Raw genomic sequence first — 100,056 nt, 5'->3', positions numbered from 1 at the left:
ACAAATTGTCTTATCTTCTCTGTTAAAGAACGTCTTGGCGAAGAACCTGCTCCGCTCAAGTGGGCGCACATTATATATCGCCCCAACCTCCTGTCAACATCTTTTGATAATCTTTTTTAACTTTCTGTTAAACAAACAATTATCAACCATTTCGCTCCTTCGAAATGCCTCCGAGTTTCCTCAGAGCCGGCGCGCATTATAGAGCGCCATAACTTCCTGTCAACACCTTTTCAAAAACTTTTTTCTACGCTTCTGAAACCTTCCTTCCTGGACTTCCCTTCCGCGACTTCTGCCTCGAAAGTGGTGCGCATTATAAGCACCATTTCCCACTTCGCAAGCTCTTTTTGAATGTTTTCAAAAGTTTTTTGCGAGCTGATCATTATAACGCCAAAAAGGATGAATTTTAAACAGGTTTTTATGATTTAGATAAATAGAACTAATGAATGGAGCTGGATTTTATAAGGTTTTACATTTGGGTAATAAAAGAGGCACATATTTACTGTGCCTCTCGCTGGTTAAGAATATCTATTTTTTGCCGTTTTCTTCAGATTCTTCATTGATTTCGGATTGGTCGGCTTCTTCTAACTTACGCAATCGCCTTTCTTCTTTAATATCCTTTATACGCCATAGAGTCATAACAGGACCCGATAATGCATAGATGGCGAAACCGCTAAATAGAACCAATGGTGGCTCAGAGGCGACCAATACGAATATCAGTACGATTAACAAGACACCAATAAAAGGGATCTTGCCTTTCCAGTCGACTTCTTTGAAGCTCGAATACCTGAAGTTACTAACCATTAGCAGACCAACCACCATGGTCATAATAGCTATATATATGCCCCAAGGCTTTGAATCCCACTCATAATCGGAGCCTAACCACACTAAACCGGCAATAATCGCAGCGGCTGATGGACTGGCCAACCCCTGAAAGTAACGTTTGTCTGCTGTTGCAACTTGGGTATTGAATCGGGCAAGTCTTAATGCAGCACCAACTACATAGACAAATGCAGCAAGCCAGCCTATTTTACCCGTGTCATATAAAGCCCAGTTGTAGATAACAAGTGCAGGAGCGATACCAAAAGAGATCATATCGGCCATTGAGTCATATTCAGCGCCAAAATCACTTTGAGTATTTGTCATTCGCGCAATACGGCCATCCAGCCCATCCATAATCATTGCGATGAAAATAGCGACTGCAGCACTGGCAAAAGCTCCTTGCATAGAAGCCACTACAGCATAAAAGCCAGCGAACAGACCAGCCGTGGTCAATAAATTAGGAAGAAGATAAATACCGCGTTTATGTGCTACTTGCTTGTTGGCTTTCATTAAAATTGTTACCTAGTGAATCTAAATCGTTGATGTCGTTACATTAACACACTCAAGAACAGCTGGAGAAGTGTTTTGTAGAGTGTTACTTTATAGCTTCAAACCCTTTGCATATAGATGGGTATATTGACAGCGGCGACGATTCTGTCAATATACGCGCAACTTATCAAGTAAAAGCCAGATATGAGCGAAACGCAAACCAGCAAGCGCTTTATTATTAAAGGAAGAACAGAAACTGGGGAAACGTTCAGACCTAGTGACTGGGCCGAGCGAATGTGCGGTAATCTGTGTACCTTTCGTAATCGCAGAATGGTTTACTCTCCCCTTTTAAGGCCAGCCGTTATTGATGGTGTAAAGTGTGTGATAATTTCAAACCAGTTATCATTAGAACACCCCAATCTATTCAAACAGTTGCTAGATTTTGCCAAAACGAATAAATTAGTGCTTATTGAAGAAGATGCCTGAGCCAATAATTTCCCGGCTCAGCCTTTGTAACCAACATCAAAAAGAGAATGGAAAGTTATGGCTAAAATCAAATACATTGTTTTGACCGCCATTTTAGGGTTAGGTTTATCTGCGATGGCAAGCGCTAATCAACCCATTTACAAATGGAAAGATGAAAAAGGGAATATCAAATATACCCAAACTAAGCCACCCTATGGCGTCAGCTATGAAACCATAAACCAAAGAGTGAGTGATTCAAAGCCTGTTTCGGAGCGCGGAAACGATCAAAGTGCGGAAGCTGCAAACTCTATGGCCAGCTCACAAGACGATGTTATTGCCAAGCAAGAAGCCCAAAAGAAAAGCATTGAAGCACAGAATAAAGAAATTGCCCGCAAGAACTGCACTATCGCGAAAAATAATCTTGAAGTATTAGAAAGCAGGACCCGCGTTCAAATAGAGGAAAACGGCGAGCGCAGAATGCTAACTGATACAGAGCGTGAAGAACGTTTAAAGCAAGCTCGTGAAAACGTTAAAAAATATTGTGATGAAAAATAATAAATAGTTCGTCAGATACAAAAAAGCCCTCAACTTTGAGGGCTTTTTATTTGCCTGCAATTAGAAAGGATATGAAGAATACCAGAGAACCCAGGTATATTGAGTTGCTTCTGAACTTGTTCTTCTGCCGTCATCCCAGTAGCCAGTTCTTTTATATTTAACTAACTCGTAGGAAACAGAAGTATTACCAGCTTGTGCATGGCGAATCTTATCGTCTTCAAGGCGTATTAAGTATGAACGAGAAGCTGCTCCATAAGCTGCCCCAACCGAAGAGTTCAACAATAGAACACCATATAAAGGTGTCTGGCGATCACCGATGTAAATTCTCACTTTTTTAGCACCACAGCTCAGTGCATCTTGCGCCTGAGTTAATAGCGTATTATTTGAGAATCGACGGCAATAGCCACTCCAAATGTTATTTTGGAATGGTGATGTAAAACGCTCGCCACCTTTGAGTTCAAATGAACCATCTTCTGCAACAATACGAATACCTTCAGCCACTGTTCCCTGCTGAATTGGTACAATTCTCATGTCGGTAGTATCAGTATGGTAGGGTTCAGAGCCCATAGCCAATAACAGAAACACCGATAGCACAATTGTGCTAATCAATGATTTTTGCCAAACTTTCATTACTCACTCCTCTGGATTAAAATTTTAAAATTAAAGCGTTATTAGCCCAGCTATAGCTACCAAACTGTGCCCCTTTATTGATAACTACCTGTTCCGAGCCGGTAAATCCCGATACAACTACTCCGTTAATTGAAGCAATTTTTGAACATTTAAATTGACTCACTTGTGAACCATGTAATCTTGAGTCAGCCTGATCACCAAGCAACCTTGAGTCAGCTTGATCACCGAGCATTCTTTGATCGGCTTGATCTCCATGCAATCTTGAGTCAGCTTGATCACCCAGCATCCGCTGGTCAGCCTGGTCGCCATGCAATCTTGAGTCGGCTTGATCGCCCAGCATCCGCTGGTCGGCCTGATCGCCATGCAGTCTAGAATCAGCCTGATCGCCCAGCATCCGCTGATCAGCCTGGTCACCATGTATCCTAGAGTCAGCCTGGTCGCCCAGCATCCGCTGATCAGCCTGGTCACCATGTAACCTAGAGTCAGCCTGGTCGCCCAACATCCGTTGATCGGCCTGATCACCCAGCAACCTTTGGTCGGCCTGGTCCCCATGTAATCTGGTTTGCTGGCAAACATCAGGAAGAAGGTAGTACGCTTGATTGACTACAAGATAAGTTTCTTCAATTGCAGGCTTATTATTGGAAAAAATAAGTGGAGTGGTTCCCTTCGGAGTACTGGAATAAGTACGCTGAGTTTCAGCCATGAAACATCCGTTCAACAGCAAGCAGCTAAGCGCTAAGCCAGCAAGACTGACATTTTTCATATTTAAAATTTCCTTATTACTTACTGTCTTCTTTGAACTGCAAAGAACCGCGCAACAATAAGTAGGTTAATAGTGTAGATCCTGCCCCAGCTAATAACGAATAAAACAAATCGAAATGATCATATGTTCCATTCGTCACCCCAAAGAACTGAAGCAGTTCGTAAAAAATAGCACAGCCCATTCCTAGTGGCAATAATTTTGAAAGTGAGAACTGGTTCACCCATAAACCCACTAAAAATGAGGCGCAGGCACTTGACCATAGAATATCTGGTAAGTGGTAAGCGACCCATCCCTGCTGGTATATAAGAGGAAGTCGCTGGGCTACATCTGTCAGCAAAGTCATCACCGCAGGCAGCTGTTTTGAAAGCATGGCAAAGGCTACCAGCTCATTACCCGACTGGAGGTAGATAATCACCCCTATCAATAATTGAAAGCCTATAAACAACAGCCAGAGAATATATCGAGCAACCATAAGTCTTAGATTTGATTTTTTTATCATTGTAACCATGACTTGAGTTCTTGAAAGAACAATTTTGACCAAATAAAGATGTATTTTTTATACCTCTTTAATTTATAATGAAGTTGTTAATACTTCTATGTCATTGAGATTCGTTAAATATGCAAATACTAGACTCGCAAAAAGAAAACGCAATCTGGCCATTATTTCGTTTGGGCTTCCGGGTTTTCTTCCTAGGAGGAGCCTTGGTTGCAACAGTAACCATGGTGTTATGGCTATTGTTCTTAACCGGGCATAATTATTTGCCTGGGATTCAGAACTCAGTATGGTGGCATGCGCATGAAATGCTATTTGGCTTTACTCTAGCCATTATTGCAGGCTTTGTACTTACGGCAATGCAAAACTGGACGGGAATTCCAGGTGTTCGCGGTTGGCCACTGGCGATTGCATCCTGTTTATGGTTTTTGCCAAGAATTTTGTTACCAGCACTGGGTGAAACAAACTGGTTGGTTATGACTTTGGACATCGCATGGCTGCCGCTCATAGCGATATTTCTAGCACGTCCAGTGATCCAGGTCAGACAGTGGCGCAATCTATTTTTTGTGCCACTCATGCTGTTATTTACCATTCTCAATGGACTAAGCTATTACGCTGCACATATTAATGACTGGCTGCTTTCCGAACGTATTTTTATAACTGCTGTCCTTGCCATAACCGCCTTAATCACAGTCATGGGCGGACGTGTAATCCCCTTCTTCACATCTCGTGCAACCAATACTGACAAGCCTATGCCAATTCTCGCACTTGAATGGGTTTGTCTAGGATCAATCTGGCTGAGTACTTTTGCCTGGTTATTGTTACCAAGAAGTGAAAGCATGAATATGATTGTTGCTTCCCTAATGATTCTGGCTGCAGTGACCAACATTGTGCGGATTCTACGCTGGAAAACCATTGCTGCGCTTAAAGTCCCGCTATTATGGATTTTGCACCTTGGATATTGGTTTATACCTATTGGATTGCTTATCTTTGCAAGCGCTTTGCTTGAGCAAACAACTACATACTCCAATGCATCGCACTTCCTGACTGCGGGAGCTCTGGGTTCTGTAGTGCTAGGCATGATTGCACGAGTGTCACTAGGACACTCTGGCCGTCCGCTACAACCGAGCAAGTGGATGACAGTAGCATTTGCCATTGTGCTTTTAGCAGGTTTAATTAGAGGTTTTACCGCTTTGGTTGCACCAAACTATTTAGCTGACAGCTATCAAGCCAGCGGTGTTTTGTGGGTTGTTGCTTACGGTCTATTTGTGATCTTTTACTGGCCAGTTTTAACCAAACCAAGAATTGATGGCCGTCCGGGCTAAAATAAACCTCATAAAAAAAGCTCCAGAGTATATTGCTCTGGAGCTTTTTTGCCTAAGTTGAGATCAACAAGTTATTGCTTTATAGACAGATGGTCACCTTCAACATCCAGCGTTAGTGTTTTACCAATATCTACAGTACCCGCTAATATGGCTTGAGCCAATGGGTCTTCGACCTTGTGCTGAATAGCGCGTTTTAACGGACGAGCACCAAACACCGGGTCAAAACCAGATTCAGAGAGCAGGTCAAGCAGCCCATCTGTCACTTCTACCACAAAGCCCTGATCGCGAAGTCTTTGCAATAAACGCTCCATTTGAATTGCGGCAATCGACTTGATTTGCTCTTTGGCCAAAGGATGGAACACCACAATTTCATCAATACGGTTGATAAATTCTGGGCGGAAATGCTTACCTATAACATCCATCAGCATGGTCTTCATTTCCTCATAATCCTTATCACCATCACCAGACTGTCCACTATGCGCCTGAATCAGATCCGATCCCATGTTCGATGTCATGACAATCACAGTATTTTTGAAATCTACTGTTCTCCCCTGACTATCGGTTAGGCGACCATCTTCAAGAACTTGTAGCAACACATTGAAAACATCCGGGTGTGCTTTCTCAACCTCATCAAACAGAATCACAGAGTAAGGTTTACGGCGTACCGCTTCGGTCAAATAACCGCCCTGCTCGTAACCCACATAACCAGGAGGCGCTCCAATTAAGCGTGCCACAGCATGTTTTTCCATGAACTCTGACATGTCGATACGGACCATATTATCTTCACTATCAAACAGGAACTTGGCTAATGTTTTACACAACTCGGTTTTACCAACACCGGTTGGCCCAAGGAACAGGAATGAACCATTGGGACGGTTTGGATCGGAAAGCCCCGCGCGTGATCGACGAATAGCATTCGATACTGCGGTTACAGCCTCATCCTGCCCAATCACATTGTTATGCAGCACTTCTTCCATACGTAATAATTTCTCACGCTCACCTTCCAGCATTTTGGATACCGGAATCCCTGTCCATTTCGAAACCACTTCAGCAATTTCGACATCAGTGACTTTATTACGCAACAGCTGCATTTCGACTGTATCCTGCTCAGAAACCTTAGCCAGCTTAGCTTCAAGCTCCGGAATAGTTCCGTATTGCAATTCAGACATACGCGTTAAATCGCCTGCGCGTTGGGCAGCTTCTAACTCAACACGAGCTTTATCCAGATCGGCTTTGATATTCTGGGCTCCGTGCACTGAGGCTTTTTCTGATGACCAGATTTCATCAAGCTCAGCAAATTCTTTTTCCAGCTCATCAATCTGCTGCTCTAAATCCAGCAGACGTTTTTTCGAACTCTCGTCTTCTTCTTTTTTCAAAGCTTCGCGCTGAATTTTTAATTGAATCAAACGTCGCTCCAGCTTGTCCATTGCCTCAGGTTTCGAGTCTATTTCCATGCGGATACGACTGGCCGCTTCATCAATCAGATCGATAGCTTTATCAGGTAGCTGACGGTCTGTAATGTAGCGCTGTGATAAAGTCGTTGCGGCGACAATCGCCGGGTCAGTTATTTCAACACCATGATGCACTTCATAGCGCTCTTTCAAGCCGCGAAGAATGGCTATGGTATCTTCAGTAGTTGGTTCATCAACCAACACTTTCTGGAAGCGACGCTCCAGTGCAGCATCCTTTTCGATGTACTGGCGATATTCATCCAAAGTTGTCGCACCCACGCAGTGAAGTTCACCGCGTGCAAGCGCAGGTTTAAGCATATTACCGGCATCCATTGCGCCTTCGGCTTTACCCGCGCCAACCATGGTGTGCAGCTCGTCGATAAAAAGAATAACGCGCCCTTCTTCCTTAGCCAGGTCATTTAATACCGCTTTAAGACGTTCCTCAAATTCGCCACGGAATTTGGCACCGGCAATCAAAGCGCCCATATCCAGCGACAACACTCTTTTATTTTTCAGGCCTTCTGGTACTTCACCATTGACAATTCGCTGTGCCAAGCCTTCGACAATAGCGGTTTTACCGACACCAGGCGCACCAATTAGCACTGGGTTGTTTTTGCTGCGACGCTGAAGAACCTGAATACAGCGACGGATCTCATCATCACGCCCAATAACAGGATCCAGCTTACCGCTTTCAGCACGGGCATTCAGATCAATGGTGTATTTTTCCAAGGCTTGGCGATTATCTTCTGCATTAGGGTCATTGACGTTTTGACCGCCGCGGATCTGGGCAATAGCATCCTCTACCATCTTAGTGGTCACACCCTGGGCTTTAAGCAACTTACCTAAAGAGCCTTTATCTTCCAGAGCAGCCAGCAAAAACAGTTCTGAAGAAATGTATTGATCCTGACGTTGCTGAGAGATCTTGTCACAAACATTCAATAGTTTTCCAAGATCCGGGGAGATGTGGACTTCGCCACCGGTGCCACTAACCTGAGGCAGCTTGGCCAGTTCAGCATCAATGGCATTGATTAATTGACCGGCAGGAGCACCGATTTGATTTAGAATAGCCGATACACTATTACCTTGTTGCTGTAGCATCGATAGCATTAAGTGCAACGGCTCGATATATTGGTGATCCTTACCTAGCGCCAGGGATTGAGCATCCGCCAACGCTGATTGAAATTTACTGGTAAATTTATCCATTCTCATGCAAAAACCTCTCTTGAGTCATTGTCACTATTTGTGCGCAAACTCGATATAAAACACTATGTCTTACAAAATGTGGGTTTATTAGTCCTTTTCAAGAGCTTACAGCTTATTTTGATTAAATTTCGTTCGAATGAGTTGATATTTGTCAGGGAAAAAGCAGAAATAGGCTATTTATATTAAAATTGGAAAGAATTTTGAAGTTGGACTAAAAAGCTCAGAAACTGATGCGCTACTGAGCTTCTTTTGTGTTTTTCGCATCTTTTGAGAATGGATTACGATGGCCCAATAAAACTTCACCCAGGCGGTGAAGACTTTCATCATGATGGAAATAATGATGAGTAATGGTTGGAAATTGCAAAATTTTAGACTCTGAGCGTAAAAACAGCGGAGTGAACACACTGCCCTGCCCACGCACACCAATAATTCTACAGACAAATATAGAATGCCTGGTAAGTTCAGCCAGCTTTTTTATTCCGGGTTTTACACGAAATGGTTCTTCATCGTCTAGATGGATACGACCATGGGGGAACAAAGCTACAATTTCGCCCTGGTCAAGGGCGCGTCTAGCCTGGCGGAAAGCAATATCTGCTCGGCCGCTTCGATTCACGGGAATACAGCCAGCGCCTTTAAATAACCAGTTTAGGCCAAATCGATTGTATTCTTCCGTTGCTATCATGAATCGAATCGGACGATTACTGGCAGCAATCAAGAGGAGCGGATCAAGGCCTGATATATGATTTGAAATTAGGATTGCACCGCCTTCTGTAGGCAGCGAAAAGCGCTCATAATCAAGTCTATGAAAGCGAATACAGTAATAACGGCTTAGGCCATCAATGAAATTGAGAAAAGGCGAACCCCAATCAATATGATTATACTTTTTAGCGCCCTTGAGAAGTTTGACTATGAGTGCAGTTAAAATCAAAACTACAGCCAACAGTACCCACCAAAAAATCGTCATGCTTTAACACATACCTTTATCTAAATACTATTATTCTGATATCCAAATCATACTGGCCATACGACCTGTTCCACCGTCCCTACGGTAAGAGTAAAACTGCTGCTCATTCTCGTAGGTACACAATTGACTGAGATATACAGCAACTCCCTCGGACTCTAACTGCTTTTTTGCAAGGCCAGCAAGGTCTGCCTGCCAACGGCCTCGGTTATTTTGCACAAAGTAATCTTGATTACTAGCATCAAGATCAAGGAAAGCCTCTTTGACCTCATCGCCAACTTCAAAGCACTTTTGACTGATCGCAGGACCAATCCATGCCATCAAGGGTTCTGGTCTATCATAACTTGCTACGGTTTTTAGTAATATGCCATCTGCCAGGCCTCGCCAGCCTGCATGAGCAGCTGCAACCCAGCTGCCAGAGCTATTCGTCATTAAAACCGGTAAACAGTCCGCTGTCATAACCGCACAAGTTGCTGAGGTTTGACTGGTAACTATGGCGTCAGCTTCAACTAACTGATCTGTCCCCGAATATTCCACGACATTGCTGCTATGGATCTGATTGAGCCATTGTACCGGAGGATGAGTTGTTAACTGCTGCAAGCGCTTTCGATTTGTCATAACGGAAACTTCGTCATCACCAACATGCAGTCCGAGATTTAAACTATCGAATGGCGCTTTACTAACACCGCCTACACGAGTCGTGCTAAACGCTTGTATATTTACCGGAGCAGGCCAACTTGGCTTAATTAACTCGATCATTCTTCTGCTTCGAAGGTATCTCTATTTTCACGCAACTGTTCAAGTAAACTAGACATATCCTGAGGCAAAGGAGCCCGCCACTCTATGTATTCACCGGATTCAGGGTGATTAAGGCCAAGCAAACTGGCATGAAGCGCCTGTCTTTTAAAGCTATCCAGCGTTTCTCGTAATATCGGTGTTATTCTAGTAGGTACACGATAGCGACCACTGTACAAAGGATCGCCTACCAGAGGGAACTTAAGATAAGCCATATGGACACGAATCTGGTGAGTGCGACCGGTTTCCAGACGAAGTTTTAAATGAGTATGGTCAAGAAACTTTTCAACAACGCGGTAATGGGTAATGGCTCTTTTACCGTCAGGAACAACCGCCATTGAGGTCCGCTTAGTTGGATGACGGCCTATTGGCTTATCAATTGTGCCACCTGATACCATCACACGATTAACAACGGCATCGTATTCACGTGTAAAAGCACGGTTTTGTAACTGTTCGACCAGATTGGTATGTGCGGCAATGGTTTTGGCGACAACCAACAGACCTGTTGTTTCTTTATCAATACGATGAATAATCCCTGCTCTAGGCAAATTGGCTAGCTCAGGGCAATGGTGCAATAGAGCATTAACCATGGTCCCATCCTGATTTCCTGCTCCAGGATGAACGACGAGGCCAGCAGGCTTGTTAATGACTAATAAAGCATCGTCTTCGTAGACTATATCTAGGTCAATTGCCTCGGGCTTCCATTCACCGGCAACCTCAATTTCAGCATTGATTTCAATATCTTCGAAACCGGCCATTTTATACTTGTTAGATGTTATGACTTCGCCATTAACTTTAACGAAGCCGTTTTGGATCCATTCTTGAATACGCGAACGGGAATAATCACTAAATTGCTGAGATAAAGCAGCATCAAGCCTTTTTCCGTAAACTTTTTCGTCGAATATGTGTCTGAGTGCAATAGATTGGGTGGTCATTGTAAAATCACGTAAAAAGATTGGCCTATAACTGATGGTCAGTTAGAATGAGCCACATTGTATCAGGCTGAACACAAACAGAAAGAATTAAATATGCAAAAAAACAGTATTATCGTCCTTGTTCTATTAGTACTTTCGCTAGCTGGATGTTCTAGCACCCCAAAGGAAGACTCCCTTAAAAACACTAAAATATCTTCAATGACAGCTCAGGAGCTGTTTGACGGTGCTAAAAACTCAATGCGTTCAAGCAACTTTACTCGTGCCATCGAGTTATTAGAGGAAATCGACACGCGCTATCCATTTGGTCGAATTTCTGAACAGGCAAAATTAGAGTTAATTTATGCTTATTTCAAAAAAGGTGACTATGAGTCAGGTCAGGCATTAGCCGATCGTTTTCTTCGCCAGCACCCGCAACACGAAAATGCAGATTACGTTTATTACATGAAAGGCGTTATGCATTATGAGCAAGAGGTCGGCACATTCAAAGAAGTCTTCACCGCCGACATTGAAAAACGTGATACCACTAATATCAAAGCGGCATTCGATAATTTTAAAGCATTAGTTGAAGTATATCCTGAAAGCAAATATGCACCTGATGCACGTCAACGCATGATTCAGATCCGAAATATGCTGGCGGACTACGAGCTACACGTTGCCCGTTACTACATGCAAAGAGACACTTATATTGCTGCCGCTAATCGCGCCAAATATATTGTAGAAAACTTTCCTAAAACCCCAGCTGTTCCAAGTGCATTAGAGATTTTAATAAACTCATACAATATTCTGGAACTACCAGAAATTGCCGAAGAATATCGCAAGGTTCTATTGTTAAATTATCCAGACTACAAGCTTGCTGAATTCTAATCCAGAAAGTTACACTTCAGGCATCAATATAAAAAAAGCGGGTTATGACAAACCCGCTTTTTTTGTTCTTAAAATTGATGAATCTGGCTAAATGGCATCCTCACCCTCTTCACCAGTACGAATACGAACCGCCCGCTCTATGTTAGTGACAAATATTTTACCGTCACCAATCTTACCCGTCCGCGCAACCTCAATAATAGTTTCAACACACTTATCAACCAGGTCGTCATCAATAACAACTTCAATTTTAGCTTTAGGCAGAAAATCCACCATATATTCTGCGCCGCGATACAGTTCGGTGTGACCTTTTTGTCGCCCGAAGCCTTTTACTTCAGTGACTGTCATACCATTGACACCCAGGTCAGTCAGAGCTTCACGTATATCATCAAGCTTGAACGGTTTGATGATGGCTTCTATTTTTTTCATTGGTGTTTCCTTCTCAAACAATCTGCTTTACTTAGATTTAAACTGTCGGCCAAAACCTGAGGTTATCGGATAACGGCGATCGCGACCAAAGGCTCTTTGTGTGATTCGAATGCCTGGAGGTGCCTGGCGTCGTTTATGCTCATTAATATCAACCAGCCAAATCACTCGACGGACATCTGCTTCGTCATAACCCATGGCAACAATATCATCAATGCCTTTATCCTGCTCGACATAAGCTTCCAATATGGCGTCAAGGATATCATACGGAGGTAAATTGTCTTCATCCTTTTGGTCTGGGGCAAGTTCGGCAGATGGTGGTCGTGTAATCACACGCTCAGGAATCACTGGTGAAATCGTGTTCCGATACCTTGCCAGACGATAGACCATGGTCTTAGAAACGTCTTTGAGCACATCGAGTCCGCCAGCCATATCACCGTATAGAGTACAGTAACCCACTGCCACTTCAGACTTATTGCCCGTGGTAAGAACCAGTCGTCCAAATTTATTGGAGAGCGCCATCAATAATGTTCCGCGACAACGAGCCTGAATATTCTGCTCAGTTAGATCAGTTTCAGTCCCTGCAAACTGACTCGATAATTGAGACATGAAAGCTTCATACATTGGCTCAATTGAAATAACGTCAAATTCGATACCTAACGCCTTAGCTTCCGCTTCAGCATCTTCGATACTCATGCTGGCTGTATAGCGAAACGGCATCATGACTGCATTGACGTTCTCTTTGCCCAGTGCATCAACCGCAACGGCTAAGGTAACGGCTGAATCAATACCTCCTGAAAGCCCTAATAAAGCGCCCTTAAAACCATTTTTATGAGCATAATCGCGAACGCCCAAAACCAAAGCCTGCCATATTTCTTCTTCGCCATGGAATTGGTTTAAGTAACCTTTGCTTGGCTTAATGGCACCCGAAGTCTTATCAAAGTCAATAAATGCAAAGTCTTCAGCCATTTCCGCCATTTGGAAAACCCGTTGCCCTTCTTCATTATAAACCGCTGAGCAACCATCAAAGATCAGCTCATCCTGACCGCCAATCTGGTTAACGTAAACAATCGGCAGTTCGTTCTCTCTGGCGCGGGCCCCCATTTCGGCACTGCGCAAAGCACCCTTGCCATAACAATATGGCGATGCATTAGGGCTTAAAAGGATATCTGCTCCAAGGGCTTTAACTCGCGCTGTTGGTTCTGGATACCACAAGTCTTCACATACCAACAGCCCCACATTAACGCCTTTAAATTCAAAGACACAATCTTCTGAGCCAGACTCAAAATAACGCTTTTCGTCAAACACTGAATAATTTGGTAGGAGCTGTTTTCGATATTGCACTAATATTTTGTTTTGGTGGATGACGGTGGCAACATTAAACAGGCCTTCTGGCTCTTTAATTGGATGTCCTATTACCATGGCGACATTTGAATTGAGACTGAGCAACTCGTCTATTGCATCATCAATAATCGTATATAGATCCGGGCGTAACAGAAGGTCTTCAGGAGGGTATCCACAAAGTGAAAGCTCAGAAAACACGACAATATCAGCATTATCTGATTCTGCCTGCTTTAACGAGGACTTTATTAGCTCAAGATTGTGGCGAATGTCGCCAACCGTGTAATTGTTTTGCGCAATCGCTATTCGCATCGCCGAACTCAACTGATAATTTGCCCTATATTTTCCAGCAATTACAAATTTTTTCAATGAGTTATACAGCCAATGCTTGAAATCATCACAAACTCAACATAACCTAAGTGACACATATCGATAGTTCAGGATGCTTAGTGTTTGATAACAATAAAAAAATAGACTTCGGATGGCAGTTTTTACGCTACTACTCGGTGGCGCGTCTGGTTATTGCCCTGCTGCTTTTTCTGCTTCCTTTTATCGCTAAATCTCAAGGCGGACTATATGACCAGGACGTCTACACCACAGCTGCTATAAGCTACGTTATTCTGGCAAGCTTACTCCTCTTTCTTTCCTTTGTTGAACACCAGTTCCATATCCAGGCCTACAGCCAACCTTTTACTGACATTCTGATGTTAAGTTTGCTCGCTTATGCCGGACAGTCAGACAGCGCAGGATATATTGTTCTCATGGCACTGGTTGCTATTTTTGCATTGCTACTGGTTCGTAACCGGCTGGGTATGTTATACGGCATACTGGTAAGCGTTGGCCTGGTACTGGTCTACCGTTTTCGTGAGGGTGAGTTTGATCAGACTTTCTTCTCAGAAGTCAGTTTACAAATTGCTGGTATTTTAGTGGTCACCCTATTGGGTAACATACTGGCCAGAAGGTTAACCTATTACGAAGAAGAAACTGCTGAGCAACAACGTTCAATTGCCCATATGCATCGGTTGAACAGCCAGATTATTGAGAAGATGAATCGAGGCATTATCGTAGTTGATGATCAAAATCGAATCCGTCATATCAATCAAACAGCATGGTATGGGCTTGGGTTGCCTGATACCCCTATTGGTAAACCATTAGCTGCAATTACAGATGACCTAGATTATCAACTAAAAAGAACCAATCGCACATCACACGAAGGACTGCCATTTCGTGCAACCAGCACTGGCCCCCAGTTACTACCCCGCTTTATTCCGCTGAATACCAATGAAATGACTTTAATCCTGCTGGATAACTACTCAGATGTCATCAAGAAAGCACAGCAGTTAAAACTGGCCTCATTAGGACAATTGACCGCTAGCATCGCCCATGAAATCAGGAATCCTTTGAGCGCCATTAACCAATCGATACAAATGCTTTTGGAAAGCGTCAGCGAAAACCCACAGGAACAGCAACTGATGGAAATTATTGAGCGACAGTCAAAACGCATCAATGAAATTATCGACAACATCCAGAAAGTATCGAAACGCAAACCTCCGGAGCGTCAGATATTAGTACTGGACAGATTTTTACCCAGCTTTATTAAGGAATACCAGCAAGGATTACAGGAGACGGCTACCATCACAACAGAAGGCGTTGAGCCAGGCCTGAAAGTGGCATTTGACCAGTCGCAGTTGAAGCAGGTTCTATCGAACCTTTTTGATAATGCGCTAAAGTACAGCCACCTAAATACTAATCAATACCAACTCCATCTAGCCGCAGGGCGTGACCCCCTCAGCGGCGATCTATTTCTAGACGTTATAGATGAAGGTGTAGGTGTTTCAATGGAAGAAAAAGATAAAATATTTGAGCCTTTTTATACAACCCATCATAGCGGTACCGGACTAGGACTTTATATATCAAAGGAACTTTGTGAGGCCAATCAGGCGAGACTGGATTGCATACCAGTAGCTTTTGGTGGAGCCTGTTTTAGAATAAGCTTTGATACCAGTAGCTTTATGATTGATGCAGAACTTGCAGAGCAACTTGCAGACATTGAATCTGAAGATGCTATTAATCTAGAAAGTACAACGCCGAAAGAAGACAGACGACGTTAATTTTCCAAAAAAGAATCAGACCATGAATCAAAATAAACCCAAAGTTCTAGTCATTGACGATGAAGCAGATATCAGACACCTGCTGACAATGACATTAATCCAAATGGGGCTTGATGTTTCAAGCAGTAAAGATTTGACTGATGCTAAAAAACAACTTTCTGAAGAACAATTCCACTTTTGTCTTACCGATCTAAAGTTACCGGATGGAAACGGTCTCGACTTTGTTAAATATGTTCGAAAGCAATATCCTCACATGCCAATTGCCGTAATTACTGCTTTTGGAAGTACCGATAACGCAATCGAAGCAATGAAACTCGGAGCCTTTGATTTCCTGGCAAAACCAATTGACTTATCTCACCTTCGCCAGTTATTAAAGCACGCATTTAAATACGTTGATGGAAAGCAGGTTGAGCCTCAGGCTCCTTTCACATTTCTTGCTGGCAGAAGCGAAGCCATAAACAAATTAAGAGAAAAGATGGTCAAGATTAGGGGCTCGCAAGCTCCGATTGTTATTGAAGGTGAAAAAGGAACAGAAAAAGAGCGACTGGCTCAGATCCTTCATGAGCAAAGCTCACGCTCCGATCTGGCAGAAGTCTTTTTGGACTGCTCCAGTGAAGATCAGGAAGAACTTGAGCACTTACTCTTTAATAAAGATGAACAGCATGATTGCCTGCTGTTTCAGGCTAACAACAGCACTTTAATTTTAAGCAACATCCAACACCTTTCAATTATAACTCAGAAAAAGTTACTGCATGCAATCGAGCAGAAGAAGTTTCCCATCGAATCTGAGCACTCTGATAAGCCAATGGATATTCGCATTATAATATGCACTGAAAAGCCATTAATTGATTACGTTCATACTAACCAATTGAGGGACGACCTCTTCTTTAGGTTAAATGTGATACAGCTAAAAATCCCGTCAATCACTCAAAGACTATCTGATTTAGATACATTGATTGATAGTTATCTGGAAGAGTTATCAGATGGCAAAAAAATCAGCGCTGTTGCCAGAGACGTCCTGAAAAACTATGAGTTTCCATTTAACTACAGAGAACTTGAAAATATACTGGAAAAAGCCTGTGCTCTCTCTGAATCAGATACCATAGAAGCGTCAGATCTTATTATGGCTCAAGGTGATGAAATAGAATCAACTAAGCCACGTCAGGAACAGGTGAAGTCAGGTTTTAGTCGCGGTGACCTTCCTCTTGATCAATTTATCGAAAAAATTGAAAAGGCTGAAATAGAAAAAGCCCTCAATGAAACCCGCTGGAATAGAACTGAAGCTGCCAAGCTATTAGGCATAACTTTTAGAACGATTCGTTATAAGATGAAAAAACTCGGTATTGAATAGCAACTCAAGTTATTCAATAGCAATCTTGTAAGACACCCTTTTAAGATAAATCGCACACCACTATCAGTAATATTGGCTACTCTATAAAAGCCAGCTCTATTAGCATTTCACGCTGAACTGTTAATGGAGCTAATGGATGACAAAAAGAGTTAAAGGATTAACACTAATTGAACTCGTTGTTACTTTGGGACTGGCTACAATTTTATCGCTAATCGCACTACCGCATTTGCAAGAGTTCATCGCAAAACAAAAAGTCAGTGCCGATTTACTAAAGCTAAAAAGCACGATTGAAACTGCAAGAAACCAGGCTATTTCGAAGAAACAAAGCATACTCATTTGTGGGACAAAAGCAGAAGTAAAGCAAAATCTAAATGAAAAATTAGATTGCATATCTGACTGGTCACAAGTCATGGTAATGAAAAATGAAGACGCCGTCGCAAAAGAAGTTTTACATTTCCAACAGTTAGAAGAAAGTTATCAGCTGGTCAAATGGAGTGCCTTTCAGAGAAAACCTTACCTGGAACTTACTCCTTATGGATTTACCAACCATCAAAATGGCACCCTGTATCTATGTCATAAAACTTATCCTAATCTTCACAGAGCTGTCACCATAAGTAAAACGGGACGAGTCACCATCAATCACGATAGTGCTAACTTAAATACTAAATGTGATTCCTGGGAAAGTTAAATTCTCATTTCTATCTAAGCAATAGTTATTGTATGCTGATAACTCATTAGAAATTTACAACTATACAACTTAAAGACCACCAAAATAGGTAGTGATGAATAATATGACCCAGGCTGTCCACTCGCAATATATCGATACAGAAATCACCGCTGAATCTGGTCTTGAACTGTTGACCAATGATGAAATTCAGCGCCTCAGTGCACATACCACTGGAAACGATTATGAGTTATTAAAAAAATGTACTCTTGCCGTATTAAATAGCACCAACATCACCGACGACATTAGTTTTATCCAACAACAATTTGACCATTTCAATATTGAAGTCATGCAGCTTAACAAGGGTGTAAAACTAAAAATCAAAAATGCCCCTTCAGGAGCATTCGTTGATGGCGTTATGATTCAGGGTTTAAAGGAACAGGTCTTTAGTGTGTTGCGCGATGTGGTTTTTTTAAAGCAGGAACTTGAAACAAACTCTCGAATCGACTTCAATTCCAGTTCCGGCTGTACTAATGCTATTTTTCATATTTTGCGCAATGCCAAAGCTCTAAAACCTGGAGTCGATCCCAATATGGTCGTCTGCTGGGGCGGTCATGCAATTCCACACCATGAGTATGAGTACACCAAAGAAGTTGGTTACAGGCTTGGACTTAGAGGTCATGACATTATTACTGGTTGTGGCATTGGTGCGATGAAGGGGCCAATGAAGGGAGCCTTGGTCGGCCACTCCAAGCAACGCATTACTAAGGGCCGTTACATTGGCATTACAGAGCCCGGAATCATCGCAGCAGAATCTCCTAATCCTATCGTTAATGAGCTGATTATCATGCCAGATATCGAGAAACGCCTGGAAACCTTTGTCCGCATGGGACATAGCTTTGTCGTTTTCCCCGGGGGTGTTGGTACTGCAGAAGAAATCCTCTATATCCTCGGGATTCTCCTTCATCCACAAAACCAAAATATTCCTTTTCCACTAATTTTTACCGGCCCAACAGAGTCAGCGGATTACTTTAAGCGCATTGATCAGTTTATCGGCAAAACCCTTGGCCCAGAGGCGCAATCCAAATACCAGATTATCATTGATGACCCAGTCAAAGTTGCAAAGCGTGTCCAATCAGGTGTTACCGAAGTTCGCGAATACCGTAAAAAGGTTCAGGACGCCTATCACTTTAACTGGCAGCTACATATAGACTGGGACTTTCAGGAAAGTTTTGATCCAACCCATCAGAATATGGCTAGCCTTAATCTTCATCCAGAACAACCCTTACATTTACTGGCTGCTAATTTACGCAAAGCCTTCTCAGGTATCGTTGCCGGTAATGTTAAAGAAAAAGGGATTGCTGAAGTTAACAAGCATGGACCCTACCAGTTAGACGGCAATCCAGACATCATGGATGAATTGGATGGACTGCTAAAAGCGTTTGTTGAACAGAAACGGATGAAGCTCGACTACAAAGGTTATGTACCCTGCTATCAACTTCGGTAACATCATCTCACTATGACAACACTCAGAGAAAAGAAAAAACAAAAAAGTTATCAGACAATCTATCAAACAGCTCTTTCACTGTTTGAGGAGCATGGTTTTGATAAGGTATCGGTGGCCCAAATCGTTAAAGAGTCTGGAATCGCCAAAGGAACCTTTTTTAACTACTTTCCTAACAAACCGGATATCATCGCGCAATGGTTTGAAGAAAATATGTCCAAAGCCATTGAGCAACCCATCCCGGATGACACTTCACTGCAAAACAAAATACTTTTTCTAGCCAAAAACATCCTTGAAGCGGCACAGAAACAACCCAATCTATGGCAGGCAAAAAATGCCTACGCCGGACAAAGCGTGTCGATTCAACAGGTCGAGCAGCGGGTTGATCAGACTATACAGTCCAAGATTGAATATTTCATAAAGCAGACCTCCATAAACCAAAGTGCTAAAGCGAAAATTCTCGCAGAATTAATCGTAACTCTCATGACAGGCACCATTATTGAAGCCAACCGCAGGGGGCAATCTGATGATGCTATGACACTTATAGAGCATAAGTTGTCCATACTATTGTCTCTCGCTGAAGGTTAATTCATTTGACAGTCTGTTTAAAAACCTTAAAATATGACCACGGTCACATTTTAAATTAAACCATGATAATTCATCTTATAAGGCTATTAGTATCCATAGCTGCACTATTCATCTTTTCTGCAAAAAGTTCTGCCGAAGCAATCCAGCTCAATGAGGGAACTTACCAAAAGGCAAATGGCATCTGGCTTAACTCGGACTATGGTTGGTTACTTAAGGTAGATTCATCAGGCCTGGAGAGATGGCAGATAACCTCAAACTACTGCTATCCCAGTAAGCAGGAAGGTCAAACAGCCATGAGTAGTGTTGAATATCGCTACTTTGAGCAGCTGGATGGTAAAACAGCCAAATTTGAGTATTTCCCAGGCGATGGGCATACACTTTTCTCAAAGCTAGACAGTATGCCAAAGCAATGTGAGGAGGCAATTGGCAGCAGCTTTAAAGATACCTTTGAGGTTTTCGTAGACATATTTGCACACCACTATGCTTTTTTTGAACAAAGAGAAGTCAATTGGGAAGAGTTAAGTGATAGTAAACGAAATGGATTGGCCAAAATTACTACGGAACAAGAATTGTTTACTCTGCTTTCAAGTATGATTGAACCTCTTTCTGACTCGCACACCAAACTGATTGCCAACATTGAGGGAGAAAAACACCGCTATCAGACGGGCTTCAAGCACACCCTTCCAGCAATACAAAATAGTATTGGTGAACAGAAGTGGCTGATTGGACTAATCAATCAGTTACAGGAAGATATTTTAGATGATGGATCAGTTCACACCGCCAATGAACGAATGGTGATTGGCTCAATAGATAATAGAATTGGCTATATACAGATATTTACCATGGGTGGTTTTACGGAAGAGTTTGAGTTTGGAAGTGTTGAGTGGGCTAAAGAAGAAATGCGACTACTCGACCATTATCTTAGCGAAGCCATAAAGTCTTTCAAAGGCTATGAGGCCGTCATCATTGACTTGTCTAATAATCGAGGTGGTTTTGATCAGGTAGCCCGAGGAATAGCGGCTCACTTTACAAATGAGCCATTTGAGGCTTATAGCGTCAGGACTGACTGGAACTCACCCCCTACAATTACTTACACCATAAAACCAGCTATTACCACTCGGTTTACCGGCCCGGTTTATCTGATGACCAGTGATGTCACCGTCTCTGGGGGTGAGATAGCAACCATGACTCTTAGAAACTTACCTAACGTGACTCATGTTGGCCAAACTACTCGAGGCTCCTTCTCCACCCCTTTAGCCAAACCTCTGCCGAATGGCTGGTATCTAGAGCTATCCAATGAAATCTTTGCTTCTCCAGAAGGAACTGTATATGAAGGTCATGGCATTGACCCCGAATTTCCCATTGAGGTATTTGACCTTGATAACCCCATCCAGTCTCATGCCTTAGCCATTCAAGAAGTCGTAAATCTTATAGACTCAGGCAACTCTAGGGTTAAGTGATAGCAGAAAATTTGTACAAGTGTTCTGGGGTGATATAGAATATGCACCCTTTTTCAGGCACTCCAGAGCACCTTGTAACTTATGGCAACAACTCCTTCTAACAAATCAATCATCACCAATAAAGTCGGCTTTATTAGCTTGGGCTGCCCTAAGGCATTGGTTGACTCAGAGCGAATCCTAACCCAGCTCAGAACCGAGGGTTATGACATTGTGCCAACCTATGAGGATGCGGATATTGTTGTAGTGAACACCTGTGGCTTTATTGATGCTGCCAAACAGGAATCACTAGAAGCAATTGGTGAAGCACTCAATGAAAATGGCAAAGTGATTGTAACTGGGTGTCTTGGTGCTCAAGAGAATGACATTCGTGAAATCCACCCAGGTGTACTGAGTGTTAGTGGCCCAGCGCAATATGAACAAGTTTTAACCGCAGTACACGAACACCTGCCACCAAAGGCTGAGCATGACCCTTTTATTGATCTAGTGCCACCACAAGGTATTAAATTAACGCCACGTCATTATGCCTATTTGAAGATTTCCGAAGGCTGCAACCATAAGTGCAGTTTCTGTATTATCCCTTCAATGCGTGGAAAACTGGATAGTCGACCAGTAGGCCAGGTTCTGGATGAAGCAGAACGCCTGGTCAAAGCTGGGGTAAAAGAATTACTAGTCGTTTCTCAGGATACCAGTGCTTACGGTGTTGATAAAAAATATGCCTTAGACTTCTGGCAGGGTCAGCCGGTTAAAACCCGCATGAAAGAAATGTGTGAAGCATTAGGTCAACTGGAAAATGTCTGGGTGCGTCTGCATTATGTTTATCCATATCCGCATGTTGATGACATTATCCCATTGATGGCAGAAGGCAAAATACTGCCCTATCTGGACATTCCTTTCCAGCACGCCAGTCCAAGAATTCTTAAACTAATGAAACGACCTGGCGACATTAATAATGTTTTAGAGAGAATTCAGAAATGGCGTGATATTTGTCCTGAGATTACCATTCGAAGCACATTTATCGTGGGTTTCCCCGGTGAAACTGAAGAGGAGTTTCAGGAGTTATTAGACTTCCTTGAAGTTGCACAGCTGGATCGCGTTGGCTGCTTTAAATACTCGCCGGTAGAAGGCGCAACAGCTAACGAATTGCCCGACCCAATTCCTGAAGAGGTCAAAGAAGAACGTCTGGCTCGCTTTATGGCTGTTCAGGAAGCTATCAGTTCTAAGAAGCTTCAGCAAAAGATTGGTAAAGTGATGACAGTTCTGGTCGATGAGCTTTACGAAGACTGTGCTTTAGCGCGCTCGAGTGCCGATGCTCCAGAGATCGATGGCAAAGTCATCATTGATGAAGGCTTTGAAGAGCTGACAGAAGGACAGTTTGTTGAGGTTACTATCGAAGCAGCTGATCAGCATGACTTGTTTGCATCTGTAAATTCATAAAGCTGGATAGAATAAAAAAGGAGGCCTTGGCCTCCTTTTTTATTATTTAGTTGCATTAACCGAACTACTTTGATTCTTAGGCTTTGCGATATATACAACCCAATAATCCACATGTGGGCTAAACCATTCTTTCGCATACCCTACACCAATTTCCGTTTGCTCTAAATAAAAAGGATGCTCACCAAAAATATGAATCCTATGCACATATGAGCTACTGAAATAATCTAGCACCTCCTCCGCATGCGGAGATCCACCCATTACAGATTCGACAAAATTGGTCCCCACAACTCCTGGCGGCAAATCCAGCTGATAACCGGCCTCTATGAGTCTAGCATTAGGACTTCCACCAGGACCTTCATGAGACACTCTTCCTGTTTCAGCCATTTCACGGGCCTTTAGGGCTGCCACTTTGGCTAAAATTGGGCTGCAACTCAAACTAACCCTCTTCTGATCTTTGTGGTTAATAATCATAAGGGCAAGCTCTTTAGCTTTTTCATTTAGACCGCAATCAAAATCTTCAGCAGCTTTCACACTGAATTGAAAGATAATCGTCAAAAAACAAAGTAGACTAGTCTTTCGCAACAGGAAACTCCTTCACATATAAATCATGCTTGGAATATGGAATCTCAATTCCCTTATCTCTAAAGGTTTTATGAATATCCATGATTAGTTTATGATTGATCAATCCTTTCTGTTCAGGATAGTTAATCCAGGCCATCAGCTGCAGGTCAATACTTGAGGCACCGAAGGCGCGATAACGAACTCTTGGAGTTGGATTGTTAGCAATATCATCACGTTCTTTAACTAGCTCCATCAGAACATCATGTACGAAATCGAGGTCTGAATCATAAGACACTCCAACGTCAACACGAATACGAGTTTTCTCCCAAGGACCACCGCTTTCATTGACGATTTTGGCATTGCCAATTACTGAGTTTGGGATAGTGATTTCAACATCATCACGAGTAAGCAATCGAGTACTGCGAATACCAACATGGGTTACTCTACCGCGTTCACCGGTATCAAGAATGATGTAATCACCCAATTTATAAGGTGAGTCAGCGACAATAAAAAAGCCTGAAAATAGATTCGCCAAAGTATCTTTTGCAGCAAAACCAACCGCGATACCGATAATACCTGCAGATGCCAACCAAGCCGTTGGGTCAATTCCCCAGGAAAGTATTAGAAAATAGAGAGCTGCGCCAACTATCAGGATTTTAGATGAAATATCTAGAATCGGTATGGTTCGCTCCTCAACAAACTTAAACCGGTTCTTACTGTTGGCAAGAGCATTCAGTACTAACTTTGTGGCTTTTAATAATTTAGACATCAAGGACAAAATGAGTATCGAAACCACAAAACGCTTTAGAAATCGATCGATTCCCTCAGAAAGATCTAATGCCTCGACAGAAACAATAACCGTTAAAAAGAAAATAAAGGTAAAGGCTGTCTTACTAAGTAATGGTGCCAACTTATCATCAAAGTCGCCAGGCGTTTTCTCGGCAATTTTTCCTATGAGTGACTTGATAAACCACTGCACGCCCTTGGCAATAAAAAAGCCAAGAACTAGAACAATAATTGAGAGTATCCAAGGGTTTGTTTGTAATTTGTCCCAAAGAGGAATAATGGATTCTGGCAGGTACGACTCTATGTTGCCAAGCGTTTGTTCTGCAAGAGAACTGCTAGTGTCTGGTTCTTTTGATTGATTCGGTTGTTCAGCCATCACTTCAACTTAATCCTTATAAATAAAAAAACGGCTTAGGTTTTCATTCTAAGCCGTTTCAATATAAAAGAAAGTGTCAAGAATAACAATTATAGCGCGTCGAACTCCTCGCCTTCTTTCTCTACTTCTGGTGGCATCAAGTCTTCTTTACTTACGCCCAGCGCAAGTGTGGTAGGACTTGCAATAAAGACCGATGAGTAAGTACCGATTAGAACACCTACGATCAAAGCCTCTGCAAACGAGTGAATCGTCTGTCCACCAAAGAAGAACAAGGCTAACAATACCAACATTGTGGTTAAAGAGGTCATCACAGTACGTGACAAGGTCAAGTTAATTGAGTTATTGATAACTTCTTCTGGAGTCGCCTTGCGCATCAATAAGAAGTTTTCTCGAATACGGTCGAAGACAACAATGGTATCGTTTAACGAGTAACCAATTACCGCCAACAATGCCGCCAATACCGTAAGATCGAACTCTACCGAAGTAATAGAGAAGAAACCAACTACGATAATAACATCGTGTGCCAGTGCTGCGACGGAACCAACAGAGAATTTCCACTCGAAACGAAGTGCAACGTAGATCATGATACAGATTAACGCCACAATCATGGCAAGTCCGCCCTGCTCCTTCAACTCTTCACCAACAACGGGACCAACAAAAGACTGGTCACGCTTAATAACTTTGGAGCCATCGCTTGCCAATGCTGCCAGAACTACATCACTAACTTTAGCATTCTCAATATGATCCTGTTGCGGCATTCTAATTTGCACAACTTTGGCAGAACCGAAGTTTTGAACGACCGCACCATTAATTTTGATGTCATCTAACTGCTGGCGAATGTTGGGTAAATCAGCATCTTGCTCATATCCTACCTCCACCAAAGTACCACCAGTGAAGTCTAGGCCGTAGTTCAGTCCTTTGGTAAAAAAGGACACTATTGAGGCAATAATCAAGATTGCCGATAGAGCGAAGGCAAATTTACGGATCTTGAGGAAATCGTAATTAGTATCTTCATTTAAAAAACTCATCGTAATACTCCTCTTAGATCCATACTTTGGATGGCTTTTTACCATGTCCACAAGTCAGGTTTACAATACCGCGGCTGACAAGAATCGCTGTGAACATTGAAGTCAAAATACCGATGAACAATGTAATAGCGAAGCCTTTGACAGCACCAGTACCAACCGCATAAAGAATAATCGCTGCTATAGCCGTCGTGATATTAGCATCAGCAATAGTTGATAATGCCTGCGAATAACCCTTGTCTATAGCCTGAGCAGGAATGGTTCCATGTCTTAACTCTTCACGAATACGCTCAAAGATAATGACATTGGCATCAACCGCCATACCGACGGTCAATACGATACCCGCAATACCAGGTAAGGTTAAAGTCGCGCCAAGGATAGACATAACCGCGACAATGGTTACCACATTTAGCATCAATGCAATATTAGCGACCAGACCAAAAGCCTTGTAATACAGCAACATGAACAATACAACAGCTGAAAAACCAATGATGACCGACATAATGCCTTTTTCGATATTCTCAGCACCCAGAGAAGCACCAATAGTTCGCTCTTCAACAATAAATGTTGGCGCAATTAAAGCACCTGAGCGTAACTGAGTAGCAAGGTCCTTTGTATTTGCAGGAGTGAAATCAGGACCTTCAATAAAGAAGTCGGTACTGAATGCGCCGTTAATCCTCGGAGCACTCACTAGTGTCTCAACAACATTGGATTTAACCAACTCACGCTTACCATCTTTAATTTCAAAGACTGGCACTGACTCTTTTAGAATCATAGCTAGTGAGTTGCCTCGATTAGCCGTAGTTGTGCGAAGCATGCGCGCACCACCTTCTCCATCTAATCTAACCGATACAATAGGTTGATTGTTTTGAGGGTGGAAGCTGGCAAATGCATCGGTCAGGTGATCACCTGACACCTGAACTTCATCATAAACAACTAATGGGCCACGATCCGATTCAAACAACTTACTACCAGCAGGAACACGTCCCTGCTGAGCGGCAACAACATCCGCCTCATGATTGACCAAACGGAATTCCAAAGTTGCAGTAGCACCCAGAATTCGTTTTGCTAATGCGGAGTCCTGAACACCCGGCAGCTGAACAACAATTCGGTCACTTCCCTGGCGTTGAATCAACGGCTCTGCAACACCTAAAGAGTTCACACGATTGCTTAAGATTAAGCGATTTTGATCAATTGCATTATCTTGAATAGCCTGCAATTTCGTTTGATTAAATGTAGCACGAACAACCGGACGATTATTTTGCTCGGCTAAATTGATATCAATTCGGTCAATATAATTTTGGTACAAAGCTGTGTAAGCACGCTCGGCATCTTCCTGACTTCTGAAGCTAATCAACAATCCATTGTCTATCGTTTCTACACGACCACGAATTGATGGCTTTTCTGCAGTTAGTGTTTCAATGAAGTCACGACGCAACTGTTCTTGTTGACGCGCCATTGCTTGCTCCATGTCAACCTGCATCAGGAAGTGAATACCACCACGCAAATCAAGGCCCAGCTTCATCGGTTTTCCGCCAAGAGAAGCAAGCCAGTCTGGTGTGGCCGGAGCCAGGTTCAGTGCAACAACATAATCTTGTTCATCCAAAGTCGGATTCAAAATTTTGTTTGCAATTTCTTGTGCCTGGAGCTGTGTCTCGTTGGACTGGAAGCGAGCTATCACCAGCTTATCGCCCTCACGCTCAACTGATTGAGGAGTTAACCCTTCCTCTTTCCAGGCAGCTTCAATTTCATTTACCTGTTGTTCAGAAATACTCGCATCGCGCAAAGCTGAAAGCTGTACCGCTGGATCTTCACCATAAATGTTCGGGGCAGCGTACAACAGAGAAATAGCGATTACGAAAAGGATCAACACATATTTCCACTTAGGGTAAGTGTTGATCGGCAATAATCTTTGATTGGATTGATCAGTAAACATAACTTATGTCCGGATTAAATACGAAACCGCCCGAGCTTGCTGGTAACAAGTCGGGCGGCTAATATCATTCGTCGATTGACTTAATGGTGCCTTTTGGCAAGGTTTGTGCGATTGATGCTTTCTGGAATTTAATCTCGATACCATCAGAAATTGTTACAACGATAAAGTCATCTTTGATTTTACTGACGCGTCCTAAGATACCACCAGTTGTCATGACTTCATCACCTTTCTCGAGGCTAGAAACCATTTCTTTATGCTGCTTCATCTTCTTCTGTTGAGGACGAATCATCATAAAGTACATGATGAGAATTAAAGGAACGAACATCACAAGGAAGCTCATCAAACCACCACCTTGTGGTGCAGCAGTTGCTAGAAACATCAGGAATTACCTCTATTGTTTAATATTATCAATTAGTTAATTATTCACTCATAGACGGAACAGGCTTGCCCTGTTTCGTATAAAAATCTTCAACAAAGTCGCACAATGTACCTGTTTCGATGGCCTTTCGCAATCCACTCATCAGATTTTGATAATAGCGCAAATTGTGAATGGTATTGAGCTTCGCGCCCAATATCTCATTACATTTATCCAGGTGATGCAGGTAGGCACGACTATAGTTCTTACAGGTATAACAGTCACAGGCCTCATCAAGCGGGCCGGTATCCGTTTTATTGTGGCTATTGCGCAGTTTTACAACCCCTGTACTGGTGAAAAGGTGGCCATTACGAGCATTTCGGGTCGGCATCACGCAATCAAACATATCAACACCACGACGAACTGCTTCGACAATGTCTTCTGGCTTGCCAACACCCATCAGATATCGCGGTTTATCCTGAGGCATATCACCGGTCAGGTTATCCAGCACTTTTAACATTTCATCCTTTGGCTCACCGACTGAAAGACCACCAATCGCATAGCCATCAAAGCCAATCTCGGTCAAGCCAGCTAAAGACTCTTTTCTAAGATGCGGGTACATCCCCCCTTGCACAATCCCAAACAGAGCTGCTGGATTATTGGCTTCATGAGCCACTTTGCTTCGTTTGGCCCAACGAAGCGAAAGCTCCATGGAGTCACGCGCTTCTGCTTCAGTCGCAGGATAAGGCGTACACTCATCGAAAATCATCACGATATCCGAACCAAGTTTACGTTGCACTTCCATCGCCTCTTCAGGACCTAAAAATACTTTAGAGCCATTAACTGGCGATCGGAATTCAACACCCTCTTCTGTAATTTTACGTAGTTTGCCGAGACTAAAAACCTGGAAACCACCGGAATCAGTCAAAATAGGCTTATCCCAGTGCATAAAGTCATGCAGATCGCCATGCATTTCAATAATGTCAGTGCCTGGGCGCAACATCAGATGGAAGGTATTGCCCAAGATAATTTCAGCGCCAATTTCCTTTAACTCCTCTGGAGTCATTGACTTGACGGTGCCATAAGTCCCCACTGGCATAAAGGCTGGTGTCTGAATGGTCCCACGTTCAAAGGTAATTTCACCTCGTCGCGCCATACCATCAGTAGTATTTAATTTAAATTGCATCGGTACTCTCTCTTGAACTGTCGCTACTGACAGCCCCTTTTGAATCATTCTGTTTTGATTCTTTAAGACTTGAATGGGGGTGGATCTGATGAATAAACATCGAATCGCCATAGCTAAAGAAGCGGTACTGCTCTTTAACGGCCTGAGCATAAGCCTCCATTATGTGATCTTTGCCAGCAAAAGCACTGACCAGCATCATTAGGGTCGATTCTGGTAAATGGAAATTCGTAATTAATGCGTCCACCGAACGAAACTGGTAGCCAGGGTAAATAAAGATGTCAGTTTCCCCTACATGAGGGGCAATAGAACCAGCAATTGAAGCAGATTCCAAACTTCTCACCGAGGTTGTACCAACCGCAATGACTCGCCCCCCTTTTTGGCGAGTCTCGATGACTTTATCACACACTTCCTGCGACACTTCGAACCACTCTGAATGCATTTTGTGTTCGGTGATATTGTCAACGCGAACTGGACTAAATGTTCCAGCTCCAACATGAAGAGTGACAAAAGCTGTAGTAACACCTTTATCGGCAATCTTCTGAAGCAGCTCATCGTCGAAATGAAGTCCTGCCGTTGGTGCTGCAACAGCCCCATCAACCTTGCTGTAAACGGTCTGATAGCGCTCTTTATCAGAAAGTTCATCTTCACGGTCGATGTAGGGTGGCAATGGCATGTGCCCAACCGAAGTCATGGCTGACTGCCAGTCTCCCTCCTGAAGCTGCAGGGTAAATAGCGCTTCTTTACGCCCAGTAATCAATACCTTGAAGCCATTTTCTAAAACAAACTCTGAACCAGGCTTAGGGGTACGGTTGGAACGAATGTGAGCAATGGCCTCTACATCCGAATCCAGACGCTCAATCAATATCTCAAGCTTACCGCCAGTCACCTTCTGCCCAAACAGACGAGCCGGAATAACTCGAGTGTTGTTAAATACCAATAAGTCATTGGGGCTCAATAAATCAACAAGTTGATAAAAGTGCCTATGGTCAACGGCTCCATTTTGCCCATCAAGACACAACAATCGGCTAGCAGAACGCTTTTCGGTGGGATAACGAGCAATCAGCTCGTCGGGTAAATCAAAATGAAAGTCTTCTAAACGCATGCGAACTCTGACCTTACGGGGTCATAAGTAAAAGTGCGCATAGTTTAACTTTTAAACATGAAAAAACAACCTAAACTAGAAGTATTAAGTAAGATACTATCTGCGAAACATTAAAAAGCCCGGTCTTGGCCGGGCTTGTTTTATATGTATGATGTATTGATAAGATTACTAAAAAGTATTTCTAAAAATGGAGTGATTAAATATAAGCTTTCATTCCATTAGTGGTAAACGCCTCTCGGCCCTCTCGCCAACCGCCTAACCATTCCTCTCGTGCATTAAGTTCTTCAAAGGGACAGTTCTCTTTAGACTGGCCTTGAAGTGCGGCATTAAAACCTTTGGTATGGGCTCTTTGAAGTTTATCTCTTTTTTGACGTTTCATATGATGTCGTCCCCTTTCATGTTTACTTGATGTATTGAACGCATAAAAAAAGCCGACGGCTCTTGCGAGCGATCGGCTTTATCCTGAAATTCTCTTGGTATCTGTCATTAAACGCTTAGTCACTGTCTAATTTTTTACTCTATGGGTTTAACTTACACCTAAGTTAGAGGGCTTGGCAATTGATAAGTTTCACAGTTTGATCATATTTTCTTCATATCAATCAGTTAGATTAAAAAGTTATCTTTCATCGAAGAAAACTGTTCAATTGATTGATTTTTGGTCAGTTTGATAGAAGATCAATAAGTTAGTAATAGTATCCATCAATTAACTGGTCTGATCTGGATAAAATTGAAATCTACCAAGTTTACGTTTGCGTAAAGGTAAGGTATGATTTTGGCTCATTTATCGGAATAAACTAGCTTATGTCAGGTCAGACAGCACAAAGCATCAGCGAGAAAGAATACACCATTAGCGACCTCGCTAAAGAGTTTGGTATTACTTCACGTTCAATTCGTCATTACGAAGATGAAAAGCTGATTTGCCCTGAACGTCGTGGCGTTCACAGAATATACAGCGCCAGAGACAGAGTTCGTTTACAGCTGATTCTTCGCGGTAAGCGTCTGGGGTTCTCACTTGCCCAAATCCGCGAAATTATCGATTTATATGATTTGCCTGAAGGTAAGCAAAAGCAGGCAAAGCTTCTCATAGAGCTTATTCAGAAGCGTCGAGATGCCCTGCTCCAACAGCGTAAAGATATTGAGCATATGCTGAAGGAGCTGGAAATGCTCGAGCAAAAGCTGGACTAAACTGATTACCATTGAATTGTTGAAATTAAGATAGAGGAACAAGCATGTATCCATCGTTGAACTTTGACCTAGGTGAAACCGCCGACATGATCCGCGAAATGGTTCGTGGGTTTGCTGAGAAAGAAATTGCTCCAATCGCTGAAAAGACCGATCACGATAATCTGTTCCCACATCATTTATGGCAGAAATTTGGTGAGTTGGGTCTATTAGGCATTACCGTCGAAGAAGAATACGGCGGTTCAGGCATGGGCTACCTTGAACACGTGGTAGCGATGGAAGAAATCAGCCGCGCCAGCGCATCAATCGGCTTAAGCTATGGAGCTCATTCAAATCTGTGTGTTAATCAGATCCGTCGTAATGGTTCTGAAGAGCAAAAGAAGAAGTATTTGCCAAAACTATGCTCTGGTGAGCACGTTGGAGCTTTGGCTATGTCTGAGCCAGGCGCCGGTTCTGATGTCGTAGGCATGAAACTACGCGCCGAGCTGAAAGGCGATAAATACATTCTTAACGGCAATAAAATGTGGATCACCAATGGTCCAGAAGCGGATGTATTGGTGGTTTATGCAAAAACTGAGCCAGATGCTGGTTCAAAAGGTATTACCGCCTTCATCATCGAAAAAGGCTTCAAAGGTTTCTCAACAGCGCAAAAACTGGATAAGTTAGGTATGCGCGGTTCAAACACCTGTGAATTAGTTTTTGAAGACTGTGAAGTGCCTGCCGAAAACGTCATGGGTCCTATTAACGAAGGTGTTAAAATCTTAATGAGCGGTTTGGACTATGAGCGCGCTGTTTTAGCTGCTGGCCCCTTAGGAATCATGCGCGCCTGTATGGATGTAGTTGTTCCTTATGTACACGAGCGCAAGCAGTTTGGTAAACCAATTGGCTCTTTCCAGTTAATCCAGGGTAAAGTCGCAGACATGTACACCACCATGAACGCCAGTCGCGCCTACGTTTATGCAGTTGCTAAAGCCTGTGACCGTGGCGAAACAACTCGTAAAGACGCAGCTGCAGCGATTCTATTCGCAGCGGAAAATGCTACTAAATTGGCATTGGACGCGATTCAAGTGTTAGGCGGTAATGGCTACATCAACGAATACCCAACGGGCCGTTTGTTACGTGATGCTAAGTTATACGAAATTGGCGCCGGCACATCTGAAATACGTCGTATGTTGATTGGTCGTGAGTTGTTTAACGAAACAGCCTAAACCTGCTTTATTAAAGCAAAAGATTAAATAAGAGAAGTTATCGAGTGCTGCTAGAACAAGGCACATAACTTCTTAAAGGTAATTAAATTCACTTTGCAGAAGAAGTGAGCGAGCTTCTCTCAACAAATAAGTAAGAGAAGTTATCGAGTGCTGCTAGAACGAGGCAAATGACTTTTTAGATTCGGAGGTGACCTAACTGGTCATTGGAGAAGATAAAAAGTCATTTAACAAAGTTATAGCAAGCTCGGAAACTTCGAACAGGAGAAATATTTATGTCAGATCCTATTGTTATTGTCAGTGCTGCAAGAACGCCTATGGGCGGCTTCGGTGGCGCATTATCAACCGTAAAATCAACCGAACTCGGCGCTACAGCTATCAAAGCTGCGGTAGAGCGTGCAGGTATCAAAGCTGATGATGTTCAAGAAGTCATCATGGGCTGTGTGCTTCCTGCAGGCGTTGGGCAGGCTCCGGCGCGTCAGGCTTCGCTTGGTGCTGGTATACCACAATCGACTGGTGCTACGACAGTAAACAAAGTGTGTGGCTCAGGTATGAAAACGATCATGCTTGCTCATGACCTATTAAAAGCTGGTACAAATGACGTGATGGTTGCTGGTGGTATGGAGAGCATGAGTCTTGCCCCTTACCTATTGCCTACAGGTCGATTTGGTCAGCGCTTTGGTCATGGTAAGACTTTGGACCATATGGCTTTTGACGGCTTGGAAGATGCTTATGAAGGTCAGGCGATGGGCGTTTATGCTGAGCAAACAGTTGAAAAATACGGGTTCACTCGTGAAGACCAGGATGCTTACGCGATTGAGTCATTGGCTCGTGCCAACAAAGCAATCGAGGAAGGTTCATTTAAAAACGAAATCGTTCCTGTCACGGTAAAATCTCGTAAAGGTGACGTCGAAGTTAATACAGATGAGCAACCACTAAAAGCACGTCCGGACAAGATCCCTTCATTGCGCCCTGCCTTCAAAAAGGATGGCACCGTTACAGCTGCGAACGCCAGTTCGATTTCTGATGGTGCTGCGGCTGTGGTGTTGATGCGTCAATCAGAAGCTGAAAAGCGTGGCCTGAAACCTCTGGCAAAGATTGTTGCACAATCAACCAATGCCCGTATCCCAGCTGAATTTACCATTGCCCCTGTTGGCGCTATCCAGAAAGTATTGGATAAAGCTGGCTGGTCAAAAGATGACGTTGATTTGTTTGAAATTAACGAAGCCTTTGCAGTAGTGACCATGGCGGCGATGAAAGATTTAGAACTTGATCACGCTAAGGTCAATGTTCATGGCGGTGCCTGTGCCTTAGGTCATCCTATCGGCTGCTCAGGTACACGTATTGTTGTGACCTTGATTGAAGCACTGCGCAAGTATGGCAAGTCGAAAGGTGTGGCATCGCTTTGTATTGGTGGTGGTGAAGCAACTGCATTGGCCATTGAACTCCTATAAAATTATCTTTTTACACGACTTTTGCAAAAGAGCCGCTTTGTTGGTTATGTTCTCGAAAAGCATCATGGACTATAGTCCATTCAGCCTTCTCCGAGCACAACCGCCGCGCTCTAAAGCAAAAATCTTAATTTTAATGTGATTGGTAAGATGAATTTTTAAAAATCGGAAGAAGAACCTTATGATTCTGACTGAAGAACAAACAATGATTCAGGATATGGCCAGGGGCTATGTGCAAGAGCGCATTGCCCCTTTTGCCGAAGAATGGGACAAGAATAAAACCTTTCCTGCAGAGGCCTTAAAAGGTCTGGCTGAGCTTGGTTTTTATGGCATGTTGGTACCCGAGCAATGGGGTGGTTGCGAGATTGGTTATGTCGCTGCTGCTTTAGTGTTAGAAGAAATTGCTGCGGGTGACGGCGCCTGTTCAACCATTATTTCGGTAACTAATTCTGTTGGCTGTATGCCGATTTTGAATTTCGGTACTGATGAGCAAAAAGAAAAGTTCCTTAAGCCACTCGCTTCAGGCGAGAAGTTGGGTGCATTCTGCTTAACCGAACCGCATGCTGGTAGTGATGCTGCAGACCTTAAAACTAAGGCTGTCAAAGACGGTGATTCATACGTTATCAACGGTTCCAAGCAATTCATTACATCCGGTAAAAACGGAGACATCGCGATTGTCTTTGCAGTCACTGACCCAAGTGCTGGCAAGAAGGGTATTAGCGCCTTTATCGTGCCGACAGACACACCTGGCTATATCGTCGCCAATATCGAAGACAAAATGGGTCAGAACGCATCTGACACCGCGCAAATTGTATTCGAGGACTGCCGCATTCCGGCTGAGAACCTGTTAGGTAAAGAAGGTGAAGGTTATAAGATCGCTCTTTCTGGTCTTGAAGGCGGCCGTATCGGTATCGCAGCTCAAGCTGTGGGCATGGCCCGTGCAGCATACGAATATGCACTTCAATACTCGAAAGAAAGAACCTCATTTGGTAAACCGATCAACCAACATCAGGCGGTGCAATTTAAGCTGGCCGACATGGCAACTCAGGTTGAAGCGGCTCGCCAGATGGTTTTACACGCAGCAGAATTACGCGACAATAACCTGCCCTGCCTAAAAGAGGCTTGTATGGCAAAGTTATATGCCTCGGAAGTTGCCGAAAAAGTCTGCTCAGATGCCATTCAGGTATTAGGCGGCTACGGCTATTTAAAAGATTATCCAGTCGAGCGAATTTATCGCGATGTTAGAATCGCGCAGATTTACGAAGGTACAAGCGAAGTACAGCGCATGGTTATTGGCCGCGCTATCGCATCAGAATAACATTAGGACAGACATATGCCTGTAATTAAATCGTCACTCAATCCTCGTAGCGCAAGTTTTACCGAGAATGCCGAAGCCATGACCGCTTTGGTCGATGACTTGCGTGACAAGATGGAATACATCACTCAAGGTGGTGGTCCAAAGTATCAGGAAAAACACCTGTCGCGTGGTAAACTTTTACCCCGTGAGCGCGTACGCAAGCTTCTTGATGTAGGCTCGCCGTTTTTAGAAATTTCACAAATGGCAGCATGGGATTTGTACGATAACAAAGTCCCCGCAGCTGGCTTGATTGCGGGCATTGGCCGTGTTTCAGGCGTCGAGTGTATGATTGTTGCCAACGATGCAACGGTTAAAGGCGGCACCTACTTTCCCGAAACGGTAAAAAAGCATTTACGCGCGCAGGAAATCGCTGAACAGAATAATCTGCCCTGTATTTACCTGGTCGATTCAGGCGGTGCTAACCTGCCGCAGCAGGATGAAGTGTTCCCGGACAAAGAGCACTTTGGTCGTATCTTCTACAACCAGGCCAATATGTCTGCCAAAGGGATTCCTCAAATCGCGGTAGTCATGGGTTCCTGTACTGCCGGTGGTGCATATGTACCTGCGATGGCAGATGAATCCATTATCGTGAAAGAACAAGGTACGATTTTCCTGGGTGGCCCACCGCTAGTTAAAGCAGCAACCGGTGAAGTCGTTTCCAGTGAAGACTTAGGCGGTGCCGACGTTCACTGTAAAACTTCTGGTGTTACCGACCACTATGCATTAAATGACGAACACGCATTAAAACTGGCGCGTCAGGTTGTGTCTAATCTGAATCGTAAAAAAACGCCTTCTGTGACGCTAAAAAAGCCAGTTGCTCCGCTCTACCCTGCTGAAGAATTGTACGGCGTCATCAACAAAGATCCACGCAAGCCATTCGATATTCGTGAAATCATCGCGCGTATCGTTGACGGTTCTGAACTGGACGAATTTAAACCTTTATATGGCAACACATTGATCTGTGGTTTTGCCCGCATTCATGGTTATCCTGTAGGCATCGTTGCCAACAACGGTATTCTTTTCTCTGAATCAGCACTAAAAGGCGCACACTTCATTGAGCTTTGTTCTCAGCGCGGCATTCCATTGGTGTTCCTGCAAAACATTACCGGTTTCATGGTTGGCCGTAAGTACGAAAACGAAGGTATTGCCAAGCACGGCGCCAAAATGGTGACAGCAGTTGCTTGTGCCAAAGTGCCAAAGTTCACCGTTATTGTAGGTGGTAGTTTCGGTGCAGGTAACTACGGTATGTGTGGTCGCGCCTATAGCCCTCGCTTCCTATGGATGTGGCCGAATGCTCGTATCTCTGTCATGGGTGGAGAACAGGCTGCTAACGTATTGGCACAAATTAAGCGTGATAATTTTGAGCGCTCTGGCCAGCCAATGTGGTCGGCAGAGGAAGAAAAAGAATTTAAGCGCCCCATCGAAGAGCAATATGAAAAGCAAGGCCATCCTTACTACTCAAGTGCTCGCTTATGGGATGATGGCATTATCGATCCTGCTGATACTCGTATGGTGTTAGGCCTTGGCCTATCAGCCGCCATGAACAAAGAAGCCGAAGAAACCAAGTTCGGCGTCTTCAGAATGTAAGGCAGGAATGATCATATGAGTGAAGCATTAAACATTACCATTGATACCAATGAACTTGGTAAAACCGGTCGTGGTGTAGGTTACATTACCCTCACCCGCCCTGAAATTCACAACGCCTTTGATGACAAATTAATTGGCGAGCTGACTGAAGCCTTTTCTGCCATGGAAAACCATCCTGAGGTGGAAGTGGTTGTCTTACGTGCAGAAGGCAAGAGCTTTTCAGCTGGCGCTGACCTGAACTGGATGCGTCGCATGGCTGATTATTCCTGGGAAGAAAACTATCAAGATTCTCAAGCTCTGGCCACCTTGATGAATACCATTTATGGCATGAGCAAAACCACGGTTTGCCAAGTTCAGGGCGCTGCCTTTGGTGGCGGTGTTGGCCTGGTGGCTTGCTGTGATATCGTGATTGCATCAGAGCGCGCCAGTTTCTGCTTATCCGAAGTAAAGCTTGGACTCATTCCTGCCGTTATCAGCCCTTATGTGGTTAAAGCGATGGGCGAACGACAGGCACAGAGATACTTCACAACTGCCGAACGTTTTAAAGCAGACAAAGCAGCTGAATTTGGTCTGGTCCATGAGGTGGTTGCCGAAGACTTATTGGTTGAGAAAACCAATGAAATAATAACCACTTTATTAAGCAATGGTCCACAAGCTGTTAAAACAGCAAAAGATTTAATCAGAGCTGTAGCGAATCAAGCCATTGACCAGTCCTTGATGGACGAAACCGCACGCCGTATTGCCGACATACGTGCGAGCGAGCAAGGTAAAGAAGGTTTGAACGCTTTCCTCGAAAAACGTACTGCCGATTGGTCAGTTGGCCAGTCTAAAAGCAGCTCACAATAATTGGTTAAGGAAACAGCGAACATGTTTACAAAAATATTGATTGCTAACCGTGGTGAGATTGCTTGCCGCGTGATTAAAACGGCAAAAAAACTCGGCATCAAAACCGTTGCGGTTTACTCTGAAGCCGATAAAGACGCAATGCATGTAGCAATGGCCGACGAAGCAGTATATTTAGGTCCTGCTCCAGCACGTGAGTCGTATCTTAAAGGTGAGCTGATTATTGATGCTTGCAAGAAAACTGGTGCACAGGCAGTGCACCCTGGCTATGGTTTCTTGTCTGAAAACGCAGACTTTGCCAAAGCTCTAGCCGAAAACAATATCGAATTCATTGGCCCACCGGAAGGTGCGATTATCGCCATGGGTTCAAAGTCTGCGGCTAAAGAAATTATGGAAGAAGCCAAAGTGCCTTTGGTTAAAGGCTACCATGGTGAAAATCAGGACGGAGACTTCCTTAAATCCCAAGCAGATGACATTGGTTACCCTGTGATCATCAAGGCTACCGCTGGCGGTGGTGGTAAAGGCATGCGCATTGTCTGGAAAGAAGAAGAGTTTGCCTCTAGCCTGGCTTCCTGTAAGCGTGAGTCTGCAGCATCCTTTGGCGATGACAAAGTCTTGGTCGAAAAATACATCACCAAGCCTCGCCACGTTGAGATTCAAGTGTTTGCCGATAAGCATGGCAATGCGGTGCATTTATTTGAGCGTGACTGTTCAGTACAACGTCGCCATCAAAAGGTTATTGAAGAAGCACCAGCACCAGGCTTAAGCGAAGAGACTCGCTCCAAAATGGGTCAGGTTGCCATTCGTGCGGCACAGGCCATTGGCTATGTGGGCGCGGGTACGGTCGAGTTCTTATACGATGAAGATGAATCATTCTACTTCATGGAAATGAACACGCGCTTGCAGGTAGAGCACCCTGTTACTGAAAAGATTACTGGTCAGGATTTGGTCGAGTGGCAATTAAAAGTTGCTGCAGGTCAGGAACTGCCCATGCAGCAGGATGAATTAAACATCAATGGCCATGCTTTCGAAGTCCGCATTTATGCCGAAGATCCGAATCAGGACTTCCTGCCAGCAACCGGTACATTGCTGCATTTAAATACCCCTGACGAAACTGATCATGTTCGCATAGACACCGGTGTTACTCAGGGTGATACAGTATCTGTGCATTACGATCCTATGATTGCCAAGCTTATCGTTTGGGATCAGGATCGTAACGCTGCACTGGCTCGCTTACGCGGAGCATTAGCCCAGTATCAGGTAGTGGGCTTAACCACTAACGTTCCCTTCCTTTCTGCACTGGCACACTGCCACGGCTTTGAGGATCTTGACTTAGATACTAATTTTATTGAGCGCTACAAAGACGATTTGATTCTTGATGAAGAAGCAGCCGATGATGACACCTTGGTTGCAGCAGCGGTCTATCAATTATTAAAACGTGAGCAAACTGCTGCAGAAAATGCCCAGCAGAGTGAAGACCCTTATTCGCCGTGGCACTCTGTTAACGGCTGGCGTTTAAATACTGATAACCATCATACTTTTGAATATCTGGATAAAGTTGACGGCATTGCCAATGACGTAGAAGTAGTTGTCCATTTCCGCAATGATGGTTATTTACTCGATCTGCCAAGTGGCGAGCTACCAGTCAATAGCGCAACCTTGAATGGTCACATTCTACGTCTTGATGCCAATGGCAAGCGTTTCAATGCCACAGTTGTTGATGATGGTGCCAGCTTGCATATCTTTATTCACGGCCATTATAAGGTGCTAGAAAAAGTTGAGCGCGGCCTGGCCGGTGACACAGAAGATTCAGGTGGTAGCCTGACTGCACCAATGCCAGGAACGGTGATTGAAGTTCTGGTCAGTGAAGGCGATCACGTTGAGTCTGGTCAGCCACTGGTTATCCTTGAGGCGATGAAAATGGAACACACCATTAACGCACCAAGTGCTGGCGTGGTCAGTGAAATTCATTATGCTGCTGGCGATCTGGTGGATGATGGTGCTGAACTGCTATCACTGGAGGTGTCTGAATAATGGTTATGGTATCGGACAACCCTGCCCTGCCCACTCACGTTAAAATTGTTGAAATGGGACCAAGGGATGGATTGCAGAATGAAAAACAGCCAGTTTCAACTGAGATTAAACTTGAGTTGATTCGTCGCTTAATCGATGCCGGTGAAAAGCATATTGAGGCGACTGCTTTTGTCTCTCCTAAATGGGTACCGCAAATGGCGGATCACCATGAAATCATGGCTGGCCTGAAAGAGTTTCCCGAAGCACAGGACGGAAGCGTCTGGTTTCCAGTTCTCACTCCTAATGTGAAAGGGCTTGAAGGTGCTTTAGCTGGTGACGCAAAAGAAGTGGCTGTTTTTGCAGCAGCCTCAGAGAGCTTCTCGCAGAAAAATATCAATTGCTCCATTGCAGAGTCAATTGAGCGTTTCAAGCCAGTTATCGAAGCAGCCAAAGAGCATGGTATTAAAGTTCGTGGCTATGTTTCCTGTGTGCTTGGCTGCCCTTTTGAAGGCGATATAGCACCAGAAAAAGTCGCTGAAGTAGCCAAAGCACTGTATGACCTGGGTTGCTACGAAATTTCGCTGGGCGACACCATTGGTGTTGGAACGCCAAATAAAGCAAGAGCTATGATTGCAGCGGTTGCTGAGTATGTTCCAACCAATAAACTAGCCTGTCATTTTCACGATACCTATGGCCAGGCATTAGCCAATATCTATGCGTGCCTTGAACTTGGTGTCGCCACCATCGACAGCTCTGTTGCAGGTTTGGGCGGTTGCCCTTATGCTCCTGGTGCCACCGGCAATGTCGCTACAGAGGATGTTGTCTATATGCTCAACGGTTTAGGTATTGAAACCGGTATTGATATAACTAAACTGGTGGACGCAGGCGCTTATATTTCAGAGCAACTGGGCCGTCGTCCTGTTTCCCGAGCAGCCAATGCGCTACTCGCTAAAAGATAATAACTAATTCATTCGATTTGACGAGGATTAAACATGTCAGGTTTTGATAAAGTCGTACACAGTTACGAAGAAGCTCTTGAGGGCTTTACCGATAATATGACCGTCATGGTCGGCGGTTTTGGCCTATGCGGTATTCCTGAAGGCTTGATTGAGCAAGTCTACAAAATGGGCAGTAAAGGCTTAACGGCCATTTCCAACAACGCGGGTGTTGATGGGTTTGGTCTGGGTAAATGGTTAGAGAAGCGCCAGATAAGCACCATGATTGGTTCATACGTTGGTGAAAACGAGCTATTCGAAAAGTTGCTACTGTCTGGTGAGATGGAAGTTATTTTGACACCACAGGGAACACTGGCTGAAAAAATCCGTGCCGGTGGTGCTGGTATCCCTGCTTTCTTTACTGCCACTGGTTTTGGTACTCAGGTCGCTGAAGGTAAAGAAACGCGCAACATCGATGGCCGTGACTATGTTCTTGAGCCCTCATTGACTGCTGACTTTGCTTTAATCAAAGCCTGGAAAGCGGACACCATGGGTAACCTTATTTTCAACAAGACAGCCATGAACTTTAATCCAATGATGGCGACGGCAGGTAAGATTACCGTTGCTGAAGTTGAAGAAATTGTTGAGCCTGGAGAGTTGGATCCAAACTTTATTCATACTCCAGGTATTTATGTCCAGCGCGTTATCAAAGGCGAAAACTTTGAGAAACGTATCGAACAACGCACAGTAAGATCATAAGGAGCGCATCATGGCATTAACACGTGAACAAATCGCCATGCGAGTGGCGCAAGAATTAGAAGATGGTTTTTACGTTAACTTGGGTATCGGTATCCCTACTTTAGTCGCAAACTATATCCCTGACGGCGTCAAAGTTATGCTTCAGTCTGAGAATGGTTTGTTAGGCATGGGCCAATTCCCTACCGAAGAAACCATTGACCCTGACTTGATCAACGCAGGCAAACAGACAGTAACTGCTGTAACTGGTGCCGCTTTCTTCTCATCAGCAGAAAGCTTTGCCATGATTCGTGGCGGCCACGTTGACCTGACCGTTTTAGGTGCATTTGAGGTGGATCAGGAAGGCAATATCGCTTCCTGGATGATTCCCGGCAAACTTGTAAAAGGTATGGGTGGTGCTATGGATCTGGTAGCTGGTGCTGAAAACATCATAGTTACCATGACTCACGCGAACAAGCATGGTGTTTCCAAAATCCTCAAGCAGTGTACGCTTCCGCTGACCGGTGCTAAATGTATTAAACGCGTGATTACTGAACTTGCACTGATGGAAATTAAAGACGGTGCCTTCCACCTGCTAGAGCGCGCGCCAGGTGTATCAGTCGAAGAAATCAAAGAAAAAACGGAAGCCGATCTGGTTATCCCGGATCATGTTCCAGAAATGCAGTTAAACTAACGGTAGTCGATTTTCTATCAGGTTTAACAACTTATAAGAGCCGGCTCATCTGCCGGCTTTTTTGTAATATTTATTAACACTTTTCCGAAATTTCGCATTAGAAATCTATGGTTAATGCTTTAGGATGAGTCGGTTATTCTTTTAACAACACAGTAGAGAGTCCAATGAAAAAACTATTAATCACTGCGGCTTTAACCCTTGCTGTTTCTCCGCTAATGGCGGACGAAGGCATGTGGCAGCCTCATCAGTTACCAACCATTAAAAAGCAGCTGAAAAAAGCTGGTATTAAGATAAACCCTAATAAGCTAACTGAGTTAACCGAATTCCCAATGGGGGCTGTTATCAGCCTAGGCGGCTGTACAGCATCATTCCTTTCACCGCAGGGTTTAGTAGCAACCAATCACCATTGTGCATACGGCAGCATCCAGTTTAATTCCACTGCGGAAAACAACCTGCTAGATAAAGGTTTCCTAGCTGAGTCTTTTGATAAAGAACTTCCAGCAGCACCAGGATCTCGTGTTTACGTGACTGTTAATGTTAGCGATGTGACTTCAAATGTGAACGCTGCCAGCGAAGAGCTTTCTGGTCTTGAGCGCTATAAAGCGATTGAGAACACTGAAAAAGCCCTGGTTGCAGAATGTGAGCAGGACGCTGGCCACCGTTGTAACGTAGTGTCTTTCCATGGTGGTCTCGAATACTACTTGATAAAACAGCTTGAAATTAAAGACGTGCGTCTGGTTTACGCGCCATCATCACATATTGGTAAATACGGCGGTGATGTCGATAACTGGATGTGGCCACGCCACACTGGTGACTTTGCTTTCTATCGCGCTTATGTAGATAAAGATGGCAATCCGGCTGAATACTCTGAAGACAATGTACCTTATGAGCCTGAGCACTACCTTAAAGTGAATAAAGAAGGTGTTGATAAAGGCGACTTCGTGATGGTTGCAGGATACCCAGGCAGCACAAACCGCTACCGCACCAGTGCCGAAGTTAAAAATCAGTTTGAGTGGTGGTATCCAACTTTCCGTAATACGCTACAGGAATATATCGGCTTAATTGAAGAAACAGCACCTGAAGGTTCTGATGCTCGCGTTAAGTATGCCAGCACACTGGCTGGCCTCAATAATGCCGAGAAAAACTGGGGCAGTATGATTGAAAGCTATGCCAAAGGTGATCTTCTTGAGCGCAAAGTCGCCCTGGAGAATGATCTTAAAGCGTGGCTTGAAGCAAACCCGAACATGAAAGCAAAACATGGCGATGCCATTGACGCATTGAATGCCCTGATCCTTGAAAACATAGCTGAACAGGAGCGTACTCTTCGCTCATGGGCTATTAACCGTGATACTTTGACCGGTACCGCTGCACGTCTATATCGTCTAGCCATCGAAAAGCAAAAGCCTGACGCAGAGCGCGAGCCTGGATACCAGGAGCGTGATATGGTTCGCTTTAAAGAAGGCCTGAAAAGTATGGAACGTCGCTGGGATGCTGAAGTTGAAAAAGCTCTGCTGAAGCATTTCGCACCTTTATATGCTGAGCTACCTGCAGATCAACGTCTCAAGTCTTACGATGAGTTTATGGGTATAGGCGAAACGTTTGATGCTGAAGCCTTTAGCAAAAAAGTCGATGCGATGTACGCCAAAACCAAATTGAATGAACTTGAAACGCGTTTGGCATGGATGGACAAGTCAGTTGAAGATTTCAAACAATCTAATGACCCATACATTCAGCTAGCAGTAGCAACCTATGATGAAAAGTTCGAACGTGAACTTGAAAGCAAAGAGCGTGGCGGTAAGTTTCAAGAGCTTCGTCCTCAGTACATGTCAGCCATCATTGATTATTACAAATCAATGGACAAACCCGTATATGCAGATGCCAACAGCACGCTTCGTGTGACCTTTGGTAATGTTAAGGGTTATTCACCAAAAGATGGCTTGTATGCAACACCTTTCACCACACTAGAAGGTATCGCAGCTAAGCATACTGGTGAAGAGCCATTCAACTCACCACAAAATCAACTCGACTTAATCAAGTCTAAAGAGTATGGCGATTACCTGGATAAGGATCTTGGCAGCGTACAGGTTAACTTCCTAACCACATTGGACGTTACAGGTGGCAACTCAGGTTCACCTACTCTTAATGCAAACGCAGAGTTTGTGGGTCTAATTTTCGATGGGGTTTATGAATCAATCATTGCTGACTGGGATTACAACGATGATTTGAACCGTTCTATCCACGTCAGCAGTGCTTATATGCTGTGGGTTATGGAGCACGTTGATAATGCACATAACCTGATCAAAGAAATGGAAATTGTAGATTAATAATAGCAGTTTGCACTGTCTTAAGCCGGCTCAAGTAGCCGGCTTTTTTGTGGGAAGTAGAAATTGAATAAAAACTAACCTTTTCAAAAGGTTAGTCAACCAATTTCAACAATTATATTGCACAACTTTATAATTAAAGCTAAGGTGGTTACGTCTATCTGGAGGGCATACTTTGTTGTTGAAAACTATACGCTTTTGCACATTAGTCATTATCACGCACTTTATCCTACTTGCAGGCGTATTGGATGCAGCTGAAACTCAGCCAACAAAAACCTTAAGAGTAGCCATTCTGGATGCTCCACCAGCTCTCATCCCGAGCGACAGCGGTAATCACTCTGGTTTTCTGGTCGACTTTCTAGAGGAAATAGCGGAACGGGAAAACTGGCGTATTCAGTGGCTCTATCTCAAATGGCCCGAAATCATTAATACTGCCAAACGAGCAGAACTTGATCTAATACCTTTCGTCGCATATTCGAGACAACGAGCAGAGTTTCTCGACTACAACTCAATCAGCTATATCACCGGCTGGGGACAGGTTTATATTCACCCAGATGAGGAGCTACTTGAGAACATCTTTGATTTTGAAGGCAAGACAATTGCAGTTGTTAAAGACGAGATCTACGCCATTCAATTTGCTAACCTCTGCGCCCAATTCGATATCATTTGTCATTTAAAAGAAGTTCAGGACTACAAGTCCGCCTTTGCGCTACTGGATAAACGTCTAGTCGATGGGGCCGTCAGTGGTAACCTGGTTGGCTATAGCTTCGAGAAGCGTTTTAATATAGAACGTACACCAATCGTTTTTAATCCTTCAAAAGTGCTATTCGCCAGCCCCAAGGGTAAAAATGCGGATGTATTACAGACCATAGATAATTACCTTGATGAATGGAAGGATAACCCCTCTTCCCCCTATTATGAAATCAATGAGCGTTGGTTAGGTAAAGACAATACCAACACTTTCCTTCCCACATGGCTACTCTACAGTCTTATCGGCTTATTGGGTTTACTCATTATTACCGGTCTTGTTGTTCTGATTCTGCGCAAACAGATACGAAAGAAGACGGCGGATCTTGCAGACAAGACTGACCAAATCAAACAAATCATTAACTTGGTTCCACATATGATTTACGCCACTAATGCTAACGGTGAAGTCATACTAGCAAACAGATATGCAGCTAATTTTTTTGGTTTATCCCAGAAAGAATTTGATGATATCAATATAGAACAACTAAAAAAGCAAATACCAGAAGCCAGCAAACTCTTTGAAGATGAGGAATACCTACTGAGAAAAGATGCTGTCGCGGTAGATAAGCAATTAAAAGTAAAAGCCAGCAATCACAAAACAACTTACCTCAATATCTCTAAGGTTCCCTTTGTCGGTCGCTATAGCCGGGTACCTGCAGTGGTCACTGTCGGGGTCGACATCACAGAGTCAAAGGAATTTGAGCAACAAATTCAGCATATGGCCCAGCATGATTCTTTAACCGGACTGCCTAATCGCCTATTACTCAATGACCGCATCAATCAATCTCTAGCTCTATCACTGCGCCATCACCATAATGGTGCAGTATTGTTTATTGATTTGGATTTCTTTAAAAACATCAATGACTCCATGGGGCACATGACGGGTGATAAATTACTGGTCGAAGTGGCAAAGCGTTTGGAAGATAACGTGCGTTCAGGAGATACCGTCGCTCGTCTTGGTGGTGATGAGTTTATTATCCAGCTCAGTGAGTTAAGTGATAATCCAGAAGATGCTGAAGAAGATGCCGTAACGGTTGCTAAAAAATTACTACAGACGCTGAGCAAAGGGTTCCGCATCAATGGTCAGTCACTTCATGTGACAGCCAGTATAGGCATAGTAGTTTATCCCAGAGATGCGGACAGCCATGAACTCATCATGCAACGCGCAGATACAGCCATGTATCATGCCAAAGCCAAAGGGCGCAATGGTTATGCCATTTTCAAGTCTGACATGGAAGCTGTAATCATGAGGCGTCAGACCCTGGAAAATGATTTGCATAAGGCCGTTTATAACAACGAGTTCTTCCTGTTATACCAACCGCAGATTAATGGCACAGATAGCAATTTATTAGGCGTAGAAGCTCTTATCCGTTGGAACCACCCTGAGCAGGGAATAATCTCGCCACTCGAATTTATTCCGATAGCTGAAGAAAATGGCACCATTGTCGATATCGGTAACTGGGTTCTTGAAAAGGCCTGTCAACAAATCAAGTTCTGGATAGATGAGTACGGCAGTTCACCTGTTATTTCTGTGAACCTATCAGCCATCCAGCTTATTCATGGCAATCTCGTAGAGACAATTTCCAACTTGCTCGACTCAACAAAGATTCCTGCCGAGTTACTAGAGCTCGAAGTCACTGAAACACTTATTATTTACGAAGAGAAACGCTCAATTGAACTATTAAAAGCTCTCAAGAAAATTGGTGTTCGTATATCAATAGATGATTTTGGCACAGGTTATTCATCTCTTAATCACCTAAAGAAACTACCCCTCGACAAACTTAAAATTGATCGAACTTTTGTCAACGATATTCCGGGCGATCCCGATAGCGAAACCATCGTTAAAACAATTATTCGCATGAGCCAAGATCTGGGTTTGGAAGTAACCGCCGAAGGCGTAGAGACAGAGGAGCAGCTAGAGTTTTTGAAAGAAGAGCGCTGCCCACAATTTCAGGGCTATTACTTTGATAAGCCTTTAAGTCCGATGGTCATACAGGATAAATATCTGGAGAAAAAATAAACCACCCTTCCGCATAGAGCTGGGTGGTTTATTAATTAGCCGAAACGATTATGCAGCGCCATTAAAACCAATAAAGTAACCGATTAAATAACCAGAAAGTACCAGCATCACTAACCAGGTCAAAATCACTCCATAAAAACGCCCAAAAGACTTACCCACGCTTTTTGACAAGCCTGCTGCATGCAACACCCTACCGACTAATAAAGCCAGACCTGTTCCGTGCATAAACCATGATGATGCTCCTTGAATTTCTGCCAGCGCCATTAATAAAAGACAGATCGGGATATATTCAACTGCATTGCCGTGCACACGAATCGCTCTGGCCAATACTTTCTCGCCATGAGAACCAATTCCTACCTGCAGCTTTCTCCTGAGCATGACCACACGGTAAGACAATAGTAAAATCAATAAGGCTAATAGCCCAGCGTATAACGATGTTATTTCAATATTCATACCTACCCCAAAATGGTTATTCACAAAGACAGCTACAATCTAGCAGACAGTCAGACACAAAAAAAGCCCACCGAAGTGGGCTTTTCATGGTTAAGCTAATATCCAGCTAAAGCTTAAGCACCAACGGTTACTTTATTAGCAACCGGGATGGTGACTTTAGCAGCCTTTGCTTTGTACTCTTCCATCTGATGGAAGTTCATGTACTTATAGATATCTTTCGACAATGAGTCTAGCTTGCTGGCATAACCCATGTACTCTTCAACCGTTGGCAAACGCCCCATTACAGCGGCAACAGAAGCAAGTTCTGCAGATGCCAGATAAACGTTGGCACCCTGACCAAGACGGTTAGGGAAGTTACGAGTTGAAGTAGAAACAACCGTTGATTTAGGAGCTACACGCGCCTGGTTACCCATACATAATGAACAACCCGGCATTTCAAGACGCGCACCTGAACGACCGAAGATATTGTAATGCCCTTCTTCCATCAACTGATGCTCATCCATACGAGTCGGTGGAGCAATCCAAAGACGAGTTTCCAAAGTTCCAGCTTCTACGCTTTCTAACAGTTTAGAAGCAGCACGGAAGTGACCAATGTTAGTCATACAGGAACCGATGAACACCTCATCAATCTTGTCGCCAGCGACGTCACTTAATAAACGCGCATCATCTGGGTCATTTGGTGCACACAATACCGGCTCTTTCAAACTGTCCATATCAATTTCGATAACAGCAGCATAGTCTGCGTCTTTATCAGCTTCCATCAATGATGGGTTAGCCAACCACTCTTCCATCTTCTCAATACGACGAGAAATGGTACGCTCATCGCCATAGCCATTAGCAATCATCCACTTCAACAATACAATGTTAGATTGCAGGTATTCTGCTACAGACTCTTCACTCAACTTAATAGTACAGCCTGCAGCTGAACGCTCTGCAGATGCATCAGACAATTCAAATGCCTGCTCAGCAGTCAAGTGCTCAAGACCTTCGATTTCAAGAATACGACCGGAGAAAATGTTTTTCTTACCCGCTTTTTCAACGGTTAATAAACCTTCTTTAATCGCTTGATAAGGAATCGCATGGACCAGATCACGCAATGTGATACCCGGCTGCATTTTACCTTTGAAGCGAACAAGAACTGATTCCGGCATATCCAATGGCATAACACCAGTTGCAGCGGCGAAAGCCACAAGGCCAGAACCTGCAGGGAAAGAGATACCCAGAGGGAAACGAGTATGCGAATCACCACCAGTACCAACGGTATCTGGAAGCAACATACGGTTTAACCAGCTGTGGATAATACCGTCGCCTGGGCGTAACGACACACCGCCACGGTTCATGATGAAATCAGGAAGTGTGTGTTGAGTGTCAACGTCTACTGGCTTCGGATAAGCTGCTGTATGGCAGAATGACTGCATGACCAGATCAGCCTGGAAACCTAAACAGGCGAGATCTTTCAGTTCATCACGTGTCATAGGGCCAGTGGTATCCTGAGAACCAACTGTAGTCATCATTGGTTCGCAGTATTGGCCAGGACGAACGCCTTCAAGACCGCAAGCCTTACCTACCATTTTTTGCGCTAACGTAAAGCCTTTTGCAGAATCTTGAACTTCAGCAGGCGAACGGAAGAAATCAGCTGCTGGCATACCTAAATAATCGCGAGCACGCGTAGTCAAACCACGACCAATAATCAATGGAATTCGACCACCGGCCTGAACTTCGTCTAGAACAACGCCAGAACCAAAGTCGAAAGTTGCGATTACTTCGCCATCTTTTTCGACTTTGCCTTCATAAGGATAAACATCAATGACATCGCCTGTGTCCATTTTTGAAACATCAAGCTCGATAGGCAATGAACCTGCATCCTTCATGGTGTTGTAGAAGATTGGAGCAATCTTGCCACCAAAACAGAAACCGCCAGCACGCTTGTTTGGAACATAAGGAATATCTTCACCCATGTGCCATAAAACAGAGTTTGTCGCAGATTTACGCGAAGAACCCGTACCAACAACGTCACCAACGTAAGCAAGCGGATGACCTTTTTCTTTAAGTTTTTCAATCGTTGAAATAGGACCGATTTCACCCTCTTTATCAGGGTTAATACCTTCACGCTCATTTTTTAGCATAGCCAAAGCGTGTAATGGAATATCAGGACGTGACCATGCGTCTTGAGCTGGCGACAGGTCATCGGTATTGGTTTCGCCCGGAACTTTGAATACAGTTAAAGTAATTTTTTCTGCCAATGAAGGCTTTTCTTTAAACCATTCAGCATTTGCCCATGACTCAATGACAGCCTTTGCAATGGCATTACCTTTGTCGGCTTTTTCTGCAACATCATGGAAAGCATCGAACATCAGCAAGGTGTGCTTTAATTTTTCACCAGCCAGTTCTGCCAGCTCAGAATCATCAAGAAGCTCGACCAAAGTTGCGATGTTGTAACCACCAAGCATGGTACCCAGCAACTTAGTTGCATGAGATTTATCAATCAAAGGAGACTCTGCTTCGCCTTTAGCTACTGCGGCCAGGAAAGCGGCTTTAACGTACGCAGCCTCGTCGACACCAGGTGGTACTCGATGTGTTAATAATTCGACCAGAAATTCTTCTTCACCGGCTGGTGGATTCTTCAATAACTCAACCAGTTGGCTCACTTGTTCAGCATTTAATGGTAATGGCGGAATGCCTTGTTCGGCGCGCTCTGCAACATGATTTCTGTAAGCTTCTAACACTTAGGATTCCTCGTTGTTCGATGTTTGTTTTACCACTGATAAACCCGCTCTAGATAAGGCGGATGGCACAGGGAGTCTCTCTAAAAAGGTGGCCGATTATAACACAGGCTTTATAGAATGTGAGCCATATCTTATATAGCTGGCGGCTAGTAAGGTGGGTGTCGAGGTTCTGCGGATGTGAAAAGCCCCTCATAAGGCCATTAAGTCAATATTCAGTTGCATATTGCTATGCTATATTCAAGCTTAACAAAATCAATGAGGTATCATAATGAAGTTGATAAAGCCCCTATTGAGTATGACAGCTATAACCCTAGTGCTTGGTATTTCAAGCAGTTATGCGATGTATAAAGGCCCCAAAAACAATCAGGGCAATAGCCAGAATCAGGCTAATGTCGCAGCAAAAGCTGAGCGTGGTGGAATCTTCCACGATGATGAAATTCGCATTATTCGTGAGTACTATCATGACCATGATTATGGCGGTAAGCAGAAACAGCTACCTAAAGGTCTACAGAAGAAATACCAACGTACAGGAGAATTGCCTCCGGGTTGGGAAATGAAACTACAGCGTGGTGAGGTGCTGTCAGATGATGTCTACCGCTACGGACGTCCCCTGCCTTATGATTTACGCCAGCGACTACCAATCGGTCCGGTAGGTAGCAAGATTATTGAGGTAGAAGGCAAAATCATCCGCGTCATGGAGAATACCCGCGAAATTATCGATATTCTCAACCTTTAATCTCGCCGTATTCTAAAATACAAAAAGCCAGCGTACGCTGGCTTTTTTAATTGGAACAATATGTTATGAATTTGATTTGATTAAATTAATCAACGTCTTGTTGTAAGCCGTTGCGAAATCACGGGTTTTTACACGAAGCTCTGCGTGACGTGAGTTATAAACAACATCCGACATGCCCGCTAAAACCTCATAGTCTCCGTTAGTGACAACCATTTCAGAAACATCTTCAGACAAGCCCGGAATAAAGATCTCCCCATCATTAAGAACCGCTAAAAAGCGTTTAGATGATTTCAGCTTCTCCTTTGCTAAAAGCTCGATATTAGCATTTTCAACCCACTCCATCCGCTCAATCAGCTCTTTACTTTCTTTGTTGGTGACTTTACCTTCAACACCAACAGGCTGTCCATCATCACATGCGACCAGAGTCACCAATATCAGACCAGCCAAAACCCACCACTTAACCATAAATCAACTTTGCCTTGAGCAACTAAACGAATTGCCGCGGATATTGACAAAAAAGACAGCAAAATAAAACCGAATATTTCCATATTTTTGTAAAGAATTGTCGCATTAGCCTATCAATATCTCTTAGAACCTGTTTTATAGATGCCAAAAAGCGTCAGTTGCGGTATGATCCGCGTTTCGAAAAAAGCCCTGCTTAATTGGGCTGACGGGTATAAGTTCAAGCGTCATATCGCATGATCGAACAGTGAATTTACCCTAATTTCATTCAGATCTTCTTTAAGTTTGGAAACCAGTAACGGGAAACATCTCATGCAACTTTCAGCACTAACAGCAATTTCACCTGTCGATGGCCGCTATGGCTCAAAAGTCACTGATTTACGAAGTATCTTTAGTGAATTCGGACTACTCAAATACCGAGTTACGGTTGAGGTCCGCTGGCTACAGGCTCTAGCTCAGGCAGATGCCATTAAAGAAGTTCCGGCGTTTTCTGACGAGGCGAACCAGCTGTTGAACAGTATTGTGGATTATTTTGCCGAAAGTGATGCAGAAAAGATTAAGGAAATTGAACGAACCACCAATCACGATGTGAAAGCTGTTGAGTATTTCCTGAAAGAAAAAATTCGTCACAGCAATGAATTGGATAACGTCAGTGAGTTTATCCACTTCGCCTGCACCTCTGAAGACATCAATAACCTGTCATATGCCTTGATGCTGAAAGAAGGCACAGAAGCGCTTGCTAAGTATCAGCAAGAGATTTGCCAATCGATTCGAAGCCTCGCAGATCAATTTGTAGAAATTCCAATGATGTCGCGTACTCATGGTCAACCAGCCTCGCCTTCTACCATGGGCAAGGAAATGGCTAACGTGGTCTATAGACTTGAGCGTCAACTAAAGCAGATTCAGAACCAGGAGATTTTAGGAAAGATTAATGGTGCCGTAGGTAACTACAACGCCCATCTTTCTGCTTACCCAGATTTTGACTGGCAGTCATTCGCTGAAAAGTTCGTAACTTCTCTTGGTTTGACCTGGAATCCCTACACGACTCAGATCGAACCGCACGATTATATGGCCGAACTGTTCGATGCAATTGCACGCTTCAATACCATTGTCATCGATTTTGACCGTGATGTATGGGGCTATATCGCATTGGGTCACTTCAAGCAAAAAACGATTGCAGGAGAAATTGGCTCATCAACGATGCCTCACAAAGTTAACCCAATTGACTTTGAAAATTCAGAAGGCAACCTTGGCATTGCCAATGCGTTATTTGATCATCTTGCGATGAAACTGCCAATTTCTCGCTGGCAACGTGATTTATCAGACTCTACAGTACAGCGTGTTTTAGGTGTTGGTTATGCGCACAGCGTAATCGCCTACCAGGCAACTCTAAAAGGCATCTCTAAGCTGGAAGTTAATGAAAAATCATTACTGGACGAATTAAACGCTAACTGGGAATTATTGGCTGAGCCAATTCAAACAGTCATGCGTCGATATGCAATCCCTAACCCTTATGAGAAGCTAAAAGAATTGACTCGTGGTAAGCGTGTTACCCGCGAGGACATGCAGGCTTTCATCGATTCTCTTGAGCTACCAGAAGATGAAAAGCAGCGTCTTAAACAGTTAACCCCTGCAACTTATATCGGTAATGCTGTTAGTCAGACTAAAAAAATCTAAATGGTACTAGGCCAAATATGAGCAATATCCTCGGTGACATCAGTCCTGAGCAATTCCTGAAGGAATACTGGCAAAAGCGCCCCTTGTTAATCCGAGGGGCGTTTTCTTCTGCACTGGTGTCAGGCGAAAATGCACTGATAAGTCCAGAAGAGTTAGCAGGTTATAGCCTGGAAGAAGACATCGAATCTCGATTGATTCAATGCGATGAACAGAATTGGCAACTGGAACACGGTCCTATTGATGAAACCAGGTTTGCCGAACTAAAGGAAGAAAATTGGACTTTACTTGTACAGTCACTGGACTACTTTCATCCACCGCTATCTGAGCTAATCAAGGCATGCAGTTTTATCCCACGTTGGCGGCTAGATGATGTCATGGTGTCATACGCGACAAATGGTGGCGGAGTTGGACCTCACTTGGATAAATATGACGTTTTCTTAATTCAGGGTGACGGCCAAAGACGCTGGCGTGTAGGGCATAAAAACCAAGACACTATAGCAGTCAGCCCTCATCCACAAATCGCGCAAATTGAGCCATTTGATGCGGAAATCGATGTCATCGTCAATCCAGGCGACATGCTTTACATACCACCAAATACACCACACTGGGGTGAGTCGATAGGTAATAGTATCTGTTACTCCGTTGGCTTTCGCGCGCCTAATATTGGCGGCATCATACATAAGCTGATGCAACTACCCCACACAGAGTTAGACCAACTGTGGAGCGATGAAGACAAACTGACTGTTGAGTCTAATAGCGGAGAGTTAACTGATGATATGCGCCAGTGGGCGCAGCAGCAACTCAGTCAGCTTTGGGCTTCAGAGGATTACCTTGCCGCGTTTGGCAAAGAGGTTACTGAATTAAAGTACCCCGAATTATTAGAAGTTCCATCGGAGGATGAGTTAATTGAGTGGATAGAGCTTGCCCAGGAAGAAGGCATAAAAGCTGAACCCTTAGCTCGAATAACTTACATTGAAAAACACGACGATCTTTGGTTATTTATCAATGGTGAATACCAGGCGATGGATTCCAGCCTGACCCCAATCGTCAATCAATTGAATCGGACATTTGAGTGCTCCTCAGAACAATTGGCTTTGCTGGATAAGAACATCTCAAATGATTTTCTAGCTTTTGCCCTGGGCCTCGGTGCAATAAAGCCGGCCTCATTCGATATATAATAAATAGCCCTCCTTAAACGAGGGCTTTTGTAAATCAAAGTGAATTAATAAGACAGGTTTCTCATGGCAGATTCTGCTGACAACAAGACATCAAATCACAGCAGTCACTCATGGCAAGATATTCGCCATGAAACCAGTGCAATCATCAGAATTGCTATACCTGCCATTCTTGCCCAACTAGCCCAGATGTCGCTGGGTGTTATCGATACATTAATGGCTGGTAACTACAGCAGTAATGCTCTCGCCGCTGTGGGTACCGGCTTTAATGCCTTTATGATTATATTTTCTCTATTCATGGGATTGATGATGGCCATCAACCCGATGGTGGCGCATTTTAACGGCCAGGGAAAAATGGAAAGCATTGGTAAGACATTCCAAATGGGCATGTTTTTGGCCATTATTTTCGGCATCATCACCTTTATATTGTTACGCAATGTAGATCCTTTTCTAACGCTGCTGGGCGTAGAGGAAGCTATCGTTGAAACCACTGGTGGCTACCTGAAAGCACTCAGCTGGGGCTGCGTTTTCGCCTTCTTGTTTATAGCCTTACGTTCGGGAAATGAGGGACTATTCTCTACCAAAATCATCATGATTTGCTCCTTCATGGTAATCCCTTTTAACCTGCTGTTTAACACTTGGTTTATCTATGGTGGTTTTGGAGTGCCAGCTATGGGGGCCATTGGTGTTGGATATGCAACCAGCGTTGTCTGGACTCTGCTGTTCCTATTTTTATTATTTTTTACCTGGCGTAACCCATCTTTTGCCAGCCTTAATATTTTTAAGAAAGTTCGCCTGCCAACCTGGCAGTTAATCAAAGAATTTTTCTCAATTGGAACCCCGATGTCGCTCGGTCTACTTATGGAAGTCAGCATGTTTGGCATGATCGGCATTCTGGTTGCCCGCTACGGAGTGGACCTGACTGGTGCCCATCAGATAGCCATGAACATCGCCACCGTTGCCTTTATGGTGCCCTGGGGACTTTCGATTGCAATCACAGCTCGCGTTGGCTATTGGATGGGCAGACAGGACTATCGTCAGATGCGGCTTTCAGGATTTTGTGGGATAGGTGCCAGCCTATTTTTTCAGGCTGTATCGGTAACCATAATGCTCTTCTTCCGTTATGAGCTGGTGGGAGTCTATACCGATAACCAGGCGATTATCGAGATCTCAGCCTCACTGATATTCTTGGCCGCTATTTTCCAATTCTCCGATGGTCTTCAAGTTAACAGTGCAGGTGCTCTAAGAGGCATGAAAGACACTAAAATTCCAACGGTTTACATGGCCATTGCTTATTGGCTAATAGGATTCCCGATTGGAATTTATTTGGCCGACCACATGGACCTCAAAGTTCAGGGCTTCTGGATAGGTATCATTTTCGGACTGACCGTTGCAGCAATCCTACTGCTTGGACGCTTCATTCACCGCTCCAAGCAGACCATAGCATTCGCCGAATCTGGCGAAGGCTAATCAATAAAAAGTCAGTTTAAGCTATTCCATTTAAATAAAAAAAGCCGCTAACGATTGCGAGCGGCTTTTTAGATGACCAAGATACTTGTAATTATTTCTGCTTTATAAACCCGTCACCTAACTTCGGACTAACTCGTGGTTTGCTAGCCGGTCTTGGACTTGGTGTCGGCTGAACTCTGACCTCAGGTTCAGGACTACGTGGTTGAACCCTGGTCTTTGGCATCGGCGGATCATTTGGCTGTTTATCAAGATTCGGATCGATACGAGGTTCATACTCACGGATGACTCGATAACGATAATAGTAAGGCCAATGGTAAGGACGATGATAAAACCAGTACGGATCCCACATTGAATAAACTTCTACATATTCACGACGTGGACGTTCTTTCCACAAATAATGACTTCGCGTATCTACCACTGGGAAATTAATTTCATGTTTCCCAACTTTGCCGGGCATTGGCTCACCCAACATACCGACAAAAGTAATTTCTTTACCTTTCTGGTAGATCATTGGATCAAGGAAGCCTGGAACGCGTGCGATGAAGCGACCGCCTGTCTGGCTGTCTTTAACTGGACGAGCTTGACGGTCCAACGGTAAGTTAACAACTTCTATCAAAGTATCTTTTTCAAGATTTTCCACTCGGGCAATAACACCACCCCAGCGAACTTCTTCTCCGGCATAGTTTGCCGGACTTTGCGCTACCTGCGCAAATTGAACGCGGTTAGCTTCTTCGAATTCAATTGAATCAGGCACATTTGCACAAGCCGCTAGCAAACCAGCCATTGCACCAACTGATAAAAATTTAAAATACTGTCGCATTAAATGCCTCCCTTTATCTGGTCTGTCTTAATTCCACAGGTTAATTAAAATCAGACACTTAACTCATATTGCTTTATGTGTAACACAAAGTCTATGAACACTTCCTGAATTTTAGAGATTCATGCAGGCTTACCCTGCTCTGAGACTTTTTTTGCCACATTGTTACGCAAATATACGGGTTGAGCTTGCTCTGCATCGACAGCCTCCCCTTTTGCTAATTGCTCTGAAACCCAGGGCAACATCTTCTCAGCATCAGGAAAAGAAACCTCTTCTTCAATCACCAACGATACATTGCTTCGTTGCGCCAGCTGGTCAGGGTAAGTTTGCCAGCCGCTTCCAACAGCTCTATAGATAATAGACGAATCCAATTGGCTAATGGTGACAGAATCCGGGTCAGCCACTTCCTCTTCACCAACCAATGTCATGAGGCCTTCCTGCAATTGATACACGCCCCAATAAACCTCGCCCATTCGTGCATTAATAGCCGACAGGATATTCTTCTCACCAGTGCTTTGATAGGCAGCTTGTGCCATAGCCTGCAAACTGGATACTCCAACTACTGGAAGTCCTGCTCCATAAGCAAGTCCCTGCACAATACTGATGCATATTCGTAAGCCAGTAAAAGCTCCTGGGCCTTGTCCATAACCAATCACATCAAGATCGTTCAGTTTAATCTGCGCCTGCTCCAACAAGCTATCAACCATCGGCAAAACCAGCTCGCCATGCTGACGAGGAGCAACCTTATAGTTTGAATAAACTTGGTTGCCTGCCTGTAATGCAACCGAGCAGGCTTCAGTAGAAGTGTCAATGACAAGGATATTTGACATGGAAATTAATCAGTCTTGAGTTAGATTTTTCAGAAATTCTATCACAGTCTTCTGTTCGCGCGTACGACGCATTGGCGGCAAGCTGCGGAGGAATCGCTTACCGTAAGCATTAGCGATCAATCGTGGATCACATAGTACCAGCACCCCGCGATCAGTCTGGTCGCGAATTAAGCGCCCAGCGCCCTGTTTAAGAGCAATGATGGCTTCAGGGATTTGTAAATCAAAAAACGGATTCTTACCCGATTTACGCATAGCCTGAATTTTTGCTTCGATGAGGGGTTCATCCGGCGCAGCAAAAGGCAATTTATCGATGATGACGCAACTGAGCGCCAAGCCTTTGACATCAACGCCTTCCCAGAAACTGGAGGTCGCCAATAAGACTGCATTGCCCGTTTCCCGAAAATCTTCTATCAGTTGATTCTTTGGCTTCTCACCCTGCATCAATACTGTTTTATCCAGCAGCTTATCTTTCCAAAGCTCCTGCACCTGATGCATGGCGGAATAGCTGGTGAAAAGTACGAATGTCCCTCCCGGATTCGCTTCAACTATCGGTAATACAGCCTGTTGCCAGCTATTAATAAAGTCTTTTGAACGTGGGTCTGCCAGACCACGAGGAATATGAAGTAAAGCCTGAGCGTCATAATCAAAAGGACTGGGCAGTTCCAGATCTCGGGCCTCATCAAGACCAAGTCGCTCTTTAAAATGTTTGAAGTCACTCGTACCTTTACTGCTGGCTTGAGTAATGGTGGCTGAAGTAAAAACCCAAGTACGTGTTGATTGCTCACGGCAGCTTTGTGCAAATGCTTGAGACACGTCGAGCGGTGTTTCCAGTACAGCAAAACCCTGGCGATAGGTTTCTACCCAGCGAACAGCAGTGAGCTCCTGATCTTTATCGCTGAAAAATGCCAGAGTATGTAAACATTCTTCGGCACGTTTATGACATGAATCCAAACCTTTAGAGCGGGAAGCATGTCGCTCCAATCGACTGTGCAGAGCGCTCAGCTCTTTCTTGAGTTCAGCAAATAATTGCTTTCGCTGTGGGTTAACAATCTGTTGCCAATTTTTCTTCTGACCAGACTCCCCAAGACTCAATCGAATCTCGTTAACAGCACCTTCAACCCGACGAACCGCTACCGATAACTGACGATCATCTTTAGCGTTAGTCAAAGCTTCAAGCTCTGTATCGCGGCAAATTTCCATCAACTGCCTGCTGGTCAGTCGTCTGCCATAAAAGCTATGTGCAATATCCGCCAGCTGATGTGCCTCATCAACCACCACGATATCAGCATCCGGTAACAACTCACCGAAACCATCTTCCTTCAGCACCATGTCAGCCAATAGCAAATGATGATTGACCACGACAACATCAGCTGTAACCGCTCTCTGACGGGCTTTAGCAACAAAGCATTCAGCATAATCTGGGCATTCTGAGCCCAGGCAGTTTTCATTGGTTGAAGTCACATAGGACCAGAGAGGGTCATTGTCAGCCAGATCAGTACATTGAGTCAGGTCACCGCTAGAGGTTTGCACAGACCAGTCATTAACTCGACTTAAGGTATCCACCATGGAGCGACTTTGGAAACGGCCACTTTCCAGGCTTTGTTGAAGACGGTATTGGCATAAATAGTTATTACGCCCCTTAAGCAAGGCTATTTTTGGAGAGATAGATAGAGCTTTACAGATATCTGGAAGGTCACGAAAGTAGAGCTGATCCTGAAGGTTCTTGGTGCCGGTGGACACGATGATTTTAGTATCTTGCTCATACCAGCTCTTTAGAGCAGGAACCAGATAGGCAAAGGTTTTACCGGTTCCGGTTCCAGCTTCAATACAGATTGAGGTTTCGTCGTGGATGGCTGACTCAATCGACTGCGCCATTTGCTCCTGCTCGGAACGTCGGACAAAGCCTTCGAAATAATCAGCCAACAGGCCATCAGCAGAAAAGAGTTCTTCTAGGGAAGCTAATGAGGCCATTGGTCAGAAATGCTTATTCAGCTATTTAAGCAAACGCTGCTCAATCAATGTGAGCATCATTTCAACATGGGCATCATCATCATTTAAAGCAGGAATATACTCGTAACGCTTACCACCATGTTCAATAAACACGTCTTTATTTTCTTCAGCGATTTCTTCCAGCGTTTCAAGACAATCAGCACTAAAGGCTGGGCAAATGACCTGTACTGACTCAACACCCTCTTTGCCCCAGGTTTCAAGAGTCGCATCGGTATAAGGCTTAATCCATTCTTCCTTACCAAAACGCGACTGAAACGAAGTTAGGTAATCGCCTTCTTCCAAACCAAGTTCCTTAATGACCAGCTCGGTAGTTTTATGGCACTGTTGCTCATAAGGGTCACCACCTTTGCTGAAACGTTCTGGCACACCATGATATGAAAACAATAACTTATCGGCCTTGCCGTGCTCATTCCAATGACGTTGAATCGAATCGGCAAGTGCTTTGATATACAAAGGGTTATCGTGATAGTCACCCACAAAGGTGAACTCTGGAACAAAAAATTCTTGCTTCATGGCTTTAGCGACCCGATCAAAAATCGAAGCCGTTGATGCTGAGCTATACTGAGGGTAAAGCGGTAACACAATGATTCGTTCACAGCCCTGATTCTTAAGTGCCTTTAAAGCCTTCGGAATCGATGGGTTGCCATACGCCATGGCTATCTCAACAGGGATATGCTTACCGTATTCCTGCTCCACAAAACGATCGTTCATCATAATCTGGAGTTTTTTTCGCTGGCGCTGAGTAATGGCAAGCAAAGGCGAACCTTCTCGTGTCCAGATAGACTTGTACAGTTTAGCAACTTTGGCAGGACGAATACGCAAAATAATACCGTGTAGGATAAGACACCAGACCCAGCGGGTAAGCGACACTACACGGTAATCATGAAGAAACTCGGCAAGATAGCGACGAACCGCTTTCGGAGTCGGTTCGTCAGGTGTTCCTAAATTACAGAGGAGAACTCCTTGTTTTTTCAAAAACAGCCTCTCTTATTCGGTAAAACTAAAGGTGCGCAGATTATGCTTTTAAGCCTGTGAAAATTGCGTCACGAATATCTTCAACAGAACCAACACCTTCAACTCTAACGTATTCCGGAGCTGCATCTGAATCTTTGGCCGCCCAGTCAGAGTAATACTCAATCAAAGGCTTAGTCTGCTCAACATAAACCGCCAGGCGACGACGGATGGTATCTTCTTTATCATCGTCACGCTGAATCAGTGGCTCACCCGTTACATCATCTTTACCCGCCTCTTTTGGCGGATTATAAGTCACATGATACACGCGACCTGAAGCAGGATGGACACGACGACCGCTCAAACGCTTAACAATCTCTTCGTGATCAACATCGATCTCAACAACATAATCAACATCGATATTGTTTTCACGCATCGCGTCAGCTTGTGGAATCGTGCGAGGGAAACCGTCAAGCAGGTAACCATTTGCACAATCAGCCTCTTTTACACGCTCTTTGACAATTCCGATGATAATGTCGTCTGACACCAATTCACCAGCATCCATCTTTTGTTTGGCCTGTAAACCAAGCTCAGTTCCGGCTTTTACCGCCGCGCGTAACATATCCCCGGTCGAAATCTGAGGAATATTGTACTTTTCTTTAATGAATTGAGCCTGTGTACCCTTACCAGCACCTGGCGCGCCAAGCAAAATTATGCGCATCTGCGAAATCTCCTACAAGTTGTCGCAAAGTATGAGTTATAAGGCGCTAAAGATACTTGGAATGGCATGGTATCTCAAGTAAAAAAACCGCGAATTTGGTCTAAGTGAGGCATGAATGGTAATCAAGCACCTAATTCCATCAAAATACGGTGATGATGGACAAATGACCATCGTGACAAGTGATAATGTCGCACAAAAACCTAAGACATTATCTCTGTGTGCCATTTAACCGATTGATTACAATCGGATTGTTTTTGGGGAAACAACACTAAGGAAGGAAGGAATCAATGAAAACACTATTAGCACTAATTTTTTCTCTGTTACCACTAACCAGTTTTGCTATCACACCAGTCTCAGGCGATGCAGGTAACATCCAGTCAGACCATCAAAAACCCGGCTTTACCAATAATATGACTTCATTCTGGGTCAAGGAAAAGTATGACAAGCCCTGCTGGGTACAGGTGGGCTTTAGAACAACATGGCCAGACACAATTGAAAGATGCATCGGCTCCGCCCCATCAGGCTCCAAGGGAAAAGTAGAGGTTGGTTTGTATATAACTGGGATTCGGGTATGCCACTCAAACTCAGGAAGGGTAAAAGGTTATACCTTATTTGGTAAAGACGGTAACGGCAATACTCAGGTAGAAACCTTTAAGCGTCCCAATTGCGATACATGGAAACAGCGTGTTAATTGCCCTGCAGGGGAAATGGCTACAGGGGTACGATTACACTTTGATGCAGGCTCTGGAAACAAGTCTGATATCTTGACCGGTGTACAGCTCCATTGCGGCTACGCGCCTTTTGTAGAGTAAGCTCTATTGCTTTAGGTAAGGTTTCATCACCTTACCTAGCAGCACTCCAGTCAAAACTCCTAACGTATTAGCTAGTAGATCCAGCCACTCAAAACCACGATTCGGTATAAATTGCTGTAGAAACTCAATAAGAAGGGAAAAAAGGATACAGCCAATCACAATCTGCCAGCTTGGATGCTTCTTCGAACCCATCCGTGCCAGAAACGCCAAACCTGCGTAACCAATAAAATGCAAAGCCTTGTCCCAAGGTAAATCCTTCGGCAACTGCTTCCCTGGCATCAACGACATCGCAAAAATCGCCAAACAAGCAATCACAAACAACACTTTAAATAATCGACTGTTTAAAAACTGAACCATAAAAAAACCGCCAAAGGCGGTAAATCAAAATAACGTTAAAGAGATTCTAGCAATTCAATACATGGTAAGCTAGAAACATATGTGCATACGAGACGCAATTTATATAAGGCCTTTAACATAGGCATCGGTTACGGCGCCATTTGTCTAATTTGTTATGAAGCTTAATAACCCGTGTAAAAAGATTGCAAATGCTCAACTTGTTGCCTAATTAGAAGCACTCGCCCTTTTGATATGGCGTAAATCCATTTCGAGCCTTGCTTAGAGTCAAGCCACGAATTGAACAAACTATACTGGGAGTCACGATATGATATCCAAGCTAGCTGAGTAGATTTTAAAAGTGAGTTGTTTGCACCACCTAAATCTTCATATATTCTATTTAATTCAACATCCCAAGTTTCTTCTGCTCCCCTCAAACAAGCTACCATACCCATCGTTGTTTGCCCTGAAGGCTTGGAGAAACAATTGCTTAATGCAAAGTCGATTGGATGATGCTCCAACTTTCCATTAAGACTGAAAATTGTGTTAGTACTGGAATGAACTACATAAACACCTTTTTCAAAAGAATAATTTAAGGTTATGGAGCTATCTTCCTCATCTTCTAGCTCGTACAATCTTTCCCAGCCAATTCCGCTCGTTATACTAGAAAAAACATTATTTCCAATCTCTATTTCAACATGACAGCCAGGGTCACAGGGTGACATAACGTTAATTAAATCACCATCTTGTTTATCGTAATACTCTTCCATGAAGCTTTCTTCATTGGCTAAAGCATTGGCGGATAGGAATATAAATCCAGTGAATATTAATATTAATTTCATAGTGTTCTCTCTAATCATAACGCCGGCATATGCGGTGAGCGAACCGAGTCAGCAACATGGTCTTGTTAGGCGCTACCCGGTTATCCATCTAAATAACTCCCTTATAGAGTAAGCTATCGTTGGTAAGACAACGAAGAAAATTAATAGTGCAACCATTACAGGGCCATAACACCGCAAGTTGAAGACCAAGTCACTTCGTAATTTTGCAAATCCAGTTAATGGAGGAGCATTTTCACTTTCAAGATATTCCTGGTAGTCATTGTATCTATTAGTAAGAAACTCTTGGAACGATCTGAAGGTCTCTAAAGGTTTAATTTCAATACTTCCATGATCTAGCCTTTTTAGCTCACCCGAGATACAGTCAAGCGCATAGGGACATGCATCAGATTCATCACCGATATAAACAAGCTGCATGGACCACTGTTGATTCCATTTGCCCTGCCTATAAGCAATCGTTGCTTCGATAATAGTATTTGCATCATTAAAAACACTTACTTCATCAATAGCATCATAATTTCTTTCTGAAATCATGAAGTCAACAAAGTCCGAAGGTAGTTTTACATTCAGAGCGCTTTCCATTCTTCTGATGTCTTCGATCTTCATTTTCGCCTAACATTTTATGATACGAATTTGTTTGTAAGACTTTATTATCATTGATCTTTTTTTACAAGTTTCGATTTCCTGGTCACCATTAGCTCTTCGCGCGGTCGCATTTCGAGGATTAGCCGGTCTCCTAATCACAAAGGGGATATTCTTAATTTCTTTATAAAACAGAGAGTAATCTTTATTGGAACCAATAAAAAGCAGTATCGAGATACCGGTATTCGACAATAATAAGAACAGTTTGCCCAATATCGATATCTTGCTCAAAATATCGATTACAAAAAAGCCCGCATATGCGGGCTTTTAATTTCAAGCATTGATGATGCTAGTTCGCCAATTTCAATAACAGCTTGTTGAGTTTGGCGGCAAAGCTGGCGGGGTCTTCTAGTTGCCCTGCTTCAGCAAGCTGCGCCTGGTCGAATAATACGTCTACCCATTCGTTGAACTGGTCTTGATCCTGTTCTTTTTCAACTAACTGAATCAAAGCATGTTCAGGGTTGAGTTCAAACACAGGCTTAACGTCTGGCACTGGCTGGCCTGCTGCCTGCATCATTTTAACGATTTGCAGTGGCATATCGCCCTCACCCGCTACGATACATGCTGGCGTGTTGGTCAGGCGTAAGGTAATTCGAACATCAGCTACTTTATCACCTAATACGTCTTTTACACGATTGACTAAATCTTCATGTTCTTTGGACGCCTGCTCTTGAGCTTTTTTGTCCTCTGCATCTTCAAGGTTACCTAAATCCAATGAACCCTGGGTAACAGATACAAATTGCTTGCCTTTATATTCCTGCAAGTGCGACACCGTCCATTCATCGATGCGATCATGCATCAATAGAACTTCGATACCTTTCTTGCGGAAGATTTCCAGGTGCGGGCTGTTCTTAGCTGCGAGGAAGCTGTCGGTCGCAATATAATAAATCTTGTCTTGCTCGGGCTTCATACGCTCAATGTAATCATCCAGAGAAACGGTTTGTTCCTTGCTGTCTGTGTGGGTTGAGCTGAAGCGGAATAGTCCTGCAATCTTTTCCTTGTTGGCAAAATCTTCGCCCGGACCTTCCTTCAAGACTTGGCCAAATTCATTCCAGAACCGCTGATACTTTTCCAGGTCTTTTTTGGCTAACTGCTCAAGCATTTTCAACACACGGCTGACGGTTGCTGAACGTAAGGATCGAGTCACTGAGCTGTCCTGCAGAATTTCGCGCGATACGTTCAATGGCAAATCATTGGAATCAATCAGACCACGCACAAAACGCAAATAGACCGGCAGGAATTGTTCAGCATCGTCCATAATGAAAACGCGCTGCACATAAAGCTTTACACCGCGAACACGATCGCGGTTCCACATGTCGAAAGGTGCTTTCGCCGGAATGTATAGCAAGCTAGTATATTCCTGTTTACCCTCTACCTGATTGTGACTCCAGGTCAAGGCATCCTGAAAGTCATGCGCAACATGCTTGTAAAATTCCTGATATTCTTCATCAGTGATTTCTGGCTTAGGACGAGTCCACAAGGCAGTTGCCTTGTTGACGGCTTCAAACTCTGGCTCTTGTGGCTTATCTTTGTCCTCCCCATGATGCATTTTGTGCATCTCAACAGGCAGCGAAATATGGTCAGAATACTTGCCGATAATGTTGCGTAGGCGGTAATCCTCAAGGAACTCTTCCTCACCGTCTTTCAGGTGAAGAATAATATCAGTGCCCCGAGTATCTTTAGTGGTCGGTTCAATGGTAAATTCACCATCTCCCGCAGATTCCCAGATCACAGCCTGATCAGCAGCAACACCCGCGCCACGCGTCACGACAGTCACTTTATCAGCAACGATAAAGGCAGAATAAAAACCCACGCCAAACTGACCAATCAGTTTTGAATCTTTCTTTTTATCACCGGTTAGCTTGCTTAAAAAGTCAGCAGTACCCGATTTTGCAATCGTTCCAAGATGAGCAATGACCTCTTCTTCGGTCATACCTATACCATTATCGGAAATGGTTAGGGTCTTGGCATCTTTATCAGCAGTAATGCGGATTCGAAGCTCTGGATCATCTGCTAACAGGCTGGCATCATCCAATGCCTTAAAGCGCAGCTTGTCAGCGGCGTCAGCCGCGTTTGAAATTAGCTCACGCAGGAAAATTTCTTTGTTGGAATACAAAGAATGCACCATCAGGTGTAATAACTGTTTAACTTCTGTTTGAAATGAATGTGTTTGTTTTTCAGCCGCTACCGACATAACAAATCTCCGTTATTGATTCAGCAATAAATAAGAAAGGTTAAAACTTGCTAGGAATTTGGGGGCTGGAGGCTGAAATTCAAGGGTTCGAATACAGATTATGGAATCTTAATCTGCGAGCATCGAATCGTTTCTAACGGATACAGGGTATCGTTCTGAGAGTCGTACAGGTAACAGTCATCTTCATGTTTCAGTAATTGAAACTGGCGAGGCATCTCTTGGATGGCCCCCATGACCGGAAGCCCATCTTTTTTGTGCGGTGCTATTTGAATAGAAAGGATATTGGTCTCGGTTAATACATCAGGCGCTAAGGTTATTGATCGCCCACCGTAAATTGTCGATACTAATTGGGTTAACTCTGCGGTAGTTTCAGGCGAAGAATTACTGATAACTGCTGGTTTGGCCTGAGCAGGTTCAATGGTCTTGCAGGCCGAAGCCAGCAAGACCACCGAGGTAATGACCAATATAGGTTTGAGCACCATTTCTATTTGGGCTCTGACAGGATCAGGTTCTGTTTCAAGAACATACGATCACGCAAAATAGCAGAGTTGAACAGAGAGTTCTCATCATACCTGCTGGAAGGCTTGTAGGTTTCCTGCTGCAGTGGTTTGGTTGCTGCTGGGCATGAACCTGTTTGACGATAACTTAAAGCTGCTGCAAGTCTCGCTTCCTGCTCATCACCGAGCAAGTGATCAAAGTCATCAGCAACTAAGCAACCACGAACAACATCCTGGCCGTTATCACTACCGCCAATTACAAAGCCATCAGCATAGTCGCCAAAACCTTTTTCATTTTCGCCACGGAACTGAATGGTAAAGTAAGTGATGCCGCAGTTATCCGTCGCATAGAAACCGTAAGGCTTACCACAAGTATCGTCACCGATTAATATGACTTCAATATCAACTCCTCTTAGGCCATTGATAAACGCCTCACTGGCTGAACAGGTTCCGCCATCAGATAGCACGAACACACGATTAAGGTTCAATTGTGGAAGTGCCTGTCCCTGATTTACAGAGAAACCAAGCGAAGTACTGTAGAAAGGCGTTGGTGATAAGGCGCTGCCAGTGACAGGGTTTGTGTTCGGGTGCTGATCATTGAATACCTGCTGGTTGTAGGTTCTACCACTGGTAGCAGTGCTTCCGGCAACCATGTAAGCCAGCTGGCTGGAAATCGCCAGGAAACCACCACCGTTATAGCGAAGGTCAACAACCAAATCGCTGATGCCCTGAGATTCGAAAGTTTCAAATGCATCAATCAATTCGGCTTCTGCATCAACAATACCGAAAGTATTAAAGGTTAGATAACCAACATCACCTGTACCAGTTGCTATGATTTTCTCATTTTGCACTGGATCGGTTGTTACAACTGCCGAGGTCATAGTTACGGTTCGAGTAGCACCACCAGGCTCTTCTATCAGGAACTCATGGCTCTCACCTGCACTACTTGGGAATAAACCTGCGTTTAACGTATCAACGTCATTACCGTTGATCATATCGACGCCATCAACTTCTAAAATTTTTACGCCGCGTACCAAGTTAGCATTAGTCGCTGGAGAGTTAGGCTCTGTGAAAGCAACTCGGACATCACGAGGAGGAGAAGCCTGAAGCAGTACCCATTCAGCACCATAACCAGCCGAAGCGCCAGATGAAACTAACTGCTCATATACATCAGTATCATATGTGTAGTGGAATCGGTCTTTTGGATTACCCGAAGAAGTCACTGCCGTTGTTTTTAATACATCAAAATAATCTAGAGGGTCATTGAAGTTTGCCGGATTTTGATCCTGAATTTCGTCATACCAAAGGTAGGTATTGTTGCTCCAGGACCTTAACCAAAAATTTTCATGCAAGGTTGAGCCTGGCTTATCCGGCCATGGATCTCCGTCAATATCATTACCCGTTCTTGGAACCTCACAAAAATCTTTGAAATTATCTTCATCTTCAAAAACTCCCTGAGTCCAGGACAATTGTTCTTCAGATGGAGGATTCGGCTCAGAATCCGAACCAGAGCTGCAACTGATCAAAGCTAGAGAAATAGAGGCTAAACCAAGAAATTTTAGGCGATTTGCCCAATTAGCATTTTGTGTACTCATGCGCACCTACCCGAACTGCATAATGAAATAAATTAACAACGGATTAGTATTTATTACTGAAACAAAAAATACATTACCAGTTTTGTATCAGTCTGTGTAGTTTTTATACTAAAGCTATGTTAAGCAATTGATTTTAAAGCTTTCGTACCAAATTAACACCATCACGTACTGTTAATACGACGTTTTCTACCCTAGGATCAGTGACAATTAATTGATTGAGTTTATGAATGGCGACATCGGTTTCAGCCTGAGGCTCAAGGACTTTCCCTGACCATAGACAGTTATCGATAACCAAAAGACCATTGGAATTTAATTTAGGAATTATCGACTGGTAATACTCGACATAGTTTTCTTTGTCGGCATCGAGAAAAACCAGATCAAATGTTTGATTAGTTTTTGACAAGGTTTCGAGAGCTGGACCTAATTGAACAGTGATTTTTGAGCCATGCAAACTACGAGCGAAATATTCCTGAGCAAGTTTTGCGACCTCCTCATCGATATCACAGGTTAGCAAACGCCCATCTTCAGGCAGAGCTTCAGCAAGTGAAAGTGCTGAATAACCAGTAAACATACCAATTTCAAGAATTGACTTAGCTCCAGTCAAGGCCACTAGCATTTTTAAAAGCCGCCCTTCAATCTTGCCTGTCAGCATCTGTGCCATTGGCATATTGGTTTCAGTAAACTCCGCCAATTCCTTTAACAGTTCTGGCTCATTACTGGTATAAAGCTTCGCGTACTCTTCAATCTCCTTATCGATAAAGTTCATCTCAACCTCCTGATTGAAACGATTAATTTCGGTAAGGCTGTCTTCCTGAAAGCGAATGCATCAAGGTTCCACCATCAATGTATTCAAGTTCACCACCAAGAGGAACGCCTGAAGCAATCCGCGATAGGACAACCTCATTATTTTTTAACATTTCTGCAATGAAATGTGCAGTGGCTTCGCCTTCAACTGTCGAGTTGGTCGCCAAAATAATTTCAGCTGGCTTCTCTTCATCAACTAGCCGCTTGAGTTGATCTAAGCCTAAATCTTCAGGGCCAATTCCATCCAATGGAGAAAGGTGCCCCATCAGAACAAAGTACTTCCCTTTAAAGCTCGCAGTAGATTCGATGGCATAAACATCGGCGGGACTTTCTACAACACATAACAAACTATTATCGCGAGCCGCAGAGTTACAAATACCACATAACTCTTCTTCAGTGAAATCACGGCAGCGAGAACAATGTTTTACACCCCGCATGGCAGCAACCAAAGCATCGGCTAATTGCTCACCGCCTTCGCGATTGCGCTCCAATAAAAAGTACGCCATACGCTGAGCGGATTTATTACCGACACCTGGTAAACAGGTGAAAGCTTCAATCAATTTTTTAATCAATGGTGATTGCATTTAAGCGCCTATAAAAGGTTTATGATGCATCAAACTTATGTTGGGATTTGCAAGCTGGGACTGCCCCTTGGGTGCATCACCAACCTACAAAAGACTGAGAATTAAACCTATACCTCAGATTTTAACGTAGGATTTTTCTTTCTGAGCGAGGAAGCGCTGAACACAAAAATCCCACTCCCCAAACACTCAGTAAATTGAACCATGCCTCAGATTCTAACGCAGGATATTTTTGCGTGTTCGCGGCAGTTTCGAACGGAGAGCTTGAGCGTATAAAAATACGTGATTAGCTCGAGTACGAAACTAACAAAGAACACACAAAAATAAACAAGTTAGAATGGGAGGTTCATACCTGGAGGAAGATTCATCCCCTTCGTCACTTCCGCCATACGTTCTTTAGTAGTCTCTTCAACCTTACGTACTGCGGCATTAACGGCTGCTGCTACTAAATCTTCGAGAAGATCTTTATCATCATCCATCAGGCTTGGGTCGATTTCTACTCTCTTAACATCATGACGACCAGTCATTGTGACTTTAACCATGCCTGCGCCTGCTTCTGCTGTTACCTCAAGATTGGCAATTTCTTCTTGGGCTTTTTGCATTTTTTCCTGCATTTGTTGGGCTTGTTTCATCATGTTGCCCAAACCACCTTTACCGAACATATCGACCTCACTAATCAGTTAAATTTACTGAGCATCCATATACTGGATACTACTTTTGTCTAGTTTTGCACCAAACTTTTGCGCCAACTGTTGCGCAAAAGGATGCTTAGAAATGGTTTCGCAAGCTTTGCGATGCTTGGCTTTTGCCGCTCTTTGCCAAATCATGGCGGGAGTGGCGACCTGCGCTTCTGCAAACTGCCAGTCTACCAGAATCGCCTTTTTAAAATATTCTGTCAAAGCCTCTTCGATAGCCTGTTTGGCTGTGTCCGTACACAAAATATCCTGCGCTGGCTCGACCGTAAGCTGTATTTTATCATCGGACTGCCACTGACATGTACTGCATTGTGCAATTTGCTGATAGCTGCCAGTTAAGTCCATGTTTTTGACATGCTGAGCCCATTGCTTTGCTTCTTCGGTTGCCGGTGGGTCGTTTTCCTCAAGCTTATGCTCCTCAAAATCATTCTCATCAAGCCCATTCTGCTCCAGATTAGTCCCTGAGTGAGTCTTGGTCGACTCTACTGACTCCGGCTCTTGTTGAACTTCTGGTTCTGGTTCAGGTTGAGCGGGCTCTGGCTGAAAGGGTTCCAACTTGAAATCGTCGTCATCTTCTGGCTGAGCCTTTTGCTCTGTAGCCTGAGTTTGTTTGGGAGTATCCGCTTGAGTAGCTTGCTCGACTTTTGATTCATTGACCTGAGCGACTTCCGGCTCATCGGAAAAGCTAAGTCCAAGCGCCGAGTGCAGACTGGCAAGTGCGGCCTGGTCATGTCCCGATGAGGTATCAGCAGTTTGTTCTGAAGAAGATTTTGCTGATGGTTGCTTCGCTTCTTCGCTAGCCTGTGCGGAAGCTACAGACTGATACTGCTCTGCTATTGATTCTTCGTTTTTTTCGTCGTCACTGAAGGAGGCATAATCATCAGGATTAAAAGGTGGTTCTTCTGGGCCATCGGCAATAGCCTGAGCTGGTTCATTTTCACGACTCACTGCAGCAGCAGGCTCAGGCTTGTGTTCTGTTTTATGTTCTGGTTTTGTTTTTTGCTCTGGCTCAGCTTTTGGAGCAGGCTCTTTTTCACCAGGAGCATTCTCAGCTGCCTCACTCTGGGCAGGAGTTTTTTGCGCTACAGGCTCTGCAGGTTTCAGGCTAGCTTTTTTTTTTGCCTCTGAATCTAATGAGGTTTGGTTTGAGCTGTTTTGAATGACTTGTGAGGGTTCAAGTCGGAACGCCAGCATTCGTAACAGCGCCATTTCAAGTCCCTGCCTTGGTGACGGCGCCCATTCCAGATCGCGACGAGCATGTAAACCCATCTGATAATAAAGCTGTAAATCATCACTGGCTATTCTGCCTGCAAACTCTTCTACGTACGGAGCAGCCTGGTCCAATAACACGCCAGTGCTTTGGAAAATGGCAATCTGATGAATACGTGATAACAGCTCTTTTAGCGCATCGGCAAAATCAACCGGATAGTGACTCATTTCTGCAACAGCTTCAATCGCGGCAGCTGAGTCATGATTAGCAAGTGCTTCAAGCAGCTTGACCATAAACTGGTGGTCAATAGTGCCTAACATTGTACGGATATCTTCTTCCTGAACCTTGCCTTGACCAAAGGCAATTGCCTGATCAAGCAAACTCAATGCATCCCGCATACTACCTTCGGCTGAACGTGAAATCAGCTCAAGCGCTGGCGCCTCAAAATCAATCGATTCCTGCTGCAGGATATAAGCAAGGTGTTGAGCAATGGTCTGCTCTTCCATGTGCTTTAAATGGAACTGCAAACAACGCGATAAAACAGTAACTGGTAGTTTTTGCGGATCAGTAGTCGCTAATAAAAATATGACGTGTTCTGGTGGCTCTTCTAATGTTTTTAACAGCGCATTGAATGAGCTGTTAGAGAGCATATGAACCTCATCGATCAGATAAACTTTATAGCGGCCGCGTGTAGGTTTGTACTGCACATTCTCAAGAAGCTCACGCGTGTCATCAACTTTTGTGCGTGACGCTGCGTCAACCTCAATCAAGTCAACGAAACGTCCTTCATCAATTTCTACGCAGCTGGCACACTCGCCACATGGCTTTGACGTTAAACCGTTAGTTTCACAGTTAAGACATTTAGAAAGAATGCGCGCGATAGTGGTTTTACCGACGCCACGCGTGCCGGTGAATAAATAAGCATGATGCAAACGGCCACTTTCAATGGCATTAACCAGCGCACGGCTAACGTGTTCCTGGCCTTGTAATTCATCGAAATTCTTTGGACGCCATTTACGGGCGAGCACCTGATAGCTCATTTTTTAATCAGTTTTATTGGACTAGTTGGTAAGTGGGCAAACAATAGCACAATTAGCACTTACGAGAAAATAGAATAATCCTGCATGATGCTTAGCCACCTACTTTAAAAAATTAAATCATCCTATTATCAGTCACTTAGAGAAAAGCTTTACCAGAATCTACCCAGTTTTCCCTTGTTTTGCCTGCTGTTTTAATCAACAGAATTGCAGTCATCATTTATGGTGAGTTTGCAAAACAAGGTACCTATGCCTTTTCATACAAACTAAGCAATTTTGAGGTATAAAATGAAGTCACTGAGCAAAGCACTTTTCGCTTCTGGTCTTATCGCTGCTGCAGGCATGACAAACTCGGCAGATGCAGCTGGAAGCTGTACTACTTGCGGTGGATATTTCTACACCGCTATCTCATACGTTAATAACAACGGAATAACAAATTATCAATACATGTCAGTTGGCCCTTTTGCCGATTCAGACTCCTGCTGGCAGGCGGTAAATAATGACTATGGCAATAATGATAACTGGTTACCTTTTGAAGGCAGCCCAAAATGTGTATGGCGTTATGAAACAAACTATGAAATCTATGACGACATCATTGATGACTGGAATACAGTAAGCAATCCAAGTAATCCTGGCGTAATAGCAGATAAAGAAGTAATCGCCAAAATCGCAGAGCTTCGAAAGTCTTACAGAGTTAAGGAATATGAGGAGAGCGTTCACACCTTAATAACCCCTATCACTGATCCAAACAGTGATCCTGATGCGAATGCAGCTGCCGAAAGATAGGTTAACTATAAAGGCATAAAAAAACCGCCAGATTGGCGGTTTTTTTTAATTTCAATGCTTAAATTATGAACACTGAAATTAAAGACTCTGCTAGCCACACCTCGGCACACGAGACAGTTGCTACCGTTGCTCCCTTCCGGGCCTGGCGGGATTCACAACCTTTCGTTGCGAGGGGACCAGCAGAGCCGGGCGCATTATCCCCCAACTAAAAAAAATTATAAACCCTTAATCTTAAAAATTTGGCACAAACCCTTGATGAATCAAAGTCGCCAGCTCTGGAATGGCTTCATTGTCACCTATGTCTGCATAATCATAAGTAGAAAAATTAGCCCAGCTCCGGAGTAATTGGGCTACTTCAGGTCCCTCCTCCACGGTACTTAAGTGTAAGTTTTTGATAGTTGTTTCTTCGAAAGCTTTCCTTTCCAATAAACGTGACTGGCCCACAAGCTCTTTTAGCTGCTTCATTAAAGTTACCTGCTGCTGGCTTTCCATGCGCGAGAACTCGATTCGAAATTCATCATTCGGATAAACCTGGTAAAAAGTCGGATTGCTGGAATTCCAGTTCTGCCAAACACCAACAACCTGATGAGTGTCAAAACTAACAGCCAGAAACTCTGAGGATTTCCAGATAGTTACTATCTGTGGCGACTTACCGTCCTCTTTGAGGACATAGTTTGCTTTTATTGCGCTCTCTTCAGATGACTTAGCAAGTAACAGCCCATTTGACAGTAATAGAATCATGAGTACAGCTGTGGTAACGAGGATAGATTTTGATATGTTGTTCATGCAAAACCTCTAAAATGAACTTTATCGTTGGATTTATAAAAAACTGCGCACCAATTACTAATAGGAATGACTAAACGAAAGTAACTGGGCGCAGTCTCATAGCTCATTTACTGAACGGCGTTTACTTCAGCCTGATTAATCAGATCAGCTGCATAATCAATGGCGTGAAAAACCATACTTTGCTCATTCACACCGCGTAACAGTTGTGCTCCTGGGCCAATTGCGTAAACACCAACATCTTCACCGGCATGTGTTTCCGAACCAAGCGGCACAAGCGATTCCTGGTGGAAACCTGATGACTCGGTGTCCTCATCAGTATGAACGTGGCGTCCTGTGTTATGTTGCTCGCTATAACGTTGGTCACCAAATGAATCATCACCATAGTTGGCGTAACCTAAGCCATTGGTGTACCCCAAGGTAGTATAGGGTCTTTCGTCGCCTGCAAGCACCGGTTCTGACTCAGGATTACCTGCACTATCATTAGTTTTAACCAGGCCAAGAATTGGGTTGCCGCGGGTCGGGTAACCAGCAAGCGTTAACACGTGACTATGATCCGCTGTGACAACAATCAGGGTTTCATTTAAATCAACGGAGTTCATGGCAACTTCTATCGCTTTTGCAAACTCAACTGCATCATACAAAGCACGATAGGCATTACCCGCGTGATGAGCATGGTCCACTCGTCCCGACTCCACCGTCAGGAAAAATCCTTTGTCATTCTTTGACAGAATCTGCAATGACTTTTCAGTCATTTGACTAAGTGAAGGTTCTCCCGCTACGTCATTAGCTCTATCCGCTTCATATTCCATATGCGAGGAGTTGAATAAGCCTAATAGCTTATCAGCGACAGTTGTATCAACAGCATCAAAACCTGATTGGTCAAAAACATACTGACCATTTGAATGTTTGCTCTGCCATAAACTGATCAGGTTTTGCCCATCCTGACGCTTTCCATTTTTACCTTCTTCATCTGTGAGTGAACTAGGTATGAAATGACGACGTCCACCGCCTAAAACCACATCAATACCATCACCATAATTGAAGTCGATTAATTGCTGTGCAATATCTTTGCAGCCGTTAGTTTTTGCTTCTTCAGATAAACCATCATCACTTTCCCAGTTACGTTCCGATGATTTAGCATAAGTTGCCGCTGGGGTTGCGTGGGTGATTCGCGCCGTTGAGATGATGCCCGTTGATTTCCCAGCCATTTCAGCAAGCTCAATAGCAGTTACAAGCTCTTCGCCCTGGCCTGAAGCACAATCGGCTCGCAATGCTTTTTCAGACAATCCAATGACTCCAGCTTTGGTCTTAGCGCCGCTGATCATAGCTGTCATGGTTCCTGCTGAGTCAGGTGTCTGTTGATTGGTATTATAAGTTTTCAGTAAACCTGCCACTGGAAACTTATCAAAACTCAATTGATACTCTTCACCTGTTTGGCCTTCAATCTGTCCCGCCAGAATACGTGCCGCAGTAACCGTTGATACCCCCATACCATCACCCACAAACAGAATGACATTTTTAGCAGAACCGCGGGTAAGGTTTACGTCAGTTTCATTGGCAGTAATGACGGTATTCTGGCCTGCTTCAAACCAGGCATTAGTTTTAGTCCAATCAACCGAAGATTCCGGCGGCGTCGTTGTATTATCATCGTCATCACTTGGGCATGCTGTTAACAAGGCGGTCGCCACTAAAACAGGCAGTAATTTAAATGTGTTTTTCATCATAATTTCCTCAATTCAATTCGATACGCTGAATGCAGCGGTTACTGATACTTTTCACCGCCAAGTTCGGCAGCCTGATTGATAACGTGGAAAATAACGTTTTGTTCAATGACACCCTGCAACCATTGTGCGCCTGGCCCTTGAGCATGAACGGTAACATCTTCACCAGCGTGAGTTTCTGAACCAAGTGGAACTAACGCTTCCTGATGGAATCCACTTTGCGTGGTATCAACTGTGGTTAAATCAACTCGACCATTTAAACCCGCATCGCCGTAACGTTGATCACCACCATTGCCCGGACCATAATCCGCAAATCCTAAACCATTGGCATAACCGACAGTGGTATAAGGCATACCATCAGCAGCCAGGCTTGGCTCATCAAGAGGCGCACCATTGGCATCTGTACTTTTAACCACACCCAAAATTGGGTTACCGCGCTGAGGGTAACCAGCGATGGTGAACACATGACTATGATCTGCGGTAACAAGAATCAAAGTTTCATCAGGGTTAGTACTATCCACTGCAGCCTGTACCGCTTTTGCAAATTCTTCTGTATCACGGAGGGCACGGTAGGCATTACCGGCATGATGCGCATGATCGATGCGACCTGACTCAACCATCAGGAAATAGCCATTATCGTTTTTATTCAGGAATTCAATGGCTTTGCCTGTCATCTCACTTAATGAAGGCTCACCACCAATATCATTCTGACGATCAGCTTCATATTCCATGTGTGAAGAATTAAACAAGCCCAACACTTTACTGGTCGCTGCTATATCCAGCGCATCAAACTCTGTTTGAGTTTCAATATAACTGGCAGCTTCTCCCTGATAACGCGCTAACCATTCAGCGGTTAAATCTCGTCCATCTTTGCGCTTACCATTTTTACCTTCACTATCGACAGTATCTTCTGGCAGGAAATGGCGACGACCACCACCAAACGCCAGATCAATACCATCACCCGCTTCAAGCTCAATTAATTGAGAGGCAATATCCTTACAACCTGCAGCTACAGCTTCCTCAGGCAAATTATCGTCACTTTCCCAGTTACGCTCAGGCACTTTGGCGTATGTAGCAGCTGGCGTTGCATGAGTAATTCTGGCAGTGGAAACTACGCCGGTAGACAACCCCTTTTGCTCAGCCAACTCAAGTGCTGTAGTCAGCTCATACCCCAAGGAACTTTCACAATTACCACGCTCAGCATCAGGAGCAATGTTAATGACTCCAGCTTTGGTTTTTACACCAGCCATCATGGCTGTCATGGTGCCTGCTGAGTCTGGAGTTTGCTGATTCGTATTGTAAGTTTTGACTTGGGCGCTATAGGGCATCCTATCGAATGATAACTGATGTTCTTCCCCGGAAATCCCGAGCTTTTGACCTGCAAATATTCGTCCAGCGGTAATGGTTGAAACACCTAAGCCATCACCGACAAATAAAATGACGTTTTTAGCTCTGTTTTTTGGTGTTAATGCCAGTTGTTTTTGAATGGCTGCCTGCCCTTCGTTAAACCAGCTACTATTCTTTTGTGTGTCTGGAACAACCGCAGCATGCAATGAACTAACCACTAGCGTGCTCAACACTGCCAGGCCACACTTCTTACTAAAGTTTTTCATCCTGTACCCCATGGTTTCAGTTAAATAAGCAAGAAAGGCACACTGCCCTTCTTTTATCTGGTGGCAACTATAGAAAAGCTTTGTGACGAATAAGTGACTGTTCATTGACAGAAAATAGACAACTGCATGACACCGTCAGAAAACATGATTTGATTGGCATAATTATTACTTGCGAGATTCTTCTAATCGGTTTAAGTAAGCAAGACTCAATTATGTGAACTATTTAGTTGTGTAGTACTGGTGGGATTCTATGGTATATTGGCCAGCAATTGGTCATTCGACCATCCAAGTTATCACAACACTCTAAGTACAATCTGGAAGACACATGAAAATAGGTATTTTATCGCGCAATCCACGGCTATATTCCACCAAAAGACTGGTACAGGCTGCAGAAGAGCGTGGTCACGAAGCGCAAGTGGTTGATGTGCTCAAATGCTTCATGAACATCACATCTAACCGCCCCACAGTTCACAGCAAGGTACAGGGCAAAGTACGTCAGCTTGAATTTGATGCGGTAATTCCACGTATCGGAGCCTCAGTTACTGCCTATGGTACAGCGGTGCTTCGTCAGTTTGAGGTCGGTGGCGTTTATTCTGTCAATGAGTCAATTGCCATTACTCGCTCGCGCGATAAGCTACGTGCTCATCAATTATTAGCCCGTAAAGGTGTGGGCATGCCGATTACGAGTTATGCACACTCAGTTGAAGCGACTGATGAGCTGATTGAGTCGGTTGGTGGCGCTCCATTAATCGTTAAGGTTATTGAAAGTACCCATGGTAATGGTGTCGTTCTGGCTGAAACGAATAAGGCTGCCGAGAGTTTGATCAACGCGTTCCGTAGCTTAAATGCTGATTTCCTGGTACAGGAATTTATCAAAGAAGCCGGTGGCTCAGACATTCGTTGCTTTGTAGTGGGTGATAAAGTTATTGCAGCCATGCAGCGTAGCGCCAAAGAAGGTGAGTTCCGCTCTAACCTGCATCGTGGCGGCAGTGCTCAAGTGATCAAGCTAAAACCTGAAGAGCGCGCACTTGCAGTGCGAGCGGCTAAAGTGATGGGACTTGATGTTGCTGGCGTTGACCTGATTCGTTCAGCTCATGGACCGCTAGTAATTGAAGTCAACTCATCACCAGGACTTGAAGGTATTGAAAAAGCCACTGGCAAAGACGTTGCTGGCTCAATCATTCAGTTCATTGAAAAAGACTCTTTAAAAGGCCCCAATAAGCCCAAAGGGCGTGGTTAACTGAGAGGGTTATCGATGAGCAAAATACATGTTGGATGGAAAGAAAAAGCCAAGCTGTCAGGGCTTGGCATCCCAAGCATCAAAGTCAAAGTCGATACCGGCGCAAAAACGTCGAGCCTGCATGCCTTTGATATCAAGCTCATAGAAAGGGATGATAACACCTACGTCTCATTCAAGACCTGCCCTCTTCGCCGGCATCCAAAGCGTGTCTTCACCTGTGAAGCAGAGATGATCGACTACCGCAAAATCACCAGCTCGAATGGCCAAACGCAGTCACGCTATGTGATTCGAACCCCCATCACCATTGGTGATCAGACTTGGGACATCGACATCACCCTCGCTAACCGTGAAAAAATGCGTTACAAGATGCTACTTGGACGAGAAGCCATGGAAAATATTCTTGTATCACCTACAGAAGCTTATTTACAGAGTCCGAAGGATTAGTTTTATAAGGAGTAAAGTTTGGCAATACCAACCTATCAAGAGTTTATGCTACCTTTTTTAAGAACTTTAGGTGATGGACAAGAGCATAAGCTTAGGGAAATTTATAAACTGCTGGCAAGTGAATCTAATTTAACTGAAGAGGAAATGGAGCAAAAGCTGCCAAGTGGTAAGCAGCTTGTTTTTCACAATAGAATCGGTTGGGCAAGAACTTACTTAAAAAAAGCTGGTTTAATCGACGCTCCCCAAAGAGGTGTTTTTACAATTACACAAAGAGGAAGAGATTTGCTTAAGTCTAATCCTCAGGAAGTAACAATAAAAACCTTAGAGCAATTTCCTGACTTTTTAGAATTTAAAGAGCTTTCTTCTACAAGTGCTGATAGAGAGAATGATGAACAAACTAAAAGCTCAAAACTAACCCCTGTTGAACAGATAGACAGCGCTTTCAAATCCATTAACTCAGAACTGATTGATGAGTTGCTTGATACAATCACCCAGTGCACACCATTATTCTTTGAACAGCTAGTGGTAGAGCTCTTATTAAAAATGGGCTATGGCGGCTATAGAGAAGATGCCGGGATACCGACCCAATATACTAACGATGGTGGTATTGATGGCATAATCAATGAAGACCCATTAGGCTTAGATACCATATACTTACAAGCTAAAAGATACTCAAAAGATCGGTCTGTTGGTAGGCCAGACGTTCAATCATTTGCTGGTGCATTAGATATGCAAAAGTCTAGGAAAGGTGTCTTTATCACAACGTCTAGATTCAGTAATGATGCAATTGAGTATGTAAACTTAATAGAAAAAAGTATCGTTTTAATAGATGGAAAAAAACTTGCAAGCCTTATGATTCAATATAATTTGGGGGTCACTATCAAGCAAGTTTATGAAATAAAAGATATAGATACTGACTACTTTTTAGAAGAGTAGACAGCCCCCATCATTCGTCATACCGCGGCTCGACCGCGGTATCCAGCGACTTCAAACTATTTTTTTACAAAACACTGGATCCCGCGGTCAAGCCGCGGGATGACAAGTTTTGGCATCCAAAAGTAGTAGTTGGTAGAATTTTTCAAACATTTATATACAAAAAAGCCCGCATATGCGGGCTCTTATATATGGCGGTGAAGGAGGGATTCGAACCCTCGATACGCTATTAACGTATACACACTTTCCAGGCGTGCTCCTTCAGCCACTCGGACACTTCACCGTAATTATTGCTAGACCACCTAGTGGGCTAGGCGGCGTAAGATATATGAATTACTTAAAAAAGGCAATCCCTGGCAGGGATTTGGCAATATTTAGGTTCTTTGCACCACTTTGGCACTCAACCAATACTTCTGTATCTGCCAGTAACTTAGAAATAACACACCACTGAATAATAAATCTCCCATCATGCTGCGTTGTAAGAAGGGTAATGCCATGGTGTAGCATTCGATGAGCCCCGCCCAGCTTTTACTGTAATAGCCTGAGACCAGCCAAACCCCAAAGTTACTGATGAGGAAAAATATCAGTGAACTACCAATGGTCGCGCCGATCACTTTCAGACTACTGACTCGGTTTTGCAACCAGAAACCTATAAGCACTGCTACAGCCATAGCACCATAAACAAAAATTATGGTGTTATGCAGTCCTAAAAACAGATCGGCCAGAAACATGGAAAACAAAGGCACGGCAAATGCCATCCACTTTTTCTCAAAATAAGTTCCAGCAAATAGTGCCAGCGCCATCACCGGGGTGATGTTATACGGGTGAGGAAAAACCCGATACAGAGATACAGCGATAACAATCGCTATAAGGGTTAATGTTTTAGGGCTAATTTTTTCCATTACTAATTCCTTCATCGTTGCCATTGGGCTTCTTTATCATTATTGGAGCGTGCAATTATTCGACTGATAATAAACAGTAAATCGGATAGTCGGTTCAGATAGATGATACTCAGTTCAGTAACCGTTTCATCTTCAGTAAGTGCGATAAGGCGGCGCTCAGCGCGGCGCGCTATGCATCGAGCCAAATGCGCGTGAGCTGAGGCTAAGCAGGAACCCGGTATAACAAACTCTTTCAAAGGTGGAAGTTTTTGATTCCAGGTTTTTATCCAGGCTTCAAGCTGCACCACATCTGATTGCTTCAAAAACTCCTGTTCAGGACTGGCCAATTCACCGCCCAGGCTGAACAGTTGATTTTGAATATTCCTAATCGCTTTGACGATGGTTTCATGTTGTCCCACCTTGATTGAGGCGACTAACACTCCCAGTGATGCATTAAGCTCATCTACCGTCCCAATAGCTTCTATTCGTGGATGGCTTTTTTTGACATGTTGCTGATTGGCAAGGCGCGTCAAACCCTTATCGCCCTGCCCTGTTGTGATTCGAGTGAGTCGATTACTCATGTATAAACCCTTAAAATACCAGATCAAAAGTTATGATGACATCTCGTCCTTTTGCTGGGTAATACCCGTTAAATTGCGCGTAATCAATATACTCTTTATCCAGTAAATTATCGACACGCAGGCCCAGTCGCGCATTATCAAATCGCCAAACCAATGCACTATTTAAAATGGTATAAGCATCCACTTTAGCAAAAGAATTAGTGGTATCACCATCCTGATACCGGTCACCACGATGATGAGCTTCAAGAAACCAACTAATATCACTGGTTAGCTGCCAGTCAAACCAGCTTGTTACCGTATTTTCAGAAACACCGGGAACAATCCGCTCACTTGAATCAATTTCGGCATCCACCCAGTGATAAGAAACCCCGACTTCACTCTCATCAATGAAATAGCGATAGTCTAGCAGAAGTCCCAGTCGAGTAGATTCACTGCCGTTGACGTTAGCTCCAGGAAAGAAAGCACCTGCAGGAGGAGTAGCCGATGGATCAAAAATAATCTCATCTTTCAGTTTTAACTGATAAACCGATGCCTGCAATGAACTTGACTCAAATTGGCCTGACACACCTGCTTCAATGGATATCCCTGTCTGCGGCTCAAGACCCAGAACCCCATCTGATGTATAAGCTTGCTCATCAACCTTGGCGAATCGATAGTTATTGCTGTATCGAATAAAGCTTTTCGTAGCGCCACTCAATTGATATGAAAAGCCAATATCATAGGCTGATGCTGATTTGTCGAGGACTATTCCTTGGGGATATAAAGCTGCATCGCTTAACTGGTCCTCAACTTCAGCCAACCGCCCAGCAAGTTCAAGTTGTAATTTAGTAGAAAGTGGCCAGTAAAACTGGCTATATACACTTTCCGAGGTTTGCTCGTTACTGCGAGCCAAAAGAGAAAATTGGTATTCGGCCTTATCGTAATCTATTCCAGCAATCCACTGCATGGGCCCATTATCCGTATTCCAGTCTCCCTTTATTCTTGGGTAAATACCACTCTGAGAGCGTCGGGTCTGATTAACATTAGAAGTCGCAAAATTGATAAAGCTATTGATACTCTGGATATCACTTTCCTGGTGATTGATATCTAAAGCAAACTGCCATTGTGAATTCAGTTTTAGCTGCCCGAAAACACGACTAAAGTATTCATCGGTACTGACATAATCATTAGCAAACTCTGGTCGAGACTGACGAGGGTTACCTAAATCCGAATCAAGCAATGCGCCTGGCGTCTGCTGAGTTTCATTGCGTGTGCGATGAGAAAAACGCCATTGTTGTTGATTGTCCTGATAAAAAAGCTCTGCGCCCAATTGATTATTTTTGAGCTCATTATGGTCACGGTAATTATCAGTTGTTTTTTTATTGCCCTTTAATACCACTGACCATTGCTCATCCAGCTGAAAACCTAAATTTGCCGCAGCTTGCTTTTGTTCAAAACTTCCTTGAGCGTAACGCAGAGTTTTTGTTTGCTTTTTACCAGAGCGAGTAATGATATTAATCACACCGGCTACAGCCTGGTCACCATAAAGACTGCTTCCAGCACCTTGAATAATTTCTATCCGTTCAATATCTATGATGTTGATAGTATCGATATCAGGAGAGGCCAGATCGGTTTTATTCAAGCGTTGTCCGTCAACCAGAACCAGAACATTGCTACCAGCCTGCTCAGCCGAAATGCCGCGCATCGAAACGCTGGTTTTGCCATTAGTGTTTGATACCTGAACACCAGGAACTCTTCGTAGAACCTGACTCAAGTCGGTCGCAGAAAGCCGCTCGATCTCCTGTTTAGTAATTACAGTAACGTGACTGGGCAGTTGGTTTACGTCAGATTCAAAACGACTGGTGGTAATAATTACTGTTTCAGTGTCTTGTTCAAGTTGTATGGAGGGGATTGTTTCATTAGCCAATAGGGGCTGTGCCAGACAGCTCATAATCACAGCTGCTGGAATCGTTGTATTCTTTAAACTCATGGTTGTCTCGTAATTTACGAGCGGGCATTAAAAAAAGAAACACATCTACTATCCGGCTAATTAAGCCTAAACAGAGCCCACCGATCTGCTTGATACACTGTTCAGGCCGGTCTCCGGGCTTATGATCATCTAGTCACTTACCTTCCCAAGTTATTTCTCTAATACCGAAATGGACTCAGTGGTTTATTAAGCGACGCTATCAATTACCGTTGCGGGGGCAGCATCAGATTTCAACTGATTTCCCGATTATCTCCTTGCTTGTTTGCAGCTTGGAAGACCTGATCAGGGGATGAATTTCATCGTGGCCAACTGGCCTTTGCTTTAAAAAGATAAACTCTTGAAAAGGGTTCACGATTGTCAAAAGCGGTGCTATTATAACAAAATCTATTTGGACGTCTATACGTCTTTTTTATTGCCGTAAGTTATATAGCGCAACATGTCATTATTGAGAACTGAATGAGCAAAACACAAAAATTAAAAGAACTTCTAAATCACCGTATCTTATTGCTAGATGGCGCAATGGGTACCATGATTCAGCAATATCAATTAACTGAGGAAGATTATCGCGGCGATAGATTTGCTGACTGGCCAAGTGATCTAAAAGGTAATAATGACCTTTTGAGTCTCACCCAACCACAAATCATTTCTGATATTCATAAAGCATACCTTGAAGCTGGTTCTGACATTATCGAAACCAATACATTTAATGCTACACGGGTAGCTATGGCCGATTACGGCATGCAGGAATTATCTGCAGAAATCAACCGAGAATCTGCAAAACTGGCGAGACAAATCGCCGATGCATATTCTACTTCAAACAAACCACGATTCGTGGCCGGGGTACTGGGCCCTACCAACCGTACCTGCAGCATCTCACCGGATGTTAATGATCCCGGATTTCGTAATATCTACTTTGACGAGCTGGCTGAGGCATATTACGAATCGACCCAGGCGCTGATTGAAGGTGGCGCGGATATTCTTTTGATTGAAACGGTTTTCGATACGCTTAACGCCAAAGCCGCGATTTTTGCGGTGAAGAAATATTTTGATGATCATCAGGTTGAATACCCGATCATGCTTTCCGGAACCATAACCGATGCATCAGGAAGAACACTTACCGGTCAGACGACCGAGGCTTTTTATAACTCCATCCGTCATGCTAACCCTATTAGTGTCGGTTTGAATTGTGCATTGGGGCCTAATGATTTACGCGCCTACATTGAAGAGTTATCACGTATCAGTGAATTTGCCATTTCAGCGCATCCAAACGCCGGCCTGCCTAATGAGTTTGGTGGCTACGACGAAACACCTGATGACATGGCCAGGGAAATGTCAGAGTGGATCGACAAAGGCTTTATCAATATTATCGGTGGCTGCTGCGGTACCACTCCTGAGCACATCGCCCGATTCAATACAATGATTGAGGGTGCGCAACCGCGTAAGCAATTTAATACTGAAGCCAAATGCCGCTTATCAGGACTGGAGGCATTAAACCTTGATGACTCGAGCCTGTTCGTCAACGTTGGTGAGCGAACCAATGTCACTGGCTCCGCCAAGTTTTTGCGTTTGATAAAAGAAGGCGATTTCGAAACCGCCATCGAGGTGGCACTTGAGCAAGTCGAAAATGGTGCTCAGGTGATTGATATCAACATGGACGAAGGAATGCTGGATTCACAGGCTGCCATGCAACGCTTTTTAAATTTGATCGCAGCCGAACCTGACATTAGTCGCGTTCCCATTATGATTGACTCCTCTAAATGGGAAATCATAGAAGCTGGCCTGAAATGCATTCAGGGCAAAGGCATCGTTAATTCGATTTCTTTAAAAGAAGGCGAACAGCAGTTCCTTGAGCAGGCCAGGCTTGTTCAACGCTATGGTGCTGCCGTCATCATTATGGCTTTTGATGAAGATGGTCAGGCCGATACACTAGAGCGTAAAACAGAGATTTGTCAGCGCGCCTATAACCTGCTGATCGAAAAACTCAACTTTGATCCCCAGGACATTATTTTTGATCCCAATATTTTTGCTATCGCCACGGGAATTGAAGAACACAACAACTATGCCGTGGACTTCATTGAAGCCACGCATTGGATCAAACAAAACTTACCTGGCGCACGAGTATCTGGCGGTGTGTCAAACGTATCCTTTTCATTCCGCGGTAACAATACCGTTCGTGAGGCTATTCATGCCGTGTTCCTCTACCATGCCATTAACGCCGGAATGGATATGGGTATTGTAAATGCTGGTCAGCTAGAAGTTTATAGCGCTATTCCGGATGACCTTAAGCAAACGGTAGAAGACGTCGTCCTGAATCGCTCACCTGAAGCCACGGAAAAGCTGCTTGAATTGGCAGAGCAATATCGCAGTTCAGGACAGGACGTTAAGGAAAAAGAAACTCAGGAGTGGCGAAAGTGGCCGGTCAACAAACGTTTGGAACACTCTTTGGTAAAAGGCATTACCGAATTTATTGATGAAGATGTCGAAGAAGCCCGTCAACTAGCCGAACGCCCACTTCATGTTATTGAAGGCCCGTTAATGGATGGAATGAACGTGGTCGGTGATTTGTTTGGCTCCGGCCAGATGTTCCTGCCGCAGGTGGTCAAGTCAGCTCGCGTGATGAAAAAAGCGGTCGCCTATCTCCTGCCCTTTATGGAGGAAGAGAAGAAGCGCTTAAAACTTGCTGATAAACCCAAAGGCAAAATCGTCATGGCTACTGTAAAAGGCGATGTCCATGACATTGGAAAGAATATAGTTGGTGTCGTACTACAATGTAACGGTTATGAAGTAATTGATCTCGGCGTCATGGTACCTTGCGATAAGATTCTAGATACGGCAATTGAACACAACTGCGATATCATCGGCCTGTCGGGACTTATTACTCCGTCGCTTGAAGAAATGGTTCATGTTGCAAAAGAAATGCAACGACGTGGACTAGATTTACCGTTACTGATTGGTGGCGCTACCACGTCAAAAATACATACCGCGGTGAAAATTGAACCTCATTATCAACACCCGGTTATGTATGTGATGGATGCATCGCGAGTAGTCGGCGTAGTTAATAAGTTGTTAGGTGAACACAAAGACGCTTATGTCAGCGAGATCAAAGACGAGTATCAAAAGCTCCGTTCAGAGCGTGAGAAACGTCAGAAAAAATCCAGCCTTGCCAGCCTTAATCAAGCCAGACAGTTTGCAGCCAAAATAGACTGGTCAAAAACAGTTATCACCAAGCCCTCTTTTCTTGGTACTAAAGTATTCCATGATTACCCTCTGGAAGATTTGTTACCCCGCATTGACTGGACGCCCTTCTTTCGCTCCTGGCAACTAGCCGGAAAATTTCCCAATATCCTTGAAGATGAAGTTGTCGGTGAAACTGCCCAAAAGCTGTATCAGGACGCTCAATCGATGCTTAACAGAATCGTTGAAGAAAAATGGCTCACTGCTCGTGCGGTTATTGGTTTTTATCCAGCAAATTCCGTGGGCGATGACATTGAGCTCTATAGCGACGACAAAAGACAGCAACCCCTTTGCCATCTGCATAATCTTCGCCAGCAAAAGCAGACGCGAGACGGCAAGTTCAATTACTGCCTTTCAGATTTTATCGCCCCTAAAGAAACGGGGCTTAAAGACTACATGGGAGGCTTTGCGGTCACAGCGGGTATTGGTATCGATAAGCATGTGAAGGCTTATGAAGCAAATCATGATGACTATAACGCCATTTTGCTAAAAGCCCTGGCTGACAGACTGGCAGAAGCCTTTGCCGAGAGAATGCACGAATTAGTGCGAAAAGACTTCTGGGGCTATGTTCCTGATGAAAAGCTGGACAATGATGACCTGATTTCTGAGCAATATCAGGGGATCCGCCCTGCTCCCGGCTACCCGGCGTGCCCCGACCATACAGAGAAAGGAACCCTCTGGAACCTATTACAGCCCGATCAGGCAATAGGGCTCAATATTACTGAACATTTTGCCATGTATCCTACAGCTGCGGTTTCTGGCTGGTATTTTGCTCATCCTGAAGCACGTTATTTTGGTGTAGGCAAGATAGAGAAAGATCAGGTCAGTGACTACGCCCAGCGCAAGGGCTGGGACCTCGAAACTGCGGAAAAGTGGCTCGCACCTAGCCTTGGCTATGACACTTAGTTATGACATTAACGCACCAGAAGTTTTGAACTTTACCCAAAATAAGCTATCCTATTAGTGTTTTGGACATTCATGAGTCTTAAAGTGCAGCATAAACTGATACAAACATTAACCTTAGTATTAGCGTTACTGGCGTTTATCGGCCAGTCGAATGCTATGGTTAACATGCCTTGTATGAGCACTCATGAACAAGCACCCATTCTAATATCTGACAAATCAGATCAGCATTCAGGCATGGACCACTCTGTGATGAACCATGCTCAGATGAACCATTCAGATATGAGTCAGTCAGATGCTCTGTCCATGGACTGCTGCGAGGACAACGGTAACTGTGACATGAGCACTTGCTCTACTCCCGGCTTACTGATTGAACCTTACTTTAATTCGCAGACAGCCGAACGTAATTCCTCAATTGACTTGTACTCAGATCAAGCAATCGTTTCAATCTCCAGCTCTCTTTATAGACCACCCATCAACTACTAACACAGCATAGATCCGTCTTGAGTTTAAGACTTTATAGACTCAAGCATTAAGTCTGAGTTGGTAGTGTACTTCAGCACTCTACTCATAAGCATTTAGTTTAATCCAACATCGTTGGTTAATCGCTCTGCTGGAGGAGTGATATGTTCATAAAAGATTTAAAAGGCCATACTAGTGTATTGACCATTCTTTGCCTGATGAGTGTTCTCATTTTCGGCAATTCTGAGGCCGTTGCTAATTCCTCAGTTGCCTCTAGTCAGCTGACATTGGAACAGGCAGTTCAAATTGCACAAAATAATGATCCATGGCTAGAAAGTAACAAATTTCGCCAACAATCAATCAGTGCACAAAGTACTGCTGCCGGAAGCTTACCCGATCCCATGGTTTCCATTTCTGTAGCCAATTTACCGGTGGATAGTTTTGACTTTTCACAGGAAGCTATGACTCAACTTAAATTTGGCGTAACACAGGCTTTACCTCGTGGCGATAGTCTTGCCTTGTCACAAAAACGCCTCCAGCAAATAAGCCAGGAGTTTCCGCTACAACGCCAGGATCGAAAAGCAAAAGTAAAAGCTGCTATCAGCCAATTATGGTTAGATATTTTTCTCACAGCTCAAACGATTGAATTGATTGAAAAGGATCGTCCTCTTTTCGAGCAGCTGGCAGAAACAGCATCTATTAACTATTCCAGCGCCATGGGTCAAACAAGCCAACAGGATGTCATTAGAGCTCAGGTTGAATTGACCCGACTGGATGATCGATTAAGCCAACTTAGACAACAGTTAATTAGTAACAAAGCGCAACTAGTTGAGTGGTTAACGTCTTTGAATCATTCTCAATGGGCGATGAGAGAATTTGAATTACCAGACAATCTACCCGCAATCACTTTAGGTAGTGAACATTTGCTAAGTGAGAACAGGAATGAATATTCAGAAAAGCTAATTCAGCATCTTTCAAATCATCCACAGTTAGTAGCGTTTGAGCAGAAAATTAAAGCCAGCGATACCAGTATTGAACTTGCAAAACAGAGCTATAAACCACAGTGGAATTTGAATGCCAGTTACGGATACCGTGATGATAATCCTATGGGTAATAGTCGCTCAGACTTCTTCTCAGTTGGCGTCAGCTTCGATGTCCCGCTGTTTACGGAAAACCGTCAGGACCAGCAGGTTACTTCAAGCATAAAAGAGCGAGAAGCATATAAAGCCGATAAATGGTTAATGCTGAGAAATATGTTAGCCAGCGTACGAAATTTTCAAGGACAGCTAGCTGAGCTTGATAGCAGACGTCAGCTTTTCAATAACAAGTTGTTGCAGGAAATGCAGCAACAAGCTGAATCGACACTTAATGCTTACACCAATGATCGGGGTGACTTTGCAGAAGTCATGCGCGCTAGAATTGCAGAGCTGAATACCAAAATCGACGCCATGACCGTTGAGGTGAACTACCTCAAAACAGTCGTTCAATTAAATTACCTGTTCACACAGGCCGAGCAATAAATTTCAAGGTAACACTATGAAAAAATCAACTTTGACCACAGTCGTTAGTGCCGCAATTGTTGGTGCTGTTTTGGGTGTATCTCTTTCCACTTGGCTGGGTGATTCAGGTTCCTCAACGAATAACAATGCAGGCCCAAAAGAACCGCTATATTGGGTCGCCCCAATGGATCCGAATTATCGCCGAGATAAACCCGGTAAATCACCTATGGGTATGGATTTGGTTCCCGTTTATGAGGAAGCTCAGGATTCAGAGTCTCCTGGTACAGTGAGTATCTCTGCTGCAGTGGAAAATAATATTGCCGTTCGCACCGATACCGTTAAATACGGCACGCTAAACAATGCTATCAAAACTGTTGGCTATGTGCAGTTTAATCAAGACCAGCTGATTCATATTCACCCAAGAGTTGAAGGTTGGGTCGAAAAGCTATTCGTAAAGGCATCCGGTGATCCGGTAAAAAAAGACCAGCCTTTATACGAGCTTTATTCACCTCAGCTGGTCAATGCTCAGGAAGAATATGTTTTAGCATTAAAGCGTAACAGTGGCGAACTGATTCAGGCTGCTCGTAACCGTCTAAGAGCTCTTCAATTACCTGAGTCATTCATACAGCAACTGGGCAAGAAGCGTCAGGTGAAGCAAACCGTTACCTTTTATTCACCCCAAGATGGTGTCATTGATCAGCTTAGCATTCGCGAAGGATTTTACGTACAACCTGGCACAACTATGATGTCAATTGGCACGTTGGAGCAGGTGTGGGTTGAAGCAGAAGTTTTTGAAAGACAGGCTGAGCTCCTTAAGATCGGTTTGCCGGTGACCATGAGCCTTGATTACTTCAATGGTCAATCCTGGAAAGGCGAAATTGATTATATCTACCCTTCGCTTGATAGCACCAACCGAACTTTGCGTGTTCGCATCCGATTCAACAATCCTGATCACAAACTTAAGCCCAATATGTTCAGTCAGATCGTTATTCATGCTGACTCAGATAAACGCCAGCTGTTAGTGCCTAAGGAAGCAGTTATCCGAACCCAAAAACAGGATCGCGTAGTATTGGATTTAGGTGATGGAAAATTTAAATCGGTTGAAGTTCTACTGGGAGCTACTGGTGATAAATTCTTCGAAGTCATTGAAGGTCTGGAAGAAGATGACCGCGTGGTCACCTCGGCACAGTTTTTGATTGATTCGGAATCCAGTAAAAGCTCTGACTTTAAACGCCTCAGTCAAGAGGATGAAAACGAGTCCATATGGGTAGAAGCAACTATCAACAGTGTTATGGCACATCACAATATGCTGAATGTTAGTCACGGTCCTGTTGAACAATGGCAGTGGCCGGCCATGACCATGGATCTCAACACTCAGGAAGATCTTGATTTATCACAGTTAAAATCGGGGATGACTGTGCATATTGAAATCAGCAAATTATCTGATGGCAGTTTTATGATAACCGAAATACACATTCCCGATCAGAATGACAAACAACAGGACGAAGAAGTTGACCACTCGACTATGGACCACTCGACTATGGACCACTCGACTATGGACCACTCGACTATGGACCACTCGACTATGGACCACTCGACTATGGACCACTCGACCATGGACCACTCGACCATGGACCACTCGACCATGGACCACTCGACCATGGACCATAGTTCAACTGACGAGGAGAATAAGGAATGATCGCATCCATTATTCGCTGGTCAATTCATAATCGTTTCTTCGTCCTGCTGGCAACACTGATCCTTGTTGGTGTTGGGATTTATTCCCTCAAGAAAACACCGGTAGATGCGATACCAGACCTATCAGATGTACAGGTCATAATAAAAACCAGTTATCCAGGGCAAGCTCCTCAGGTTGTAGAGGATCAGGTAACTTACCCGTTAACCACTGCCATGCTTTCGGTGCCAGGCGCACAAACGGTACGCGGCTTTTCATTCTTTGGTGACTCTTATGTTTATGTCATTTTCGATGAAGACACCGACCTCTATTGGGCACGCTCAAGAGTCTTGGAATACTTAAGCCAGGTTGCTCCTAGCCTACCTGAAACAGCAAAACCCCAGCTTGGTCCCGATGCTACCGGCGTCGGCTGGGTATACCTTTATGCATTGGTCGACAAAAGTGGCCAACAAGATATCAGCCAGTTACGAAGCATACAGGACTGGTTTTTAAAGTATGAACTTCAAACCGTCGATGGTGTTTCAGAAGTCGCCACCGTTGGCGGTATGGTTAAACAATATCAGGTCAAAGTTGATCCTGAGAAACTTCGTGCCTACTCAATCCCATTGGATTTAATCCAACGAGCCATTCAACAAAGCAATCAGGAAGTTGGTGCATCAGTTATTGAAATGGCCGAAGCCGAGTACATGGTCAGAGCAAGCGGTTATCTGAAAAATCAGGAAGACATTGGACTGATACCACTTGGTGTCAACGAGCAAGGCACTCCGCTGTTGCTAAAAGATGTGGCGGACATTTCAGTTGGCCCGCAGATGCGACGCGGTATCGCAGAACTTAATGGTCAAGGTGAAACTGTTGGCGGCATTATAGTCATGCGTTTCGGCGAGAATGCCCAACAAACGATTAATGCCGTAAAAGATAAACTCGCTCAATTACAATCAAGCCTTCCTCAAGGTGTTGAACTGGTTACAGTCTATGACCGAAGCGGGCTGATTGAACGCGCGGTAGATAATTTGTGGCAGAAACTTATTGAAGAGCTGTTAATTGTTGCACTGGTTTGCATGGTGTTCCTGTTCCATGTCCGCTCATCACTGGTGGCCGTTATCAGTCTGCCAGTTGGAATCTTAACGGCATTTATTATCATGCACTGGCAAGGTCTCAACGCCAATATCATGTCACTTGGTGGAATAGCTATTGCCATTGGTACTATGGTGGATGGTGCTATTGTGATGATTGAAAATATGCATAAACACCTTGAGCGAGCAAGGACTGAGCATCAAACGCTAACCAGCAAGCAGCGCTGGGAAGTTGTTAGCCAGTCAGCGACCGAAGTGGGGCCTGCATTATTTTTCAGCCTCCTCATCATCACAGCTAGCTTTATTCCGGTATTCACACTTGAGGCACAGGAAGGACGTATGTTCTCTCCGCTCGCCTTCACCAAAACTTACGCTATGGCTGCTTCCGCTGCTTTGGCTATCACTTTGGTTCCAGTACTTATGGGGTATTTTGTACGTGGCAAAATCAGGCCTGAAAACAAAAACCCAATCAATAGAGCTTTAAGCCAGGTATATAAACCAGTACTCACCAGAATCTTACGTTTTCCTAGAACTACATTAGGTGTCATTGCTTTGCTAATGATTGTCGGTTTATGGCCAGCAACCAAAATCGGTAGCGAGTTTATGCCTGAACTCGATGAAGGCGATCTGATGTATATGCCTACTACCTACCCTGGTTTGTCTATCGGTGAAGCTCGTGAAATACTTCAGCAGACTGATAAGCTAATAATGACTGTACCCGAAGTCAAAACGGTTTTTGGTAAGATTGGACGTGCTGACACGGCGACCGATCCGGCTCCATTAACCATGATTGAAACTTTTATTCAATTAAAACCAAAGAACCAATGGCGGGAAGGCGTTACTACGAGCAGCATCAAGCAAGAGCTCGAAAACTTGGTAAGAATACCTGGACTTTCAAATGCTTGGGTAATGCCAATTAAAACTCGCATCGATATGCTAGCTACCGGCATTAAAACACCTGTTGGTATAAAAGTTTCTGGGCCAGACCTCAGTGTCATTGAAAGTATTGGCAAACAACTGGAACAAATATTACAGAAGGTACCCGGAACCGCTTCGGTCTACTCTGAACGAGTCGCTGGAGGGCGCTATCTGGATATTGATATTCATAGAGAACAGGCTGCCCGTTATGGCTTGAATATTAAAAACATTCAGCAGGTCATTTCGACTGCAGTTGGTGGTATGAATATCACACAGACGGTTGAAGGCCTTGAGCGTTACCCCGTGAATATCCGTTATCCGCAGGAATACCGTGATTCACCAGAACAACTGGCACTGCTTCCGATTGTCACACCTGCTGGACAAAGAATTGCTTTGGGCGATGTAGCGACCATTCAAATCCTCGATGGACCACCCGCCATCAAAAGTGAAAATGCCCGTATCAATGGCACCGTGTTCGTCGATATTGACAATATCGATATCGGTCACTATGTAAGTCAAGCACAGCAGGTCGTTAATGAACAACTGGAGCTGCCTGCTGGCTACTCGCTGAATTGGGCTGGCCAGTATGAATACATGCTCAGAGCTGAGAAAAAGCTCAGCTATGTGTTACCACTGACCTTAGCCATCATCATGGTATTGCTCTATTTAAGTTTTAGAAACTTGATGGAAGTTATCATTATCATGGGCACCCTGCCGCTGGCCATTGTCGGAAGCCTTTGGCTGACTTACCTGATGGGTTTAAACTTTTCGGTGGCAGTCTGGGTTGGCTTTATAGCACTGGCAGGTGTGGCTGTCGAGATTGGGGTCATTATGCTGGTCTACCTCAACCAGTCGTATAAAGAACTGATTGATTCAAGCACAACTAAATTGGATAAAGAACAGCTGAAACAGGCCATTATTGATGGAGCGTCATTACGAGTCCGTCCAATTATGATGACAGCTGCATCAATCATATTAGGTCTATTACCGATTCTACTTGGCGGTGGTACTGGTGCTGAACTGATGAGTGGAATCGCCACGCCTATGGTAGGCGGTATGTTAAGTGCTTTAATATTGACTCTCGTCGTTCTACCTTTGGTGTATTACCTCTGGCGCGCACGCTCTATTCAAAACTAAGTCGATTAAGATGCTGGTGGTTGTCACCAGCATCCTAACTCGCGGCTGCAAAACAATCTCTTCTACCTAAGCTATGACAAATGGCATAGGTTAGGTCTGCACGGTTTAAGGTATAAAAGTGGAAGTTCTTAATACCTTCCTTAGCCAGTAGTTTTACCTGCTCGATCGCAATGTGCGATGCAATCAGTTGCCGGGTTATAGGATCCTGATCAAGCCCTTGGTACAGCTTATGCATCCAGCCAGGAATCTCAACCTGAGTAAAACGAGCAAACTTCAACAACTGTAAAAAATTAGTTACTGGCAAAATGCCCGGAATCAATTCCACATCAACATTATCACGAACACATTTATCCCTAAGTCTTAGGAAATGTTCTGCATTAAAAAAGAATTGAGTTATCGCTCGACTGGCGCCAGCGTCTACTTTTCGCTTAAGGTTTTCAAAGTCTGATTGAGCTGACATTGCCTCCGGATGCACTTCGGGATAGGCTGCAACACTGATATCAAAGTCGTACAGACTTTTTAATTTTTTAACCAAGTCGGTGGCGTAGGTAAAGTCACCACTATGAATGTCAGAGCTTTCAGGTTGATCACCACGCAAAGCAACAATATGGCGAACACCGACTTCCCAATAGCGATGAGCAATTTGCTCAATTTCAGCCTCAGAAGCGTCAACACATGTTAAGTGAGGCACTGCATTCAAACTGGTCTCCGTAAAAATCTTTTCAATCACTTCATGAGTGCGCTCACGAGTACTGGCACCAGCTCCATAAGTTACAGAAACAAAATCTGGTTGTAGTGGTTCCAGCTTCTTTATGCTCTGCCACAAAACCTGATTCATATCCTCACTACGCGGCGGAAAAAATTCAAAAGAAATATTAACGTTGCCAGAAAGGCTGGCAAAATCATTGTTGTTCCTTTCCAGTTCTTGAACATGCGAGTACAAACGTTCTGCTCGATTCATGCAACACTCCTTAGTAAATCACAAAGATCATTAAGAACGCCTGCTGCAGTTACTTCACGACCAGCCCCAGGGCCTTGTAGAATTAAAGGGTTGTCCTTGTACCATTCACTACGAATGGCAAAAACATTGTCACAAGGGTTCAGAATTGCGAAAGGGTGATCCGGCTGGATGACTTCTAACTTCAGGCTCAGTTCCTGCTTGGTTAAACTCGCAATGTAGCGAAGCAAGCCACCTTGAGATTTTGCTTGCTGATACAGTTCAGCATAGTATTCATCAATGGCACTTGAGTTATCCCAAAATTGCAGCAGGTCACCCTGGAGTAAGGAATCGGGTATAGCGGGCTCAAAATTCTCTTTTGCATCAAAGAANCCAGCCTCTCTAGCCAGAATTCTAATCTTTCGTATAACATCATTACCCGATAAATCTTCACGTGGATCTGGTTCGGTGTAAGCATTGTCCTTGGCTTCAAGTAGTAACTTTGAAAAAAGCTTTCGACCGTCAAACTGCCCAAACAACCAAGACAGTGAACCTGAAAAAATTCCAGAGATACTAAGTATCGTATCGCCCGCTTCTTTAAGTTTCTTGATACTTGACTGGATAGGAATCCCTGCACCAGCTGTAGTATTTTTGAGCCACTTACGATTTTTTTGTGTCTGAATTTGCTCAATATGACTTGCAAGTTTATGATCCGATGCTGCAATTTTATTGGCCGATATAATATGCCAACCATTATTAGCGAACTCGCCATAGAGATTTGCAATTTCTTCACTGGCAGTAAGGTCAATAACAACCAGCTCTTTATTTGAGTAATCGGTTAAGGCATTTAAAAGCTGATTATTAAGATTACTCTGAATTAATGGTTTATTGTCATAAGAGTTGTTTTCAGTATCCCTATCGTCCCCTAACAGTTGGACCGTATCTTCATGACGGGTTAAGCAGTTATTGGAAAGTACGTAATGTCTGCTATTTGCCACCGCCAATAATGATAATGACCGATTAAGAGATGACTCAATTTCAGGTTTATTATCCTTTAGGATTCTTAAAAACTGTTTACCAATATTGCCATAACCAAGAACTACAATTGGTATCGACGGTTCCCTTTCAAAAAAAGTGTCATGCAGGTCATGCAGTAAAGTAATGGCCTGTTCATCTTCAATTAAAACGCATAGCGTATGTGCATTAGCAGGATAGTGAATTTCTTCAATAGAATATCGTTCAAGTCGCTCAATGAATTTGCTGATGACTTTATGATTCTGACGTATCCCCTGACCAACTAGACTAATCAGCGACAGATTATTTTTTTCAACAATAGGATAAAACTGCGCGGCCTGAATAATGGATATACAATTAAACCGGTCTGGTTCTGCCACATAAAATGTCAGCCTGTCCAAAGTCCGGTCAAAATTACTGGCATAACTGGCAATCTGGTTCAGTAATATTTTCTGCTGAACAGTACGAGCACTAAGCTCATTAATATTATTAATGACAATGCGAACTAATGCCTGTTTAGCGGCTATCGTTTTTACCTGACCAGAACTTGTGGGGTGTTGTGTGATTTGAGTTCCATGCGAGTGATCTAAGAGAGAACTTTTTATGGTAGCGCTGGTTTTATAGGTTAAAAGTGGCGTGACGGTTTTTTGATGTAGCACGTTGGCCCCTAACTCTGAAATCGCCTGAGCCTCACATAATGATAAATGCTCCACTCTCTGCGCATTGCTTACGATATTGGGATCGGCAGTGAAGATTCCATCCACATCGGTCCAAATAGTGACTGAAGCTGCCTTTACTAACTGCGCTATAACCGTTGCGCTATAATCACTTCCGTTTCGTCCCAACGTAACGAGTTTGCCGCAATTATCACTAGCAATAAAACCAGTAAATACAAATCGAGCATAATTGGGTTCTAAATGATTAAGAGTTGACTCATACAGACTGGAAAAATTAGCTTCAGCAAATTGCTCATCAAATTGACTATATTCATGAAGTGACGTCAGCTTAAGATAATGGCTGGCATCTACAGCCTGTGCAGTACATTGATGACTGCTCAATAGATAGACAAGAAGCCTGGCGGACCATATCTCACCGAAAGCCAGAATACTGTCCGTTGGAACAGGTTGCTGCTGGCACAAAACCTTTATGTCTTCTATGTCATTGCCGAGCTGTTTTAAAAACTTATCAGCATCGATAGCTAGCCCTGAAGATAACTGTCTAAAATATTCCACTAGTTCTAATACAGATCGATGACGGCCGTGGGCAGCATCGATTAACCGATCCGTAACATCACCATTAGCAGAAACCACAACAATATCACCTGGCTTAGTATGATTGACAATAATGTCGCAGACTTTCACTAATTGTTCAGTGGTAGCCAAGCTGGAACCACCAAATTTATGCACATTAATTCCCAAACTTTTATAACTTCTACAAACAGTAGAATGTTCTCTATAGTTCTCCGTTTTAAACTGCCCCTTATCAACCATGTTGCTCACCCTTTAACACTTTAATCTGACATCGTTTAAAAGCGCTCGCTAAGTCTTTAATCAGATCAGCCGCCTCCTCTATCCCAACTGATAGCCTTAACAAACTACTGCTGATACCGGCCGTTTCTCGAGCCTTATCATCCATTGCAGCGTGAGTCATAGTTGCAGGGTGACAGATCAAACTTTCCACACCTCCAAGAGATTCGGCAAGTGAGAACAGCTTCAGACTATTGACAAAAGTTCTTAGGTTGGCACTTTCTAAGTCCAATTCGAAAGACAACATGGCTCCGAAACCCTGTTGCTGTTGAGCCGCTATAGCGTGAGTTGAATGGGATTCGAGACCAGGATAGTAAATATGCTTAACCAGCGACTGCCGTTGTAAGAACTCAACTATTTTAAGAGTGTTTTCCTGATGCTGACGAATACGGACAGACAAGGTGCGTAAACCTCGACTGGTGATAAAGCTATCAAAGGGTGAGCCGGTTACCCCAATACAGTTTGCCCACCAGGCAAGTTTTTCATAAAGCGCCTGCTCTTTAGCAATAACTGCACCACCTACGACGTCACTATGACCATTGATGTATTTCGTTGTCGAATGAACAACCACGTCAGCTCCTAATTTTAGAGGCTGTTGCAAAGCGGGGGATAAAAAAGTGTTATCCACAACTTTTATAATATCATTACCGGCCAATTGGCAGAGCTTGTGGATATCAACAACTCTCAATAAGGGGTTACTGGGTGTTTCAATCCACAGTAACTTTGGCTTTCTTTTTAATGCAGACCGGAAACTCTCTTCGCTACCCTGATCAACAAACAGAATTTCAAACAGACCTTTCTTAGCAAGACTATTCAGTAAGCGATAGGTGCCGCCATAGCAGTCGTGTGGGGCAATAATCAAATCACCTTTATCCAATAGGTGAGTAACTAGATACACTGCTGACATGCCGCTTGAAGTAATGATTCCGCCAACACCAGATTCCAACTCGGCCAGGGTTTCAGCTAAGGTGTCACGGGTTGGGTTACCTGAACGGCTATAGTCATAGCGTCTTGGTTGTTCAAGATCGGAAAAAGTGTAATTTGAAGATAAATATAAAGGGGGAGTAACCGCCCCAAATTGCTGATCAGTTTCAATACCTGAACGAACGGAAATTGTCTGGTTAGAATGCGTCATAGCGTGTTCCTTAGAAATAGTGTGATACTCTCGGTTAACTGCGAGGCTTCCAGAAGAAAGCCATCGTGACCGTAGTATGAATTTATGATTTGGAATTTAGATTGGCCTTTACATAAAGTTGCAGTCTTTTTAACAAGATCAGCAGGCACTAACTGGTCACTATCGATACCAATAAACAAAGCATCATTAACAACCCCTTTAGGATCGACTTTGTGCAAATCGATGGACTGTGAAAGGGAACGATATCGTTCTATGTCAAACTTTGCTGCAAACTTATCCCCTTGATGCTTTAGATAATTAACCAGCTCATAACTAAGACTTTGTTGTTCAATAACCCTGCTGGTATTAAAGCGATGCTCAAGCTCTTGCTGGCTACGGTAACTGATAAAACCTAATTGGCGAGCAATTGATACTGCTTCTTTTGTTTTGCCAGAGCTAATTCCTAATTCGAGAATTTGCTGCTGAATCTGACGCTGTGCTATCGAAGTCTGTGTATTAGTGTGAGCAGCAGCGATACAGACCAACTTGTTAATTTTTTGTGGAAAGAGATGAGCAAAAGCCAGCGCAACCATACCTCCATATGAACTACCGACAATTGCTTCTAAGTGTTTGATGCCTAAATGCACTAAAACTTCACTAATAACTCTGGCCTGGTCGAAAGTTGAAATTAAACTGGGGTTACGTTGATCACTATTCGCAATGTAATCCACACCAATAACTTGAAATTGTTCTAAATCTAATGGTTTTTGATGGCCAAATAAGTCGGTCCACCACACATGGATGTCACGAGAAGAAGAAATACCACCAAGCACAACTAATGCTGGCTTATGGTTTACGCCATACCGGTTGTAATGAACTGAAATATCACTGAGCCTATCACCATGCAATAAATCAAAATGCTCTATAGAAACGGTTCCGGTATCTATAAAACCGGTACCTGCCTCTGAACTGCTGGATAAGGGAATCCATCCTTCCTCAGTGGTTATGGCTTGTTGGTCAACTGCTTGATTGGTCATCACCTACCTCTTAAAAGGCATCAATCTGTATTGGAGTATGCCTGAAAAAACAAGAAAGACGTTTAGACGTCTATATGGCCAATATATTATTAGCTTCTATTGAAAGTCAAGATGTTTAGAGGGCTAAAAAAAATGTATAATAACCACATCGAATAAGACACGAGGTGAATATGGCAAAAGATTGGGATGGAAACTTTATCAATCCATACGTTGAGCACGGCGAAAAAAAGGATAAAGTAAAAAA

Annotated in this window: 84 protein-coding genes, 1 tRNA gene, 1 other RNA gene and 1 riboswitch (1 of these 87 only partly in view); of the genes, 38 read left to right on the top strand and 48 right to left on the bottom strand. The window is 43.8% G+C overall.

What is annotated here, in order from left to right; all coding sequences use genetic code 11:
• Window positions 1-525: 525 nt before the first annotated feature.
• Window positions 526-1,329, bottom strand: coding sequence for a CDP-diacylglycerol--serine O-phosphatidyltransferase (pssA, locus tag B158_RS0112720; RefSeq protein WP_018625776.1), 804 nt, complete (start codon window positions 1,327-1,329; stop codon window positions 526-528).
• Between the two features lie 183 nt (window positions 1,330-1,512).
• Between pssA and B158_RS0112715 the strand changes: the two genes are divergently transcribed.
• The gene (locus tag B158_RS0112715; protein WP_018625775.1) at window positions 1,513-1,794 is read left to right on the top strand and encodes a DUF3579 domain-containing protein; all 282 of its coding nucleotides are present in this window, start codon (window positions 1,513-1,515) and stop codon (window positions 1,792-1,794) included.
• 57 nt (window positions 1,795-1,851) lie between these two features.
• Complete coding sequence (locus tag B158_RS0112710) at window positions 1,852-2,328, top strand: DUF4124 domain-containing protein (RefSeq protein ID WP_018625774.1); 477 nt, start codon at window positions 1,852-1,854, stop codon at window positions 2,326-2,328.
• A 60-nt stretch (window positions 2,329-2,388) separates the two neighbouring features.
• On the opposite strand, the gene B158_RS0112705 is transcribed toward B158_RS0112710, so the two are convergent.
• Genes B158_RS0112705 through B158_RS0112695 form a run of 3 tightly spaced genes read right to left on the bottom strand, consistent with a single transcriptional unit; the run spans window position 2,389 to window position 4,220 of the window.
• Window positions 2,389-2,958 (bottom strand): hypothetical protein, encoded by a 570-nt coding sequence (locus B158_RS0112705; RefSeq protein WP_018625773.1) that lies wholly within the window; start codon window positions 2,956-2,958, stop codon window positions 2,389-2,391.
• Window positions 2,959-2,974: 16 nt separating this feature from the next.
• Window positions 2,975-3,721: a hypothetical protein gene (locus B158_RS0112700; protein WP_018625772.1), complete on the bottom strand. Its 747-nt coding sequence runs from the start codon at window positions 3,719-3,721 to the stop codon at window positions 2,975-2,977.
• A 16-nt stretch (window positions 3,722-3,737) separates the two neighbouring features.
• The gene (locus B158_RS0112695; RefSeq protein ID WP_228127106.1) at window positions 3,738-4,220 is read right to left on the bottom strand and encodes a hypothetical protein; all 483 of its coding nucleotides are present in this window, start codon (window positions 4,218-4,220) and stop codon (window positions 3,738-3,740) included.
• A 119-nt stretch (window positions 4,221-4,339) separates the two neighbouring features.
• On the opposite strand from B158_RS0112695, the gene B158_RS0112690 reads away from it, so the two are divergent.
• Window positions 4,340-5,539 (top strand): NnrS family protein, encoded by a 1,200-nt coding sequence (locus B158_RS0112690; protein ID WP_026309407.1) that lies wholly within the window; start codon window positions 4,340-4,342, stop codon window positions 5,537-5,539.
• 71 nt (window positions 5,540-5,610) lie between these two features.
• Here the strand turns inward: B158_RS0112690 and clpB are convergent, their stop codons facing one another.
• The 4 genes from clpB to rluD all read right to left on the bottom strand — a co-directional run bounded on the left by clpB (window position 5,611) and on the right by rluD (window position 10,884).
• A complete protein-coding gene (gene clpB, locus B158_RS0112685) occupies window positions 5,611-8,199 on the bottom strand; it encodes an ATP-dependent chaperone ClpB (RefSeq protein WP_026309406.1) in 2,589 nt (862 codons plus the stop codon).
• 229 nt (window positions 8,200-8,428) lie between these two features.
• Window positions 8,429-9,157: a lysophospholipid acyltransferase family protein gene (locus tag B158_RS0112680; RefSeq protein ID WP_018625768.1), complete on the bottom strand. Its 729-nt coding sequence runs from the start codon at window positions 9,155-9,157 to the stop codon at window positions 8,429-8,431.
• Between the two features lie 30 nt (window positions 9,158-9,187).
• Window positions 9,188-9,913, bottom strand: coding sequence for a peptidoglycan editing factor PgeF (gene pgeF, locus B158_RS0112675; protein WP_018625767.1), 726 nt, complete (start codon window positions 9,911-9,913; stop codon window positions 9,188-9,190).
• Entirely contained in the window at window positions 9,910-10,884 is a 975-nt protein-coding gene (gene rluD, locus B158_RS0112670) for a 23S rRNA pseudouridine(1911/1915/1917) synthase RluD (protein WP_018625766.1), read from the bottom strand. The genes pgeF and rluD overlap by 4 nt, the downstream gene beginning before the upstream one ends.
• Window positions 10,885-10,977: 93 nt before the next feature.
• Here rluD and B158_RS0112665 point away from each other — a divergent pair, with 93 nt between their 5' ends.
• Window positions 10,978-11,748, top strand: coding sequence for an outer membrane protein assembly factor BamD (locus tag B158_RS0112665; protein WP_026309404.1), 771 nt, complete (start codon window positions 10,978-10,980; stop codon window positions 11,746-11,748).
• An 87-nt stretch (window positions 11,749-11,835) separates the two neighbouring features.
• Here the strand turns inward: B158_RS0112665 and B158_RS0112660 are convergent, their stop codons facing one another.
• Together B158_RS0112660 and B158_RS0112655 are read right to left on the bottom strand one after the other, a co-directional pair.
• A complete protein-coding gene (locus B158_RS0112660; protein WP_018625764.1) occupies window positions 11,836-12,174 on the bottom strand; it encodes a P-II family nitrogen regulator in 339 nt (112 codons plus the stop codon).
• Between the two features lie 27 nt (window positions 12,175-12,201).
• Window positions 12,202-13,836 (bottom strand): NAD+ synthase, encoded by a 1,635-nt coding sequence (locus B158_RS0112655; protein ID WP_026309403.1) that lies wholly within the window; start codon window positions 13,834-13,836, stop codon window positions 12,202-12,204.
• Window positions 13,837-13,961: 125 nt separating this feature from the next.
• On the opposite strand from B158_RS0112655, the gene B158_RS0112650 reads away from it, so the two are divergent.
• From B158_RS0112650 to rimO, 7 genes are all read left to right on the top strand, one after another.
• Complete coding sequence (locus B158_RS0112650) at window positions 13,962-15,623, top strand: sensor histidine kinase (protein WP_018625762.1); 1,662 nt, start codon at window positions 13,962-13,964, stop codon at window positions 15,621-15,623.
• A 22-nt stretch (window positions 15,624-15,645) separates the two neighbouring features.
• On the top strand, window positions 15,646-16,974 hold the full coding sequence (locus B158_RS0112645; RefSeq protein ID WP_018625761.1) for a sigma-54-dependent transcriptional regulator: 1,329 nt from the start codon (window positions 15,646-15,648) through the stop codon (window positions 16,972-16,974).
• 136 nt (window positions 16,975-17,110) lie between these two features.
• Entirely contained in the window at window positions 17,111-17,662 is a 552-nt protein-coding gene (locus B158_RS0112640) for a GspH/FimT family pseudopilin (RefSeq protein ID WP_018625760.1), read from the top strand.
• Between the two features lie 94 nt (window positions 17,663-17,756).
• Window positions 17,757-19,145: a nucleotide 5'-monophosphate nucleosidase PpnN gene (ppnN, locus tag B158_RS0112635; protein WP_018625759.1), complete on the top strand. Its 1,389-nt coding sequence runs from the start codon at window positions 17,757-17,759 to the stop codon at window positions 19,143-19,145.
• A 12-nt stretch (window positions 19,146-19,157) separates the two neighbouring features.
• Window positions 19,158-19,730, top strand: a complete 573-nt coding sequence (locus B158_RS13265) for a TetR/AcrR family transcriptional regulator (protein WP_018625758.1) — start codon at window positions 19,158-19,160, stop codon at window positions 19,728-19,730.
• A gap of 62 nt (window positions 19,731-19,792) precedes the next feature.
• Complete coding sequence (locus B158_RS0112625; RefSeq protein WP_018625757.1) at window positions 19,793-21,190, top strand: S41 family peptidase; 1,398 nt, start codon at window positions 19,793-19,795, stop codon at window positions 21,188-21,190.
• 81 nt (window positions 21,191-21,271) lie between these two features.
• The gene (gene rimO, locus B158_RS0112620) at window positions 21,272-22,624 is read left to right on the top strand and encodes a 30S ribosomal protein S12 methylthiotransferase RimO (RefSeq protein WP_018625756.1); all 1,353 of its coding nucleotides are present in this window, start codon (window positions 21,272-21,274) and stop codon (window positions 22,622-22,624) included.
• A gap of 42 nt (window positions 22,625-22,666) precedes the next feature.
• Here rimO and B158_RS13155 read toward each other — a convergent pair whose 3' ends face one another.
• The 8 genes from B158_RS13155 to rmf all read right to left on the bottom strand — a co-directional run bounded on the left by B158_RS13155 (window position 22,667) and on the right by rmf (window position 30,330).
• Window positions 22,667-23,206, bottom strand: coding sequence for a CAP domain-containing protein (locus B158_RS13155; RefSeq protein WP_018625755.1), 540 nt, complete (start codon window positions 23,204-23,206; stop codon window positions 22,667-22,669).
• Window positions 23,193-24,347, bottom strand: coding sequence for a mechanosensitive ion channel family protein (locus B158_RS0112610; protein WP_018625754.1), 1,155 nt, complete (start codon window positions 24,345-24,347; stop codon window positions 23,193-23,195). Before B158_RS0112610 ends, B158_RS13155 begins: the two co-directional genes overlap by 14 nt.
• 89 nt (window positions 24,348-24,436) lie before the next feature.
• Window positions 24,437-25,375, bottom strand: coding sequence for a protein translocase subunit SecF (gene secF, locus B158_RS0112605; protein WP_018625753.1), 939 nt, complete (start codon window positions 25,373-25,375; stop codon window positions 24,437-24,439).
• Between the two features lie 13 nt (window positions 25,376-25,388).
• A complete protein-coding gene (gene secD / locus B158_RS0112600; RefSeq protein WP_018625752.1) occupies window positions 25,389-27,308 on the bottom strand; it encodes a protein translocase subunit SecD in 1,920 nt (639 codons plus the stop codon).
• Between the two features lie 64 nt (window positions 27,309-27,372).
• On the bottom strand, window positions 27,373-27,687 hold the full coding sequence (yajC, locus tag B158_RS0112595) for a preprotein translocase subunit YajC (RefSeq protein ID WP_018625751.1): 315 nt from the start codon (window positions 27,685-27,687) through the stop codon (window positions 27,373-27,375).
• A 40-nt stretch (window positions 27,688-27,727) separates the two neighbouring features.
• Window positions 27,728-28,849, bottom strand: a complete 1,122-nt coding sequence (gene tgt, locus B158_RS0112590; RefSeq protein WP_018625750.1) for a tRNA guanosine(34) transglycosylase Tgt — start codon at window positions 28,847-28,849, stop codon at window positions 27,728-27,730.
• Window positions 28,839-29,951: a tRNA preQ1(34) S-adenosylmethionine ribosyltransferase-isomerase QueA gene (queA, locus tag B158_RS0112585; RefSeq protein WP_018625749.1), complete on the bottom strand. Its 1,113-nt coding sequence runs from the start codon at window positions 29,949-29,951 to the stop codon at window positions 28,839-28,841. The genes tgt and queA overlap by 11 nt, the downstream gene beginning before the upstream one ends.
• A 196-nt stretch (window positions 29,952-30,147) precedes the next feature.
• Window positions 30,148-30,330: a ribosome modulation factor gene (rmf, locus tag B158_RS0112580; protein WP_012800996.1), complete on the bottom strand. Its 183-nt coding sequence runs from the start codon at window positions 30,328-30,330 to the stop codon at window positions 30,148-30,150.
• A 422-nt stretch (window positions 30,331-30,752) separates the two neighbouring features.
• On the opposite strand from rmf, the gene B158_RS0112575 reads away from it, so the two are divergent.
• The 12 genes from B158_RS0112575 to B158_RS0112520 all read left to right on the top strand — a co-directional run bounded on the left by B158_RS0112575 (window position 30,753) and on the right by B158_RS0112520 (window position 47,041).
• Window positions 30,753-31,136, top strand: coding sequence for a MerR family transcriptional regulator (locus tag B158_RS0112575; protein WP_018625748.1), 384 nt, complete (start codon window positions 30,753-30,755; stop codon window positions 31,134-31,136).
• A 44-nt stretch (window positions 31,137-31,180) separates the two neighbouring features.
• Complete coding sequence (locus B158_RS0112570) at window positions 31,181-32,341, top strand: isovaleryl-CoA dehydrogenase (RefSeq protein ID WP_018625747.1); 1,161 nt, start codon at window positions 31,181-31,183, stop codon at window positions 32,339-32,341.
• A gap of 272 nt (window positions 32,342-32,613) precedes the next feature.
• The gene (locus tag B158_RS0112565) at window positions 32,614-33,792 is read left to right on the top strand and encodes a thiolase family protein (RefSeq protein ID WP_018625746.1); all 1,179 of its coding nucleotides are present in this window, start codon (window positions 32,614-32,616) and stop codon (window positions 33,790-33,792) included.
• Window positions 33,793-33,970: 178 nt separating this feature from the next.
• Entirely contained in the window at window positions 33,971-35,107 is a 1,137-nt protein-coding gene (locus tag B158_RS0112560; RefSeq protein WP_018625745.1) for an acyl-CoA dehydrogenase, read from the top strand.
• A gap of 15 nt (window positions 35,108-35,122) precedes the next feature.
• Complete coding sequence (locus tag B158_RS0112555) at window positions 35,123-36,733, top strand: carboxyl transferase domain-containing protein (RefSeq protein ID WP_018625744.1); 1,611 nt, start codon at window positions 35,123-35,125, stop codon at window positions 36,731-36,733.
• A gap of 15 nt (window positions 36,734-36,748) precedes the next feature.
• Window positions 36,749-37,579, top strand: a complete 831-nt coding sequence (locus B158_RS0112550) for an enoyl-CoA hydratase/isomerase family protein (RefSeq protein ID WP_018625743.1) — start codon at window positions 36,749-36,751, stop codon at window positions 37,577-37,579.
• Window positions 37,580-37,600: 21 nt separating this feature from the next.
• Complete coding sequence (locus B158_RS0112545) at window positions 37,601-39,610, top strand: acetyl/propionyl/methylcrotonyl-CoA carboxylase subunit alpha (RefSeq protein ID WP_018625742.1); 2,010 nt, start codon at window positions 37,601-37,603, stop codon at window positions 39,608-39,610.
• Window positions 39,610-40,548, top strand: coding sequence for a hydroxymethylglutaryl-CoA lyase (locus B158_RS0112540; protein WP_018625741.1), 939 nt, complete (start codon window positions 39,610-39,612; stop codon window positions 40,546-40,548). Before B158_RS0112545 ends, B158_RS0112540 begins: the two co-directional genes overlap by 1 nt.
• 33 nt (window positions 40,549-40,581) lie before the next feature.
• Window positions 40,582-41,283 (top strand): CoA transferase subunit A, encoded by a 702-nt coding sequence (locus B158_RS0112535; protein ID WP_018625740.1) that lies wholly within the window; start codon window positions 40,582-40,584, stop codon window positions 41,281-41,283.
• A gap of 10 nt (window positions 41,284-41,293) precedes the next feature.
• Window positions 41,294-41,953: a CoA transferase subunit B gene (locus tag B158_RS0112530; protein ID WP_018625739.1), complete on the top strand. Its 660-nt coding sequence runs from the start codon at window positions 41,294-41,296 to the stop codon at window positions 41,951-41,953.
• 164 nt (window positions 41,954-42,117) lie between these two features.
• On the top strand, window positions 42,118-44,277 hold the full coding sequence (locus tag B158_RS0112525) for a S46 family peptidase (protein WP_018625738.1): 2,160 nt from the start codon (window positions 42,118-42,120) through the stop codon (window positions 44,275-44,277).
• Between the two features lie 178 nt (window positions 44,278-44,455).
• Complete coding sequence (locus tag B158_RS0112520) at window positions 44,456-47,041, top strand: EAL domain-containing protein (protein WP_228127105.1); 2,586 nt, start codon at window positions 44,456-44,458, stop codon at window positions 47,039-47,041.
• A gap of 48 nt (window positions 47,042-47,089) precedes the next feature.
• Here B158_RS0112520 and B158_RS0112515 read toward each other — a convergent pair whose 3' ends face one another.
• Together B158_RS0112515 and acnB are read right to left on the bottom strand one after the other, a co-directional pair.
• The gene (locus tag B158_RS0112515; protein WP_018625736.1) at window positions 47,090-47,494 is read right to left on the bottom strand and encodes an MAPEG family protein; all 405 of its coding nucleotides are present in this window, start codon (window positions 47,492-47,494) and stop codon (window positions 47,090-47,092) included.
• Between the two features lie 113 nt (window positions 47,495-47,607).
• Entirely contained in the window at window positions 47,608-50,220 is a 2,613-nt protein-coding gene (acnB, locus tag B158_RS0112510; protein WP_018625735.1) for a bifunctional aconitate hydratase 2/2-methylisocitrate dehydratase, read from the bottom strand.
• A 268-nt stretch (window positions 50,221-50,488) separates the two neighbouring features.
• Here acnB and B158_RS0112505 point away from each other — a divergent pair, with 268 nt between their 5' ends.
• Entirely contained in the window at window positions 50,489-50,956 is a 468-nt protein-coding gene (locus B158_RS0112505) for a hypothetical protein (protein WP_228127104.1), read from the top strand.
• Window positions 50,957-51,019: 63 nt separating this feature from the next.
• Here the strand turns inward: B158_RS0112505 and B158_RS0112500 are convergent, their stop codons facing one another.
• Window positions 51,020-51,421 carry a hypothetical protein gene (locus B158_RS0112500; RefSeq protein ID WP_018625733.1) on the bottom strand — a complete coding sequence of 134 codons (402 nt, stop codon included), beginning with the start codon at window positions 51,419-51,421 and terminating at the stop codon, window positions 51,020-51,022.
• A gap of 309 nt (window positions 51,422-51,730) precedes the next feature.
• Here B158_RS0112500 and purB point away from each other — a divergent pair, with 309 nt between their 5' ends.
• The 3 genes from purB to B158_RS0112485 all read left to right on the top strand — a co-directional run bounded on the left by purB (window position 51,731) and on the right by B158_RS0112485 (window position 55,740).
• Window positions 51,731-53,095, top strand: coding sequence for an adenylosuccinate lyase (gene purB / locus B158_RS0112495; RefSeq protein ID WP_018625732.1), 1,365 nt, complete (start codon window positions 51,731-51,733; stop codon window positions 53,093-53,095).
• 17 nt (window positions 53,096-53,112) lie between these two features.
• Window positions 53,113-54,273 (top strand): cupin domain-containing protein, encoded by a 1,161-nt coding sequence (locus B158_RS0112490; RefSeq protein WP_018625731.1) that lies wholly within the window; start codon window positions 53,113-53,115, stop codon window positions 54,271-54,273.
• 63 nt (window positions 54,274-54,336) lie between these two features.
• Entirely contained in the window at window positions 54,337-55,740 is a 1,404-nt protein-coding gene (locus tag B158_RS0112485) for an MATE family efflux transporter (protein WP_018625730.1), read from the top strand.
• A gap of 91 nt (window positions 55,741-55,831) precedes the next feature.
• On the opposite strand, the gene B158_RS13150 is transcribed toward B158_RS0112485, so the two are convergent.
• The 5 genes from B158_RS13150 to adk form a co-directional block, all read right to left on the bottom strand.
• On the bottom strand, window positions 55,832-56,560 hold the full coding sequence (locus tag B158_RS13150; protein WP_018625729.1) for a Slp family lipoprotein: 729 nt from the start codon (window positions 56,558-56,560) through the stop codon (window positions 55,832-55,834).
• 119 nt (window positions 56,561-56,679) lie between these two features.
• Entirely contained in the window at window positions 56,680-57,387 is a 708-nt protein-coding gene (gene tsaB / locus B158_RS0112475; RefSeq protein ID WP_018625728.1) for a tRNA (adenosine(37)-N6)-threonylcarbamoyltransferase complex dimerization subunit type 1 TsaB, read from the bottom strand.
• A gap of 9 nt (window positions 57,388-57,396) precedes the next feature.
• A complete protein-coding gene (locus B158_RS0112470; RefSeq protein WP_018625727.1) occupies window positions 57,397-59,358 on the bottom strand; it encodes an ATP-dependent DNA helicase in 1,962 nt (653 codons plus the stop codon).
• 21 nt (window positions 59,359-59,379) lie between these two features.
• Entirely contained in the window at window positions 59,380-60,372 is a 993-nt protein-coding gene (hemH, locus tag B158_RS0112465) for a ferrochelatase (RefSeq protein WP_018625726.1), read from the bottom strand.
• A 40-nt stretch (window positions 60,373-60,412) separates the two neighbouring features.
• Window positions 60,413-61,069, bottom strand: a complete 657-nt coding sequence (gene adk, locus B158_RS0112460) for an adenylate kinase (RefSeq protein WP_018625725.1) — start codon at window positions 61,067-61,069, stop codon at window positions 60,413-60,415.
• 287 nt (window positions 61,070-61,356) lie between these two features.
• Here adk and B158_RS0112455 point away from each other — a divergent pair, with 287 nt between their 5' ends.
• Window positions 61,357-61,881 carry a hypothetical protein gene (locus B158_RS0112455; protein WP_018625724.1) on the top strand — a complete coding sequence of 175 codons (525 nt, stop codon included), beginning with the start codon at window positions 61,357-61,359 and terminating at the stop codon, window positions 61,879-61,881.
• Between the two features lie 3 nt (window positions 61,882-61,884).
• On the opposite strand, the gene B158_RS0112450 is transcribed toward B158_RS0112455, so the two are convergent.
• The 10 genes from B158_RS0112450 to dnaX all read right to left on the bottom strand — a co-directional run bounded on the left by B158_RS0112450 (window position 61,885) and on the right by dnaX (window position 72,311).
• Window positions 61,885-62,238: a VanZ family protein gene (locus tag B158_RS0112450; RefSeq protein ID WP_018625723.1), complete on the bottom strand. Its 354-nt coding sequence runs from the start codon at window positions 62,236-62,238 to the stop codon at window positions 61,885-61,887.
• A gap of 161 nt (window positions 62,239-62,399) precedes the next feature.
• Entirely contained in the window at window positions 62,400-63,056 is a 657-nt protein-coding gene (locus B158_RS0112445; protein ID WP_018625722.1) for a lysozyme inhibitor LprI family protein, read from the bottom strand.
• 72 nt (window positions 63,057-63,128) lie between these two features.
• Window positions 63,129-63,659, bottom strand: coding sequence for an SMI1/KNR4 family protein (locus B158_RS0112440; protein ID WP_018625721.1), 531 nt, complete (start codon window positions 63,657-63,659; stop codon window positions 63,129-63,131).
• A 325-nt stretch (window positions 63,660-63,984) separates the two neighbouring features.
• Window positions 63,985-65,889: a molecular chaperone HtpG gene (gene htpG / locus B158_RS0112435; protein WP_018625720.1), complete on the bottom strand. Its 1,905-nt coding sequence runs from the start codon at window positions 65,887-65,889 to the stop codon at window positions 63,985-63,987.
• A 98-nt stretch (window positions 65,890-65,987) separates the two neighbouring features.
• Window positions 65,988-66,371: a hypothetical protein gene (locus B158_RS0112430; RefSeq protein WP_018625719.1), complete on the bottom strand. Its 384-nt coding sequence runs from the start codon at window positions 66,369-66,371 to the stop codon at window positions 65,988-65,990.
• Window positions 66,372-66,373: 2 nt separating this feature from the next.
• Entirely contained in the window at window positions 66,374-67,981 is a 1,608-nt protein-coding gene (locus tag B158_RS0112425) for a S41 family peptidase (RefSeq protein ID WP_018625717.1), read from the bottom strand.
• 133 nt (window positions 67,982-68,114) lie between these two features.
• The gene (locus B158_RS0112420) at window positions 68,115-68,747 is read right to left on the bottom strand and encodes an O-methyltransferase (RefSeq protein ID WP_018625715.1); all 633 of its coding nucleotides are present in this window, start codon (window positions 68,745-68,747) and stop codon (window positions 68,115-68,117) included.
• Window positions 68,748-68,769: 22 nt separating this feature from the next.
• Window positions 68,770-69,369, bottom strand: coding sequence for a recombination mediator RecR (gene recR, locus B158_RS0112415; RefSeq protein WP_018625713.1), 600 nt, complete (start codon window positions 69,367-69,369; stop codon window positions 68,770-68,772).
• Between the two features lie 329 nt (window positions 69,370-69,698).
• On the bottom strand, window positions 69,699-70,028 hold the full coding sequence (locus B158_RS0112410; protein ID WP_018625712.1) for a YbaB/EbfC family nucleoid-associated protein: 330 nt from the start codon (window positions 70,026-70,028) through the stop codon (window positions 69,699-69,701).
• A gap of 24 nt (window positions 70,029-70,052) precedes the next feature.
• The gene (gene dnaX / locus B158_RS0112405; RefSeq protein ID WP_018625711.1) at window positions 70,053-72,311 is read right to left on the bottom strand and encodes a DNA polymerase III subunit gamma/tau; all 2,259 of its coding nucleotides are present in this window, start codon (window positions 72,309-72,311) and stop codon (window positions 70,053-70,055) included.
• A 285-nt stretch (window positions 72,312-72,596) separates the two neighbouring features.
• Between dnaX and B158_RS0112400 the strand changes: the two genes are divergently transcribed.
• On the top strand, window positions 72,597-73,094 hold the full coding sequence (locus tag B158_RS0112400; RefSeq protein WP_018625710.1) for a hypothetical protein: 498 nt from the start codon (window positions 72,597-72,599) through the stop codon (window positions 73,092-73,094).
• 85 nt (window positions 73,095-73,179) lie between these two features.
• Here the strand turns inward: B158_RS0112400 and ffs are convergent.
• The 4 genes from ffs to B158_RS0112385 form a co-directional block, all read right to left on the bottom strand.
• Window positions 73,180-73,276: signal recognition particle sRNA small type (ffs, locus tag B158_RS13350), an RNA gene on the bottom strand.
• A gap of 49 nt (window positions 73,277-73,325) precedes the next feature.
• On the bottom strand, window positions 73,326-73,880 hold the full coding sequence (locus B158_RS0112395) for a hypothetical protein (RefSeq protein WP_169334658.1): 555 nt from the start codon (window positions 73,878-73,880) through the stop codon (window positions 73,326-73,328).
• 107 nt (window positions 73,881-73,987) lie between these two features.
• Window positions 73,988-75,601 (bottom strand): alkaline phosphatase, encoded by a 1,614-nt coding sequence (locus B158_RS0112390; RefSeq protein ID WP_018625708.1) that lies wholly within the window; start codon window positions 75,599-75,601, stop codon window positions 73,988-73,990.
• Window positions 75,602-75,642: 41 nt separating this feature from the next.
• A complete protein-coding gene (locus tag B158_RS0112385) occupies window positions 75,643-77,214 on the bottom strand; it encodes an alkaline phosphatase (protein WP_018625707.1) in 1,572 nt (523 codons plus the stop codon).
• 325 nt (window positions 77,215-77,539) lie between these two features.
• Between B158_RS0112385 and rimK the strand changes: the two genes are divergently transcribed.
• From rimK to B158_RS0112370, 3 genes are read left to right on the top strand one after another with little or no spacing between them, the layout of a single operon-like run.
• Window positions 77,540-78,454: a 30S ribosomal protein S6--L-glutamate ligase gene (rimK, locus tag B158_RS0112380; protein ID WP_018625706.1), complete on the top strand. Its 915-nt coding sequence runs from the start codon at window positions 77,540-77,542 to the stop codon at window positions 78,452-78,454.
• 15 nt (window positions 78,455-78,469) lie between these two features.
• Window positions 78,470-78,898 (top strand): ATP-dependent zinc protease family protein, encoded by a 429-nt coding sequence (locus B158_RS0112375; protein WP_018625705.1) that lies wholly within the window; start codon window positions 78,470-78,472, stop codon window positions 78,896-78,898.
• A gap of 18 nt (window positions 78,899-78,916) precedes the next feature.
• Window positions 78,917-79,834 carry a restriction endonuclease gene (locus tag B158_RS0112370; RefSeq protein ID WP_018625704.1) on the top strand — a complete coding sequence of 306 codons (918 nt, stop codon included), beginning with the start codon at window positions 78,917-78,919 and terminating at the stop codon, window positions 79,832-79,834.
• Between the two features lie 189 nt (window positions 79,835-80,023).
• Here the strand turns inward: B158_RS0112370 and B158_RS0112365 are convergent.
• The 4 genes from B158_RS0112365 to B158_RS0112350 all read right to left on the bottom strand — a co-directional run bounded on the left by B158_RS0112365 (window position 80,024) and on the right by B158_RS0112350 (window position 83,262).
• Window positions 80,024-80,114, bottom strand: a tRNA-Ser gene (locus tag B158_RS0112365).
• Between the two features lie 91 nt (window positions 80,115-80,205).
• The gene (locus tag B158_RS0112360; RefSeq protein WP_018625703.1) at window positions 80,206-80,733 is read right to left on the bottom strand and encodes a DUF6580 family putative transport protein; all 528 of its coding nucleotides are present in this window, start codon (window positions 80,731-80,733) and stop codon (window positions 80,206-80,208) included.
• An 11-nt stretch (window positions 80,734-80,744) separates the two neighbouring features.
• Complete coding sequence (locus B158_RS0112355; RefSeq protein WP_018625702.1) at window positions 80,745-81,293, bottom strand: cob(I)yrinic acid a,c-diamide adenosyltransferase; 549 nt, start codon at window positions 81,291-81,293, stop codon at window positions 80,745-80,747.
• Window positions 81,294-81,303: 10 nt separating this feature from the next.
• Window positions 81,304-83,262, bottom strand: coding sequence for a TonB-dependent receptor (locus B158_RS0112350; RefSeq protein WP_033414130.1), 1,959 nt, complete (start codon window positions 83,260-83,262; stop codon window positions 81,304-81,306).
• An 87-nt stretch (window positions 83,263-83,349) separates the two neighbouring features.
• A riboswitch (cobalamin riboswitch) is annotated at window positions 83,350-83,559 on the bottom strand.
• 159 nt (window positions 83,560-83,718) lie between these two features.
• Between B158_RS0112350 and metH the strand changes: the two genes are divergently transcribed.
• The 5 genes from metH to B158_RS0112325 all read left to right on the top strand — a co-directional run bounded on the left by metH (window position 83,719) and on the right by B158_RS0112325 (window position 94,184).
• Entirely contained in the window at window positions 83,719-87,402 is a 3,684-nt protein-coding gene (gene metH, locus B158_RS0112345) for a methionine synthase (protein WP_018625700.1), read from the top strand.
• Between the two features lie 72 nt (window positions 87,403-87,474).
• Complete coding sequence (locus B158_RS0112340; protein WP_018625699.1) at window positions 87,475-87,885, top strand: hypothetical protein; 411 nt, start codon at window positions 87,475-87,477, stop codon at window positions 87,883-87,885.
• 140 nt (window positions 87,886-88,025) lie between these two features.
• Window positions 88,026-89,381 (top strand): TolC family protein, encoded by a 1,356-nt coding sequence (locus tag B158_RS0112335; protein WP_018625698.1) that lies wholly within the window; start codon window positions 88,026-88,028, stop codon window positions 89,379-89,381.
• A gap of 16 nt (window positions 89,382-89,397) precedes the next feature.
• Entirely contained in the window at window positions 89,398-91,059 is a 1,662-nt protein-coding gene (locus tag B158_RS0112330) for an efflux RND transporter periplasmic adaptor subunit (protein WP_018625697.1), read from the top strand.
• Entirely contained in the window at window positions 91,056-94,184 is a 3,129-nt protein-coding gene (locus tag B158_RS0112325) for an efflux RND transporter permease subunit (protein ID WP_018625696.1), read from the top strand. The genes B158_RS0112330 and B158_RS0112325 overlap by 4 nt, the downstream gene beginning before the upstream one ends.
• Window positions 94,185-94,218: 34 nt before the next feature.
• Here the strand turns inward: B158_RS0112325 and metF are convergent, their stop codons facing one another.
• From metF to metX, 4 genes are all read right to left on the bottom strand, one after another.
• Complete coding sequence (metF, locus tag B158_RS0112320; protein WP_018625695.1) at window positions 94,219-95,145, bottom strand: methylenetetrahydrofolate reductase; 927 nt, start codon at window positions 95,143-95,145, stop codon at window positions 94,219-94,221.
• Window positions 95,142-97,625, bottom strand: a complete 2,484-nt coding sequence (metL, locus tag B158_RS0112315) for a bifunctional aspartate kinase/homoserine dehydrogenase II (RefSeq protein ID WP_018625694.1) — start codon at window positions 97,623-97,625, stop codon at window positions 95,142-95,144. The genes metF and metL overlap by 4 nt, the downstream gene beginning before the upstream one ends.
• A complete protein-coding gene (gene metB, locus B158_RS0112310; RefSeq protein WP_018625693.1) occupies window positions 97,618-98,796 on the bottom strand; it encodes a cystathionine gamma-synthase in 1,179 nt (392 codons plus the stop codon). The genes metL and metB overlap by 8 nt, the downstream gene beginning before the upstream one ends.
• The gene (gene metX / locus B158_RS0112305) at window positions 98,793-99,812 is read right to left on the bottom strand and encodes a homoserine O-succinyltransferase MetX (RefSeq protein WP_018625692.1); all 1,020 of its coding nucleotides are present in this window, start codon (window positions 99,810-99,812) and stop codon (window positions 98,793-98,795) included. The genes metB and metX overlap by 4 nt, the downstream gene beginning before the upstream one ends.
• Before the next feature lie 170 nt (window positions 99,813-99,982).
• On the opposite strand from metX, the gene metJ reads away from it, so the two are divergent.
• On the top strand, window positions 99,983-100,056 hold the 5' portion of the coding sequence (gene metJ, locus B158_RS0112300) for a met regulon transcriptional regulator MetJ (RefSeq protein ID WP_018625691.1). It continues 223 nt past the right edge of the window; 74 of the gene's 297 nt are visible here — the first part of the coding sequence; its start codon is at window positions 99,983-99,985; the stop codon falls past the right edge of the window.

Origin of the sequence: Kangiella aquimarina DSM 16071, assembly GCF_000374105.1 — a bacterium.
In the GTDB taxonomy this organism is placed as follows: Bacteria; Pseudomonadota; Gammaproteobacteria; order Enterobacterales; family Kangiellaceae; genus Kangiella; species Kangiella aquimarina.
This window is presented reverse-complemented; position numbering and strand designations above follow the sequence as displayed.

Excerpts from the sequence above, each read along its gene's own strand:
- B158_RS0112575 (WP_018625748.1), top strand. The coding sequence starts at position 30,753 with ATGTCAGGTCAGACAGCACAAAGCATCAGCGAGAAAGAATACACCATT.
- rimO (WP_018625756.1), top strand. The coding sequence starts at position 21,272 with ATGGCAACAACTCCTTCTAACAAATCAATCATCACCAATAAAGTCGGC.
- B158_RS0112570 (WP_018625747.1), top strand. The coding sequence starts at position 31,181 with ATGTATCCATCGTTGAACTTTGACCTAGGTGAAACCGCCGACATGATC.
- B158_RS0112400 (WP_018625710.1), top strand. The coding sequence starts at position 72,597 with ATGAAGTCACTGAGCAAAGCACTTTTCGCTTCTGGTCTTATCGCTGCT.
- tgt (WP_018625750.1), bottom strand. The coding sequence starts at position 28,849 with ATGCAATTTAAATTAAATACTACTGATGGTATGGCGCGACGAGGTGAA.
- tsaB (WP_018625728.1), bottom strand. The coding sequence starts at position 57,387 with ATGTCAAATATCCTTGTCATTGACACTTCTACTGAAGCCTGCTCGGTT.
- B158_RS0112695 (WP_228127106.1), bottom strand. The coding sequence starts at position 4,220 with ATGATAAAAAAATCAAATCTAAGACTTATGGTTGCTCGATATATTCTC.
- B158_RS0112395 (WP_169334658.1), bottom strand. The coding sequence starts at position 73,880 with ATGAACAACATATCAAAATCTATCCTCGTTACCACAGCTGTACTCATG.
- B158_RS0112375 (WP_018625705.1), top strand. The coding sequence starts at position 78,470 with ATGAGCAAAATACATGTTGGATGGAAAGAAAAAGCCAAGCTGTCAGGG.
- B158_RS0112470 (WP_018625727.1), bottom strand. The coding sequence starts at position 59,358 with ATGGCCTCATTAGCTTCCCTAGAAGAACTCTTTTCTGCTGATGGCCTG.
- B158_RS0112420 (WP_018625715.1), bottom strand. The coding sequence starts at position 68,747 with ATGAACTTTATCGATAAGGAGATTGAAGAGTACGCGAAGCTTTATACC.
- B158_RS0112690 (WP_026309407.1), top strand. The coding sequence starts at position 4,340 with ATGCAAATACTAGACTCGCAAAAAGAAAACGCAATCTGGCCATTATTT.
- pssA (WP_018625776.1), bottom strand. The coding sequence starts at position 1,329 with ATGAAAGCCAACAAGCAAGTAGCACATAAACGCGGTATTTATCTTCTT.
- B158_RS0112660 (WP_018625764.1), bottom strand. The coding sequence starts at position 12,174 with ATGAAAAAAATAGAAGCCATCATCAAACCGTTCAAGCTTGATGATATA.
- metB (WP_018625693.1), bottom strand. The coding sequence starts at position 98,796 with ATGACGCATTCTAACCAGACAATTTCCGTTCGTTCAGGTATTGAAACT.
- pgeF (WP_018625767.1), bottom strand. The coding sequence starts at position 9,913 with ATGATCGAGTTAATTAAGCCAAGTTGGCCTGCTCCGGTAAATATACAA.
- B158_RS0112445 (WP_018625722.1), bottom strand. The coding sequence starts at position 63,056 with ATGAAATTAATATTAATATTCACTGGATTTATATTCCTATCCGCCAAT.
- B158_RS0112565 (WP_018625746.1), top strand. The coding sequence starts at position 32,614 with ATGTCAGATCCTATTGTTATTGTCAGTGCTGCAAGAACGCCTATGGGC.
- secF (WP_018625753.1), bottom strand. The coding sequence starts at position 25,375 with ATGAGTTTTTTAAATGAAGATACTAATTACGATTTCCTCAAGATCCGT.
- B158_RS0112540 (WP_018625741.1), top strand. The coding sequence starts at position 39,610 with ATGGTTATGGTATCGGACAACCCTGCCCTGCCCACTCACGTTAAAATT.
- rimK (WP_018625706.1), top strand. The coding sequence starts at position 77,540 with ATGAAAATAGGTATTTTATCGCGCAATCCACGGCTATATTCCACCAAA.
- B158_RS0112705 (WP_018625773.1), bottom strand. The coding sequence starts at position 2,958 with ATGAAAGTTTGGCAAAAATCATTGATTAGCACAATTGTGCTATCGGTG.
- metX (WP_018625692.1), bottom strand. The coding sequence starts at position 99,812 with ATGACCAATCAAGCAGTTGACCAACAAGCCATAACCACTGAGGAAGGA.
- B158_RS0112390 (WP_018625708.1), bottom strand. The coding sequence starts at position 75,601 with ATGAAAAACACATTTAAATTACTGCCTGTTTTAGTGGCGACCGCCTTG.
- B158_RS0112355 (WP_018625702.1), bottom strand. The coding sequence starts at position 81,293 with ATGAGTAATCGACTCACTCGAATCACAACAGGGCAGGGCGATAAGGGT.
- B158_RS0112410 (WP_018625712.1), bottom strand. The coding sequence starts at position 70,028 with ATGTTCGGTAAAGGTGGTTTGGGCAACATGATGAAACAAGCCCAACAA.
- B158_RS0112700 (WP_018625772.1), bottom strand. The coding sequence starts at position 3,721 with ATGAAAAATGTCAGTCTTGCTGGCTTAGCGCTTAGCTGCTTGCTGTTG.
- B158_RS0112500 (WP_018625733.1), bottom strand. The coding sequence starts at position 51,421 with ATGGTTAAGTGGTGGGTTTTGGCTGGTCTGATATTGGTGACTCTGGTC.
- adk (WP_018625725.1), bottom strand. The coding sequence starts at position 61,069 with ATGCGCATAATTTTGCTTGGCGCGCCAGGTGCTGGTAAGGGTACACAG.
- rluD (WP_018625766.1), bottom strand. The coding sequence starts at position 10,884 with ATGACCACCCAATCTATTGCACTCAGACACATATTCGACGAAAAAGTT.
- yajC (WP_018625751.1), bottom strand. The coding sequence starts at position 27,687 with ATGTTTCTAGCAACTGCTGCACCACAAGGTGGTGGTTTGATGAGCTTC.
- clpB (WP_026309406.1), bottom strand. The coding sequence starts at position 8,199 with ATGAGAATGGATAAATTTACCAGTAAATTTCAATCAGCGTTGGCGGAT.
- B158_RS0112640 (WP_018625760.1), top strand. The coding sequence starts at position 17,111 with ATGACAAAAAGAGTTAAAGGATTAACACTAATTGAACTCGTTGTTACT.
- B158_RS0112385 (WP_018625707.1), bottom strand. The coding sequence starts at position 77,214 with ATGAAAAACTTTAGTAAGAAGTGTGGCCTGGCAGTGTTGAGCACGCTA.
- B158_RS0112525 (WP_018625738.1), top strand. The coding sequence starts at position 42,118 with ATGAAAAAACTATTAATCACTGCGGCTTTAACCCTTGCTGTTTCTCCG.
- B158_RS0112560 (WP_018625745.1), top strand. The coding sequence starts at position 33,971 with ATGATTCTGACTGAAGAACAAACAATGATTCAGGATATGGCCAGGGGC.
- B158_RS0112555 (WP_018625744.1), top strand. The coding sequence starts at position 35,123 with ATGCCTGTAATTAAATCGTCACTCAATCCTCGTAGCGCAAGTTTTACC.
- B158_RS0112610 (WP_018625754.1), bottom strand. The coding sequence starts at position 24,347 with ATGGCTGAACAACCGAATCAATCAAAAGAACCAGACACTAGCAGTTCT.
- recR (WP_018625713.1), bottom strand. The coding sequence starts at position 69,369 with ATGCAATCACCATTGATTAAAAAATTGATTGAAGCTTTCACCTGTTTA.
- B158_RS0112360 (WP_018625703.1), bottom strand. The coding sequence starts at position 80,733 with ATGGAAAAAATTAGCCCTAAAACATTAACCCTTATAGCGATTGTTATC.
- B158_RS0112535 (WP_018625740.1), top strand. The coding sequence starts at position 40,582 with ATGTCAGGTTTTGATAAAGTCGTACACAGTTACGAAGAAGCTCTTGAG.
- B158_RS0112625 (WP_018625757.1), top strand. The coding sequence starts at position 19,793 with ATGATAATTCATCTTATAAGGCTATTAGTATCCATAGCTGCACTATTC.
- B158_RS0112485 (WP_018625730.1), top strand. The coding sequence starts at position 54,337 with ATGGCAGATTCTGCTGACAACAAGACATCAAATCACAGCAGTCACTCA.
- B158_RS0112330 (WP_018625697.1), top strand. The coding sequence starts at position 89,398 with ATGAAAAAATCAACTTTGACCACAGTCGTTAGTGCCGCAATTGTTGGT.
- B158_RS0112710 (WP_018625774.1), top strand. The coding sequence starts at position 1,852 with ATGGCTAAAATCAAATACATTGTTTTGACCGCCATTTTAGGGTTAGGT.
- B158_RS0112455 (WP_018625724.1), top strand. The coding sequence starts at position 61,357 with ATGAAAACACTATTAGCACTAATTTTTTCTCTGTTACCACTAACCAGT.
- B158_RS0112490 (WP_018625731.1), top strand. The coding sequence starts at position 53,113 with ATGAGCAATATCCTCGGTGACATCAGTCCTGAGCAATTCCTGAAGGAA.
- B158_RS0112325 (WP_018625696.1), top strand. The coding sequence starts at position 91,056 with ATGATCGCATCCATTATTCGCTGGTCAATTCATAATCGTTTCTTCGTC.
- B158_RS0112665 (WP_026309404.1), top strand. The coding sequence starts at position 10,978 with ATGCAAAAAAACAGTATTATCGTCCTTGTTCTATTAGTACTTTCGCTA.
- metH (WP_018625700.1), top strand. The coding sequence starts at position 83,719 with ATGAGCAAAACACAAAAATTAAAAGAACTTCTAAATCACCGTATCTTA.
- B158_RS0112440 (WP_018625721.1), bottom strand. The coding sequence starts at position 63,659 with ATGAAGATCGAAGACATCAGAAGAATGGAAAGCGCTCTGAATGTAAAA.
- secD (WP_018625752.1), bottom strand. The coding sequence starts at position 27,308 with ATGTTTACTGATCAATCCAATCAAAGATTATTGCCGATCAACACTTAC.
- B158_RS0112515 (WP_018625736.1), bottom strand. The coding sequence starts at position 47,494 with ATGAATATTGAAATAACATCGTTATACGCTGGGCTATTAGCCTTATTG.
- B158_RS13150 (WP_018625729.1), bottom strand. The coding sequence starts at position 56,560 with ATGCGACAGTATTTTAAATTTTTATCAGTTGGTGCAATGGCTGGTTTG.
- B158_RS0112505 (WP_228127104.1), top strand. The coding sequence starts at position 50,489 with ATGAAGTTGATAAAGCCCCTATTGAGTATGACAGCTATAACCCTAGTG.
- B158_RS13265 (WP_018625758.1), top strand. The coding sequence starts at position 19,158 with ATGACAACACTCAGAGAAAAGAAAAAACAAAAAAGTTATCAGACAATC.
- B158_RS0112340 (WP_018625699.1), top strand. The coding sequence starts at position 87,475 with ATGAGTCTTAAAGTGCAGCATAAACTGATACAAACATTAACCTTAGTA.
- rmf (WP_012800996.1), bottom strand. The coding sequence starts at position 30,330 with ATGAAACGTCAAAAAAGAGATAAACTTCAAAGAGCCCATACCAAAGGT.
- htpG (WP_018625720.1), bottom strand. The coding sequence starts at position 65,889 with ATGTCGGTAGCGGCTGAAAAACAAACACATTCATTTCAAACAGAAGTT.
- purB (WP_018625732.1), top strand. The coding sequence starts at position 51,731 with ATGCAACTTTCAGCACTAACAGCAATTTCACCTGTCGATGGCCGCTAT.
- B158_RS0112545 (WP_018625742.1), top strand. The coding sequence starts at position 37,601 with ATGTTTACAAAAATATTGATTGCTAACCGTGGTGAGATTGCTTGCCGC.
- queA (WP_018625749.1), bottom strand. The coding sequence starts at position 29,951 with ATGCGTTTAGAAGACTTTCATTTTGATTTACCCGACGAGCTGATTGCT.
- B158_RS0112715 (WP_018625775.1), top strand. The coding sequence starts at position 1,513 with ATGAGCGAAACGCAAACCAGCAAGCGCTTTATTATTAAAGGAAGAACA.
- B158_RS0112430 (WP_018625719.1), bottom strand. The coding sequence starts at position 66,371 with ATGGTGCTCAAACCTATATTGGTCATTACCTCGGTGGTCTTGCTGGCT.
- B158_RS0112335 (WP_018625698.1), top strand. The coding sequence starts at position 88,026 with ATGTTCATAAAAGATTTAAAAGGCCATACTAGTGTATTGACCATTCTT.
- ppnN (WP_018625759.1), top strand. The coding sequence starts at position 17,757 with ATGAATAATATGACCCAGGCTGTCCACTCGCAATATATCGATACAGAA.
- B158_RS0112350 (WP_033414130.1), bottom strand. The coding sequence starts at position 83,262 with ATGAGTTTAAAGAATACAACGATTCCAGCAGCTGTGATTATGAGCTGT.
- B158_RS0112450 (WP_018625723.1), bottom strand. The coding sequence starts at position 62,238 with ATGGTTCAGTTTTTAAACAGTCGATTATTTAAAGTGTTGTTTGTGATT.
- B158_RS0112645 (WP_018625761.1), top strand. The coding sequence starts at position 15,646 with ATGAATCAAAATAAACCCAAAGTTCTAGTCATTGACGATGAAGCAGAT.
- B158_RS0112680 (WP_018625768.1), bottom strand. The coding sequence starts at position 9,157 with ATGACGATTTTTTGGTGGGTACTGTTGGCTGTAGTTTTGATTTTAACT.
- B158_RS0112550 (WP_018625743.1), top strand. The coding sequence starts at position 36,749 with ATGAGTGAAGCATTAAACATTACCATTGATACCAATGAACTTGGTAAA.
- metF (WP_018625695.1), bottom strand. The coding sequence starts at position 95,145 with ATGAATCGAGCAGAACGTTTGTACTCGCATGTTCAAGAACTGGAAAGG.
- B158_RS0112425 (WP_018625717.1), bottom strand. The coding sequence starts at position 67,981 with ATGAGTACACAAAATGCTAATTGGGCAAATCGCCTAAAATTTCTTGGT.
- B158_RS0112530 (WP_018625739.1), top strand. The coding sequence starts at position 41,294 with ATGGCATTAACACGTGAACAAATCGCCATGCGAGTGGCGCAAGAATTA.
- dnaX (WP_018625711.1), bottom strand. The coding sequence starts at position 72,311 with ATGAGCTATCAGGTGCTCGCCCGTAAATGGCGTCCAAAGAATTTCGAT.